Source organism: Streptomyces sp. Tu6071, assembly GCF_000213055.1.
In the GTDB taxonomy this organism is placed as follows: Bacteria; Actinomycetota; Actinomycetes; order Streptomycetales; family Streptomycetaceae; genus Streptomyces; species Streptomyces evansiae.
In genome coordinates this window covers 1-115,343 of sequence record NZ_CM001165.1, presented here as the reverse complement: position 1 = coordinate 115,343, position 115,343 = coordinate 1, and the positions used below count along the sequence as shown (strand labels likewise).

At 73.5% G+C, this 115,343-nt stretch carries 88 protein-coding genes and 2 pseudogenes (1 of these 90 running past the window's edge); 48 read left to right on the top strand and 42 right to left on the bottom strand.

The window, feature by feature from the left end:
• Positions 1 to 447: the 3' portion of a type 1 glutamine amidotransferase domain-containing protein gene (locus tag STTU_RS00445; protein WP_007818686.1), read on the top strand. Its footprint begins 249 nt before the window's first position; only the last 447 of its 696 coding nucleotides appear in the window; its start codon lies off the left edge, out of view; the stop codon is at positions 445 to 447.
• Between the two features lie 449 nt (positions 448 to 896).
• Positions 897 to 1,844, top strand: a complete 948-nt coding sequence (locus STTU_RS00440) for a D-alanyl-D-alanine carboxypeptidase family protein (RefSeq protein ID WP_007818683.1) — start codon at positions 897 to 899, stop codon at positions 1,842 to 1,844.
• A gap of 148 nt (positions 1,845 to 1,992) precedes the next feature.
• Here STTU_RS00440 and STTU_RS00435 read toward each other — a convergent pair whose 3' ends face one another.
• On the bottom strand, positions 1,993 to 2,841 hold the full coding sequence (locus tag STTU_RS00435) for a helix-turn-helix transcriptional regulator (RefSeq protein WP_007818681.1): 849 nt from the start codon (positions 2,839 to 2,841) through the stop codon (positions 1,993 to 1,995).
• Positions 2,842 to 2,926: 85 nt separating this feature from the next.
• Here STTU_RS00435 and STTU_RS00430 point away from each other — a divergent pair, with 85 nt between their 5' ends.
• Both STTU_RS00430 and STTU_RS00425 read left to right on the top strand, forming a co-directional pair.
• Positions 2,927 to 3,709 carry an SDR family NAD(P)-dependent oxidoreductase gene (locus STTU_RS00430; RefSeq protein WP_043253632.1) on the top strand — a complete coding sequence of 261 codons (783 nt, stop codon included), beginning with the start codon at positions 2,927 to 2,929 and terminating at the stop codon, positions 3,707 to 3,709.
• Positions 3,710 to 4,309: 600 nt separating this feature from the next.
• Positions 4,310 to 4,993, top strand: a complete 684-nt coding sequence (locus tag STTU_RS00425) for a glycoside hydrolase family 75 protein (protein ID WP_007818678.1) — start codon at positions 4,310 to 4,312, stop codon at positions 4,991 to 4,993.
• A gap of 28 nt (positions 4,994 to 5,021) precedes the next feature.
• Here STTU_RS00425 and dhaM read toward each other — a convergent pair whose 3' ends face one another.
• The 3 genes from dhaM to dhaK form a co-directional block, all read right to left on the bottom strand.
• A complete protein-coding gene (gene dhaM / locus STTU_RS00420) occupies positions 5,022 to 5,435 on the bottom strand; it encodes a dihydroxyacetone kinase phosphoryl donor subunit DhaM (protein WP_043253630.1) in 414 nt (137 codons plus the stop codon).
• Positions 5,432 to 6,097, bottom strand: coding sequence for a dihydroxyacetone kinase subunit DhaL (dhaL, locus tag STTU_RS00415; RefSeq protein WP_007818676.1), 666 nt, complete (start codon positions 6,095 to 6,097; stop codon positions 5,432 to 5,434). Before dhaL ends, dhaM begins: the two co-directional genes overlap by 4 nt.
• A 161-nt stretch (positions 6,098 to 6,258) precedes the next feature.
• Positions 6,259 to 7,251, bottom strand: coding sequence for a dihydroxyacetone kinase subunit DhaK (dhaK, locus tag STTU_RS00410; protein WP_007818675.1), 993 nt, complete (start codon positions 7,249 to 7,251; stop codon positions 6,259 to 6,261).
• Positions 7,252 to 7,857: 606 nt separating this feature from the next.
• Here dhaK and STTU_RS00405 point away from each other — a divergent pair.
• The gene (locus STTU_RS00405) at positions 7,858 to 8,364 is read left to right on the top strand and encodes a SigE family RNA polymerase sigma factor (RefSeq protein ID WP_043253628.1); all 507 of its coding nucleotides are present in this window, start codon (positions 7,858 to 7,860) and stop codon (positions 8,362 to 8,364) included.
• A gap of 16 nt (positions 8,365 to 8,380) precedes the next feature.
• A complete protein-coding gene (locus STTU_RS00400) occupies positions 8,381 to 9,097 on the top strand; it encodes a hypothetical protein (protein ID WP_007818673.1) in 717 nt (238 codons plus the stop codon).
• Between the two features lie 543 nt (positions 9,098 to 9,640).
• Here STTU_RS00400 and STTU_RS00395 read toward each other — a convergent pair.
• The 3 genes from STTU_RS00395 to opcA form a co-directional block, all read right to left on the bottom strand.
• Positions 9,641 to 10,060 (bottom strand): SRPBCC family protein, encoded by a 420-nt coding sequence (locus STTU_RS00395; protein ID WP_043253626.1) that lies wholly within the window; start codon positions 10,058 to 10,060, stop codon positions 9,641 to 9,643.
• Positions 10,061 to 10,111: 51 nt separating this feature from the next.
• Positions 10,112 to 11,122, bottom strand: coding sequence for an aldo/keto reductase (locus STTU_RS00390; RefSeq protein WP_043253624.1), 1,011 nt, complete (start codon positions 11,120 to 11,122; stop codon positions 10,112 to 10,114).
• A gap of 371 nt (positions 11,123 to 11,493) precedes the next feature.
• Positions 11,494 to 12,426 carry a glucose-6-phosphate dehydrogenase assembly protein OpcA gene (opcA, locus tag STTU_RS00385; protein ID WP_007818671.1) on the bottom strand — a complete coding sequence of 311 codons (933 nt, stop codon included), beginning with the start codon at positions 12,424 to 12,426 and terminating at the stop codon, positions 11,494 to 11,496.
• Between the two features lie 233 nt (positions 12,427 to 12,659).
• Between opcA and STTU_RS00380 the strand changes: the two genes are divergently transcribed.
• Complete coding sequence (locus tag STTU_RS00380; protein ID WP_007818670.1) at positions 12,660 to 13,376, top strand: (2Fe-2S)-binding protein; 717 nt, start codon at positions 12,660 to 12,662, stop codon at positions 13,374 to 13,376.
• A 113-nt stretch (positions 13,377 to 13,489) separates the two neighbouring features.
• Here STTU_RS00380 and STTU_RS00375 read toward each other — a convergent pair whose 3' ends face one another.
• The gene (locus STTU_RS00375) at positions 13,490 to 15,214 is read right to left on the bottom strand and encodes an FG-GAP-like repeat-containing protein (protein ID WP_106432189.1); all 1,725 of its coding nucleotides are present in this window, start codon (positions 15,212 to 15,214) and stop codon (positions 13,490 to 13,492) included.
• Between the two features lie 367 nt (positions 15,215 to 15,581).
• Complete coding sequence (locus STTU_RS00370) at positions 15,582 to 16,343, bottom strand: Clp protease N-terminal domain-containing protein (protein WP_007818667.1); 762 nt, start codon at positions 16,341 to 16,343, stop codon at positions 15,582 to 15,584.
• A 213-nt stretch (positions 16,344 to 16,556) separates the two neighbouring features.
• On the opposite strand from STTU_RS00370, the gene STTU_RS00365 reads away from it, so the two are divergent.
• From STTU_RS00365 to STTU_RS00355, 3 genes are all read left to right on the top strand, one after another.
• A complete protein-coding gene (locus STTU_RS00365; RefSeq protein ID WP_007818665.1) occupies positions 16,557 to 19,916 on the top strand; it encodes a GH92 family glycosyl hydrolase in 3,360 nt (1,119 codons plus the stop codon).
• A gap of 339 nt (positions 19,917 to 20,255) precedes the next feature.
• The gene (locus STTU_RS00360) at positions 20,256 to 21,617 is read left to right on the top strand and encodes an NAD(P)/FAD-dependent oxidoreductase (RefSeq protein WP_043253622.1); all 1,362 of its coding nucleotides are present in this window, start codon (positions 20,256 to 20,258) and stop codon (positions 21,615 to 21,617) included.
• Between the two features lie 98 nt (positions 21,618 to 21,715).
• Complete coding sequence (locus tag STTU_RS00355; protein ID WP_007818663.1) at positions 21,716 to 22,297, top strand: 2'-5' RNA ligase family protein; 582 nt, start codon at positions 21,716 to 21,718, stop codon at positions 22,295 to 22,297.
• Positions 22,298 to 22,379: 82 nt separating this feature from the next.
• On the opposite strand, the gene STTU_RS00350 is transcribed toward STTU_RS00355, so the two are convergent.
• Both STTU_RS00350 and STTU_RS00345 read right to left on the bottom strand, forming a co-directional pair.
• The gene (locus STTU_RS00350) at positions 22,380 to 23,000 is read right to left on the bottom strand and encodes an NAD(P)-dependent oxidoreductase (protein WP_007818662.1); all 621 of its coding nucleotides are present in this window, start codon (positions 22,998 to 23,000) and stop codon (positions 22,380 to 22,382) included.
• A gap of 503 nt (positions 23,001 to 23,503) precedes the next feature.
• Positions 23,504 to 24,814, bottom strand: coding sequence for an ROK family protein (locus tag STTU_RS00345; RefSeq protein ID WP_043253620.1), 1,311 nt, complete (start codon positions 24,812 to 24,814; stop codon positions 23,504 to 23,506).
• Positions 24,815 to 24,970: 156 nt separating this feature from the next.
• On the opposite strand from STTU_RS00345, the gene STTU_RS00340 reads away from it, so the two are divergent.
• From STTU_RS00340 to STTU_RS00325, 4 genes are all read left to right on the top strand, one after another.
• On the top strand, positions 24,971 to 26,284 hold the full coding sequence (locus STTU_RS00340) for an ABC transporter substrate-binding protein (protein ID WP_007818660.1): 1,314 nt from the start codon (positions 24,971 to 24,973) through the stop codon (positions 26,282 to 26,284).
• An 11-nt stretch (positions 26,285 to 26,295) separates the two neighbouring features.
• Complete coding sequence (locus STTU_RS00335; protein ID WP_007818659.1) at positions 26,296 to 27,300, top strand: carbohydrate ABC transporter permease; 1,005 nt, start codon at positions 26,296 to 26,298, stop codon at positions 27,298 to 27,300.
• A gap of 88 nt (positions 27,301 to 27,388) precedes the next feature.
• Entirely contained in the window at positions 27,389 to 28,228 is an 840-nt protein-coding gene (locus STTU_RS00330) for a carbohydrate ABC transporter permease (protein ID WP_175417649.1), read from the top strand.
• Positions 28,225 to 29,613, top strand: coding sequence for a GH1 family beta-glucosidase (locus STTU_RS00325; protein ID WP_052862279.1), 1,389 nt, complete (start codon positions 28,225 to 28,227; stop codon positions 29,611 to 29,613). Before STTU_RS00330 ends, STTU_RS00325 begins: the two co-directional genes overlap by 4 nt.
• Positions 29,614 to 29,725: 112 nt before the next feature.
• Here STTU_RS00325 and STTU_RS00320 read toward each other — a convergent pair whose 3' ends face one another.
• The 3 genes from STTU_RS00320 to STTU_RS00310 all read right to left on the bottom strand — a co-directional run bounded on the left by STTU_RS00320 (position 29,726) and on the right by STTU_RS00310 (position 32,512).
• Complete coding sequence (locus STTU_RS00320; protein ID WP_007818654.1) at positions 29,726 to 30,001, bottom strand: hypothetical protein; 276 nt, start codon at positions 29,999 to 30,001, stop codon at positions 29,726 to 29,728.
• A gap of 35 nt (positions 30,002 to 30,036) precedes the next feature.
• On the bottom strand, positions 30,037 to 30,993 hold the full coding sequence (locus tag STTU_RS00315) for a rod shape-determining protein (protein WP_234019104.1): 957 nt from the start codon (positions 30,991 to 30,993) through the stop codon (positions 30,037 to 30,039).
• Between the two features lie 208 nt (positions 30,994 to 31,201).
• The gene (locus tag STTU_RS00310; protein WP_043256928.1) at positions 31,202 to 32,512 is read right to left on the bottom strand and encodes an MFS transporter; all 1,311 of its coding nucleotides are present in this window, start codon (positions 32,510 to 32,512) and stop codon (positions 31,202 to 31,204) included.
• 277 nt (positions 32,513 to 32,789) lie between these two features.
• Between STTU_RS00310 and STTU_RS00305 the strand changes: the two genes are divergently transcribed.
• From STTU_RS00305 to STTU_RS00280, 6 genes are all read left to right on the top strand, one after another.
• Complete coding sequence (locus STTU_RS00305) at positions 32,790 to 33,197, top strand: hypothetical protein (protein ID WP_052862277.1); 408 nt, start codon at positions 32,790 to 32,792, stop codon at positions 33,195 to 33,197.
• A gap of 93 nt (positions 33,198 to 33,290) precedes the next feature.
• Positions 33,291 to 34,148, top strand: coding sequence for an oxygenase MpaB family protein (locus STTU_RS00300; protein WP_007818648.1), 858 nt, complete (start codon positions 33,291 to 33,293; stop codon positions 34,146 to 34,148).
• An 89-nt stretch (positions 34,149 to 34,237) separates the two neighbouring features.
• Positions 34,238 to 35,026 carry an alpha/beta fold hydrolase gene (locus tag STTU_RS00295; protein ID WP_007818645.1) on the top strand — a complete coding sequence of 263 codons (789 nt, stop codon included), beginning with the start codon at positions 34,238 to 34,240 and terminating at the stop codon, positions 35,024 to 35,026.
• A gap of 177 nt (positions 35,027 to 35,203) precedes the next feature.
• Entirely contained in the window at positions 35,204 to 36,139 is a 936-nt protein-coding gene (locus STTU_RS00290; RefSeq protein WP_043256925.1) for a universal stress protein, read from the top strand.
• A 261-nt stretch (positions 36,140 to 36,400) separates the two neighbouring features.
• On the top strand, positions 36,401 to 36,901 hold the full coding sequence (locus tag STTU_RS00285) for a hypothetical protein (protein WP_029396859.1): 501 nt from the start codon (positions 36,401 to 36,403) through the stop codon (positions 36,899 to 36,901).
• A gap of 194 nt (positions 36,902 to 37,095) precedes the next feature.
• The gene (locus tag STTU_RS00280) at positions 37,096 to 39,477 is read left to right on the top strand and encodes a glycosyl hydrolase family 95 catalytic domain-containing protein (RefSeq protein WP_234019103.1); all 2,382 of its coding nucleotides are present in this window, start codon (positions 37,096 to 37,098) and stop codon (positions 39,475 to 39,477) included.
• A 65-nt stretch (positions 39,478 to 39,542) separates the two neighbouring features.
• On the opposite strand, the gene STTU_RS00275 is transcribed toward STTU_RS00280, so the two are convergent.
• Positions 39,543 to 41,540: an N-acetylmuramoyl-L-alanine amidase gene (locus STTU_RS00275; RefSeq protein ID WP_007818641.1), complete on the bottom strand. Its 1,998-nt coding sequence runs from the start codon at positions 41,538 to 41,540 to the stop codon at positions 39,543 to 39,545.
• Positions 41,541 to 41,913: 373 nt separating this feature from the next.
• On the bottom strand, positions 41,914 to 43,047 hold the full coding sequence (locus STTU_RS00270; protein ID WP_009071100.1) for an aminoglycoside phosphotransferase family protein: 1,134 nt from the start codon (positions 43,045 to 43,047) through the stop codon (positions 41,914 to 41,916).
• Between the two features lie 253 nt (positions 43,048 to 43,300).
• On the opposite strand from STTU_RS00270, the gene STTU_RS00265 reads away from it, so the two are divergent.
• Positions 43,301 to 44,803, top strand: coding sequence for a hypothetical protein (locus STTU_RS00265; RefSeq protein WP_007818639.1), 1,503 nt, complete (start codon positions 43,301 to 43,303; stop codon positions 44,801 to 44,803).
• A 78-nt stretch (positions 44,804 to 44,881) separates the two neighbouring features.
• Here the strand turns inward: STTU_RS00265 and STTU_RS00260 are convergent, their stop codons facing one another.
• Positions 44,882 to 46,411: a SpoIIE family protein phosphatase gene (locus STTU_RS00260; protein ID WP_234019102.1), complete on the bottom strand. Its 1,530-nt coding sequence runs from the start codon at positions 46,409 to 46,411 to the stop codon at positions 44,882 to 44,884.
• Between the two features lie 281 nt (positions 46,412 to 46,692).
• Positions 46,693 to 48,240, bottom strand: coding sequence for an ATP-dependent DNA ligase (locus tag STTU_RS00255; protein ID WP_043253616.1), 1,548 nt, complete (start codon positions 48,238 to 48,240; stop codon positions 46,693 to 46,695).
• A 153-nt stretch (positions 48,241 to 48,393) separates the two neighbouring features.
• On the opposite strand from STTU_RS00255, the gene STTU_RS00250 reads away from it, so the two are divergent.
• Entirely contained in the window at positions 48,394 to 49,386 is a 993-nt protein-coding gene (locus tag STTU_RS00250) for an NADP-dependent oxidoreductase (RefSeq protein WP_007818636.1), read from the top strand.
• Positions 49,387 to 49,479: 93 nt separating this feature from the next.
• Here the strand turns inward: STTU_RS00250 and STTU_RS00245 are convergent, their stop codons facing one another.
• From STTU_RS00245 to STTU_RS00225, 5 genes are all read right to left on the bottom strand, one after another.
• Entirely contained in the window at positions 49,480 to 50,307 is an 828-nt protein-coding gene (locus STTU_RS00245) for an aldo/keto reductase (RefSeq protein ID WP_007818634.1), read from the bottom strand.
• Positions 50,308 to 50,381: 74 nt separating this feature from the next.
• Positions 50,382 to 51,608 carry an MFS transporter gene (locus tag STTU_RS00240; protein ID WP_007818630.1) on the bottom strand — a complete coding sequence of 409 codons (1,227 nt, stop codon included), beginning with the start codon at positions 51,606 to 51,608 and terminating at the stop codon, positions 50,382 to 50,384.
• A 296-nt stretch (positions 51,609 to 51,904) separates the two neighbouring features.
• Positions 51,905 to 52,936 carry an ABC transporter ATP-binding protein gene (locus STTU_RS00235; protein ID WP_007818629.1) on the bottom strand — a complete coding sequence of 344 codons (1,032 nt, stop codon included), beginning with the start codon at positions 52,934 to 52,936 and terminating at the stop codon, positions 51,905 to 51,907.
• Positions 52,936 to 55,668 carry an ABC transporter permease gene (locus tag STTU_RS00230; protein WP_158678760.1) on the bottom strand — a complete coding sequence of 911 codons (2,733 nt, stop codon included), beginning with the start codon at positions 55,666 to 55,668 and terminating at the stop codon, positions 52,936 to 52,938. Before STTU_RS00230 ends, STTU_RS00235 begins: the two co-directional genes overlap by 1 nt.
• A gap of 1 nt (position 55,669) precedes the next feature.
• Positions 55,670 to 59,011: an FtsX-like permease family protein gene (locus STTU_RS00225; RefSeq protein ID WP_007818627.1), complete on the bottom strand. Its 3,342-nt coding sequence runs from the start codon at positions 59,009 to 59,011 to the stop codon at positions 55,670 to 55,672.
• Between the two features lie 324 nt (positions 59,012 to 59,335).
• Here STTU_RS00225 and STTU_RS00220 point away from each other — a divergent pair, with 324 nt between their 5' ends.
• Positions 59,336 to 60,061, top strand: a complete 726-nt coding sequence (locus tag STTU_RS00220; protein WP_043253614.1) for an ABC transporter ATP-binding protein — start codon at positions 59,336 to 59,338, stop codon at positions 60,059 to 60,061.
• 94 nt (positions 60,062 to 60,155) lie between these two features.
• On the opposite strand, the gene STTU_RS00215 is transcribed toward STTU_RS00220, so the two are convergent.
• The 3 genes from STTU_RS00215 to STTU_RS00205 form a co-directional block, all read right to left on the bottom strand.
• Entirely contained in the window at positions 60,156 to 62,339 is a 2,184-nt protein-coding gene (locus STTU_RS00215) for a discoidin domain-containing protein (protein ID WP_052862274.1), read from the bottom strand.
• Positions 62,340 to 62,821: 482 nt separating this feature from the next.
• Complete coding sequence (locus STTU_RS00210) at positions 62,822 to 64,567, bottom strand: discoidin domain-containing protein (protein ID WP_043253612.1); 1,746 nt, start codon at positions 64,565 to 64,567, stop codon at positions 62,822 to 62,824.
• A gap of 184 nt (positions 64,568 to 64,751) precedes the next feature.
• Complete coding sequence (locus tag STTU_RS00205; protein ID WP_007818622.1) at positions 64,752 to 65,828, bottom strand: DUF1996 domain-containing protein; 1,077 nt, start codon at positions 65,826 to 65,828, stop codon at positions 64,752 to 64,754.
• A 370-nt stretch (positions 65,829 to 66,198) separates the two neighbouring features.
• On the opposite strand from STTU_RS00205, the gene STTU_RS00200 reads away from it, so the two are divergent.
• Together STTU_RS00200 and katG are read left to right on the top strand one after the other, a co-directional pair.
• Entirely contained in the window at positions 66,199 to 67,257 is a 1,059-nt protein-coding gene (locus tag STTU_RS00200; protein WP_007818621.1) for a LacI family DNA-binding transcriptional regulator, read from the top strand.
• 337 nt (positions 67,258 to 67,594) lie between these two features.
• Positions 67,595 to 69,811 carry a catalase/peroxidase HPI gene (gene katG / locus STTU_RS00195; protein ID WP_043256922.1) on the top strand — a complete coding sequence of 739 codons (2,217 nt, stop codon included), beginning with the start codon at positions 67,595 to 67,597 and terminating at the stop codon, positions 69,809 to 69,811.
• 49 nt (positions 69,812 to 69,860) lie between these two features.
• Here katG and STTU_RS00190 read toward each other — a convergent pair whose 3' ends face one another.
• The gene (locus STTU_RS00190; RefSeq protein ID WP_007818616.1) at positions 69,861 to 70,382 is read right to left on the bottom strand and encodes a DUF4232 domain-containing protein; all 522 of its coding nucleotides are present in this window, start codon (positions 70,380 to 70,382) and stop codon (positions 69,861 to 69,863) included.
• A 108-nt stretch (positions 70,383 to 70,490) separates the two neighbouring features.
• On the opposite strand from STTU_RS00190, the gene STTU_RS00185 reads away from it, so the two are divergent.
• From STTU_RS00185 to STTU_RS00165, 5 genes are all read left to right on the top strand, one after another.
• Complete coding sequence (locus STTU_RS00185; protein ID WP_420713538.1) at positions 70,491 to 70,673, top strand: hypothetical protein; 183 nt, start codon at positions 70,491 to 70,493, stop codon at positions 70,671 to 70,673.
• A gap of 280 nt (positions 70,674 to 70,953) precedes the next feature.
• Complete coding sequence (locus tag STTU_RS00180; protein ID WP_063894590.1) at positions 70,954 to 72,318, top strand: polyprenyl synthetase family protein; 1,365 nt, start codon at positions 70,954 to 70,956, stop codon at positions 72,316 to 72,318.
• Entirely contained in the window at positions 72,315 to 73,799 is a 1,485-nt protein-coding gene (gene crtI, locus STTU_RS00175) for a phytoene desaturase family protein (protein WP_078519070.1), read from the top strand. Before STTU_RS00180 ends, crtI begins: the two co-directional genes overlap by 4 nt.
• Before the next feature lie 28 nt (positions 73,800 to 73,827).
• A complete protein-coding gene (locus tag STTU_RS00170; protein ID WP_007818612.1) occupies positions 73,828 to 74,844 on the top strand; it encodes a phytoene/squalene synthase family protein in 1,017 nt (338 codons plus the stop codon).
• 32 nt (positions 74,845 to 74,876) lie between these two features.
• The gene (locus STTU_RS00165; RefSeq protein ID WP_007818611.1) at positions 74,877 to 75,803 is read left to right on the top strand and encodes a DUF5914 domain-containing protein; all 927 of its coding nucleotides are present in this window, start codon (positions 74,877 to 74,879) and stop codon (positions 75,801 to 75,803) included.
• Positions 75,804 to 75,818: 15 nt separating this feature from the next.
• Here STTU_RS00165 and STTU_RS00160 read toward each other — a convergent pair whose 3' ends face one another.
• Complete coding sequence (locus tag STTU_RS00160) at positions 75,819 to 77,363, bottom strand: NAD(P)/FAD-dependent oxidoreductase (RefSeq protein WP_043253607.1); 1,545 nt, start codon at positions 77,361 to 77,363, stop codon at positions 75,819 to 75,821.
• A 23-nt stretch (positions 77,364 to 77,386) separates the two neighbouring features.
• On the bottom strand, positions 77,387 to 78,568 hold the full coding sequence (locus STTU_RS00155) for a lycopene cyclase family protein (protein ID WP_007818606.1): 1,182 nt from the start codon (positions 78,566 to 78,568) through the stop codon (positions 77,387 to 77,389).
• 247 nt (positions 78,569 to 78,815) lie between these two features.
• On the opposite strand from STTU_RS00155, the gene STTU_RS00150 reads away from it, so the two are divergent.
• Entirely contained in the window at positions 78,816 to 79,646 is an 831-nt protein-coding gene (locus tag STTU_RS00150; protein ID WP_007818601.1) for an alpha/beta fold hydrolase, read from the top strand.
• A gap of 108 nt (positions 79,647 to 79,754) precedes the next feature.
• Here the strand turns inward: STTU_RS00150 and STTU_RS35820 are convergent, their stop codons facing one another.
• On the bottom strand, positions 79,755 to 81,353 hold the full coding sequence (locus tag STTU_RS35820; protein ID WP_007818600.1) for an ArnT family glycosyltransferase: 1,599 nt from the start codon (positions 81,351 to 81,353) through the stop codon (positions 79,755 to 79,757).
• Between the two features lie 295 nt (positions 81,354 to 81,648).
• Between STTU_RS35820 and STTU_RS00140 the strand changes: the two genes are divergently transcribed.
• From STTU_RS00140 to STTU_RS00110, 7 genes are all read left to right on the top strand, one after another.
• Positions 81,649 to 82,071, top strand: coding sequence for a GntR family transcriptional regulator (locus tag STTU_RS00140; protein ID WP_007818599.1), 423 nt, complete (start codon positions 81,649 to 81,651; stop codon positions 82,069 to 82,071).
• Between the two features lie 55 nt (positions 82,072 to 82,126).
• On the top strand, positions 82,127 to 83,065 hold the full coding sequence (locus tag STTU_RS00135; protein WP_007818598.1) for an ATP-binding cassette domain-containing protein: 939 nt from the start codon (positions 82,127 to 82,129) through the stop codon (positions 83,063 to 83,065).
• Positions 83,062 to 84,099, top strand: coding sequence for an ABC transporter permease subunit (locus STTU_RS00130; protein ID WP_043253604.1), 1,038 nt, complete (start codon positions 83,062 to 83,064; stop codon positions 84,097 to 84,099). The genes STTU_RS00135 and STTU_RS00130 overlap by 4 nt, the downstream gene beginning before the upstream one ends.
• Before the next feature lie 19 nt (positions 84,100 to 84,118).
• The gene (locus tag STTU_RS00125) at positions 84,119 to 84,400 is read left to right on the top strand and encodes a DUF3253 domain-containing protein (protein WP_007818596.1); all 282 of its coding nucleotides are present in this window, start codon (positions 84,119 to 84,121) and stop codon (positions 84,398 to 84,400) included.
• A 663-nt stretch (positions 84,401 to 85,063) separates the two neighbouring features.
• Complete coding sequence (locus STTU_RS00120; RefSeq protein WP_007818595.1) at positions 85,064 to 86,293, top strand: cytochrome P450; 1,230 nt, start codon at positions 85,064 to 85,066, stop codon at positions 86,291 to 86,293.
• A gap of 32 nt (positions 86,294 to 86,325) precedes the next feature.
• Positions 86,326 to 86,520, top strand: coding sequence for a ferredoxin (locus STTU_RS00115; RefSeq protein WP_007818593.1), 195 nt, complete (start codon positions 86,326 to 86,328; stop codon positions 86,518 to 86,520).
• Positions 86,517 to 87,725, top strand: a complete 1,209-nt coding sequence (locus STTU_RS00110; protein WP_199784989.1) for an NAD(P)/FAD-dependent oxidoreductase — start codon at positions 86,517 to 86,519, stop codon at positions 87,723 to 87,725. The genes STTU_RS00115 and STTU_RS00110 overlap by 4 nt, the downstream gene beginning before the upstream one ends.
• A gap of 43 nt (positions 87,726 to 87,768) precedes the next feature.
• Here STTU_RS00110 and STTU_RS00105 read toward each other — a convergent pair whose 3' ends face one another.
• Positions 87,769 to 89,133: a cation:proton antiporter gene (locus tag STTU_RS00105; protein ID WP_199784988.1), complete on the bottom strand. Its 1,365-nt coding sequence runs from the start codon at positions 89,131 to 89,133 to the stop codon at positions 87,769 to 87,771.
• A gap of 243 nt (positions 89,134 to 89,376) precedes the next feature.
• Between STTU_RS00105 and STTU_RS00100 the strand changes: the two genes are divergently transcribed.
• From STTU_RS00100 to STTU_RS00090, 3 genes are read left to right on the top strand one after another with little or no spacing between them, the layout of a single operon-like run.
• Positions 89,377 to 89,688, top strand: a complete 312-nt coding sequence (locus STTU_RS00100; protein ID WP_007818590.1) for a hypothetical protein — start codon at positions 89,377 to 89,379, stop codon at positions 89,686 to 89,688.
• 17 nt (positions 89,689 to 89,705) lie between these two features.
• Complete coding sequence (locus STTU_RS00095) at positions 89,706 to 90,893, top strand: cupin domain-containing protein (RefSeq protein ID WP_007818589.1); 1,188 nt, start codon at positions 89,706 to 89,708, stop codon at positions 90,891 to 90,893.
• Positions 90,893 to 91,822: a sucrase ferredoxin gene (locus STTU_RS00090; protein WP_007818588.1), complete on the top strand. Its 930-nt coding sequence runs from the start codon at positions 90,893 to 90,895 to the stop codon at positions 91,820 to 91,822. Before STTU_RS00095 ends, STTU_RS00090 begins: the two co-directional genes overlap by 1 nt.
• Positions 91,823 to 91,981: 159 nt before the next feature.
• Here STTU_RS00090 and STTU_RS00085 read toward each other — a convergent pair whose 3' ends face one another.
• Positions 91,982 to 95,125: a discoidin domain-containing protein gene (locus STTU_RS00085; protein WP_043253602.1), complete on the bottom strand. Its 3,144-nt coding sequence runs from the start codon at positions 95,123 to 95,125 to the stop codon at positions 91,982 to 91,984.
• Between the two features lie 508 nt (positions 95,126 to 95,633).
• Here STTU_RS00085 and STTU_RS00080 point away from each other — a divergent pair.
• Entirely contained in the window at positions 95,634 to 96,584 is a 951-nt protein-coding gene (locus tag STTU_RS00080; RefSeq protein WP_007818586.1) for an SDR family NAD(P)-dependent oxidoreductase, read from the top strand.
• A 17-nt stretch (positions 96,585 to 96,601) separates the two neighbouring features.
• On the opposite strand, the pseudogene STTU_RS35130 reads toward STTU_RS00080, so the two are convergent.
• From STTU_RS35130 to STTU_RS00065, 4 genes and pseudogenes are all read right to left on the bottom strand, one after another.
• Positions 96,602 to 96,763 (bottom strand): annotated as a pseudogene (locus STTU_RS35130) (class I SAM-dependent methyltransferase); the annotation flags it as partial.
• Positions 96,764 to 96,776: 13 nt separating this feature from the next.
• The gene (locus STTU_RS00075; protein ID WP_043253600.1) at positions 96,777 to 98,102 is read right to left on the bottom strand and encodes a M20/M25/M40 family metallo-hydrolase; all 1,326 of its coding nucleotides are present in this window, start codon (positions 98,100 to 98,102) and stop codon (positions 96,777 to 96,779) included.
• Positions 98,099 to 99,490 (bottom strand): cytosine permease, encoded by a 1,392-nt coding sequence (locus STTU_RS00070; RefSeq protein ID WP_007818582.1) that lies wholly within the window; start codon positions 99,488 to 99,490, stop codon positions 98,099 to 98,101. Before STTU_RS00070 ends, STTU_RS00075 begins: the two co-directional genes overlap by 4 nt.
• On the bottom strand, positions 99,490 to 100,443 hold the full coding sequence (locus STTU_RS00065) for a DUF1177 domain-containing protein (protein WP_007818580.1): 954 nt from the start codon (positions 100,441 to 100,443) through the stop codon (positions 99,490 to 99,492). The genes STTU_RS00070 and STTU_RS00065 overlap by 1 nt, the downstream gene beginning before the upstream one ends.
• A gap of 174 nt (positions 100,444 to 100,617) precedes the next feature.
• Here STTU_RS00065 and STTU_RS00060 point away from each other — a divergent pair, with 174 nt between their 5' ends.
• The 4 genes and pseudogenes from STTU_RS00060 to STTU_RS35125 form a co-directional block, all read left to right on the top strand.
• Positions 100,618 to 101,451: an IclR family transcriptional regulator gene (locus STTU_RS00060; protein WP_043253599.1), complete on the top strand. Its 834-nt coding sequence runs from the start codon at positions 100,618 to 100,620 to the stop codon at positions 101,449 to 101,451.
• Between the two features lie 25 nt (positions 101,452 to 101,476).
• Positions 101,477 to 102,205, top strand: coding sequence for a dipeptidase PepE (pepE, locus tag STTU_RS00055; RefSeq protein ID WP_007818578.1), 729 nt, complete (start codon positions 101,477 to 101,479; stop codon positions 102,203 to 102,205).
• Positions 102,206 to 102,304: 99 nt separating this feature from the next.
• The gene (locus STTU_RS00050; RefSeq protein ID WP_007818577.1) at positions 102,305 to 103,192 is read left to right on the top strand and encodes a TIGR03619 family F420-dependent LLM class oxidoreductase; all 888 of its coding nucleotides are present in this window, start codon (positions 102,305 to 102,307) and stop codon (positions 103,190 to 103,192) included.
• A gap of 5 nt (positions 103,193 to 103,197) precedes the next feature.
• A pseudogene (locus STTU_RS35125) lies at positions 103,198 to 103,520 on the top strand (pirin-like C-terminal cupin domain-containing protein); the annotation flags it as partial.
• 81 nt (positions 103,521 to 103,601) lie between these two features.
• On the opposite strand, the gene STTU_RS00040 reads toward STTU_RS35125, so the two are convergent.
• Positions 103,602 to 107,459: a S8 family peptidase gene (locus STTU_RS00040; protein ID WP_007818575.1), complete on the bottom strand. Its 3,858-nt coding sequence runs from the start codon at positions 107,457 to 107,459 to the stop codon at positions 103,602 to 103,604.
• A gap of 498 nt (positions 107,460 to 107,957) precedes the next feature.
• Between STTU_RS00040 and STTU_RS00035 the strand changes: the two genes are divergently transcribed.
• A complete protein-coding gene (locus STTU_RS00035; RefSeq protein WP_043253595.1) occupies positions 107,958 to 109,067 on the top strand; it encodes a serine hydrolase domain-containing protein in 1,110 nt (369 codons plus the stop codon).
• A gap of 777 nt (positions 109,068 to 109,844) precedes the next feature.
• On the opposite strand, the gene STTU_RS00025 is transcribed toward STTU_RS00035, so the two are convergent.
• The 3 genes from STTU_RS00025 to STTU_RS00015 all read right to left on the bottom strand — a co-directional run bounded on the left by STTU_RS00025 (position 109,845) and on the right by STTU_RS00015 (position 111,530).
• The gene (locus STTU_RS00025) at positions 109,845 to 110,702 is read right to left on the bottom strand and encodes an aldo/keto reductase (RefSeq protein ID WP_043253591.1); all 858 of its coding nucleotides are present in this window, start codon (positions 110,700 to 110,702) and stop codon (positions 109,845 to 109,847) included.
• The gene (locus STTU_RS00020) at positions 110,699 to 111,133 is read right to left on the bottom strand and encodes a cupin domain-containing protein (protein ID WP_007818570.1); all 435 of its coding nucleotides are present in this window, start codon (positions 111,131 to 111,133) and stop codon (positions 110,699 to 110,701) included. The genes STTU_RS00025 and STTU_RS00020 overlap by 4 nt, the downstream gene beginning before the upstream one ends.
• Before the next feature lie 76 nt (positions 111,134 to 111,209).
• Positions 111,210 to 111,530 carry a carboxymuconolactone decarboxylase family protein gene (locus STTU_RS00015; protein ID WP_007818568.1) on the bottom strand — a complete coding sequence of 107 codons (321 nt, stop codon included), beginning with the start codon at positions 111,528 to 111,530 and terminating at the stop codon, positions 111,210 to 111,212.
• A gap of 221 nt (positions 111,531 to 111,751) precedes the next feature.
• Here STTU_RS00015 and STTU_RS00010 point away from each other — a divergent pair, with 221 nt between their 5' ends.
• Positions 111,752 to 112,663, top strand: coding sequence for a helix-turn-helix transcriptional regulator (locus STTU_RS00010; RefSeq protein WP_052862271.1), 912 nt, complete (start codon positions 111,752 to 111,754; stop codon positions 112,661 to 112,663).
• Positions 112,664 to 112,803: 140 nt separating this feature from the next.
• Here STTU_RS00010 and STTU_RS34465 read toward each other — a convergent pair whose 3' ends face one another.
• Both STTU_RS34465 and STTU_RS00005 read right to left on the bottom strand, forming a co-directional pair.
• Positions 112,804 to 112,959 carry a hypothetical protein gene (locus STTU_RS34465; RefSeq protein ID WP_158678759.1) on the bottom strand — a complete coding sequence of 52 codons (156 nt, stop codon included), beginning with the start codon at positions 112,957 to 112,959 and terminating at the stop codon, positions 112,804 to 112,806.
• 212 nt (positions 112,960 to 113,171) lie between these two features.
• Positions 113,172 to 114,284, bottom strand: coding sequence for an ABC transporter substrate-binding protein (locus tag STTU_RS00005; RefSeq protein WP_043253589.1), 1,113 nt, complete (start codon positions 114,282 to 114,284; stop codon positions 113,172 to 113,174).
• Between the last annotated feature and the right edge of the window lie 1,059 nt (positions 114,285 to 115,343).

Here is a 115,343-nt window from a genome sequence, read left to right as displayed (position 1 = left end):
ACGCCGCTACTGCGCCCGCGCTCCCTCGCCGACGTCGACCTGGACGCGTACGCCGCCGTCTTCTACCCCGGCGGCCACGGCCCGATGGAGGACCTTTCCCGCGACCCCGACTCGGCGGCCCTGCTCACCCGCGCGCTCGCCTCGGGGCGCCCGCTCGCCCTCGTCTGCCACGGCCCCGCCGCGCTCCTCGCCACGGCGGACGCCGACGGGAAGAGCCCCTTCGCGGGCTACCGCCTCACCGGCTTCACCAACGCCGAGGAGACCCAGTCGGGCTTCGCCTCCCGCGCCCCCTGGCTCCTCCAGGACCGCCTGACCGCGCTCGGCGCCGACGTCCAGGAGGGCGAGCCGTGGGCCCCGAAGACGGTGAGCGACCGCACCCTCCACACCGGCCAGAACCCGGCGTCGGCGGGACCGCTCGCGGAGGTGGTGCTCGGCGCGCTGCGCTGACGCACCGTCGTGGTACGGCCCCGGGAGGAGTCCGCGCCTCGCCGCCTGTGTTCCGTGCCTGTCAGGGGGCCGGGATCCGACACCGTGGTGCGCGAGATCGCCGGGGAGACCGGGTGCACGGCGGTCGTGGAACACCTCCTCGGTGTCGGCCCCCGGTTCGTCCCGGCCGACCGGGGCACGTCGCCCCGCCCCGGTCGGCCGGGACGAACCTGCATTGAGCGGGGCGCGCACGATCCGTACCGCGAAATGATCATCATCCGACCTTGGCGTGTGGGCCCTGTGACGAGATCATGCGGCTCCTTGAGCGGGCGCGTTCCGCGTGATGGCGTGGGTTGTGTGTCCCCGAGGCGTTCTCGGGGGCCTTCCCGGGCGTCGCGGCGGGGGTCACGTCCGCCGGGCCCCGGGCACGTACGGTCCGGCGTCCGCGCCGGTAGGAGGAAAAAGACTTCATGGGTGCACACGCCCGCCCCAACCGCTTTCACCGCACAGGTGTCCGCATCGCCTCGGCCGCGCTCGTGGGGGCCGCGCTGCCGCTCGGCGCCACCGGCCTCGCCCAGGCCGCCACCCCGGACAGCACCCCGCACGCCACGGCCACCGAGACCGGCGAGCAGGCCGCCCCCGCGATCAAGGCCGAACACGCCTTCCTCCTCGACGCGCGCGACGGCAGCCAGGAGCGGGAACTGTGGGCCGGTGCCAAGGCCGACGAGAGCGTGCCGATGGCCAGCACCACCAAGATCATGACGGCGATCGTGGTGCTCAAGCACCCCGAGTGGCTGGACCGGCAGATCACGGTCAAGCAGGAGTACCGGGACTACGTGCAGGAGGTCGGCGCCAGCACGGCGGACCTCCAGACCGGTGACACCCTGACCGCCCGCCAGCTCCTGCACGCCATGCTGATCCCCTCCGGCGCCGACGCCGCCCGCGCCCTGGCCGACACTTTCGGCAACGGGGACACCGAGGAGGCGCGGATCACCGACTTCATCGCGCAGATGAACGCCGAGGCGCAGCAACTCGGCCTCAAGGGAACGCACTTCGACTCCGTCGACGGCATCTCCCAGGGCAACAACCACAGCACGGCGCGCGACCTCGCCAAGCTCGGCCAGCGCGCGATGCTCCAGCCGGTGTTCGCCGAGGTCGTCAAGAACACGCAGTACAAGACCGAGGCACCCGCGGCCAACGGCCACACCCGGTACTACACCTGGAACAACACCAACGAGCTGCTGGGCACCTACGACGGAGCCCTCGGCGTCAAGACCGGCAGCGGCCCGGAGGACGGCTACTGCGTCGTCTTCGCCGCCGAGCGCGACAACCGCACCCTCGTCGGCGTCATCCTGGGCGACGACACGGGCCGCTTCGACGACGCCACGAAGGTGCTCGACTGGGGCTTCGCGCACTGAGCGCACGGAGCGCACTGAGCGCCCGGAGCCACGGAGCCCAAGGAGCGTACGGGTACCGGGCTGAGTGGGAAGAGTGGGCTGAACCCGCGCAGGTCGGCGAGACCGCCGACGCCGCGCGGACCGGGGTCCTCCCGGCGCCCCGGCCGGCTCAGCGGCCCCGGCCCGCCTCCGCCCCCAGCACCCCCAGGAACGCCAGCGCCTCGGCGCTCGGGGACCCCTGCGGCGCGCTGTAGAGCACGAGCCGCTGCCCGCTCTCGTCGAGGCCGAGGACATCGCAGTCGACGGTGACCTCCCCGGCGAGCGGGTGGCGGAACGTCTTGGTGAGCACGTGCGCGGCCCGCACGTCGTGCCGCTCCCAGAGCCGCGCGAAGTCCTGGGAGCCCGCGCGCAGTTCCTCGATCAGCCCCGACACCCCGGGGTCCTTCGGGTGGCGGGCGAGCGCGCCCCGCAGCTCCGTCACGACGTGGTGGCGGAACTCGGCGGCGTCGGAGATCCCGTAGAGCGGCGCCTCCGGCTCTCCCGGCGTGAGGAACGCCCGGCGCGCGAGGTTGCGCTCCGCGGGGTCGAGCGCGCCGAAGTCCTCCATGAGCGCGGCGGCGAGGGCGTTCCACGCGAGAACCTCGAAGGTCGCGGAGATGACGAACCCGGCGGTGTGCGGCAGCCGCTCCAGAAGCGCCAGGATGCTCGGCCGCACCTCGCGCCGGTGCGTCCCCGAGCGGAGCGGCGCGGTCCCGGCGAGGACGTGCAGGTGCGCGGCCTCCTCCTCGGTGAGCCGCAGCGCGCCCGCGATCCCGGCCAGGACCTCGCCCGAGGGGCGGGGCGCGCGACCCTGTTCGAGCCGTACGTAGTACTCCGTGGAGATGTGCGCGAGGACCGCGGCCTCCTCGCGCCGCAGCCCCGGGGTACGGCGGCGCGGCCCGGAGGGGAGACCGACGTCCGAGGGGAGCAGCCGCTCCCGGCGGCTGCGGAGGAAGGCGCCCAGTTCCTGCTTGTCCATACGCCCAGTGTGCGCCGCGCGCGCGGCGGCATCCTGGTACCGCTTGTGCCTGTATCCGGCACGGCGCCGGGCCGACGCTGAGGTCATGACACAGCACACCGCACACACTCCCCTCGGCCTGCTCACCGGCAAGGTCGTGCTCGTCACCGGCGCCAGCCGCGGCATCGGCGCGGCGGCGGCCCGCCTCTTCGCCGCCGAGGGCGCCTCCGTCGTCCTCGCGGCACGCGGCACGAAAGCGCTCGACGCGGTCGTCGAGGAGATCCGCGCCTCCGGCGGCGTCGCGGACGCCGTCCCGCTGGACCTCGCCGATCCCGCGAGCATCCGCGCGGCCGTCGACCGCGTCGCGGACCTCCACGGCCGTCTCGACGGCGCCTTCAACAACGGCGCGGCGGGCCAGCAGCCCGGACCGCTCGACACCACGACGGACGAGGTGATCGAGGAGCAGTTCGCCGTCAACTTCCGCGCGCACTGGACCGCCATGAATGCGGAGGCCGCGCTCATGCGGCGCGGCGGCGGGGGAGCGATCGTCAACACGTCGAGCATCGGCAGCCGCCGCGCCAACCCCGCGCTCCCCGCCTACGGCGCCATGAAGCGCGCCCTCAACAGCATCACCGAGAGCGCCGCCGTCACCTGGGGGCGCGAGGGCATCCGCGTCAACGGCATCACCCCCGGAGGTACGGCGACACAGATGATCGACGAGTGGGAGGCGGCGACTCCCGGGGTCGTCGACAGCATCACCACCTCGGTCCCGCTCGGCCGCATGGGAGAGCCCCGCGAGGTGGCGGAAGCGGCGGCGTGGCTGCTCAGCGACCGGGCGTCGATGGTCACGGGCGCGATCCTGCCGGTGGACGGGGGAGCGGGCGCCTGACGGGCCCGGGGTGGGGGAGGAGGACGGTACGGGGACCGGCACGCGGGCGGGACGGGGACGCGGGCGGTACGGGTTCGGCGGAACGGGGCGCGGCGGGGCGGCCCCGGCCGCGGGTGGCCCGCAGCGGTACCGGTAGCCGGGTGACCTCCCGCGCGTCATGCCCCGCCTCGGCGGGGTGCCAGGGGCAGGAGGTTACCGTCCGCGACGGTTTGTTCATCCGTTCGTGCGTTCGCTGGAGATCGGTTGACGTCCTCGATGTCGTCGTGCCCACGACCGGGGGCCGCCGCCCGCAGGTCGTGCCACGCCCTGCTCACGGTGACCCTCGCCCTCGTCCCCCTCGCCTGCGCGGCCCCGGCACCCCCCGCCCGGCCCCCCACCGCGCCGGTGCCCGCGCCCCCGGCGCCCCTCCCGGCCGCCCCGCACCCCGGCCCGCCCGGCCTCCGCGCGACACCCCCACCGCGCCCCGGGCCGCCCCCGGACGGCCGCCCCACCGTCCACGCCTCGCGCCCCGCGCCCCCGGCTCCGGAGCGCCCGCCCCGGACGTCGCCCCCGCCCCGTACCCCCACCCTCGCCTCGCGCGCGACGCGGCCACCGGCCCGCATGCCCGCGTCCGCCACCGGCACCCCCGCTCCCGCCGGCTCACCGCCCGCGCCCCCGGCGGCCTCGCCGCCCGCCACCCCCCGCCCCCTCGCGATCACGGCCGACGCCCTCCGGTCCCGCGCCGCCCGCTCCTGCCGGCAGGTCTCCACCGGGCTCTTCCGGCGGGACGCGGCGCGGGCACCCGAGGTGCCCCTGTGCGCGGGCGAGGGCGGCACGCTGCACTGGACCGCCGATCTCGACATCGACTGCGACGGACGGCCCGGCCCCGTATGCAACGCCGCCTCGGGCCCGTACTTCCAGGGGACGACCGCGTGGAACGGCTCGGACGGGCGCCCGCTGAGCGCCGACGAGGTCCCGTACGTCGTCGTCCCCGGCCCCTCGGCGCGCTGGCGCCCGGCCGCCTCGGGGGTCACCGGCGGGACGCTCGCCGTGCTCGTGCACGGCGGCCGGGTCCGGTACGCCGTCGTCGGCGACACCGGCCCCACCGACGTCATCGGCGAAGCCTCGTACGCCGCCGCGCTCTCGCTCGGCCTCGGCGGCGCGCCCCAAGCCGCAGGAACGCAGGACGACGTCCTGTACCTGCTCTTCCCCGACACCCGTGTCCACCCGATCGAGGACCCGGCAGCGGCCCGCGCGGCCGGACGGGCCCGCGTCTCCCGCTACCTTCGCGAGACGGCGCCCTGACGCGGCGCGCGGCGGCCCCGCCCAGGCGTCACTGCTTGTGGTAGTCGTACGCCTCGGCCGCCGCCGCCCGTACCCCCTCCAGGTCCGCGCCCGCCGAGGCGGCGACGGCCGCCGCGATCGTGCCCTCGACGAGCGGGGCGTCCACGAGCGCGCTCCGCTCGGGCAGCTCCTCGCCGTCGGCGAGCAATGCCTTCACGGTGAGCACCGCGCTCCCGAGATCGGCGAGGATCGCGACACCCGCCCCCTGGTCCACGGCGTGCGCCGCCCGCACCACGAGGTCCGCGCTCGTCCCGAGGCCGCCGTCCTCCGTACCGCCCGCCGCCTCGATCCTGACGTCCTCGGCAGAGCCCGTGAGCTGCGCGGCGAGCCGCGCCACCGCCTGTGCGACCGTCGCCGAGTGCGAGACCACGACGAGCCCCACACCACCCTGTCCCGTGCTCACGCCCCCGCCCTCCCCGCCGTGTCCGCGAGCGCCCCGAGGAGGAGCGCCGCCGAGGCCGCCCCCGGGTCCTCGTGCCCCTCGCTGCGCTCGCCCAGATAGCTCGCCCGCCCCTTGTGCGCCCGCATCGGCACCGTCGCCGCCGCGCCCTCGCGCGCCGCCTCTGCCGCCGCCTCCCACGAGGTGCTGAGCGCCTCGGCGGCCGGGACGAGCGCGTCGATCATCGTCTTGTCGCCCGGCTTCGCGCCGCCGAGCGCGGAGACCGCGTCGATCCCGGCGCGCAAGGCGGCGGCGAACTCCGTACGATCCGGGTCCGTGCGCTCGCCGAGCGCCTCGCCCAGTGCCTTCCCGGTCCGGCGCAGCAGCGTCCCGTACAGCGGGCCCGAGGCCCCGCCGACCGTGGAGACGAGCCGCCGCCCGGCGAGCGCGAGCACCGCCTGCGGGCTCGCGGGCTCCTCGGCGGCGAGCGACTCGCGCACGGCGGAGAAACCGCGCCGCATGTTGGCGCCGTGGTCGGCGTCGCCGATCGCCGAGTCCAGCGCGGTGAGCCGCTCGGCCTCCTCGTCGATCAGCGCGGCGGCGGCGTCGAGCCACCGCCGGAAGAACGCCGCGTCGAGCGTGCCCGGCCCACCGGTGCCGCCCTTGTCCCTGCCTTCATCGCCCATGTCCGTCCGTCACCCCTTCGTGCCGTGGTGCGCGCCTGTCGTGCCGCGCGGCCGATCGTGCCCCATGCTGCCGCCCGCACATGCTGTACGTGCCGTGCGTTGCTTTGCGTGCCGTGCGTGACTCCGCGTGCCATACGTGGCTGTGCGCGCGTCCGCCCGCCTCAGCGCCCCCAGCGCAGCCCCGCCGTGGCGACCGGCGCGTCCCACAGGCGCAGCATCTCCTCGTCCGCCCGGCACACCGTCACCGAGGCGCCCGCCATGTCGAGGGACGTGACGTAGTTGCCGACGAGGGAGCGCGCCACCGGGACGCCGCGCTCGCCGAGGACGCGGTGCACCTCGGCGGTGAACCCGTACAGCTCCAGGAGCGGGGTGCCGCCCATACCGTTGACGAGGAGCAGCACGGGCCCGTCACCGCCGAGGTCGTCGAGCACAGCGTGCACGGCGTGGTCGGCGATCTCGCCCGAGGTCATCATCGGGCGCCGCTCCCGGCCGGGTTCGCCATGGATGCCGACGCCGAGTTCCAGCTCGCCGGGCGGCAGGTCGAAGGTGGGGCCGCCCTTGGCGGGGGTGCTCACGGCGGAGAGCGCGACGCCGAAGCTGCGCGAGGCGGCGTTGACGCGCGTCGCGAGGTCCGCGATCTCGGCGAGCGGGCGGCGTTCGTCCGCCGCGGCGCCCGCGATCTTCTCGACGAAGAGCGTCGCGCCCGTACCGCGCCGCCCGGCCGTGTACAGGCTGTCGGTGACGGCCACGTCGTCGTCGACGAGGACCTTCGCGATCGCGATGCCCTCCTCCTCGGCGAGTTCCGCCGCCATGTCGAAGTTGAGGACGTCCCCGGTGTAGTTCTTCACGATGAAGAGCACCCCGGCACCGCTGTCCACCGCGGCGGCGGCGCGCACCATCTGATCGGGCACGGGCGAGGTGAAGACCTCGCCGGGGCACGCCGCGTCGAGCATCCCGGGCCCCACGAAACCCGCGTGGAGCGGTTCGTGCCCCGAGCCGCCCCCGGAGACGAGCGCGACCTTCCCGGCGACAGGCGCGTCGCGCCGCACCACGACCCGGTTCTCGATGTCCACGGTCAGTTCGGGATGCGCGGCGGCGAGGCCGCGCAGGGCGTCGGCGACGACGGTCTCCGCGACGTTGATCAGCATCTTCACGGTGCCTCCGTTGGCGTGGGCGTCTCCGTCGCGCGGTGCGGCCCTCCCCGGGCACGAGGACCGGGACGGACGGACAGCGCAGGCACAAGTGTGGGACGCGCGACGCGATCGCGCACCTGTTGCGACGGGATCTCCCGCACCGCCCCCGCTCCGCCCACGACAGCGGCCCCGCTCCGGCCACCGCGTGGGCGTCACGCCGCCCGGCACCGCCCCGGCCGACCGGTCAGGCGCGACGCGCATGAATCGCGGGTCCCCTCCGACCGCACCGAGGCCGGTCCAAGGAATCGTCGCCCTGCGTCCTGTCGGCCCAGGTCAGGCCCTGAGGTCCGACCTCCCGGGCCCCCGCGCATGCGCTCCATGATCCGCCTGGGCGCCGGCAACGCCGGGGGGTCGAACCCGTCGTGGTCGACACCCGTACAGGCGGGGGACTGGACGCGGCAGCGCCCACGTCTTCACCGCCGACCCGGACCGCCAAGCGCGCCGATCGGAAGTGGGCCGGCTGCCGGGGCCGCCGGAGAAATTTCGGGTTCCGTGCAACGCCGCGGCCTTCCGGATCCGTGGAAGGGGTGACCGAAGAGAGACTCGTCGCACAGAGGACGCGTGCCCGTGAAGCCGACTGTTGAACGGGATCAGGAATTCACCGAGTTCGTGCGGGCGCACCGTGCCGGGCTGGTCCGGTTGGCGGTGCTGCTGCTGTCCGGGGATCAGGGGCGGGCCGAGGACGCGGTGCAGACGGCACTGACCCGCCTTTACCTGGCATGGCCGCGTATACGCGGGCGGAATCCCGTTGCGTACGCGCGTCGTTGCGTGGTGAACGCCACGATCGACGACCACCGCATCGTCTTCCGCCGACGTGAGCAGGTCCATGCGCAGGTGCCCGATACAGCCGGGCCGGAACAGCCCTACACCGACTACGCGGACCTGCGGGCCCTGCTGGGTTGCCTTCCGGCGCGGACGCGGGCGGCTGTCGTTCTCCGCTACGTCGAGGGCCTTGACGTAGAAGCCGCTGCTCAGGTCATGGGCTGCAGCAAGGCAACGGTGAGAAGCCAGAGCAGCCGTGGACTGGTGAGGCTCCGCAAAGTACTCCCCCAACCTTCGAACACTTCCCACTGAGCAGAGGAGATCCGAGATGAATGAAGCCCGAACCGACGACCTCGCCAACGCGCTGGCCGCACTGCGCGACAGCGGCGCACACGACCCCGCCGACGCCGCCACGATCGACTCCGACCTGGAACGCGGCCACAAAGCGGCGAGGCTCCGCCGTCGCCGTCGGACCGCTGGTGCCGGCCTGGCGGTCGCGGTCGTCGCCGCCGCCGCGTCGGCGGCGGTGATGACCGGGCCCGGCGAGCGGCACGGCTCCGAGGCGTCACCCCTGACACCGGCGCAGACCAGTCGCTCCGCCCCCTCCGCGACCACCGGCCGGCCGTCGCAGGTTCTTCAACTGGTCGCCTACACCGGATCCCAGCCCACCGGCTTTCGTGTGAGGAGCGTTCCGTCGGGCTGGAGCGTGAGCTGGTCGGACCAGTGCAGCTTCGTCGCCACCCCGCCTGGTGTCTCCCTGCCCCAGAGCAACGAGGAGGTCCACTTCGACCATGCCATCGCCGTCACCCTCGACGGCGGCCCCCCCGCCCGTACGAAGGGGTTCACCAAGGTGACCGTTCAGGGCCGGACGGGATGGCTGGGGCCGACCGCCGACAAAGCCGCCGAACTGCTCCTGTTCCCCGACGGGAAGAGCGGGACCGTCGCGGTGCAGTTCCCCGCCGAGGCCGGCCTGACCCACCAGCAGATGATCAGTTTCGCCCAGGGCGTCACCCCCACTTCCCACAGCTGCCTTTCCTTCGGCTGAGCCCTTGCGGCAGGTGGGGTGGGAGGCCGTGGCCGTAGCCGTGGCCGACCGCCGGCGGTGCTCGACCGGCGCCTCCCTGAGCACGCGTCGCAGGGCGCATTGCCCCCGTCCGTGCCGTCGCGGAGTGACCAAGCGACTGTTTTCGGCGAGCGCGCGGGGCCGACTGTCGTGGGGTGGCGGTCTCCTGCGGGTGTCACTGCCAACTCCGCGTCGGGCCAACTAGTGTCAGTGGGCAGACGACAAGCGCGCACAAGGACCGGTCCCGGGCTTCGGGACCGGTCCTTGTGCGCGCTATGCCGCCTCCCAGCATGTCCCCATCGCATCGCGTCGCGTGCGTCGTTCGGGCCTGGACGTGTCGGCCCGCCGACGCGCCCGATCCGGCGCACGCCACCGCCGCGTCCCGCCCCTCCCCGAACAAGACGGGGCCGCCCCCGGCTCCGACACCCCACGCTCCCGGCAATGCCCGCGAACCCATTCACCGGATGCCGTACCGCCCAGCACCCGGACCACCGGAACGCGGGGCCGGACATCTCGAACACTCGCTCAGGCGGTGAGCGCCGTCTCCAGCGCCGCGAGGCCCTCGCTGTAGATGCCGGTGAAGAGGGCGACCGCCTCCTCCTCGCTCACCCCGTCCGGCGCGAAGCGGCCCGTCCACTCGACCTCGGCGCTGCCGGGAGCGCCGGGCACCTCGTGCACGCGCAGGGTCGAGAGGTAGCCCCGTACCGGGAAGGGCGCTTCGAGGATCGTGTACGTGTAGTGGCGCTCGCGGTCGTTGAAGGCGGTCATGCGCTCGACGATCGTCCCGCCGTCCGCGTTGCGCAGCCGTCGGGCGCGGCCCCCTTCCTGCGGGGTGCTCTCGGGGATGTACGGGAGCCAGTCGGGCAGGTCGTGGAAGCCGCCGACGAGGCGCCAGACGGTGTCGGGGTCCGCAGGGACGAGGCGGCTCACGGAGGTGGAAGCCATGGGAGTGCTCCTGATTCGTGGGGGTGGCGTGTGTGGGGGAGGGGGACGCGTTCAGGCGCTGGGCAGCGGGGCCTCGGGGCTCAGCAACCCGCTCTCGCGCAGCTCCGCCCAGAAGGCGGCGGGCACACGCTCGTCGAGCGCCCCGAGGTCCTCGGCGATGCGCGAGGGACGCGTCGCTCCCGGGATCGCCGCGACCGAGGCGGGGTGGGCCAGCGCGAACTGGAGCGCCGCCGCCTTGACGGAAATGCCGTGCCGCTCGGTCAGCTCGCGGATGCGCCCGACGCGTTCGACGATCTCGCGCGGAGCCTCCTGGTACTCGAAGTGGGCGCCGCCCGCGAGGACACCGGAGCTGTACGGACCGCCGACGACCAGGTCGACACCCTGCTCGGTGGCGGTGGGCAGCACGCGCTGGAGGGCGCGGGCGTGGTCGAGGAGCGTGTAGCGCCCGGCGAGGAGGAAGCCGTCGGGACGCGGCTCGTCCAGGTCCAGGGTCAGCTCGACGGGCTCCACCCGGTTGACGCCGAGCCCCCACGCCTTGATCACGCCCTCCTCGCGCAGCTTCGACAGGACGCGGAAGGCACCCGTGCGGGCGGTCTCGAACTGGGCGAGCCAGCGGTCGCCGTGGAAGTCCTGCGCGATGTCGTGGACCCACACGATGTCGAGCCGGTCGGTGCCGAGCCGCTTGAGGCTGTCCTCGATCGAACGGTACGTGGCGTCCGCCGAGTAGTCGTCGACGATCTTGTTCGGGCGGCCGTGCTCGAAGAGGCCGCCCTTCTCGCCGAGGTCGCGCGCGGCCGGGTCCTCGACCTCGTCGAGGATGACGCGGCCGACCTTCGTCGAGAGCACGTACGAGTCCCTGGGGTGCTCCGCGAGCATCTCGCCGAGCCGGATCTCGGCGAGCCCCGCGCCGTAGAAGGGGGCGCTGTCGTAGTACCGGATGCCCTGGTCCCAGGCGGCCCGCAGAGTGGCGCGGGCCTCCTCCTCGGGGATCGCGCGGAACATGTTGCCGAGCGGGGCCGTCCCGAAACCGAGCCGGCCGGGAAGCAGAGTGCGCAGACGCATGACGCGAGTGCCTTTCCTGTGGGGGTGGCTGTGCTTGACCGGTGCGCGGCGCGGGCGAACGTGCTCCACCGATGCCCTCTACGGGCTTTCGCCGCTTACCTGTGTCGACAATAATTGCACACGCGGGTTAATGCAAAGCGCGGGCTATGTGGCGTGCTTCACGGCGCGGCGCGTGCGGTCCGCCCCCATGCAACGCAGGCAGCCCCCGGCGACGCGCGCAGTCCCCTGTGCTGGGGCGCAGTTTTCCGTGGCGCGTGAAGCCCTTCCCCACGACGCACGAAGGCCCCACGAGGCACGAAGGCCCCACGACGCACAAAGGCCCCGCCCCGGCGTGCTGTGCCGGAACGGGGGCCCGCGCGGGGGCTCGGGGCTCAGGACGTCGCGTCCGCCCCCGCCTCCGCGTGCAGCGCCTCCGCGTACGCCTCGTCCGGGTCGAGCCGCCGCAGCTCCTCCGAGAGCAGTTCGGGCAGCGCGCGCACCTGGAGGGCGAGCGGGCGGGGCGGGCGGCCGGGCAGCGCGAGGCTCGCGAGCGGGCCATCGGGACGCTCCACACTCAGCTCCCCGGCCGCCGTGCCGAGCCGTACGGCCGTGATCACCGGACCACCCGTGACGACCCGCTCGACCTCGACCCCGAGCCGCACCCCCAGCCAGCGCGCGAGAAGCTCCGCGCTCGGGTTGTCCGCCTCGCTCTCCACCCTGGCGGACCGCACCGGCCCCGGCACCTGGTCGAGCGCGGCGGCGAGCGTCGAGCGCCACAGCGTGAGCCGCGTCCACGCGAGGTCCGTGTCGCCGGGCGTGTACGAGCGGCGCAGCCCGGCGAGGAAGGCCACCGGGTTCTCGGACGCGTACGCGTCGGTGATGCGCCGCCGGGCGAGGGCGCCCAGCGGATCGGCCGCCGGGTTCTCCGGGGCGCCGTACGGCCACCAGGCCACGACCGGGACGTCGGGGAGCAGCAGCGGCAGCACCACCGAGTCGGCGTGCTTGCCGACCTCCCCGTACAGCCGCAGCACCACGATCTCGCCCGCGCCCGCGTCGTCCGCGCCCACGCGCACCTCGGCGTCGAGGCGCGCGTATGCGCGGCGGTGCGGGGAGCGGGAGGTGCGGCGGATGACGAGCAGGATGCGCGCGGGGTGCTCGCGCGCGGAGGCGCCCGCGGCGCGCAGCGCGTCGTACGCGTCCTCCTCGTCCGTGACGACGAGCAGGGTCAGCACCCGTCCCACCGTCGGGGTGCCGAGCGCCCGCCGGGCGGACACGAGGGCCTTGTTGATGTCGCTGGCAGTGGTGTCGGTGAGATCGATCCTCATGGTGTGCGCGTTGCTCCGTCCCAAGTCGTACGAGCGCCGTACCGAGTCGTACGGACGCGTCGCGCCGTCCCCACGCGACCTCCGGACGGCCGCCCGCGGCGGCCTCGGACTCCCGGAGCACCGGCCGCGTCCGCTTTCAGCCTACGAGCGCGCCCACCCCCGGCGGCAGCCACCCGGCACTGTGAAACGATCCCGTGCGCGGCGCGCCCCGCGCCGGGAACGGACACCAGCCCATGACGGCCCCCACCCCCGCCGGCCTCCTCGCCCGGCTCGCCCCGCTCGGCCCCTACTTCGCCGTCGCCACCACGCCACCGCCCGACGCGGCCTCCTACCGCCCCCTCACCGCCCTCCCCGGAGCCGCCTTCGACGACTGGACCGCCCGCGTCGGCGCCCGCCTCGGCACGGGCGCGGGGCGCGTCGCGGCCTCGACCGTGCACCTCGGGCACGTCGCCCGGCTGTGGTCCCTCGCCCTCGGCGCCGTGGCGCTCGGCGGCGGCGTCCCCGACCTCGGCCCCGACCGGCTCCGCTTCACCCTCTCGCCCGAGGGCGCGCCGAGCCTGTGGGCGGACGAGCCGACCGCCCGCCCCGCCGACGAGGACCCCGTCCCCGCCCTGCACACCCTCCTCACCGCCCACCTCGCCCCGCTCCACGCCCACCTGCGCACCCGCTACGGCCTCTCCCCGCACACCCTGCGCGGCAACACCGCCTCCGCCCTGACCGGCACGGTCCGCGTCCTCCTCGACCGTGTCCCCGAGGCGCCCCGGAACCCCGGCCCCCTCGCGGCCCGCCTCCTGAGTACCCCGGACCTGGGCGACAACGGCACCTACCTGTACGACCCCGACCTCGGCGTCGCTTACCGCCGCAACAGTTGCTGCCTCTACTACCGCACCCCCCGCGGCACCCTGTGCGGCGACTGCGTCCTCCACGGGGCACGGGGGCGCAGGGGCTGAGCAGTGCACCGGGACGCTGGGGCTGCGGGGGCCCGGCGCCGGTCAGCCCCGGCCCCGCCGCTCCCGCCCTGCGGCGCTTCCCTCGGCGTCGGGAGCGGGAACGGGGCCGGGCCCTACCCGAGGGAGTTGATCCACTGCCAGCCGCCAGCCCCCACGGTCCGCGCCGTGCCGGTGCCCGTCGCCGTGCCGGGGAGGATTTGGAGGTCCTCGACGCCGCCGGAGGCCACCGTGCTCCAGAGGTCGGGGCTCCCGTCGCCCGTCACGTCACCGGGGGAGACCAGGAGACGGCGCGCGGCCGTCGGCAAGGCTTCGCCCGTCAGCTGACGTGGCGTCGGCAGCGGTTCGGCGCCCCGACTCGGGTAGGCCAGCAACCGCCCCGTCGCCCGGTCGCGCGCCTCCACATCGGCCCGCCCGTCCTCGTCCATGTCACCGGGCAGAAGCACGTCGTATCCCGCCCACTCGGGCCCGCCGATCCGCACGGCGGCGCGCGCGGCGAAGGAGGGGTTTCCCGCCTCGGCCGCAGCACCTCGGTGCAACCACAGCCCCGTGCTGCTGCGGGCCAATAGGTCCGGCAGGCCGTCGCCGTCGACGTCGCCGGCCGCGAGTGGCAGCGCGTTCGTCCAGCCGGTGGGCCTGCCTCCCATCGCCAGCCGTTTCCCCAGTTCGCCGGAGCCGGTGTTCGGATAGACCCACAAGGCGTCTCCGACCCGCGCCACGACGTCCTCCCTCCCGTCCCCGGTCCAGTCGCCCCGGTGGCTCACCGCCGCGTCTTGCCAGCCCCCCAGTCCGATGATCCGTGGCGTGCCGACTCGTCCGTCGGCGAGCCCCGGGTAGAGGCGCAGGACTCCGTCGTCCTTGACCGCGAGGAGATCAGGCCGTCCGTCACCGGTGAGGTCCCCGGCCACGCCGGAGGGCGCGCGCGACTCCGCCGCGGCCGCCGCCCGCAGGAGGAGGTGGTCGGAGAGAGGCCCGGCTCCGCCCGTGTCCGGCTGGACGGCGTCCGCGCGCACTGTGCGGAAGTCCCGGGCGCTCAGGAACACGTGGTCGAACTTCTGGCCTCCGGCGGTGGGCTCTCCCGAGCGGCATGTCGTGGCCCCTGCCTCCAGGCAGGCGGCGGTGAAATAGTCGCGGTCGTTCTCGTCCGCCTCCGCGAACGGCCCGGTGCCGGGGGTACCGGCGCGCAGCGGGTCCAGCGCGGCGTACTGAGGCCCGGCGTTGAAGTCGCCGCCCAGAGTCACCGGCAGCCCGGCCGCCCAGGAGTCGATGTGCGCGAGGGCCTGCGCGGAACCGTTGTCGGGGGTGATGTACTGCGCCAGATGCGTCGTGCAGGTCAGTGTCGTACGGCCCTGCACGGGTCCCCGGGCGCAGAGCACTGCGCGCGGCTCCTGTCCCGTGGGCACTGTCAGATTGGCGGAGAAGCGGTCGACGGCGGGGGACTTCACGAAGAGGCCGAGTCCGAAGCCCGTGTCGCCGGACCACTTGGCGCAGCCGGGGGCGTCCAGGGTTTTGGTCCAGACGCCCTGATACCCGGGCAGGGCGTCGCGCAAGGACTCCCACTGCCCGTGGCACAGCTCCTGAAGCATGACCGAGTCCGCGTTCCAGTCCCGTGCCTGCCCGGCGACGATCGCCGTCCACGAGGGGAGATCAAGCTCGCTGCGGCACGCCGCGGAGGCCCCGCACACGTTGTAACTGATGCTGCGCAGGGGTGGCGCGCTGCCGGGCTCCACCGTGTCGGCTGCGGCTACGGTGGCGGACAGTACGTGTGCCGACAGGCACAACAAGAGGGCGGCGGTGACGGCGCCGAGGCGCCGCAATCTTCGTGAGAACGACCAGGACATGAAAACCCCCGGGTAGGCGGATGATCGCATGATCATGCCAGGCGGGAGGCGGTCCGGGCGTCCACTGGGGTATCGATGGTGCACGGCCTCCGCATCGGCCGGCGCGGAGCTGTCGCATGCTCCGTCATGCGTGCCGAACGGTGCTGGGCACTCGTACGAGACGTGCCCGCCTCCGTGCCGCGGGGCGGTACCGCGGCTCCCTTCCCCTGCGCTATCCCGCCCCCGCGGGTACCCGGCAGGGGAAACCCCTCCTCTGGAGCCTTGGCGGGTACGAATCGCCCACTCCGTCCGGAAGTGCGGGCGTGCGGAAGCCGCCCACGCTCTGTCAACCCAGAGTGGCGGGCGGCTTCCTCCTGTGATCCGGACCTCAGCCCCCTTCCTTCTGCCTCGCCTCCTCCACCTGCGCCTGGATGCGCCGCAGATGGCCCGCGAGCAGTTCCGTCGTTCGTTCCTTCTCCACGCCGAGACCCGCGAGGAGGCCGTCGCCGTTCTCGTGCTCCAGGAGGGCGAGGACCAGGTGCTCGGTGCCGATGTAGTTGTGGCCGAGGCGCAGGGCCTCGCGGAAGGTCAGCTCCAGGATCTTCTTCGCCGCCGCGTCGAAGGGGATGAGCGTCGGCAGGTCCTCCTCACCGCGCGGCGGCAGCGCCGCCTCCGCCGCCTCCCGCACCGCCTCGCGCGTCACGCCCTGGTCCGCGAGGACGACGACGCCGAGGCTCTGCGGCTCGTCGAGCAGGCCGAGGAGGAGGTGCGCGGGCGCGATGCGCGTGTGCCCGTGCTCCCGTGCCTGCGTCTGCGAGGCCACCACGACCTTGCGGGCGCGCGGCGTGTAACGGCTGAAGCCCTGCTCGGGATCGAGAGCCGCGACCTCGCCGGAGTCCTTGGGTACGAAGCGCTTCTGCGCCGCCTGCCGCGTCACGCCCATCGAGGTGCCGATATCGGTCCAGGAGGCGCCCGAACGGCGTGCCTGGTCGACGAAATGGCCGATCAGGTGGTCCGCGACCTCCCCGAGGTGCTCCGCGGCGAGCACCGCGTCCGTGAGCTGGTCCAGGGGTCCGATGTGGACCCGTTTGATGGCGTCGATCAGATCATCGAGCCGTACTGCGCGATGTGCCGGTGTCTGCTCCGTCATGCAGGCAACCTTAGGTTGACGCTCGAAGAAGTGTCAACCCATGGTTGCGTCGGGCCTCGACCGCGTCCGGCGGGGCCCGGTCCTGACGCCCGTTCAGGATGATCTTGTCGCTCCCCCCTTGACGTCCCTTCAGCCTCGGGAGGAGCATCGCTCGCGCCTGACAACGTTGTCCGGCTCGATCCGGGCGCACCCGAGGAGAGGAACGTCAGAAGAGTGACGCACCGCAGAAGTCCCGCCCGCACCACGGCCGGTGGCCTCCTGGCCCTCACCGCGGCGACCGCCCTCGGGCTCACCGCGCTCGCCCCGGCCGCCACCGCCGCCACGCCCCAGGCCGCGAAGACCGCCCACACCGCCCTGGTCCGGAACCCGGCCGACTACGTCGACCCCCTCATCGGCTCCTCCAACGCGGGCAACACCTACCCCGGAGCGGTCCGCCCCTTCGGCATGCTCGCGTTCAGCCCCCAGACCACCCGCGGCAACCAGGTCTCCAACCCGGCCCCGGGCGGCTACCAGTACGACGCCACCTCGATCCGCGGCTTCAGCCTCACCCACCTCAACGGCGTGGGCTGTTCCGGCGCGAACGGCGACGTGCCCCTCATGCCCTACCCCGGCGAGGTCACCACCTCGCCCACCGCCGACACGAACGACTCCGTCTACGCCTCCGCCTTCTCGCACGACGACGAGAAGGCGAGCGCGGGCCGCTACGAGGTCAAGCTCGCCAACGGCGCCTCCGCCGCCCTCACCGCGACGGAGCGCACCGGCTCGGGCCGCTTCGGCTTCCCCGCCGACAAGGCCGCGAGCTTCCTCGTCCGCGGCTCCAACGCGGAGTCCGGCAGCGCCGACGCGCGCGTCCACATCGACGCCGCGAAGAAGACCGTCACCGGTTCCATCGACGCCGGCAACTTCTGCGGCCCGCAGAGCGCCAACAACCGCAAGGCGCTCTACACGCTGCACTACACGATCCACTTCGACACCCCCTTCGCGAAGACCGGCACCTGGCAGGACAAGACCCTGCGCCCGGACACCACCGACGCGAGCGGCGGCACCGGCTACAGCTCCAGCGGCAACCCCGTCGCCGGCAAGGGCTCCGGCGCCTACGTCACCTTCCCGAAGGGCACCACCGAGGTCGGCGCGAAGGTCGCGATCTCGTACGTGAGCGACGCGGGCGCCGAGGCCAACCTCCGCGCCGAGAACCCGTCCCGCAAGAGCTTCGAGTCGGTCGCCCGCGACGCGGGCCGGGCCTGGGACAAGGCGCTCGGCGCGATCCAGGTCGGTGGCGGCACGAACGCCCGGTACCGTACCTTCTACACGGCGCTCTACCACTCGATGCTGGAGCCGACCCTCACGAGCGACACCGACGGCCGCTACACGGGCGCCGACGACAAGACGCACCGCCTCTCGCACGGCCAGAAGGCCCAGTACGGCACCTTCTCCGGCTGGGACCAGTACCGGGCGCAGGTGCAGCTCATGTCGCTCCTGAACCCGAAGGCCGGCAGCGACTACGCCCAGTCCCTCTACCAGTACGCCTCCCAGCGGGGCGGCGAGTGGGACCGCTGGCTCCTCCAGCAGGGCAAGACCAGCGTCATGTCGGGTGACCCCGCCGCTCCGGCGCTCGCGGGCATCCACGCCTTCGGCGGCACCGACTTCGACGTCAAGGGCGCGCTCAAGTCCCTCGTCCGGGCCGCGACCGTACCGACCGCCAACGACTCCGACAGCTCCGGCTGCAACGTCGAGTGCGTCGGCCAGCGCCCCGGGCTCGACCAGTACCTCAAGCTCGGCTACGTGCCCGCCGACGACTGCCACTGCTGGGGCGGCGCCGCCGAGACCCTGGAGGACACGGCCGCCGACTACGGCCTCTCCGAACTCGCCCGCGCCACGGGGGACCGCGGGAACCAGAAGAAGTTCCTCGACCGCTCGGGCAACTGGACCAACGTCTTCGACCCGGCCGCGACCCCCGAGGGCGGCTACATCCGCAACCGCAACGCGGACGGCACCTGGGCGGGCGTCTTCACGCCCGGCACGGGCAACGGCTTCGTCGAGGGCACCAGCGCCCGCTACACCTGGATGGTCTACTCCGACGTCGCCCGCCTCGCCCGCGCCATGGGCGGCAACGACAAGGCGACCGCCCGGCTCGACGCCTTCTTCCGCGACAAGGACGGGAAGTTCGACTTCTCCGCCAAGGACGCGACCCGCTACGACCCCACCAACGAACCCGACATCAACACCCCGTACCTCTACAACTACCTGGGCGCCCCCACCAAGACCCAGGAGACCGTCCGCGCCGAGATCGACCAGCTCTGGACCGACACCCCCGGCGGCATCCCCGGCAACGACGACGCGGGCACCATGTCCTCCTGGTACGTGTTCTCCGCCCTCGGCATGTACCCGCAGAACCCCAGCCGCGCCGACCTCGTCCTGACCGCGCCGCTCTTCCCCCGCGCCGTCGTCCGCACCGGCCACGGCAAGCGCATCACGGTCAACGCCCCGGCGGCCGACGACAGCCACACGTACATCCACGGCCTGCGCGTCAACGGCAGGACCAGCACGAAGACCTGGGTCCCCGACACCCTCGTCAAGCACGGCGGCACGCTCGACTACACGCTCGCCACGCACCCCGACGCCACGTGGGGCACGGCAGCCTCGGACGCCCCGCCGTCCTTCCCCGGCGGCGGTGACACGTACTTCACGAGCACGAGCCCGAGCGCCCTCAAGGTCTCGCCCGGCGGCGACGCCGCCCGTACGGACCTCACCGTGCGCACCCTCCAGGACCGCGCCGAGACGGTGACCTGGAAGGCCGACGCGCCCGGGGGACTCACCGTCACCCCCGCGTCCGGCACCCTCGCCGTCCCCTCCGGCGGCACCGCGAGCAGCGCGCTCTCGGTCGCCGCGACCGAGGGCGCGAAGGAGGGCTTCCGCACGATCCCGGTGACTCTGCGCACCGCCTCCGGCAAGGAACTGCCCGGAGCGAAGCTCACCGTCACGGTCGCCGCGAAGGACAGCGTCCTGTGGAACCTCAACAACGACGGCGTCTCCGAGGACGACGCCAAGCCCGGCGCGAACTTCGACGGCGAGGGCTGGAGCTACTCCGCCACCGCCCTCGCCGGGGGCGGCGCCGCCCCCGGCAAGACCGTCACCTCGGGCGACTTCACCTTCACGCTGCCCGGGACCGGCGCGGGTGAGCCCGACAACATCGAGGTCGCCGGCGGCGGCCAGACCCTCACCGTCCCCGCGAAGGACGGCGCCACCCGGCTGAGCCTGCTGGGCAGCGCCGCCGAGGGCGACACGCACGGCACCATGACCCTCACCTACACCGACGGCACGACGCAGCAGGCCGACCTCGGCCTCTCCGACTGGACCCTCGGCGGCGGCGGGGACAAGCCCTCCTTCGGCAACACCGTCGCGGTCACCTCCGCCTACCGCGACACCCTCGGCGGCGGCAAGGACCCCGTCAACGCCTACCTCTTCGCCACCGCCCCCGTGACCCTCGCGAGCGGCAAGACCCTCGCGAGCGTCACCCTCCCGAAGACCAGCGAAGGGGGCATCCTGCACGTCTTCGCCGCCACGACCGGCTGACCGGCCGGCCCGCACGGCGACACGGGCACGCGCGCACCCGCGCGCCACGCCGAGGACGGCCCCGTATCCCCCCGGATACGGGGCCGCCCCGCGTCCGCCCTCCCGCCGCCCCGCCTCCGCCGTCCCGCCGCCCCGTATCTGCCGCCCCGCGTCCGTCGCCCCGCCCCTCGCGCCCGGGACGCCCCCTTCCGCCCCGTTCGACAAGCGCGCCCCAGTCCCTTCGGCAAAGATGGTCCGTGACACACGCCGCTGAGCGGGCAGGCGAGCGGAAGCCGTCCGGGACCGGAGACGCACGCACCGGCCCGGAGACCGCACAGACCCCTGAGAAGGGACGCAATCGTGGCACGACCCAGGATTCTCGTAGTGGGCGCCGGTTTCGCCGGGGTGGGGTGCGTCCGCAGGCTCGAACGCCGCATCCCACCGGGCCGGGCGGAGATCACTCTCGTCGCGCCGTTCTCGTACCAGCTCTACCTGCCGCTGCTCCCGCAGGTCGCCTCCGGCGTCCTCACCCCGCAGTCCGTCGCCGTCTCGCTGCGCCGCAGCCAGAAGCACCGCACCCGCATCCTGCCCGGCGGCGCGATCGGCGTGGACCCGGAGAAGAAGATCTGCATCGTCCAGAAGGTCACCGGGGAGATCGTCGACGAGCCGTACGACATCCTCGTCCTCACCCCCGGCAGCATCACCCGCACCTTCGACATCCCCGGGCTCACCGAGAACGCGCGCGGCATGAAGACGCTCGCCGAGGCCGCCTACGTCCGCGACCACGTCATCGCGCAGCTCGACCTCGCCGACGCGAGCGAGGACGAGGAGGAACGCGCCTCGCGCCTGCAGTTCGTCGTCGTCGGCGGCGGCTACGCGGGCACCGAGACCGCCGCGTGCCTCCAGCGCCTCACCACGAGCGCGGTCAAGCGCTATCCGCGCCTCGATCCCTCGCTCATCAAGTGGCACCTCATCGACATCGCGCCGAAGCTCATGCCCGAGCTGGGCGACGAGCTGGGCAAGGCCGCGCTCGACGTCCTCACCCAGCGCGGCATCGAGGTGTCGCTCGGCGTCTCCATCGCCGAGGCGGGCCCCGAGAAGGTCACCTTCACGGACGGCCGCACCCTGCCCTGCCGCACCCTCATCTGGACCGCGGGCGTCGCGGCCAGCCCGCTCATGGCGACGCTGGAGCGCGAGACGGTACGGGGCAGGCTCGCCGTCACCCCCGAGTTGACGGTCCCCGGGCTCGACGGCGTCTTCGCGCTCGGCGACGCCGCCGCCGTCCCCGACCTCACCAAGGGCGAGGGCGCCATCTGCCCGCCCACCGCGCAGCACGCCATGCGCCAGGGCCGCATCGCCGCCGACAACGTCCTCGCCACGATCCTCCACCAGCCCCTGCACCCGTACGTCCACAAGGACCTCGGCCTCGTCGTCGACCTCGGCGGCCACGACGCGGTCTCCCGCCCGCTCGGCATCAACCTCAGCGGTGTCCCCGCGCAGGCCGTCGCCCGCGGCTACCACTGGTCCGCGCTGCGCACGGGCGTCGCGAAGACCCGCGTCCTCACCAACTGGATGCTCAACGCGCTCGCGGGCGACGACTTCGTCCGCACCGGCTTCCAGGACCAGAAGGCAGGCACGCTCAAGGAGTTCGAGCACACGGACGTCTACCTCACCCCGGACCAGATCCGCGAACACACGGCGCCGCTCCACGCCGTGCACTGAGGACCCCGGGCGCCCCCGCGCCCGAGCGGGGACAACGGCGGTACGGGCACGGGGGCCGCCCCGCGCCCGTACCGCCCTCTCGTGGGACGATGCCCCCCGTGCCCGCGACACCCTCCACCGCCGAGCCCGCCCCCGCCGACTGGGGCGACCGTGTGGGCGACACCTCGCTCAGCATCCGCGTCCCGGCGGCCGACGCGCTCGTCACGACCGGCTTCCCGGCCCACGTCAGCGTCCTGCACCCCTTCGTGCCGCGCGCCTCGCTCGGCCCGGCCTCCCGCGCGGCGCTCGCCGCCCTCGTCGCCGCGCACCCGCCCTTCACCCTGCGCTTCACGCGCTTCGGGCACTTCCCCGGCGTCCTGCACCTCGCCCCCGAGCCGCACCCGGTCCTGCACGAGCTGTCCGCCGCCCTGCGCCGGGCCTGGCCCGGAGCGCTCCCGTACCGGGGCCTGTTCGGCCCCGAGGGGCTCCCGCCCCACCTCACCCTCGCCACGCACGCCGCGCCCGGCACCGACCGCGCGGTCTACGGGCCGCTGGAGGAGCGGTACGGGTCGGCGCTCCCGCTGCACGCCGAGGTGACCCGGCTCAGCCTCACCGTGTACACGCCGGAGGGGACGTGGCGGGAGGAGAGCGCCCTGTCCCTCGGGGGCGAGCGGGCCGGGGGCGAGCGGGGCGCGGGCTGATCCGGGGGAGGGGCCGCGCGGGTCCGTCGGCGGGTCGGGGGCGGAGCGGGTCAGGGGCAGAGCGGGTCAGGGGCAGACCGGTTCAGGGGTAGAGGTCGCGCCGGTACGTCGCCGGGTCGTCCAGCGCGTCGAGCAGGACGTGCGCGAGGTCCGCGTACGTCGTGCGCGGCGCACGCGCGTGGTGCGGCGTGAAGGGCGCCCTGCGGTGCCCGTGCGCGGGGCCCTCCACGAGGATGACCGGGCGCACGATCGTCCAGTCCAGGCCGCTCGCCGCGATGATCGCGTCCTGCTCCTCGCGCTGCCGGATCACGGGGCGGGCCGTCGCCCGGTACAGCGCCGAGACGGTGCGGTTGAGCGGCCCCGCCGTGTGCGGGCCGTACGCCGCCTCCGAGAGCACCAGGAGCCTGGGCACCCGCGCCCGGCGCATCGCGTCCACGATGGTGCGCGTGCCGCGCGAGTACAGCGGCACGTTGCGCCGCCCGCCGCGCAGCGCGTAGGCGATGACGGCGGCATCGGCCCCCGCCAGCGCCTCGCCCACCTTGCCCTCCTCGAAGGGCTCGCCGCGGACGATCCGCGCGGCAGGAGCCCCGGCGAGCCGTTCCGGGTCGCGCACGACGGCCGCGCATTCGTGCCCGGCGCGCGCGGCGGCGTGCAGGAAGGCGCGACCGGCGCGGCCGGAGGCACCGAAGACCGTGATCCGCATGAGGGCACCGGGCCTTTCCGAACGGGGGAGGGACAGGGAACAGTCCGAACGTGGCGCGCGCGGGCCCCGGGCGCAAGTCACGTGACCCGTCCGCACCGCCCGGCTCCGGGTTCACCTCGCGAGCCCCCGGGAGCCGGCGGCGCTCGACGGACCCGACCACCCTGCATCCCGCCCCCGCGGATTCGCCGCCCCGGGACGGGACTCACCCGCTCCGCACACCCGAATGGGGTCACATACGCGGACATGTGCGCCCGAAGGCGTGACGGCGGGGGAGCGGGTGGGGCCCCCGGCCCGCGAGCGACGGCCTCGCACACGACCGGGGACGCGGCGGGCGGCCTCGCCGGGAATCCGTGCCGCCCGTCGGGGGCCGGAAGTGTACGGCTCACGCCCCGAAGCGGCGGAGCGTGAGCCGGTGACGGAGCCGGTGACGGAGCCGGTGACGGAGCCGGTGACGCCGCGGGGCCGCGTCCCGGAGCGACGGAAGGACTCCGTACGGACGCCGCCTAGTTGCCGCCCAGGACGTGCGCCGCCCGCCGCTCGGTCCCCGCCTCGACGACGTCCTCCTCCCGCAACGGGGCCTCCCTGCGCCCTCCGTTGGCGAAGAAGTCGGCCAGCACGAGCGTCGCCGCGCCGACCGTCACCGCGTCCGCGCCGAGCAGCCCGAGGCCGATCGAGACCTTCCCCGCCGGACGCCGCAACGCGAAGCTGTCGGCGTGGCGGCGTACCGACTGGAGGATGTGCGGGCCGAGTTGCAGCCCCGCCCAGCCGCCGATCAGGACCTGCTCGGGGCTGAAGAGGTTGATGAGGTCGGAGAGCCCCGCGCCGAGGTACTCGGCGGTCTCCTCCAGGACCGCGACGGCCACCGGATCGGCCCCGCCCCCGCCCGTGGGGTCCGCCGCCGCGAGCAGCGCCGTGACCCCCTCCTCCTCGCCGGCCCCCTCGGGCAGTCTGCCGCCCACCTCGCGCCAGCGCTCCAGGAGCGCCTCGGCCCCCGCGTACGCCTCCAGGCAGCCCCGCGCCCCGCAACGGCAGCGCCTGCCGCGGACGTTCACGGTCAGGTGTCCCCACTCGCTCGGGCTGCCGTGCATGCCGCCCTGGATCGCGCCCCGGGTCACTATGCACGCGCCGACACCCGAGCCGAAGAGCACGATGACGACATCCTCGCTGCCCCGCCCGCCGCCGAACCACAACTCGGCCTGCCCCAGCGCCTTCGCGCCGTTGTTGACGAAGAGACCCACCTCGGCGGGGAGACCGGTCGCGGTGCGCAGCAGCGTCTCCAGCGGGACCGCGTCCCAGCCGATCGTCTGCCCGTACACGAGCGCGCCCTCGCCGTCGGGGCGCTCCACGATCCCCGGCACGCCGACGCCCACACCGAGCAGCCGGTCCGCGGGGACCCCCGCCTCCGCGAGCACCGCCGTGATCCCCTCGGCGACGGCCCGCACGATGAGGTCCACGTCGTAGCCGACCCCCGTCAGGCTCGTCTCCGTACGGGAGAGTTCGGACATCGCCAGGTCGAACAGCTCGGTGCGCACCTTCGTCTCACCGATGTCGACCCCGACGAGGTACCCGGCGCCGGGCGCGACGCGCAGCAGCGTACGCGGCCTGCCGCCGTCCGACTCGACGACGCCCGCCTCCTCCAGGAGCCCGTCCGCCGTCAGCTCCGTGACGACGTTGCTGATGGAACCCGAACTCAAGCCGGTGGCGGGGAGCAGTGCCTGACGGCTCATCGGGCCGTCGAAATACAACCGTTGCAAAACAGCTGCGCGGTTGCCTCTTCGCAGGTCACGCACGGTTCGTCTGTGCCGTTGCACCATCTTGCCCCTTCCCGGACCGCAACATACCCCCGCCGGAGCCCTTGACGCGACCTTCTCTCAGGTTTTAACTCACGTCCTAAATTAAGTCGTGAGGCCGTTCAGGGACTGAACGCCTTCACTCCTCCTTGGCCACCCCCCGGAAAGGGGCATACCGACATGCGCAGACTGCGAGCCGCTGCCGCTGCCAGTCTCGTCACGACCCTCGCGCTCACCGCCACCGCCTGCGGCGGCGGGAGCGACAGCGGCGGGAGTGACAACTCCTCGCCCAAGACCCTCACGTACTGGGCCTCCAACCAGGGGGCGAGCGTGGCGGTGGACAAGAAGGTCCTGACGAAGGAACTCGCCAAGTTCACGAAGCAGACCGGTGTCAAGGTCAAGCTGGAGGTCATTCCCTGGTCCGACCTCCTCAACCGCATCCTCACCGCCACCACTTCGGGCGAGGGCCCCGACGTCCTCAACATAGGCAACACCTGGTCGGCCTCGCTCCAGGCCACCGGTGCCCTCATGGACTGGGACGACGCGGCGTACAAGGCGATCGGCGGGCGTGACCGCTTCGTCGACTCGGCCGTGGGCTCCACGGGTGCCGAGGGCAAGGACCCGGCCGCCGTGCCGCTGTACTCGCTGTCGTACGCGCTCTACTACAACAAGAAGCTCTTCGCCGACGCCGGTATCCAGAAGCCCCCGGCCACGTGGGACGAGTTCGTCGCCGACGGCAAGAAGCTCACCAAGGGCGACACCTGGGGCACGGCGCTGGAGGGCAGCAACCTCTCCAACAACATCCACCAGGCGTTCGTCCTCGGCAAGCAGCACGGCGCGGACTTCTTCGACGCCGAGGGCAAGCCCACCTTCACCTCCGACGGCGCGGTCGCCGCCGTCAAGCAGTACGTGGACTGGATGGGCAAGGACAAGATCATCGCCCCCGGCAACGCCGAGTACAACCAGAACCAGAGCCTCAACGACTTCGCCAACGGCAAGGTCGGCATGGTCCTGTGGCAGGCGGCCGACAGCACCTTCCAGGCGCACGGCATGAAGGCCGACGACTACGGCGTCGCGCCCGTCCCGGTCCAGTCCGGCACCCCGGGCTCCGGCAAGCAGACCAACTCCATGGTCGCCGGTATCAACATGGCCGTCTTCAAGAACACGAAGAACAAGGACGGCGCCCTCAAGTTCGTCAAGTTCATGACGAGCAAGGAGGAGTCGACCTTCCTCAACAAGACCTGGGGCTCCGTCCCGCCCGTCAAGGACGCGCAGGAGGACCCGGCGTTCAACCAGGGCGGCGCGGGCGCCATCAAGGACACCCTGCTCAAGAGCGCCACCGCGCTCCCGCAGGTGCCCAACGAGGCCCAGTTCGAGACGGCGGTCGGTACCGCCATCAAGGACCTGTGGGCCGACGCGGCGGGCAAGAAGGAGATCACGACCGCCGCAGTGAAGGCCGCCCTGACCAAGGCCGAGCAGCAGATGCCGAAGTGAGCAACTGAACCATGACCGACACCCTGCCTGAAGCGCAGGCGACGCCGGGCCCCGTCGCGGGGCCCGGCCCGGTCGGGAAGAAGAAGCGGCGCAAGCCGATCCTTCCCGACCGCGTCCGCCGCCTGGGACTGCCCTACCTGCTGCTCCTGCCCGCCCTGCTCTTCGAGCTCCTGATCCACATGATCCCGATGGTTGTCGGGATCTTCATGGCCTTCAAGGAACTCACCCAGTTCTACATCCGCAACTGGGGCCAGGCCCCGTGGGCCGGCCTCGACAACTTCAAACTGGCCGTCGACTTCGACAAGCCGGTCGGCGAGGCCCTGCTCCACTCCTTCTGGGTCACCTGCGCCTTCTGCGTCCTCGCCGTCGCCTTCTGCTGGCTGATCGGCGTCGCCGCCGCGATCTTCCTCCAGGACAACTTCAAGGGCCGCGGCTTCCTGCGGGCGCTCTTCCTGACCCCGTACGCGCTGCCCATCTACGCCGCCGTCATCACCTGGAACTTCATGCTCCAGCACGACAACGGCATGGTGAACCACGTCCTGCACGACCAGCTCCACCTCACCGACGAGCGCTCCTTCTGGCTCATCGGCAACAACAGCTTCATCTCCCTGGTCGTCGTGGCGGTCTGGAAGACCTGGCCCTTCGCCTTCCTCATCGTCATGGCCGCGCTCCAGAACATCCCCAAGGACCTCTACGAGGCCGCGGCCCTCGACGGCGCCGGCACCTGGCAGCAGATCCGCAAGATCACCCTGCCCTCGCTGCGCCCCGTCAACCAGGTCCTCGTCCTCGTGCTGTTCCTGTGGACGTTCAACGACTTCAACACGCCGTACCTCCTCTTCGGGGACTCGGCACCGAAGAACGCCGACCTCATCTCCATCCACATCTACCAGTCCTCCTTCGTGACCTGGAACTTCGGCACCGGCTCGGCCATGTCCGTGCTGCTGCTCCTGTTCCTGCTCGTGGTCACGGGGCTGTACCTGATCTTCACGTCGAGGAAGAAGGGCTCCGATGTCTAGCGCCGCACCCGTCGCCAAGACCGACGGCCCTCCCGGCGGGACCCCCGCGGCCAAGAGCCCGCAGGTGCTCCACACCGGGCGCTCCCCGATGGCGCCGCCGCGCTCCTTCCAGGCCATCCGCGTCGTCTTCCTGACGATCCTGACGGTCTTCGTCGCGCTGCCGATCTTCGTCATGATCACCAGCTCGCTGAAGCCCCTCAAGGACGTCACCGGGCAGTTCCGCTGGATACCGAGCGGTCTCACGATCCGGCCGTACATCGACATCTGGAAGACGGTGCCGCTCGCGCACTACTTCAGCAACTCGCTCATCGTGGCCGGGTCCGCCACGATCTGCTCGGTGATCATCGCGATCTTCGCCGCCTACGCGGTCAGCCGCTACAACTTCCGCGGCAAGCGCGTCTTCACCGTCTCGGTGCTCTCCACCCAGATGTTCCCCGGCATCCTCTTCCTGCTGCCGCTGTTCATCCTCTTCGTCAACGTCGGCAACGCCACCGGCATCCCGCTCTTCGGCTCGCGACTCGGCCTGATCATCACGTATCTGACCTTCTCGCTGCCCTTCGCGATCTGGATGCTCATCGGCTACTTCGACTCGGTGCCCAAGGAACTCGACGAGGCCGCCATGGTCGACGGCTGCGGCCCGCTCGGCGCGCTCTTCCGCGTCGTCGTGCCCGCCGCGATCCCCGGCATCGTCGCCGTCGCCGTGTACGCCTTCATGACGGCCTGGGGCGAAGTCCTCTTCGCCTCCGTGCTCACCAACGACGAGACCCGCACCCTCGCCATCGGCCTCCAGAACTACTCGACGCTCAACGACGTCTACTGGAACCAGGTCATGGCCGCGTCCCTCGTCGTCAGCGTGCCCGTCGTCGCCGGCTTCCTGCTGCTCCAGAAGTACCTGGTCACCGGACTCACCGCGGGAGCCGTCAAATGACCCGCGACGAAAGGACCCCCGTGGCCGAAGGACTCGACTACGCCGCACTCCCCGAGGGCTTCACCTGGGGCGTGGCCACCGCCGCGTACCAGGTGGAGGGCGCCGTCGCCGAGGACGGCCGGGCCCCCTCGATCTGGGACACCTTCTCGCACACCCCCGGCAAGGTCGCGGGCGGCGACACCGGCGACGTGGCCTGCGACCACTACCACCGCTGGCGCGAGGACATCGGGCTCGTCAAGGAACTGAACGCGGGCGCCTACCGCTTCTCCGTCGCCTGGCCCCGCGTCGTTCCCGGCGGCGACGGACCCGTCAACGCCAAGGGCCTCGACTTCTACGACAAGCTCGTCGACGGCCTCCTCGCCGAGGGCATCGAACCCTTCGTCACCCTCTACCACTGGGACCTCCCGCAGGCCCTCCAGGACCGGGGCGGCTGGCCCAACCGCGAGACCGCCGAGCACTTCGCCCGCTACGCCGAGGTCGTCGCCGACCGCCTCGGCGACCGCGTCAAGCGCTGGGCCACCCTCAACGAGCCGCTCTGCTCCGCCTGGATCGGGCACCTCGAAGGGACCATGGCCCCCGGGTTCACCGACATCGAGGCCGCCGTCCGCACCTCGTACCACCTCCTGCTCGGCCACGGCCTCGCCACCCAGGCGGTCCGCGCCGCCGCGCCGGACGCCGAGGTCGGCATCGTCTTCAACCTCAACCCCGTCGACCCCGCCACCGGCTCCGAGGGCGACGCCGCCGCGGCCCGTCGCATGGACGGCCACACCAACCGCTGGTGGCTCGACCCCGTGCACGGCCGCGGCTTCCCCGAGGACATGGTCGACGTCTACGGCGTCACCCTGCCCGAGCAGCCCGGCGACCTCGACACCATCGCCCAGCCGCTGGACTGGCTGGGCCTCAACTACTACTTCCCGTCCGTGGTCACCGACGACCCCGGCGGCCCCCAGCCCTACGCCCGCGCCGTGCGCCGCCTGCACGTCCCGCGCACCGGCATGGACTGGGAGATCGACGCGAACGGCATCGAACGCATGCTGCTCCGGCTCACCGAGGAGTACGGGGCGCGGAAGATCTACGTCACCGAGAACGGCTCGGCCTGGCCCGACGTCGTCGGCTCCGACGGCTCCGTCGACGACCCCGAGCGCATCCGCTACCTGGAGGACCACCTCGCCGCCTGCGCCCGCGCCGCCCGCAAGGGCGCCCCGCTCGCCGGCTACTTCGCCTGGTCCCTCATGGACAACTTCGAGTGGGCCTACGGCTACGACAAGCGCTTCGGCCTCGTCCACGTCGACTACAAGACGCAAGGACGCACCGTGAAGTCCTCCGGACGCCGCTACGCCGAACTCGTGGCGGGCCACCGCGCCCGCTCCCGGCACGCCGCCTGACCCACCCGCACCACCCGCACGCGACGCCGCCGCACCCGAGCAAGGGTGCGGCGGCGTCCCGCGTCCGCGCTGCTCCCGTACGGCCCGTACCCGTCGAGCGCGCCCCGCCCGCTCAGTGCGGCGGGTACTGGTCCCGGTAGTACGGCTCCGGCGGATACGCGTCACTGCCCGAGGCCGACCACGCCGCCGAATCCCGCGCCCGCTCCACCGCGAGCGCCAGCCGCCGCCTGCTGCGCGCGAGCACCAGGCCGAGCACGAGCCCCGCGAAACCGCCCACGAGCAGGATGTTCCCCACCACGGGCAGATCCACCCACGCGAACCGCCACGTCACCGCGTACCGCAGCACCGCCCCCACGATCATCAGCGCCAGTCCCGCCGCAGCCGTCATACGCCCTCACCTCTCCGCTCCATCGGCCCCCCCGCTCACGCGAGTTCGAGCACCGGCCCCTCGGCGGCGAGCAGCCACGCCCCCTCCACCGCCGTGTCCGCGCCCGACTCCACGAGGTGCACCGGCATCGACAGCTCCTGCCGCAGATGCGCGTCGAGGCCGTACAGCCGCGCCCCGCCGCCGTGCAGCAGCACGCCCCGCTCGAAGACGTCGTCCACCAGCTCGGGCGGCGAGGCGTCGAGCACCGCCGTGACGAGCCGCGCCACGTCCTCGTACACCGGGCGCAGCACCGCGCGGATCTCCGCCACCGTCAGCTCCCCCACGCGCGGCAGCCCCTCGTCCCTGTCCTGCCCCCGCACCGGCAGCCGCGCCCCCGTCTCCAGCGCCGCGGCGAGCTTCGCCTCCTCGGCGACCTGCGCCCCGATCGTGAGCGCGTGCTCCTCGCGCGCGTGCCGCATCAGCCACGTGTCCACGCTGCCCGCGCCCCGCTTGACCGACCGCGTCACGAGCGCCGTGCCGAGCGCGATCATCGACGCCGACGTGCGGTGCTCCCCGATGTCCACGAGCAGCGCGCCCGCCGGGCTCCCGCTCACCCCGGCGCCCACCGCCGCCGCGACCGAGTGCGGCACCGAACGCACCTGGTTGATGCCCGCGTCCTTGCACACCTGCCGCAGCACGTGCCGCTCCAGGGACGTCGCGTGGTCCGGTACGCACACCACCGCCTGCGCCCCGCGCAGCCGCCGCGACTTCCCCGAGGCCGCCCGCAGCGCCGAGCCGAGCAGCCGCGCGGCGAGCGGCAGGTCCGCCACCGCGCCCGCCGCGACGGGGCGCACGAGCCGCAGGCGCGGCGGCAGCCGCCCCGCCATCGCGAGCGCCTCATCGCCCCAGGCCCGCAGCGAGCCCTCCTCGTCGACGATCGCGACGTGCGGAGCCGACCACGCCTGCCGCTGGTCGCGCAGCCGAAGCCGCGCACTGCCCAGGTCGATCGCCACCTGCCTGCTCCGCGTACCCATGGTGCCCACTCCCGTTTCCGCGCCGGAGAACGCCCGCGTAGCCGCGCCGGGCCCTCGCTGCGACGCTCGCGCGCCCTCCGGCCCCCGGCAAGTCCGCGGACGCCGATCGGGTCGGCACGGGACAGGGCCGGTACGGGAGGGGCGTCAGCGGGTACGCGCGCGAGGCGGAGGGGCAGCCGCCCCCCGCTCAGCGCTCCAGCGGACGGTGCGCCGTCTCCGGAAGCCGCAGGTACACCGCCGAGGAGACCAGGCACAGCACCGCGACGTACCAGGGGAAGAGCCCGGCCCGGCCCCACTCCTTGAAGAGCGTCCCGACGTACGGGGCCGTGCCGCCGAAGAGCGCCACCGTCAGCGAGTACGGGAAGCCGATCCCCGCCGCCCGCACCCGCGCGGGGAACACCTCCGCGTTCACCGCTGCCGAGATCGACGTGAACCCGGTCAGGAGCACCATCCCCGCGCAGCTCACGAGCAGCAACGAGACGAAGGAGCCGGTGAGCAGCCGCAGCAGCGGCACGCACAGGAGCGCGAAGCCGAGCCCGAAGAAGAGCAGGAGAGGACGCCGCCCGAAGCGGTCCGAGAGCAGCCCGGCGAGCGGCTGGAGCACCGCGAAGAACGCGAGCGCGAGCGTCGAGGCGAGCAGCGCGTCGCCCTTCGCGACGTCCGCGTTCAGCTCCGCGTACGTCGGCAGGTACGACGTCCACGTGTAGTACGCGAGCGTGCCGCCCGCCGTGATCCCGCCGATCAGGAGCGAGGCGCGCGGGTGGCGCCGCAGGGCCTCGAAGAGCGGCGGGCGCTCGGCCGTGCGCGCCGCGTCCCGCGTCTCCTCGGCGCCCCGCCTGATCCAGAACCCGGCCAGGCTCAGCACGGCGCCGAGCACGAACGGCAGCCGCCACCCCCAGGACTCCATCCGCCCGTCGCTCAGTACGCGCACGAGCAGCGCCGCGACCCCCGAGGCGATGAGCTGGCCGATCGTCGTCGACACGTACTGGAAACTGGAGAAGAGCCCGCGCCTGCCCGGCCCGGCCGACTCCACGAGGAACGTCGTCGAGGCGGCGAACTCCCCGCCCACCGAAAGTCCTTGCAGCAGCCGTGCGAGCACCAGCACGACCGGGCCGAGCAGCCCGGCCGCCGCGTACGTCGGGGTCAGCGCCACGAGCAGACTGGACCCGCCCATGAGCAGGATCGTCACCGTCAGCGCGGCCCGCCGCCCCCGCCGGTCGGCGACCGCGCCCATGAGCAGCCCGCCCACGGGGCGCATGAAGAACCCGACGGCGAACACCGCGAAGGTCGAGAGCAGCGGGACGAGCGAGTTGTCCGCGCCCTTGGGGAAGACCTGGTCGGCGAGGTACGTGGCGAGGAAGGTGTACGCGTACCAGTCGTACCACTCGACGGCGTTGCCGACGGAGGCCGCCGCGAGCTGGCGCACCGGGCGGCGGGCGGGGGAGCGGGGTGCGGGGGAGCCGGGGGCGGCGGTGGAGTCGGGGGACGTGTGTGTCATGGACACGACCCTTTCCCGGGCGGTGGCCCGCCACACCTCACGCCGCGCCATGGCCCACCCGCGCCGCGCACCGGACCCACCGCGCCGCGCACCGGCCCACCCACGCCCCGCACCGCGCCCCGGCCCACCCCGGTGCGCCGCGTTCCGCCCCACCGCGCCGTACCCCCGAAGCCGTACCCGCGTTTGCCCGCGCCCTACGCGGCAACCCGCCCCTCGAACGCACGCACGCACGCACCCACCCCGGACCGGGGCCGGGGCCGCCCGAGAGGAGACCGCCATGGCACAGGCGTCCGCCGCGCCCCGCACACCGTCCGCGCCCGAGGACCCCTGGGACCGCGACCGCCTCGTGCGCTACCTGGAGGACCGCTTCGCCTGCGCCGCCTCCTGCCGCAGTGCGGCGACGCTCACCGCCCGCCACTGCGGCACCCCCGCCGCCGAACCCGCGGTGCTGCGCGCCCTGCGCTGCGTCGAGGTCTGCGACAGCACCGCGAGGCTCCTCGGCGCCGAACCCCTCCTGGACCCCGAGGACGACGAACTCCGCTTCCGCCTCGACTGGTGCCGCACGACGTGCCTCGACTGCGCGGCCCACTGCGCGCGCCTGCCGGGCGCCGAGGACGCCGTCGCCGCCTGCCGCGCCTGCGCCGCCTCCTGCACCCGCTTCCTCGCCACCCTCGCGGCCAGCTGAAACCACTCCCGGCCAGGTACCCCCACCGGCCCGGACCCGCCCCTTCGGGAGACAATCACCGCAGGCACGCACCACTCTCCCGGAGGTCCCGCCGTGGCCGAGCAGCCGTCCCGCCCCGACCCCGGCCTCTACGGGCCCGGCACCGTCACGTGGCAGCTCCACGCCGACCCCGCCATGTGGATCGCGGGCGTACGCGCGCTGTGGCTCCAGGCCCTTCACCCGCGCACCCTGCGCGGCGTCATGGCGAACTCCGATTTCCGCCAGGACGCCTGGGGCCGCCTGATCCGCACCGCCCGCTACGTCGCCGCCACCACGTACGCCGACACCCCCACCGCCGAACGCGCCGCGGCCCGCGTACGCGGCATCCACCGGCGGCTCGGCGCCGCCGACCCCGCGACCGGCGAACGCTACGGCGTCGACGAACCCGGACTCCTGCTCTGGGTGCACTGCGCCGAGGTCTCCTCCTACCTGCACACCCTGCGCCGCTCCGGCTTCCCCCTCGACGACACCGCCGCCGACCGCTACGTCGCCGAACAACGCACCGGCGCCCGCCTCGTCGGCCTCGACCCGGCCCAGGTCCCCGCCACCGTCGGCGAACTCGACAGCTACTTCCGCAGCGTGAAGGACGAACTCGCCGTGGGCGCCGACGCCCGCGTCGTCGACGACTTCCTGCGCCGCCCGCCCGTCCCCTTGGCGCTCCTGCCCGCTCGCGCGCTGCTCTGGCGCCGCGTCTCCGCCCTCGCCTACGGCTCCCTGCCGCCTTGGGCCCACCGGCTCTACGGGCGCGAGGCCCCGCCGCCCGCCGTCGTCACCCGCCGCCTGCGCTCCACCGCCCGCCTGCTGCGCGCGGTCCCCGGCGAACTGCGCTGGCAGATGCCCCCGAAATACATCCACGGTGCCGTCACCCGCCTCGGCCCCCAGGCCCGACCCGGCCGCCGCATCCCCGCCTGAGCCCCGCGCGGTCCGCAGCGCGCCCGTACCGCACTCCGCTCCCCGCGAAACCCGGCCCGCCCCGCGGCCTCGTCGGGCAAGGTGCCCCCATGGACCCGCGCCCCCGCCCCCTGCCCGCGCTCCGCACCGTCCGCGCGAACGGCGTCACCCTCGCCTACCGCGAGACCGGTCCCGCCACCGCGCCCCCGCTCCTCCTGCTGCCCGCGCGCGGCGAGTCCTCCGCCGACTGGGCACCCGTCATGGGGCCGCTGGCCGCGCACCGGCGCGTCCTCGCGCTCGACCCGCGCGGGCACGGCGCGAGCGAGTACCCCGGCACGTACTCCTTCCCGCTCCTGCGCGACGACGTACGCGCCTTCCTCGCCGCCCTCGCGCTCCCGCGCGTCGACCTCGTCGCGCACTCGCTGGGCGGCATCATCGCCTGCCTCCTCGCCCAGGAGCACCCCGGACTGATCCGCCGCCTCGTCCTGGAGGACGTCCCGGCGCCCCTGCCCCTCGCCACACCCCGGCCCGTCCCTGAACGGCCCACCGGACCGCTCGGCCTCGACTGGCGGATGGTCCTCGCCACCGAGCACCCCCGCAACCACCCCGACCCCGCCTGGTGGGAGCGCATGGAGCGCGCGGACGTCCCCGCCCTCGTCCTCGCGGGCGGCCCCACGAGCGTCGTCGACCAGTCCACCGTCAGCGCGCTCGCCGAACGCCTGCCGCGCGCCCGTCTCGTCACGGTCCCCGCCGGGCACCACATCCACGCCGAGGACCCCGATGCCTTCCTCGCCCACGTCCTGCCGTTCCTCACGGCGGACGCGCCGGGGGACGGCCCGGCGAACGCACCCGCGCACGAACCGGCCGGCGAAGCGGCGGACGAAGCCGGGAGCAACTGACCCAGGCATATGCCGAGCCCACCCGTGTGCCGCGCGGATGCGGGGGCAGAAGCGCTGGCGGATGATGCCAGCGGTGGGGTCTTTCGGCCCTGGCACATCCCGCTCCACCGGGGAAGGCTGGAGCTGTAGGGGCTCAAGAGGCGCCGGGTGAAGCGGGGCGCCGGGAACGAGGACATCATGAGTGAGCTGCCGGTGGTAGCGGCCGTGGACGGCTCGGAGGACAGCCTCCGTGCCCTGGACTGGGCGATCGAGGCGGCCCGGCTCCGCGAGAGCGTGCTGCGGATCGTGCACGTGCGCCAGTACGCGGCCTGGACGCAGCCCGAGGTGCTCGCCGCCGGGCCCGAGCAGGTCGGCGACCCGGTGCTCGACCGGCTGCGCACGGACCTGGAGGGGCGCGGCGGGAAGCTGCCGGTCCTGGAGTTCGTCACGGTCGAGGGCGCGCCCGACGCGGTCCTGCCCGAGATGGGTGGCGACGCGCAGCTCCTCGTCCTCGGCTCGCGCGGTCGCGGCGGCTTCGCCAGTCTCCTGCTCGGCTCCAACGGGATGGCCGCCGCGCGCGACGCCTCCTGCCCGGTCGTCGTCGTGCCGCGCCCGGGGCGCGCCGTGCCCGAGGACGTGACGACCGAGGTGCCGGACGGACCGCGCGTCGTGGTGGGCCTGCCCGTCGACCTCAAGGACGACTCGACGCTCGCCTTCGCCTTCACCGAGGCCGAACGGCGCGGCGCCGCGGTCCACATCGTCGTCGCCTACCCCTGGCCCACACTCGCCTGGACCGCCGTGGGCGACTACACGCCCACCGTCGAGGACCAGGAGGCCGCCGAGGCGGAGTGCCTCACCCTCGCCAAGGACCACCTCGACCCGCACCGCGCCGCCCACCCCGGCGTCGAGGCGCTCGTCTCCGTCGCGGCGGGCGACGCCGCCGGGCACCTCGTCGCCGCGTCGAACGGCGCGGAACTCGTCGTCGTGGGCCGCCACCGCAGGCGTCTCCTCCAGCCCGCCCGCATCCTCGGCTCCGTCACCCAGGCCGTCCTCCTCCACGCCGCGGCACCCGTCGCCGTCGTCCCGCTCACCGCCCAGGACGAGGCGGAGAGCGAAGCGGACGCGGCGGCCTGAGTCGCGGCCCGGGGGAGGGGGAACGGGTCCAGCGGTACGGGGCCCGTCCGGCCCGACGCGGTACGGGGACGGGGCGACCGGGAGACACCGGCCGCCCCGTCCCCGTACCGCTTTCGCCCCACCCCGCGCCCCCCTTGGGCCACCCCGCGCGGCCCCCGTCCCACCACCCCTTTTCCGCCACCCCCGCACCCCCTCTCCGAGGGCCCCGGTCACGCAGGGGTGCCCGCTCGTGACCGGAGCGGGACACGTACCATGGGCCGCATGTCGTTCCTCCGCCGCCGTACCCCCGCCACGCCCGCGGGCCCCGACTTCGACGTCCTGGCCATGGACCCGGGGGACTGGCCCGGGAACCTCGTCGCGGGGCTGCTGCCCGCCCAGGACGGCAGCTGTCAGGGAGTCTTCCTCCAGTACGACCTGTTCGGCGGCCGTGGACCCGCCATGATCATCGGCAACCTCCCGGCCGGCTCGCCCGCCCGCGAACTCGCCGACAAACAGGTCCCCTTCGAGGTCGCGCAGCTCCTCCTGGCGCTGGAGAACGACGAGGACGTCGAGGTCGTCGACGTCGAGGACATGCCGGTCATGCAGGGCGACAACCTCCTCATCGTGCGCCGCCTCAAGCTCTCCGAGGGCCGCATCTCGTGCGTGCAGTTCGACCGCAGCGACAACGTGCTGGTCACCATCGCCGCCTGGGACCGCCCCATCACGGACGACCTCTACGCGCTCCTCAAGCCCCTGCCCGCCGCGATGTTCCAGCAGGGCTGACCGAGCCCGCGCACCCCTCCCCGCCCGCTCGGCACCTCACCCGGACGGCCCCTCTCCCGCTGTCCGGAATGCGCTGCCCACAGGCCGGAGCGCCCCCCTCCTCTTGCGGACCTTCTGTCACGCGCGGACGGGGGTTCCGTGTGGTTTGTCATCGCTCTTGTCGAACACAGGGGCCACGTCTAGCGTCCCGAGGCATGTCGCATGGCCCCACACGAAGAACGACAGTGAAGACCGTCCTCGGCGTCGCGGGCGCCCTCGCCGCGGGGGCCAGCCCCCTCGCCACCGGCTCCGCGCACGCCGCCCCCACCACCCCCACGACAGGGACCGGCGCCCGCGCCGCCGACCCCGACCGCCCCGTCCTGCGCTACGGCGCGCCCGCCACCGACTGGGAGACCGAGTCCCTCCCCGTCGGCAACGGCGCCCTCGGCGCGAGCGTCTTCGGCACCCTGCCCACCGAACACATCCAGTTCGCCGAGAAGACCCTGTGGACCGGCGGCCCCGGCACCTCCGGCTACCGCTACGGCAACTGGGAGAACCCCCGCCCCGACGCCCTCGCCTCCGTCCGCGCCGACATCGAGGCCCGCACCAAGATCACCCCCGAGGACGCCGCCGCACGCCTCGGCCAGCCCCGCATCGGCTACGGCGGCCACCAGACCTTCGGCGACCTCCTCATCGACGTCGACGGCGCCCCCGGCTCCGCCGACGGCTACACCCGCACCCTCGACCTCGCCCAGGCCCTCGCCACCGTCAGCTACCCCCACGACGGCACCACCTTCCGCCGCACCGTCTTCGCCTCTTGTCCCGACAAGGTCCTCGTCGGGCACTTCACCGCCGACCGGGGCGGCAGCGTCGGCCTGAACCTCCGTTACACCTCACCGCGCCAGGACTTCACCGCCACCACCGACGGCGACCGCCTCACCGTCCGCGGCGCCCTCCAGGACAACGGAATGCGCTTCGAGGCGCAGATCCGGCTTCTGAGCGAGGGCGGCAGCGTCACCGCGAACGGCGACCGCCTCACCGTCAGCGGCGCCGACAGCGCCTGGTTCGTCCTCTCCGCCGGCACCGACTACGCCGACACCTACCCCGACTACCGGGGCGCCGACCCCCACGACCGCGTCACCACCGCCGTCGACCAGGCCGCCGCCCGCCCCTACCGCGAACTCCTCGACCGCCACACGAGCGACCACGCCGCGCTCTTCTCCCGCGTCGTCCTCGACCTCGGCCAGGGCTCCGCGCCCGACCGGACCACGGACGCCCTCCTCAAGGCGTACACCGGCGGGAACAGCGCCGACGACCGCGCCCTCGAAGCGCTCTTCTTCCAGTACGGCCGCTACCTCCTCATCGCCTCCTCGCGCGCCGGCTCCCTCCCCGCCAACCTCCAGGGCGCCTGGAACAACAGCACCGCCCCGCCCTGGTCGGCCGACTACCACGTCAACATCAACCTCCAGATGAACTACTGGCCCGCCGAGGCCACCAACCTCGCCGAGACCACCGCCCCCTACGACCGCTTCGTCGAAGCCCTGCGCGCCCCGGGCCGCACCACGGCGCGCTCCATGTTCGACGCGCGCGGCTGGGTCGTCCACGACGAGACAACCCCCTTCGGCTTCACCGGAGTCCACGACTGGCCGACGAGCTTCTGGTTCCCCGAGGCCGCCGCCTGGCTCACCTCGCAGCTCTACGAGCACTACCGCTTCGACGGCTCCACCGACTACCTCCGCGCCACCGCCTACCCGGCCATGAAGGAAGCCGCCGAGTTCTGGATCGACGTCCTGCGCACCGACCCGCGCGACAACACCCTTGTCGTGACGCCGAGTTTCTCGCCCGAGCACGGCGACTTCACGGCGGGCGCCGCGATGAGCCAGCAGATCGTCCGCGAACTCTTCCTCAACACCCTCGAAGCCGCGCAGACCCTCGGCGACGACCCCGCTTTCCGCACCACCCTGAAGGAGACCCTCGACCGCATCGACCCCGGGCTGCGCATCGGCTCCTGGGGACAGCTCATGGAGTGGAAGACCGACCTCGACGGCCGCACCGACGACCACCGCCACGTCTCCCACCTCTACGCTCTCCACCCCGGCCGCCAGATCGAGCCCGGCAGCGACTTCGCCGAGGCCGCCAAGGTCTCCCTGACCGCGCGCGGCGACGGCGGCACCGGCTGGTCCAAGGCATGGAAGATCAACTTCTGGGCGCGGCTGCGCGACGGCGACCACGCCCACACGATGCTCGCCGAACAGCTCAAGGGCTCCACGCTCGCCAACCTCTGGGACACCCACCCGCCGTTCCAGATCGACGGCAACTTCGGCGCCACGAGCGGCATCACCGAGATGCTCCTCCAGAGCCAGCACGACGTCATCGAGGTCCTGCCCGCCCTCCCCGCCGCCTGGAGCAGCGGCACGGTGCGCGGACTGCGCGCCCGGGGCGGCGCGACCCTGGAGTTCAGCTGGGAGAACGGCAGGGCGACCCGCATCGCCCTCACCGCCTCGCGCACCCGCGAACTCACCGTCCGCAACGCCCTCGTCCCCGGCGGCACCACCACCTTCAAGGCCGTCGCGGGGGAGACCTACACCTGGGAGTGACCCCCCACGGGCACGCGAACGGGGCCGGTCCCCGCGAAGGGACCGGCCCCGCTCACCCGAGGACCTCAGCGCACCCGCGACACCGTCACGTCATCGGCGTTCACGTACGCCACCCGGTGCCCGAACTGGATCTCGTAGTACTCGTTCGCGCCGCGCACCACCTTGTGGTCCGTCGTGTCGAACGTCGGCGAGTAGAAGTACTCGCCGTGCACCTTCCCCCCGGCCACGTACCGCTGCCCCGCGAGGAGCTTGTACGAGAACGGGGACAGCGCCTGCGGCGTGATGTTCGCCGGATAGGCCGAAGCCTCCGGGTAGGCGCGCCCGTACACCGGCACGTCGGCGCGGCCCTTCTTCGGCGTCACCACGAGCCCCTGCGAGGGCAGCGCGACCGGCTTGAGCAGCGAGTTCCTGAGCCAGCCCTTCTGGCCGTTGTACCAGAGCGCGACCCAGGAGCCGCGCCGCTCGGCGACGACGTACTGCTGGCCGCTCGACACGCGCGCGCCGACGTCGTTGACCCCGGTCGTGGTGTCCTCGCCCTTCGGGTACAGGCCGATGTCCTTCACGAGCGGCGCGTCCTCCGACGGCGACTGCCGCAGCCACAGCTCGCTCGACCCGTGGCTCGGGCACGCCGCCGCCGGGTCGTCCGCCGAACAACCCGTGTACGCGGGCTTGTTGGCCTCGTACCTCGGCGCGATCGTCACGACGTCCGACCACGGCAGCGCCGTGGCGCGCACCGGCTTGCCGAGCAGCGCGAAGTAGTGCGACCAGTCCCAGTACGGGCCCGGGTCGGTGTGCATCGCGGGAATGCCCGACGTCGTCGTCGCGGGCACGTTGTCGTGGCCGAGGATGTGCTGCCGGTCGAGCGGGATGTCGTACTTCTTCGCGAGGTACTTCACGAGCCGCGCCGACGAGCGGTACATCGACTCCGAGAACCAGGCGTCCGGAGCGGTGAGGAAGCCCTCGTGCTCGATGCCGATCGACTTCGCGTTCACGTACCAGTTGCCCGCGTGCCAGCCCACGTCCTTCGTCGGGAAGTGCTGCGCGATGAGCCCGTCCGTGGAGCGGATCGTGTAGTGCCACGCCAGGTACGTGGGGTCCTGGACGAGGTCGAGCGTCTTGTCCCAGGTCTCCTCGGTGTCGTGGATGACGATCGAGTCGACGGACTGGTCGTTCGGCCGGTCGGCGAGGTCGTGGTTGCCGTAGTCGCCGTCCCCGTACTCCTCGTACGGCGCGGGCACCCACTCGCAGGCCACCGTCGGCGGGCACTCCGTCCGCCCCGCGTTCGTCTTGCTCAGGCCCATGGCCCGGAGCTGCTTCGGCTGCGCCTTCGCCCGCGCGTCCGCGCGGAGCGCGACCGACTGCCCCGCGTCCGTCGTGCGCCGCTGCCCGTCGCGGATCACCGCGAAGACGTCCTCGGCGTACGAGGCGGCACCCGCGCTGTCCTCGGCGCCCGAGAACGCCGCGACCGCGCCGAACCAGTCGGCCGGGTCCTGGCTCGGCGGCCGGCCCTGCGCGCGCTGCGCCGCCGCGAGGAGCGCCGCGCCGCCCGCGACGTTCGCCGCCGCGTCACCGCGCAGCCTGTCCGCGGAGATGCCGGTGAGGGACGCCGCCCTCGGCAGCGTCTCCAGGCGCGCGGGGAGCGTGCCCGTGCTCGACTTCGTACGGTGCGCGGTCAGGCCGAGGGGGCGGCTCGTGTCGCCGCGCGGGTCCTCGGCGCCCTCGCCGTGCGGGTGCGTCACGACCCCGGAGAGCGCGGTCCGCGCGTCCGTCAGGTGCATCGGCCCGTAGCCGCCGCTGACGCTCGGCGCGCCCCCGTGCTCGTCCCACCGCGACTGGAGGTAGGAGACGCCGAGAAGGATCTCGCTCGGGACGTGGTACGTCGCCGCGGCGGAGGCGAAGGCGTCCTGGAGCCGTCCGGTGTCCCGGCCGGAGGGGGCCTGCGCGGCGGGGGTCCGCGCGGCCTCGGCGGGCGTCGCGGCGAGGAGCGGCAGGAGCAGGGCGGTCGAGGCGAAAGCGACCGCCGCCGTCCGGCGTCTGGATCGGACGGGGGAAGTTCCTCGCAAAGCAGCCTCCTGGGGGGAGTGGACGCGCTGGAGTCTCGTGACCGGACGTGCCAGTGGTACCCGCTCCCCGACGATCCGTCAATCATGCTCCGGGCAAGGAAATCCCCATGTCAGGCCCCGGTTGCGGCACCACCACAGGAGTGGACCATTGGAGGGCGCGAGGCCGTCCGGTCCGCTGCCAGCGGTGACACACCGCTGTCTTCCGACCAGCCCCCGGCAGTACGTCCCAGGGGGCACGGTCGCGGCCGGGTAATTCCACCCCTTCGGTCGTGGACGGCGAGGAAACGTTTCGCCGACCGCGTCGTGCGTTCCGCCGATCCCCGGGGCCCGCGGCCGGACCGTGCCGCGGGCCACCCGTGCCGGGCGGGGCCGTTCAGCGGGTACCGACCGCCGCGCGCACCGCCCGCCGCGCCGTGGCGCAGTCGTCGTGGAGCCGGCGCAGCAGCAGCCGCTGCTCCTCGCCGGAGGCCGGGACCCCGGGAGCGGTGACCGGGGCGGCCTCGTGCATCGTGCGCTGCACCGCGCTCTCGTACGTGCGGATCTCCCGCGTCAGCACGAGCATCAGGTTCACCAGGAAGGCGTCCCGCGCCGCCGGGCCCGCCGCCTGCGCGAGCTGGGCGATCTGCCGCCGCACCTCGGGCGCGTCCCCGATCACCGACCACAGCGTCGCCAGGTCGTACCCCGGCAGGTACCAGCCCGCGCGGTCCCAGTCGAGCAGTACCGGTCCCGCGGGCGAGAGGAGCACGTTCGACAGGAGCGCGTCCCCGTGGTTGAACTGCCACATCCCGCCCCTGCCCGCCCCGCCCGCGACCCCGTGCAACAGCTTCTGGAGGTCGTCGAGGTCGCGGTCCGTCAGCATCCCCAGCTCGTGGAAGCGGGCGAGGCGCGTCCCGTAGTCCAGGGGGGTGTCGAACGTCCCGGAAGCGGGACGCCAGGAGTTGACCCGCGTGAACGCCGCGAGCGCGGCCCGCAGATCCGCGCGCGCCGGAGCGTGCGCCGGGTGGCGCTGCAGCGCGGCCGGGCGCCCCGGCATCCGCTCCACGACCAGGACCCCCTGGTCCGGGTCGGCCGCCACCAGACGCGGCACCCGCACCGGCGGGCGCTGCCGGACGAAGGAGCGGTACGCGGCTATCTCCTGCCGGATACGGCCCGACCAGACCGGCGAACGGTCCAGTAAACACTTCGCGACCACGGTCGCCCGCCCCGTCGTGCCCGCGAGGAGCACCGAGTGCCCGTTGCGGCGCAGCAGTTGGACCGGGTGGAAGTCGGGGCAGATGCGGTGCACCGCGGCGACCGCGGCACGCAACTGCGCGCCCTGCGGCCCCGACAGGTCGAGCCGGCCGCTCAGCCGCTGCGGGCCCGGCGACCCCTGCATCCGCCGGGTACGGGGCTGAGCGGCACCGAACGGCACGGCAGCCGCCCGTGCCGGATCGAGGAAAGGAGCACCGGGCTGGCGCGCACGGGGCGTACGGGGTGGCGCGGAGAGGGGGGACTGTGCGGTGTACATGGGGCGGGCGTATCCCTTCCTGGGCCCGCGAGCCCTTCATGGGCCCGCGCATCGGACGCGCCCGCCCGGCCCGGTGACCCGCGACACCCTGGGGAGTGCCGACAGGGCGCCGAGCCGGGTTGGCGCGCTTCCTACCCGACACCCGGCCCGCCGTGGCAGACCATCTGGCGCACCCTGGCGAACCCTGGCGAATACTCGCTCCGCACGTGACCGGCCGTTAGTGTCAAATCAGCCGAGAACCTGGGGGCTTGACGTGAGCGGACAACCCAACACCCGCCTTGGCGACCTGTTCGGCATGACCGGCTGGTCCAAGGGCGAACTCGCGCGACTGGTGAACCGGCGGGCGGCGGCCATGGGCCACCCCCAGCTGGCCACCGACACCTCGCGCGTACGGCGCTGGATCGACGTGGGCGAGATCCCTCGCGACCCCGTGCCCCGGGTGATGGCCGCCCTGTTCACCGAGCGTCTCGGCCGTGTCGTGACCATCGAGGATCTCGGCCTGGTCAGGCGCGGGCGCGCGGGGAGCGCGCACACCGCAGGGAGCGTCGACAACCCCGACGGTGTGCCGTGGGCGCCCGAGAAGACGGCCGCGTTCCTCACCGAATTCACGGGAATGGACCTCATGCTCAACCGACGCGGCTTGGTGGGCGCGGGTGCCGCGCTCGCCGCGGGCTCCGCCCTCAGCACCGCCATGCACGACTGGCTGCACACCGACCCCGTCCTCGCGGCCGACCGGCCGCGCGAGGGCGACCCCCTCCACGCCGAACCGGCCGGCTGGGACCGCTACGAAGCGGCTCCCGTCGGCTCCCAGGAGATCGACGAACTGGAGAACTCCGTCGAGGTCTTCCGCGCCTGGGACGCGTCGCGCGGCGGCGGCCTCCAGCGCAAGGCCGTCGTCGGCCAGCTCAACGAGGTGGGCGGCATGCTCGCCTACCACCACCCCGCCCACCTCCAGCGCAGGCTGTGGGGCGTCGCCGCCAACCTCGCGGTCCTCGCCGGGTGGATGTCCCACGACGTCGGCCTCGAACCCACCGCGCAGAAGTACTTCCTCATCGCCGCGCACGCGGCCCGCGAGGGCGGCGACCGGCCCCGCGCGAGCGAGGCGCTCTCCCGCGCCGCCCGCCAGAAGATCCACCTCGGCGACCCCGGCGAGGCACTCGACCTCATGAAGCTCGCCGGTTCGGGCGCGGGCGAGGGCACCCTGCCCCGTACCCGCGCGATGTTCCGCACCATCGAGGCATGGGCGCACGCCTCGATGGGCCACGGTCAGGCGATGCGCCGCACGCTCGGCGAGGCGGAGGAACTCTTCGTCTCCGACAAGGGCGTCGGGGAGCACCTGAGCTGGATGCAGATGTTCGACGAGGCCGACCTCTACGGGATGCAGGCCCTCGCCTACCGCACCCTCGCCGAGCACGACCCCAGCGCGGCCCCCGTGGCCCAGGCCCACGCCAAACGCGCCCTCGCCCTGCGCAACGCCGAACGCCAGCGCTCGCAGATCTTCGACCACCTCTCGATGGCCTCGGCCTGCTTCCTCGGCAACGATCCCGAACAGGCCGACGTCTACGCCCGCCTGGCGCTCCAGGCGATCGGCGAGACGTCCTCGCTGCGGACGTGGGACCGGCTGCGCCAGATGTACCGGCTCACCGGGCAGTACGCGGGCCACGCCCAGATCGACGTCCTGCGCGGCGACATCGAGCGCGTCATGCCGAAGGCGCCGGGGAGGAACCGTGGCACGGGACGCGTCGCGGGAGCCTGAACCCGGCACACCGCCGGGCTCCCGCGAGAGACCGTCACGTCCCCGGGCGAGGGGGCCGCACTCCCGGCCCACGGCGCGTCACTCCCGTACGAGAGCGATCAGCAGACAGTCCTCACCCCCGGGCGCACCCTCGCCCGTGCCGGTGCGCAGCGCTTCGCCGATGACCCGCGCGGCGTCCCGCGCCCCGGTCACCCCGGCGAGCCGCGGAGCGAGCGCGAGCAGGGCGCCGTCCCCGTCCCGCGCCGAGCCGGGCGGGGGAGCGGCGGGTACGGGACCACCGCTGCGCAGAACGAGCAGGTCGCCCGGCGCGAGCACGGCGTGGTGCTCGGCGTGCCCGATGTCCCGCGGCGCGCCGAGGAGATGGCCCGCGGGCCGCTCCAGGGACCGGCCGGTCCCCGCGCGGAAGAGCAACGGCGCCGCGTGCCCCGCCTGCGCCCACACCATTCCCCGGGCATCGGGCCGGACGCGGCAGCACAGCGCGGACGCGAGGGGGGTACGGGGCGCGCCCGCGCCCACGACCTGCCCGAGCACGTCGAGCAGCGCACCGGGGCCCGCGCCGGTCAGCGCGATGCCGCGCAGCGCGCCGAGCAGCGTCGCCGTGCCCGTCGTCCTGGCGAGACCGTGCCCGGCCACCTCACCGGCGGCCAGCAGGGTCGAGCCGTCCGGGAGTTCGGCCGCCTCGTACCAGTGACCACTGCTCGCGGCGGGCGGACCGCCCGGCCGGAGCACGGTCAGGTCCAGCGCCGGCCTCCGCGCCGTGTCGTCGTTCCGTGACCGGGGCTCGGGAGTCCGTGCCGGGGGCGCCGGGGTCTGGGGAGGCGGCGGGGTGCGTCGGCGCGAGCGGCGTGCCTTCGGCGGGGCGGGGCTCCGTCCCGCCGGGCGGGACGCGTCGTCCGCGGTGGCGGGGGCCGGGTGCGCGCTTCCGGAGGGGAACCGCACCGGGCCCTGCCACGGCGGCAGCACGCTGTCCCGCAGGGCCACGGCGACCCGGTACTCCTCGCGTGCCGCGGGCGGGGCGGCCGGCGCGGCGCGGCGCCCGGTTCCCGGTGCCGTCTCGCGCACGACGAGCCAGAGGGAGGCCGTGCAGCCCTCCGCGTCGAGCACCGGTTCGCCCAGCAGGCGCACCGTGCGCTCGCTGCCGTCCGCGCGCAGCAGCCGCAGGGTCCCGTCGAGCTTCCTCCCGTCCACGAGACAGCCGGTCATGAGCGTGGTCAGCGCGGCGCGGTCCTCGGGGTGGACGTACGAGGGCAGTTCGTCGAGCCCCGGTGCGGGGAGGGCGGGATCGCGGCCGAGGATCGCCGCGAACTCGGCCGAGCAGCGGGCGCCGTCCGTGAGCAGGTCCCACTCGGCGCTGCCGACGTGCGGCGGCAGCGCGCCGGAGGAGCGCCGCTCACGCAATGCCCCGAGCAAGGAGTCGAGTTCGCCCCGGTCCATCCCGGAACGCGGCTCCGCGCCGGGGCGGGGGGCCGTCGCCGTGCGCGGAGCGGTGCCGGAACCAGGGTCCGTGACGGGCCGCCGGGGCCTCAGCACGGAAGGCGCGCCGCCCGCGGCGCGGCCGTCCTGCCACAGCTGTGGCGCGGGACGGTCCGTGGAGGCGGGCGGGGGCATGGCGGCTCCGATACGGCGTACACACGGGCCGACGGCGCCGACCCCGCGGACTGGACGGACGAGCACGCCTTCCGGGGCCCGGAGGCGCCTCGCGCGACCGGCCGCCGGAGCGGCGACGTGAAGACTGTGACACAGCCTCGTCCGCCGCGTAAGCCGTTTGGCAACACCCGCGCCGATGGTGCCCTCGGCATATGCCACCGTCTCCGCGCGGGCTCCCGCCCACCCGCGATCTCGTCCAGGCCCCCTCCCTCCGAGCCCCGGCGCCACGCTGCCCCACCCGACTACGCCGCCCCGGCCCCCGCCTCCCGCACCGCTTCCACCGTGTCCGCCTCCTCCGGCGTCTTGTCGGGCCGGTACCGCACCACGCGCGCGAACCGGAGCGTCAGCCCCGCCGGGTACCGCGAGGACCGCTGCACCCCGTCGAAGGCGACCTCCACGACGAGTCCGGGCCGCACGCGTACCGTGCGACCGTCGTCCGACACCGCCAACTCCAGCAGTCTCTCCGTCTGTTCGGCGAGCATCGCGTCGGTCAGGCCCTTGAACGTCTTGCCGAGCATGACCAGTTCGCCCTCGGCTCCCCGCGCCCCCAGGTGCAGGTTCGACAGCTTCCCCGTGCGCCGCCCGTGCCCCCACTCCGCCGCGAGCACCACGAGGTCGAGCGTGTGCACGGGCTTGACCTTCCGCCACGCCGCCCCGCGCCGCCCCGCGCTGTACGGCGAGCCCAGATCCTTGACGACGACCCCCTCGTGCCCGCGCCCCAGCGTCTCGGCGAGAAACGCCTCGGCACCGGCGAGCGCGTCGGCCCCCGCCCCGGACTCCTCGGCGACGTACCGCCGTACCCGGTTCTCCTCCGCGACGAGCCCCGCGAGTTCGCGGTGCCGCCGTGCGAACGGCGCGTCCAGCAGCTCGCGTTCGTCGACGAGCAGCACGTCGAAGAAGACCGGCACGAGCGGCACGAGCGCCCGCGCCTTCGCGACATCGGTGCGCGAGCCGGTCCGCCCCGCGATCTCCTGGAAGCTCCGGGGCCGCCCCGCCCCGTCGTACGCGATGACCTCACCGTCGAGGACGCACCGCGAGACCGGCAGGGCCAGCGCCACCTCGACGACCTCGGGCAGCCGCTCCGTGATGTCCTCCAGCGTCCGCGTCCACACCGAGACCCGCTCCCCGTCCCGGTGCACCTGCACCCTGATCCCGTCGAGCTTCTCCTCCACCGCGCACGACCCCAGCGCCGTGAGCGCCTCGGCGACCGAGGCCGCGGTGCCCGCCAGCATGGGCCGCACCGGGCGCCCCACTGTCAGCCGGAATTCGCCGAGCGCCGCGCGCCCCCCGGCGAGCAGCGCCCGCGCCACCGGTACGAGCGCCCCGCGCAGCATCACGGCCCGCCGCACCTCCTCCGCGGGCACCCCGGAGGCCGCCGCGAGCCCCTCGGCCGCCATCGCGTCGAGCGCGCCCTGCCGCACCTCCCCGGTGAGCAGCCCGACGAGGAAACGCTGCTCCGCCTCGGTCGCCGCGCCGAGCAGCGCCGCCGCCCGCCGCTTCCGCTCCGCCTGCGCCCCCTTGCCCGCGACGGCCGCGAGCCCGTCGAGCGCGGCGTCCACGTCGTGCAGGCTCAGCGAGGGGGCGGAGGCGGGCGCGGGCGCCTCGCGCAGCGTGCTCCAGCCGACGCCGATCCGTCCCTGGGGCACGCGCCCCGAGAGGTAGGCGATGGCGAGCGGCGCGTCCTCGGGCCCGGCGGCCAGGAAGAGTTCCGCGAGCAGTTCCGTCTTGCGCGAACGGGACCGCGTCGCGGCCACGGCGCCCGACACGTCAACGAGCGTCACCAGGAGCATCACCCCATCGTGCCCCGCCCGCGCCCGAGGCGCACGAGGGTGTTGCATGGACGCGGGAGGATCACCGCCCGCGTACCCTCGCACGCGCCGCGCAGCCGCACTCCGGCCGCCACCGCACCGGACCCACGACAGCCCCGGAAGGAACACCGCCCCATGACGGACAGCACCCCCAAGGACCGCCCCGACCGCACGATGCGCGCCCTCGTCCAGACCGGCTTCGGCGGCCCCGAGGTCCTGCGCCTGGACCGCGTGCCGCGCCCGTCGCCCGTGCCCACCGAGATCCTCGTGCGCGTGCGGGCCGCCGGGGTGAACCCGGTGGACTGGAAGACCCGCGAGGGCCTGGGCGCCGCCGCGAGCCTCGCGAGTCCGCCGCTCGTGCCCGGCTGGGACATCGCGGGCACGGTCGAGGAGGTCGGCACGGGGGTGACGCTGTACAAGCCGGGCGACGCGGTCCTCGGGATGCCGTGGTTCCCGCGCACCGGCGGCGCCTGCGCCGAGTACGTCACGGCACCGGCGCGTCAGTTCGCGCCGATCCCGAAGGGCCTCGACTTCGACGAGGCCGCCGCGCTGCCGCTCGCCTCGCTCACGGCCTGGCAGGCGCTCGTCGACACCGCGCGGCTGCGTCGGGGCGAGCGGGTCCTCGTGCACGCGGCGTCGGGCGGCGTGGGCCACCTGGCGGTCCAGCTCGCGCACCACATCGGCGCGCACGTCATCGCGACGGCGAGTGCCTCGCGCCACGCGTGGCTGCGCACGCTCGGCGCGGACGAGGTCGTGGACTACCGCAACGAGCGCTTCGAGGAGCACGTCTCGGGCGTCGACACTGTCCTGGACCTCGTGGGCGCGAAGGACGACACGAGCGCGCGCTCCCTCGCCGTGCTGCGGCCCGGCGGCCTGCTCATCACGGTGCCGTCGAGCGGCGTGGGGGACATCGAGGAGCGTGCGACGGCGGCCGGGGTGCGGTTCACGGGCATCCTCGTGGAGCCGGACGGGGCGGCACTGCGCCGGATCACGGCGCTCGTCGAGGAGGGCGCGCTGCGACCGCACGTCGACGCGGTGCACCCGCTGGAGAAGGCGGCGGAGGCGTACGCCCGCGGCGAGCAGGGCGGGGTGCGCGGCAAACAGGTCCTGCGGATCAGCGAGAACTGACCCGTACGGGGGAGAGCCGTGCGGCGGCCCCCGCATACGGCGAGGGGCCGTGCGCAGCACCGCGCACGGCCCCTCGCCCGCTCCGCCGGGACGTCAGTTCAGCTCGTTCGGGTGCGGGCCCGTCCGCAGTCCGCGGTCGAGCGCGTCGACGGCGGCCATGTCCTCGTCGCTCAGCGTGAAGCCGAAGACGTCGAGGTTCTCCCGGATGCGGGCGGGGGTCACCGACTTGGGGATGACGATGTTCCCGCTCTGGAGGTGCCAGCGCAGCACGATCTGCGCGGGGCTGCGGTCGTGCCGCTCCGCGAGCGTGGTCAGGGCGTCCTCCTTCAGCAGCGCGCCCTGCGCGAGCGGGCTCCACGCCTCGGTCGCGATGCCCAGCGCGGCGTGCGTGGCGCGCAGTTCGCGCTGCTGGAGCCCCGGGTGCAGCTCGACCTGGTTGAGGACGGGGACGACGCCGGTCTCGGCGACGAGCCGCTCCAGGTGCGCGGGCTGGAAGTTGGACACGCCGATCGCGCGGGTGCGCCCGTCGGCGAGGAGCTTCTCCAGGGCGCGGTAGCTGTCGATGTACCGGTCGCGGGCGGGCGTCGGCCAGTGGATGAGGTACAGGTCGGTGTACTCCAGGCCGAGCTTGTCGAGCGAGGCGTCGAAGGCGCGCAGCGTCGCGTCGTAGCCCTGGTCGTCGTTCCACAGCTTCGTGGTGACGAACAGTTCCTCGCGCGGGACGCCGGAGGAGGCGAGCGCGCGCCCGACGCCGCGCTCGTTCCCGTAGACGGCGGCCGTGTCGACGGACCGGTAACCGGCCTCCAGGGCGCTCGCGACGGCGGCGGTCGTCTCGTCGTCGGGGACCTGGAAGACCCCGAAGCCGAGCTGGGGCACGACGACCCCGTTGTTGAGGGTGACGGTGGGGGAGAAGGTGCTCATGGTGGTGCTTTCTGTCGTGTACGGGACCGGGGCGACGCGCTGTCAGGGGCGTCCGCCCCGGCTGGGGAAGGGGGTCAGAGCGCGGTGTGCGCGGCGGGCGTCCGCTCCGTACCGGCGACCGGCCGGGCCGTCGGCGCGCCCGCGTCGCCGGGTGCGCGCCGCCCGCGGTCGAGCCCGGCGGAGACGAGGGCGAGGATCAGCGCCGAGAAGGCGAGCGCGGCGCCCACCCAGTTGGGCGAGGTGTAGCCGAAGCCCGCGTCGATGACGAGGCCGCCGAGCCAGGCTGCGAGGGCGTTGCCCAGGTTGAAGGCGCCGATGTTGACGGCGGAGGCGAGCGTGGGCGCGCCGGACGCCTGGTCGAGCACCCGCTTCTGGAGCGGCGGGACGGTCGCGAATCCGAGCGCGCCGATGAAGAAGAGGGTGACCGCCGCGCCCGGCTCGGAGTGGGCCGTGACGGTGAAGAGGGCGAGCACGACGGTGAGCGCGCCGAGCACCGTGAAGAGCATCGGCATGAGCCTGCGGTCCGCGTACCTGCCGCCCACGAGATTGCCCGCGACCATGCCCGCGCCGAAGACGACGAGGAGCCAGGTGACGGAGGAGTCGGCGAATCCGGCGACCTCGGTGAGCATCGGGGCGATGTAGGTGACGGCGGCGAAGACCCCGCCGAAGCCGAGCACGGTCATCGCCATCGCGAGGACGACCTGCACGTTGCGCAGCGCCGCCAGCTCGTGGCGCAGGCGGACGCCCTCGGGGCGCGGGAGTTCGGGGACGAGCTTGAGGATGCCGAGCATCCCGACGACGCCGAGCGCGGCGACGATCAGGAAGGTGACGCGCCAGCCCGCTGCCTGCCCGACGTACGTGCCGAGCGGTACGCCGACGACGTTGGCGACGGTGAGCCCGGTGAACATGAGCGCGATGGCTCCGGCCCGCTTCGCCGGCGGGACGAGACCGGCGGCGACGACCGAGCCGATGCCGAAGAAGGCGCCGTGCGCGAAGGAGGCGACGACGCGCCCGGCGAGCATCACGCCGAAGACCGGTGCCACGGCGGAGATCACGTTGCCGACGATGAACAGGCCCATGAGCAGCATGAGCATCCGCTTGCGCGGCACCTTGGTGCCGAGCAGCGTCATGATCGGGGCGCCGATCATGACGCCGAGTGCGTAGCCCGTCACCAGGAGCCCTGCGGTCGGCACGGAGACCCCGAAGCCGTCGGCGACCTCGGGCAGGAGCCCCATGATCACGAATTCGGTCGTGCCGATGCCGAAGGCCCCGATGGCGAGGGCCAGGAGCGCCAGAGGCATGAGGAAAGAACCCTTCAAGAGCTGGATATCTGCGAGCCACGGATGTGTGCGGTAGCCGCTTACATGCACAGACAATACTTGCGTGCGCGCTATAAAAGCAAGCGCGGGCAAGTGGAGGACCCAGGCGCACGGCGCGGGGCGGCTCAGCACGAAGCCCAGGGGCGATGAAGAGACGGGACCGGGGGAGGGCCCTTGGTCTTCGCGGCCAGGGACGGTAACTCGTGGTCCGCACGACAGAGGGGCGGGACCCGGGGAAAACCCCTGGTCCCGCCCCTCGCGCGGCCGTTCCCGCCCGCTCAGCCCTCTTGGCCGTCCTCGCCCCGAGGGGTCTGCCCGCCCTCGCGGTTCTCCCCGCGCCGGTCCGGCCGCACCCGGATGTGGTCGGGCTCCAGCTCCAGCATCGCCCGGTCCCGCAGCCCCAGCGCCGAGGTGTAGTCGGGCGGCAGTTGGAGCCGCCCCGCCCGGTCGAGCGTCACGTACTCGTGCGCCGACACCGACTCCTGGCCGTCCGCGCCGATCTCCGTGTGCCGCAGCACCTCCGTGGACGTCCGCCCGTCGCGGATCGCGACCGTGCGATTCACCTCGTTCGCGACCTCCGCGTCGTGCGTGACGATCATGACCGTCATGCCCAGCTCCTCGTTCGCCCGCCGGAAGGCCGCGAAGACCTGCGCGCCCGTCGCCGAGTCCAGCTCGCCCGTCGGCTCGTCCGCGAGGAGCAGCGACGGCTCGTTCGCCAGCGCCACCGCGATCGCCACCCGCTGCTGCTGCCCCCCGGACAACTGCCCCGGCAGCCGGTCGGCGCAGTCGCCCGCCTCCAGCATCCGCAGCAACTCCTCCGCGCGCCGTTCCCGCTTCCCGCGCGTCGCCGCCCCCCGGCCGCCCCCGCGCAACTGCATCGGGAGCGCCACGTTCTGCGCCGCCGTGAGGAACGGCAGCAGGTTCCGCGCCGTCTGCTGCCACACGAAGCCCACCACCTCGCGCCGGTACCGCAGCCGGTCCTTGCGACCCATCTGGAGCAGCGGGAAACCCCCCACCGTCGCCGAGCCCGCCGTCGGCCGGTCCAGGCCCGCGAGGATGTTCATGAGAGTCGACTTCCCGCTCCCCGAAGCGCCCACGAGCGCCATCAACTCGCCCTCGTACACCAGGAGATCAAGGCCCTGGAGGGCCTGCACCTCGACCCCGTCGGCGCTGAAGACCCGCACCAGGCGGTCACAGGCCACGAGCGCGTCGTGCCCGTAGGCGCGCGTGTCGCGCCGCTCCGCGGCCCGCCGCTCCAGCTCGCTCAGACTCGGGACCGCACCGGCCCCGGCCCCGGTGGGCTCGCCCATCATGCGTCTCCTGCCCTGAGTTCCGTGATCATCTTCGTACGCCGCAGCCACCACGCCTGGCCCAGCGAGACCAGCGCCGCGAGGACCGCGATCCCGGCCGCCGGCAGCAACAGCACTTCCGCACCGGAGTGCAGGGAGGCCGTCACCCCCTCCGGGCCCCGCCCGTCGGTACTCGCGAACGCGAGCCGCTCCAGGTCGAGCACCGGAGCGAGCAACCTGATGGCCCCCCAGCCGACCAGCGCCCCGCCCCCCGCGGCGAGCACCGTCTGCGGCAAGGCGTCGAGCAGCGTCAGCGTCCGCGTCCCGCGCCGCGACAGCCCCAGCACCCGCAACCGCACGAGCAACGCGGTCCGCTCCGCCGCCCCGGCCTGCGCGTGCAGCAACAGCGCGAGCAACGCGTACCCGGCGGCGGCGCCCACCGCCGCGGCGAACAACCGCGTGACGCCCGCCTGCAACGGCGAGTCCGCGTACGCGGCCCGCGCGTCCGCGCGCAATCGCAGGGCGGGCCGCGGCTCGGCCCCGTCCACGAGCTTCCGCAGCGCCTTCGCGTCCGGCTCGCCCGCGACCAGGAGGTCCGTCGTGGGCCGCCGGTCCAGCGCCGCCCGGTCCATGAGGAGGAAGTCGGCGCCGCCGAGCGCGGGCGGCGCCTCGGCCACCCGCGTCACCCGCACCCGCACCCGGCCCGCGAGCGAGGACACCTCGCGCGGCCCCGACCCGAAGACCTTCGCGACCCGCGCCGAGGCGACCACGTCCACGACACCGCCCCGCTCCGCACGCGGCGGCACCGGCGCGGAACCCAGCCCCTGCTCCCGCAGGAAACTCCCGTACGAGGACGGATCGACGGCCATCAGCGCGAGGGGTCGCGTACTCGCCGCCCCCGACTCCACGGGCAGCGCCACCGTCTGGTCGATCAGTACGGGCGCCACGTCCCGCACCCCCGCGACCTTTCGCACCCCCCGCTCGACGTCACGTGGCAACGCGGCGAGCGCCCCCGTCGCCGAGACCCGCGCGTCGGCCCCCGCCGTCACGAGCGCGGCACGGTCCCGCGCCCCCGCGACATCCGTGAGCACCGCCCCGCCGACCCCCGCCGTCGTCACCGCGATCAGCAGCACGAACAGCGGCAGCGTCCCGCTCGGCGCCGCCCGCCCCGCCCGCGCGAAGAACAGGAAACCCGTCAGCCCGCGCGAACGCCCCGCGCCCCGCGCCGCCCACCGCAACGGCAGCGGATAGCACCGCACCAGCACGAGCGCGGCGACCAGCGCGAGCAGCACGGGCACCGCCCCCGCCCCGCCATTGCCGCGCCGCGACGCGAACAGCACGAGCAGCGCCACCGCGAGCACCGTCAGCTCCGCGACCGTACGCCCCCGGCCCGGCCGCGCCGCGACAAGATCCTCGCGCTCCTGATGCACGCCCGCCGCACGGTGCGAGGCCAGCGCCCGCAACGGCAGCGCGAGACACCCCAGCAGCGCGACCGCCCCGGCGGCCAGTGCCGAGGAGCCGAGCGGTCCCGCAGGCTCCAGCGCCCACGCGCCGAGCAGCCCGAGCCCCGCCGCCGGCACGGCGAGCGCCGCCGACTCCGCGAGCAGCCGCCCGCCGAGCCCGGTGAGCGAAGCCCCCCGCGCCCGCAGCAGCGCGAACTCCTCGCGCCGCCGCCCCGCCGACAGACCCGCCGCCATCGCCACCGTCACCGCGGCGACCGCACCCGCCCCGACCGCCGCCACCTTCACCACGGGCGACAGCGCCCGCGACAGCCCCCGATGCGCCTCGATCACCTGGTCCAGATCCGTCGAGACGACCGCGTGGGCCTCCACGGCCTTCTTCACCCGCAGCAGATCGGGGCCGCCCTTCAGCGAACCGAGCGCCGCCGTGTAACGCGGCAGCACCCCCGCCGTCAGCCCCTCGGAACGCGGCGCGAGCCGCCAGTACGCCTCCGGCTGCCCCAACGTGTCCAGCAGCGCGGCCCCCGCACCGGGCGGCAGCAGCAGCCCCGCGCGCCAGAACTTCTGCGGCGGCCGCCCCGACGTCGCCGACATCGTCGGCGTCCGCAACTGGGGCTCCGCCGACCACCACGCGCCCCGGGGATCGCGCGGTTCCACGATCCCCACCACCACGAAGGCCGTATCGCCGCCCTCGACGTGCACCGACCGCCCCACCGTGAGCCCCAGCGCCTGCGCCGTCGCCCCGGTCACCGCGACCTCTACCCGGCCCGCCTCCGCGGGCGCCCCGGCCTTCGTCCGGGGCCACCGCCCCGACGCCAGCCGTGCGTGCTCCTCCAGACCCGCCTGGGCCGCGGCGGTGAACCGCGGCAGCACCGCGTCGGGACTCGGCAGGTCCTTGTCCGTCGCCTGGAGGTCCTTGCTCGTCCTTACCCCGTACGAGGACTGCCCCGTGTCCACCCGCACCGGCTCGGGCACCGTCTTCAGCAACGCCCGGTAGCCCGCCGTGACCCGCCCCGCGTCGAAGGTCTTCGCCCGCTCGTCCGGCGCCAGGTCCGGCCGGATCAGCCCGACGTCCACGACCGCGCGCGCCGGCGACGTCTCCGCCACCGCGCGGCGCACCGCCCGGTCCTCGTTCGCCCGCACCGCGCGCGGGAAGTACGCCGCGAGGAACGCCGTCAACAGCACGAGCGCCGCGAAGGCCAGCGAGGCCCCCCGCGCCGTACGCAACCGGGTACGCGTCCACGGCGCGGGCACCCCCGCGGCCCGCCGGGCACGCTCAACAGCGGATGTCACGTCAGTCCTCCAGCCGGCGGAGCGCATCCGCGATCCGGGTACGGCGCGTCGACAACAGCGCGACCGCGAGCAGGGGCAGCGCCGCGACCCCCACGAGCAGGAGCAGCGCCCGCCCCCACGGCATCTCCACGAGCACCCCCGGCACAGGCCGCGCCGCGCGCGCCGTCAGCACCGTCAACGGCACCAGCCACCGGCTCAGCACGACCCCGAGCGCGAGACCCGCACCCAGCCCGACCGCCACGAGCAGCACCTGCTCCCAGAAGGTCTGCCGGGCCAGCTTCCGCCCCGAGATCCCGAGCGCGCGCAGCACCGCGTGCTCCGAGCGCCGCTCCCGCAGCGAGCCCATCGCCCCCGCCGTGAACCCCACGGCCGCGATCGCCGCGGCCGCGAGCGCGGCGGCGAGCAGCGCCGTACGCGGCGCCGCCCCCAAGGGGTCACCGATCAGCGTCCGCCGCACCTCGTCCCGTACGAGCACATCCGCCGGGTCGCTGTCGGGGCGCTCCCGCAACCGCGCGGCCACCGCGCCGGAACGCCCCTCGGCCGTGCTCAGCCACCACTCGGTCGGGGCGAGCGGTGTCGCGCCCGCCCCCGCGAGCACCGCGTTCAGCGTCGGCAGATCCACGAGCAGGGCGACGTCCGCGTCGTCGCCGTCCGCGCCGCCCTCCTCCGTCGCCTCCTCGCCCGAGGGGGAGCCGGAGTCCTGGCCGGACGCGTCCGTCGCCGTCGCGGCCTCCTCGCCCGTCGTCGGCACGTGCGCGACCGTGTCCACGACCTCGACGCGCACCTCCGTGCCCTCCACGGGCACCGTCAGCGTCTGCCCGCGCTTCGCGTGCGCCGCTGTCAGGAAGGCGTCCGAGGCGAGCGCGGGCACCGTCGCGGGCACCTCGGCGGCGCCCGCCCACACGTCCAGATTCACGCCCGTGCCCGACGACGCCCACGACGCGCGCGGCGCGCTGAGGTGCGTCGTCACGGACAGCGGCCTGCCGGCCGCCGCCTCGGGGCGCAACGGCACCGCACGCCCCGGCGTCAGCTCCACCACCGGCGTACTCGTCCCCTGCCATCGCAGGCCCTCGGGCACCGCCACCGCGCGCCCGGCCCCGCCGCCCGTACCCGTCAGCGCGCCGACCCGCTCGACACCCAGCCGGACGCGCGCGTCGAGACCCGGCGGCAGCTCCCCGGACACCCGCAGCCCGCTCAGCCACAACCGGCCGCGCGGCACGTCCCGGCCCTCGGGCACCAGATCCACGGTCTGCGTACGCACCGCGCCGGCGCCGGCGAGCCGCCCCGCCGACAGCACATAGGGCTGCCCCTGCGCGTCCCTGACCGTCACCGTGAGCGCCGGGGCGAACTCCTCCGGCGCCTTGCCGGTACGGGAATCCTCCCACCGCACCCGCAGCGCGAGCTTCCGCGTCCCCGCCGGCAGCGCGAGCCCCGCCCGTGCCCCGTCCCCGGCCGCGCGCAGCGCCCGCAGCTCGCCCTCGCCGGGCGCGATGTCGGAACGGAACAGGAGGTCGTCGGGCGCGTGCGCCGTGTCCAGCGCGAGTACCGTCGCCCCGCCGCCCTGCGGCAGGTCCACGGACGCCCGGTGCCCCGGCGCCACCGCCCGCACACCCGGCACCGCCCCGTACGTACCGGCATCACCCGCGAGCCCCGACGTCGGGTCGAGCACCCGCACCCCGGCCCCCGAGCGGAAGTCCGCCTGATCGTCCTGCGCCCTGCTCCACGAAGCGCTCTGCGCGACCGTCAGGAGCGTCATCGCGACCGCAAGGACCAGGAGCAGTACGGGACCGGCACCCCGCTGCGGACGACGGCTGAACTGCCAGGCCACGAGCGCCCCCGGCAGGCCCCTGCCCCGGGCCGCGAGCCGTTCCGCGAGCCGCGCGGCGAGCGGCACCAACCGCAGCACGAGCACCGTCCCGGCGAGCAGCGCGAGCGCCGGGGCCACCACGAGCAGCCAGTCGGGCCCCGCCCCGCCGCTCTCGCGCGGCCCCTGCCCGGCGAGCTGCCAGAACGCGAGCCCCGCCGCCACGAGCAGACCCAGATCCGCGCCCGCCCGCAAGAACCCCGGCAAGGCCCCGACCCGGCCCCGCCCGGCCCCGCTCCCGGCGGCGAGCGCCCCCGTCAGGACCAGCCCGCACACCACCGCGAAACCCACCGACACCAGCCACACGAGCGGCGTCGCCCCGTACGCGAGCCGCAGCCCGCCGTCCGCGAGCGAGGACCGCGCGACGAGCAACCGCGCCAGAGGCCCCGCGAGCAACGGCGCCACCACGAGCGCGGGCACCGCGACCGCCAGCGCCTCCGCACCGGCGAGCCCCGCCACCCGCGCCCGCGAAGCCCCCCGGTGCCGCAACAACTCCGTGTGCCCCGCCCGCTCAGCGGACAGCAACTGCGCCACCAGGACCAGCGCGCACCACGCGAGCAGCACCAGCTGGACCGCGACGATCAGCAGCGTCGAGCGGTAGACACCCAGCGTCGTCGCGAAACGGTCGAGCAGCGCCGGTACGCCGTCGCGCACCTGCGCGTTCCCGCCGAGTGCCGCCTCGGTCCGCAGCCGCTCGGCGCCCGCGACCGAGGCCCGCCGCAAGGCCCCGGTGTCCCCGGTCCGCACGCCCCGCGTGTCCGCGACCGCGACCCACGACGACGTCCCCGCGGCGAGCCGCCCCGACGCCGCCGCCTCGGCACTCACCGCGAGCGGCCCGTACGTCGTGAACGAGACCGTGCGCGCCCCGCGCCCGCGCAGCGGATCGGCCTGCCAGTACGGGTCCGTGGTGTCCGCCGGGCGGTACACCCCGGTCACCCGCACCGCGAGCCTCTTCCCGCCCGCCCGGTCCGTCACCTCGAACTCGGCTCCCGGCCCGAGGTCCCACTGCCGCGCGACCCGCTGCGGCAGCGCCACGGGGAGCGGCCCCGACGGCGCGGCACCGTGCGGCAGCGACCCCGCCACCACCCGCACCCGCGAGGCGTCGAGCGCCGCGAACTGCGTCAGGTCCGGCTTGCCGCCCGGCGCCACGCGCCCGCCGAGTCCGGCGGGCAGCGCGTACGTACCGGACTGCGTGAAGGCACGCACGGTCACCGGGAGCCCGTCGAAAGCCGCCGCCGCGTCCCGCCGCACCGCGCGATCCGCGGCCTTCTCCTGTCCGGCGGGGACCTCCGCGCTCACCACGAGCGTCGCCCCCGCGCCCCCCTGGTCACCGAGCGCGTGGCGCAAGGCCGCGTCACCGACCGACTGGGCGAAGAGCGCGAGCGTCGCGAGCAGCGTCGTCGCGAGCAGCACCACGACGAGCGAGGCACCCATGAGAACCCGGTGCGCGCGCAGGCGCAGCAGAACGAAGAGCGTCAACCTTTTTCCCGCCCCCGGGGTGCAAAGAGAAAAATGGCCACCGAACGGGGACCGCGACCCGCAAACTATCCGGTCCCCTCGCCCGCGTTGAAGAGCCTCAGGGCAAAGCTTCACGCGATTGTGACCGCCGTGGCCTTCCTCCCCGCCCCCACCGTCCGTACCGGCCCACCTCCGAGAACCCCGCTGCTACCATCGCCCCGCCCGGCGTCCGCGACACCACCGCCGCCCGCGCGGACCACACGCCCGCGCACACCACCCGCCCGCGCACGCCGCGAGCACCCGCACACCACCACCACTCGCGCACCACCGCCGCAGGGGGACACCATGCCGGAGAACGACACCACCACCCCCACCACCCCGATGGTCCGCGTCGAGGACCTCCACCGCTCCTACGGCAGCGGCGAGAACGCGGTCCACGCCCTGCGCGGCGTGAGCTTCGACCTTCCGCGCGGCGAACTCATCGCTCTGCGAGGCCGCTCGGGCTCCGGCAAGACGACCCTCCTCAACCTCGTCGGCGGACTCGACACCCCCGGCTCGGGCCGCGTCCTCGTCGACGACACCGACCTCTCCGCCCTCGACGAGAACGGCCTGCTCGCCTTGCGCCGCGAACGCGTCGGCTTCGTCTTCCAGACCTTCGGCCTCGTCCCGATCCTCTCCGCCGCCGAGAACATCGAGGTCCCGCTGCGCCTGCGCAAGGTGTCCCGCGCCGAGCGCGAGGAACGCGTCTCGATGCTCCTGTCCCTCGTCGGCCTCGGCGACCACGCCAACCAGCGCCCCGGCGAACTCTCCGGCGGTCAGCGCCAGCGCGTCTCCATAGCCCGCGCCCTCGCCAACCGCCCCTCCCTCCTCATCGCCGACGAACCCACCGGACAGCTCGACGCCGATACCGGGCTCGCTGTCATGGAACTCCTGCGCGCCGTCGTCCGCAGCGAACACGTCACCGCCCTCGTCGCCACCCACGACACCCAGCTCCTCGCCCTCGCCGACCGCGTCCTCCACCTCGCCGACGGCGTCACCGGCTGGCAGGACGACACCGTCCCCGCAGCCTGACCCCCGGCACACGACGAAACGGCCGGCCCCCGAAGGGACCGGCCGCCTCACTCGCTCTCACTCACCGCGCCCCCGACAGCGGGGCGCGGGCCCGCTACGGGAACGACGTGACCGTCGAGGGAACCGTGGAGGTCCCGCTCGTCGCGCCGCCCGTGTTGTTGATGACGTGGTTGTACTGACCCATCCCGCCGAGCGAGACCACCAGCAGGTCGTGGAACTTCACGCCCGGCTTCACCGGGGCCTGGAAGCCGTGGTCCTGCTTGATGCCCGGGTCGGCGGTGTAGTTGCAGTAGCTGCCGAGCCCCCAGCCCTCGTGCGTCGTCACCGAGTCGGCGACCTTGTACGCCGCGTACCCCTGGATCGAACCGTTCTGGATCGCCGCCTGGTTCGGGGCGTCGTACGCCTTCTCGTTCTGGAAGAAGATCGTGCGCCCGCGCTCACCGTTCCACTGCACGTCGTACTTGTTGAAGTGCTCGACGAACAGACCCGTCGCGAGCACGTCGTTGCCGTTGACGGTCAGCCCGTAGTCGGCGCGGTTGGTCTCCCAGCCCACGCCGGCCCCGTGGTCGGCCCGCCAGATCCACGTGTGGTCGATGATCGTGTCGTCACTGTTGACCACGAACGCGGTCGTGACCTTGCCGGGCCCCGCGCCGCCGACCCGCGCGAAGACGTCCTGCACCGAGGTCGGGTTGGCCGCGTGGTCCACGTGCGAGCCCGCCGTGCCGACCTCCAGGAGCGAGGGCGAGTTGACCGCGCCCGCGTCGAGGAGGAAACCGGCGAGCTTCACGCCGTCCACGTCGGCGACCTTCATCGCCGTGACGCCGTTGTCCGGGATCAGCGTCGCGTACCCGAGACCGAGCACCACGGTGTTCGCCCGGTTGACGTTCACCGTCTTGTTCAGGTGGTAGATGCCCGGTGTGAACAGCAGGTTGAGGCCCTGGTCGAGCGCCTGGTTCAGGGTGTCGGCAGAGACACCAGGCTTCGCCACGTAGAACTGGTTCAGCGGCACCGACTGCCCCTGCGGCGTACCCGCCCAGGAGACCCCGCGCGCGTTCTCCCGCTTCGCGGGGACGAACACCTTGTAGTCGTTCCCGTCGAGGTAGAGGAACGGCTTCTCGCGCGAGACCGGGGTGTTGTTCAGCGTCGTGTACGGCGGGTTCGGGAAGGACTGCGCGGGCGCGCCCTCCACCCCGGAGAACACCATGTTCCACACGGCGTTGGTCCAGCCGCCGACGGAGCTGTCCCGCGTGTACCACTGCTGCTGCGAGTACGGGCCGACCGTCCCGTCGATCTTGCTGTCCGCGATGTACCCGCCGCTCGCCCAGCCGTAGCCGGCCGGCGCCAGGTTCAGCCCGCCCTTGATGTGCATCCGCCGGAACGGAGCGGCCTGCGCGACGGCCCAGCGGTCGTCCCCGCTCACCGGCTTGATCGCCAGGTTCTCCGCCGAACGCCAGAAGTTCTGCGTCGCGTTGCCGTTGAACCAGCCCGCGTCGACCGTCACGTCACCGTTGAAGTTCGTGTCGTCCGGCTTGAGGCCGAGACCCGAGATCGACGTGTAGAACCCGAGCTGCACGTTCAGGTTGTTGTACGTGCCCGGCTTGAACAGGAGCTGGTAGCGCCCGTTGCCGAACTGCGCCGACTCCTGCTGCTGGAAGATCGAGTCGACCTGGCCCTGGATGTTCGGGGTCGAGGGGTCGAAGACCTTCACGTTGGGGCCGAGGTCCCCGCCGCCGGTGATCGGGCCGCCCGGGTTCGAGCCGCCGTCCTCGCCGAAGACCTGGAACTCCCACAGCGAGTAGCCCCACTGGGTGGCCCGCTGCGTGCCGTAGACCCGCACGTAGCGCGCGTTGCCGCTGACGTTCAGCGTCTCGTTGCCGCCGTTGCTCGTCGTCGTGGAGTACTTCGACGTCCAGTTCTGGTTGTCGGTGGAGAACTCGACGCGGTACGCCTTCGCGTACGCCGTCTCCCAGCGCAGCACGACCTGGCTCACCGCGCGGGTCGCCCCGAGGTCCACGGTGATCCACTGCGGATCGGAGGCCGCGCTCGACCAGCGCGTCCCGTTGTCACCGTCCACGGCGTTGGAAGCCGGGGTCCCGACGTTCTCCACGCTGGAGGAGGTGACGTTCTTGTTCTGCGAGAGGAGCACGGGTGCCGCGTGCGCCGCCGTCTGCACGAAGGCCAGCAGCGTGGCGGCGAGGGCCAGTACGACGACCCCCACAAGGGTTCTTCGAAGTGGTCGGGTGCCGCGAACGGCTCCCGGACTCAGGGACACAGCCATGTCGGTCTCCTGGGCATGAGTCACCGCGGGCACACGGGTGCCGACGCGGTGGTGCACAACAGTGCGGGTGGGAAGAGAACGCGAAGTTCTGCGCTCTTCGGAGATCGTTCTCCCCCCTCCTGGATAGCGTCAAGAGTTGTGCACAAGGTCCCTTCACTTGGGCGTTACAGCCCCTGCACCGACCGGCGGAAAAACCCTGGATAACACTTTCTGCGCGCCGACTTGGGGAAAAATTCCAGCCAGACGCACCTTCAGGAGGTGGCGAAAACCGATCGGCCGCAGGCCGGTTGTGGCCAAGAAATGAAGGGACGCGCACACGCGCAAGGCGGGCACGACAGACCATCACCCGGTCCGTCGCACCCGCCCACGCACCGGACGGCAGCGGGGAGACCCGCCCGGTGCCGCGCCACCGCCTCAGCGGCGCGCCTCACTCACTCGCCGGTACGGGACCGCGCGGCCCCGTACCTCCCGCGGACGCCCCCTCAGCCCCCGTACACCCCGAACTCGTGCAGCGAGTAGCCGTATCCCGTCCCGCGCTGCGTCCCGTTCACCCGCACGTAGCGGGCTGTCGCGCTCACGTCGAAGTCGTCGATCCCGCCGTTGCCGGCCGTCTCCTCGTGCACGGTCCGCCAGTCGCTCCCGTTGTCCGAGACCTGGATCGTGTACGCCTTCGCGTACGCCGACTCCCAGTCGAGCTGCACGTGCCGGATCGCCTTCGCCGCGCCCAGGTCGACCTGGAGCCACTGCGGATCGCTCCAGTCGCTCGCCCAGCGGCTGGACGCGTCACCGTCGACCGCCTTCTCCGGCCCGCACGGGCAGCCGCCCGTCGGGTCCGACTGGAACGAGGACGCCGTCGCCGTCCTGCCGCGCGCGAGGTTCGTCCCCGTCACCGGCGGCGCCACGACCTTGAGCGACGTCGTGCCGACGCCCACGTTGCCCTTGCCGTCCTTGACCTTCACGTACAGCTTCCACACGCCGGTCCGGTCCGGAGCGGTCACCCTGAGCTTTCCGCCGCCGAGGTTCTCGGCGTTGACCGTGGTGAGCGCGGAGCCGTTGTCGATGTACTTCGACCCCACCTGCACCTCGTAGCTCAGCGCGTCACCGTCCGGGTCGCTCGCCGGTACCGACACGGTCAGCGGCTTGCCCGCCGCCACCGCCGAGGTCCCGCCCTCGACCTGGAGCGCGTCCACCTTCGGCGGCTTGTTGTCGTTCGCCGTCGACTTCCCGTACGCCTCCTTCACCGCGTAGTACGAGGGCCGCTTCTCCCCGGCGGGCAGCAGGTTGAACCAGATCCCGCCGAAGTCGTACTCCGTCCCGTAGTGGAACATCGTCGACCCGAGCGCGACCCCCTTGTGGTCCGTGATGCACTGCCACGCGCGCGTGTATCCCGCGGCCTTCGCCGCGTCGTCCGGTTCCTTGGGAACCCCGTTCGCGTCGTCCGGCACCTCCCACTCACCAGCCGGGCCCGTCTCGGTGATGATGTACGGCTTGTTGTAACCGCCTTGCTCCCAGGCGCTCTTGACCCCGCAGACGTCCTGGTAGGAGTTGACCGCGTACAGGTCCAGTGCCGGGGTGTTCTTCTTGAAGTACGGCCAGGCGCCCGTCCACGCGTCCGTCGAGGTGACCGGGTGGTTCGGGTCGACGGCCTTGATCTTCACGGCCAGCTCGTTGACGAACGACGTGTACGCGTCCCGCTGCCGCTCCAGCTCGTCGCCGCCGTAGCAGTTCTGCAGCCCGAGCACCGACTCGTTGCCGACGTCCCACATGAGCACGCCGGGGTTGTTCTTGTAGGTGTCCACCCACTTCGGGAACTCGGCGAGCATGTTGTTCTTGTACGTGGTGTCGGTCAGGTAGTTGACGCAACCGCCGGAGCCGGGGCCGCCGCCCGGCTGGAGCCAGAAGCCGGCCACGACCCGGATGCCGTTCGCCGCCGCCGCGTCGAAGAGCGGCTTGCTGCTGGCGTCCGTGCCCCAGGTCCTGATCGTGTTGACGCCCATCGAGGCCACGTCGGGCAGGTAGCGGGGTGCGTCGGTGGGTGAGGGGCCCCACGTGAGGCCCTTGACGGTGTACGGCTGCCCGTTGACGGTGAGCTGCCAGTTCCCCTGGGAACCGGTGACCTTCACGACGTCACCGGCCGCGTGCGCGGCGGGGGCCGGCAGGGCGAAGGCCGCGCCGGCGAGGGCGGCGGCCACCGCGAGCGGGGCACGGGTGCGGGTGATTCTGCGCATGGGAGAGCAGGCTCCTTCCGGAGTCCGTGGGTGGGGGAGGGGGAGTGGGGGGGGGGAGGAGGGAAGGGGGGCCGGGTGCTGCTGCCGGTGGTGCGTACGGGCCGGGACGGCGAGGACGCCCGGTGCGGTGCGACGGCGCCGGGGCGGCCCCCCGTATGTGCGCCACCCCGGCACCGCGCCCGGATCAGCTCGGCAACTCGTAGTTCTCGTCGAGTGCCGCGCCCGCCTCAGGGTGCGTCTGGTCGTAGCCCCTGGGGTCGCACTGGAGGCCGCCGACGATGCAGTGGTCGACCATCGCCTTGAGCGTCGCGTTGTCCCACGCGTTGAAGAAGTCGTAGTGGAACGTGTGCGCCGCGCCGCTGGCGAGCCGCAGATCGGACGTGTCACCGTTGACCGGCCACGCCATCTTGAACTCGATCATCGGCAGCGCCACCGGGTGGTCCGCCGGGCACACGTTGTCGTTCGTGCCCGCCTTGACCACCGGATAGGCCATGTGGCTCGTGTGATTGGGGGTGTCCAGGTACTTCCCGTCCCAGCAACTGGGCGCCTGGAAGCGGATGTTGAGCTGGACGTCCTGACCGGTCGGGCACGAGGCGGGGAACTCGGTGTTGAAGTAGCTCTCCCCGCACTCCCAGCCCTCGACGAAGCCCTTGTGGTTGCGGAATTCCTGCGCGGTCTGCATCGGGCTGCCGACCAGGAAGCGCAGCCCCTTCGGGAAGGGCCGCACGCTCGTGTAGTCGGTGACTCCCGCCTTGTAGTAGATGGTCTGGACGTCCACCGGCAGGATCTTCTTGTCGCCCTTGTAGAGCGAGGGCATCCAGTACCCGGACTTGTCGCCCGGCGCCACGCACGTGGTGCCGTTCGCCGCGTCCATCGACGCGCTCGTGGAGTTGCCGTTCGTGGAGACGTTCCCCATGAACGTGTGGTCGTGCGAGGCGCCCGGCTGGCCGGGGAAGACGATCGGGTCGTCCGGCGCGGTGTGGGTCACCGAGCAGTGCGCCTGGAACTCGTGGAAGTAGCGGTGCGGGGGGTTGGCCTGCGAGGGCTCGGCACTGACCGGGGGGTTGGCCGGGATGTAGCCGTCTCCGTCGGGGTCGTCACCGAAGGCCCGGGGAGCGGCCTGCGCGTGATTCATCCCGGCGTGCGACGAGGTGGAGGCGGCGGCCTTCGAGGCGGGGGCCGAAGCGGAGGACTGGTCGCCGGCGTACGCCTGCGGAAGCACCAGCCCCACCGTCGCGGCGAGCAGGCCCGCCGTGACCATCAGTCCCGACCCGTAGGCCGATCTGCGGAAACGCGATCTCCTCGACATGCGGAGACCTCCTGTTGTCCGTGGGGGTGTGGAGGACGAGCGCGCTCCCGCCCGTCCCTGTCCCGCCCCGTCGTCAGGGGCCGGGCGGAACAGGGCGACGGGAGTGAGAGAGCGCTCTCCCAACGGGAGTGTTCCGCTGCCGTCGAAGACATGTCAAGAGAAGGTGAACACCATGTTTCCGTGATGTCGCCACCCCTGCGTCCGTCCCTGCAAAGGAAGTTGGCCGTTCGGCCGGGCCCCGCCACCCCGCCCGGACAGGGTTTTGGTGCCGGTTGCGACGAGGCGGGAAGAGAGCGCTCTCCCAGGGGTTACGCTGCTTCCCATGAGCAGAGAGCCGCAGACCCGCGGCCGGGCCGCGACCCTGGAGGACGTCGCCCGCGTCGCCGGGGTGTCCCGGGCCACCGTCTCGCGCGTCGTCAACGGCGTGCGCAATGTCGACCCCGGCATCCAGAGCGCGGTCCGCGAGGCGATCACCGCCACCGGCTACACCCCGAACCGTGCCGCTCGTTCCCTCGTCACGCGCAAGGCCGGAACGGTCGCCCTCGTCGTCTCCGGCGCGGGCGACGAGGGCGAGGACACGGACCCGGGATTCGCCGCCCGCGTGTTCGCCGACCCCTTCTTCGGCCGCGCGGTGAGCGGCATCATCGGCTATCTGCGGCCCCACTCGCTCCACCCCGTCCTCCTCTTCGCGGAGACCGAGGCGGCCCGCGCCGAGGCGATCGCCTACCTGCGCCAGGGCAGCGCGGACGGCGCCCTCGTCGTCACCACCCACCCCGCCGACCCGCTCCCCGCCCGCATCGCCGACACGGGCGTCCCGGCCGTCCTCTTCGCCCGCCCCGCGCTGCCGGTCCCGCTCAGCTACGTCGACCTGGCCCATCGCGACGGCGCGGCGCTCGCCGCCGCCCACCTCCTCGCGCGCGGTCGCCGCACCATCGCGACCATCACCGGGCCCCTCGACGTCCTCGCGGGGCAGGAGCGCTTCACCGGCTTCCGCGAGGCGATGGCCCGCCACGGCCACGCCTGGGTCCCGTTCGCCGAGGGCGGCTTCACCCTCGCCAGCGGCGAGACGGCGATGCGCCGCCTCCTCGACGAGCACCCCGGCCTCGACGGCGTCTTCGCCGCCAACGACCTCATGGCCCAGGGCGCCTGCCAGGTCCTGCGCGAACGCGGCAGACGCGTCCCCGCCGACGTCTCCGTCGTCGGCTTCGACGACAGCACCGCCGCCGTCACCGCCAACCCGCCCCTCACGACGATCCGCCAGCCCGTCGAGGAGATGGCCGCCGAGATGGCACGCCTCCTGCACACCCACATCGAGAGCGGCGCCGCGGAACCCGTCGCGGTGGTCTTCGACCCGGAACTCGTGATCCGCGCCTCGTCCTGATCCGCGCCTCGTCCTGATCCGCGCCTCGTCCTGATCCGGGACCTCGCCCTGGTCCCGGACCTCGTCCTGGCCCCGCGCTTCCCGCCTGCGCGCTTCGCCCGGGTCCCGTGCTTCCGCCCGATCCCGCGCCTCGTCCCCACCCGTACACGTGCCCGTCCTGTCATGCACCGGGTAGGTTTTTTCTTGACTTGGACAAAGTCCATCGTAGGATCGGTTCCGGTACGAGTCGGGACGCGGCGCTGAAGCCGTCCGGGCGGGCCCGCCACAGCCCTGCCCGCGCAGCCCCCACGCCCTCCGGCACGTGCTCAAGGAACCGCACAGGTCCGGAAGGATGTCCATGACCGAGAACCACGACGCCATCGTCACCGACCCGAAGACCGAGGAGTCCGGCGGCTGCCCGGTCGTGCACACCGCCCGCGCACCCCATCCGACCCAGGGCGGCGGCAACCGGCAGTGGTGGCCGGAACGGCTCAACCTCAAGATCCTGGCGAAGAACCCCCCGGTGGCGAACCCGCTCGGCGGGGACTTCGACTACGCCGCGGCGTTCCAGTCCCTCGACCTCCCCGCCGTCAAGCGCGACATCGAAGAGGTCCTCACCACCTCGCAGGACTGGTGGCCGGCCGACTTCGGCCACTACGGTCCCCTCATCATCCGCATGGCCTGGCACAGCGCCGGTACGTACCGGATCAGTGACGGCCGCGGCGGCGCCGGAGCGGGCCAGCAGCGCTTCGCCCCGCTCAACAGCTGGCCGGACAACGTCAACCTCGACAAGGCCCGCCGCCTGCTGTGGCCCGTGAAGAAGAAGTACGGGCAGAACCTCTCCTGGGCCGACCTCCTCGTCCTCGCCGGGAACGTCGCCCTGGAGTCCATGGGCTTCGAGACCTTCGGCTTCGCGGGTGGGCGCGCGGACGTCTGGGAGCCCGAGGACGACGTCTACTGGGGCCCGGAGACGACGTGGCTCGGCGACGAGCGCTACACGGGCGACCGGCAGCTCGAAGAGCCCCTCGGAGCCGTCCAGATGGGCCTCATCTACGTCAACCCCGAGGGCCCCAACGGCAACCCGGACCCGCTCGCCGCGGCCCGCGACATCCGCGAGACCTTCCGCCGCATGGCGATGAACGACGAGGAGACGGTCGCGCTCATCGCGGGCGGCCACACGTTCGGCAAGACCCACGGCGCCGGCCCCTCCGAGAGCGTGGGCGACGACCCGGAGGCCGCCGGGCTGGAGGAGCAGGGCCTCGGCTGGCGCAACACCTTCCGCAGCGGCAAGGGCGCCGACGCCATCACCTCGGGTCTCGAAGTCACCTGGACCACCACCCCCACGCAGTGGGGCAACGGCTTCTTCGACAACCTCTTCGGCTACGAGTGGGAGCTGACGAAGAGCCCCGCCGGCGCCCACCAGTGGAAGCCGAAGGACGGCGCGGGCGAGGGCACCGTGCCGGACGCCCACGACCCGGCGAAGAAGATCGCGCCGAACATGCTCACCACCGACCTGGCCCTGCGCTTCGACCCGGTCTACGAGCCGATCGCCCGCCGCTTCCACGAGGACCCGGCCGCGTTCGCCGACGCCTTCGCCCGCGCCTGGTACAAGCTCACCCACCGCGACATGGGCCCCAAGTCCCTCTACCTCGGCCCCGAGGTGCCCGCCGAGACGCTCCTGTGGCAGGACCCGCTGCCCGCCGCCGAGGGCGCCCCGCTCGCCGCCGCCGACATCGCGACGCTCAAGGAGAAGGTCCTCGCCTCCGGGCTCTCCGTCTCCGACCTCGTCTTCACCGCCTGGGCCTCCGCCTCGACGTTCCGCGGCAGCGACAAGCGCGGCGGTGCCAACGGCGCCCGTATCCGCCTCACCCCGCAGCGCGCGTGGGAGGCCAACGACCCCGAGCGCCTCGCGACCGTCCTGACGGGCCTGGAGGCGGTCCAGCGCGACTTCGCCGCGACCGGCGGCCACGTCTCGCTCGCCGACCTCATCGTCCTGGCTGGTACGGCGGCCGTGGAGAAGGCCGCGGCCGACGGCGGCCACGCCGTCGACGTCGCCTTCACCCCGGGCCGGGTCGACGCGACCGACGAGCACACCGACGCCGAGTCGTTCGCCGCGCTGGAGCCGGTCGCGGACGGCTTCCGCAACTACACGGGCAAGGCCGCGCGGCTCCCCGCGGAGTACCTCCTCGTGGACCGCGCCAACCTCCTCGGGCTCTCCGCCCCCGAGATGACGGTCCTCGTCGGCGGCCTGCGCGTCCTGGGCGCGAACACGGGCGGCTCGGCGGCGGGCGTCCTCACGGACCGCCCCGGAGTCCTGACGAACGACTTCTTCGTCAACCTCCTGGACGCCTCCTGGCGCCCCGCCGCCGACGGCAGCGGCACCTACCAGGCCACCGGCACCGACGACGAGGTCGTCTGGACCGGCACCCGCGCGGACCTCGTCTTCGGCTCGAACTCGGAGCTGCGCGCCCTCGCAGAGGTCTACGCGAGTGACGACGCGGCTGCCAAGTTCACCGCGGACTTCGCGGCGGCCTGGTCGAAGGTCATGGACCTCGACCGCTTCGACGTCGCCTGATCCCACCGCGCGCGAGAGGCCCCCGGGGTGTTTCCCGGGGGCCTCCGCCTCATCCCGCCCGGACCGGCCCGACGAGCGTGCCGCGCGCCACCCTCAGCTTCCCGTCCGCGAACGACGTCCCCGGGATCTCCCCGCCCGGCGCGCGCAGCGTGAACCCGACCTCGTCGGCGCGGACCTGACGGGCGTCGGTCGGCACCTGGATGTCGAAGTGCACCGGGTGCCCGTACTTCAGCACCACCTTGTGCCCCTGCTTGCCGTACCGCCCGGCACGGAGCCCGCTGTCCTTCCCGTCGCGCGAGAAGCGCACGTCGACCGGCGAACCGGCCAGGGTGCAGGAGGCGTACCCGCGCGGCGCGGTGAGCGTCACCCGGTAGTGGTGGTGCCCGGCACTGTGCGGCGCCTCGGTGATCTTCGCCAGGTGGTTGGCGGGCCGGCAGGCGGACGGCCGCGGCCCTCCGTGGTGGCCCCCCGTACCCGGAGCGGCCGACGCGGGCACCGCCGCGGCGAGCCCGGAGGCGACCACCCCGACGGCCAGAGCGACGGCGGTCCTGCGGAGACGCATGAGTCCCATGAGTGTTCTCGGTTCAGTAGAGCGTGTAAGAACACCCCGATGCCTGCCCCCTCCCGCCGGACCGCATGTCCCCACCGCGCCACACGTCCGGTGGAACCGGACGGACCGGTGTTGACCGGCGACGAGCACGGCCCCGTTCTCGTCGCCGACGCGGTCGTGCGCCTCGGCTTCTCCGGCAGGCCAGCCCGCGCCGCGCGCTTCGCCGTCCCCGGCGTGACCGACCTGATCGCCCGTCGGCAGTTCCCGCACCCGTACAGGGTTGTGCGGCTCAACGACGGACCGCTGCAGTAGCCGCCGACGGGCACACCACGTACGCCGTCGTGGAAGACCCGCACGAAACCGGACGGCCGCTCTCGCCCCGTCACCCTCCCGAACGGGCGCCCCCGCCGAAGTCGTGCGCCACGCCGTCGACGCGTGCGCGGAGACGGGTGGAAATCCGGGTACCGCCATCCGGGTGGTGGCGGGGGAGAGGGGAGACAGGGCGGGAAGGGGTGGGGGACAGGGCCTGTGCCCCGCCCCCGTCCCACGTGAGGTGCGGCACGGCGACGGGCGGGAACGGAGGAGCGCGCGGGTGGTGCGAGCACAGGAGCAGCCGCCGGACTGGCGGGTCGTGGACGCGCGGCCGTCCGCCGCCGTCGCCGAGGTCCTGGAGCGGCTGCTGGCTCCCCGGGTGGCGGAGGCCGCCCGCCTCGACGCCTCCTTCGGCCGCCAGGTCGCGCAGTGGCTCGCGGCCACCACGCGCGGCGGCGGGCGGCGGCTGCGCTCGGCGTTCGTGTGGTGGGGGCTCCGCGTGGCCTGCCCCGCCCCGCCGCCCGGGACCGTCGCCGCCGCGCTCACCGTGGGCGCGGCCGTCGAACTCCTCCAGTCCTGCGCGCTCGTGCAGGACGACGTCATGGACAACTCGCCCGTCCGGCGCGGGCAGCCCGCCCTGCACGTCCTCCTCGGCTCCACGCGCGCGGCCGCGGCCGGGCCCGGAGCGCTCGGCTTCGGCCAGTCGGCGGCCGTCCTCGCGGGAGACCTCGCCATGGTGTGGGCCGAGGACACGTTCGCCGACGCCCACCCGCCGCCTGAGGTGGCCGCGCCGGTGCGCCGCCTGTGGAGCGTGCTGCGCACCGAGATGATCGCCGGTCAGTACCTCGACCTCGCGGGCCAGGCCGACGCCTCCCACTCCGCGACCCACGCCCTGCGCACCGCCGTCCTCAAGAGCGGGCGCTACTCGGTCGCGCGCCCCCTCGAACTGGGCGCCCTCCTGGCCGCCGCCCCGCCCGAGGTGTGCCGCGTGCTGCGCGCCGCGGGCGGCGCGGCCGGGCTCGCCTTCCAGCTCCGCGACGACCTCCTCGCCGTCTGGGGCGACCCGGCCCGTACCGGCAAGCCCACCGGCGAGGACATCCGGGAGGGCAAGCCCACCCTTCTCGCCGCGCTCGGCTTCTCGCGTGCCGCCGCCCGCCCCCGGGGGGCCGCGCTCGCCGTCCTGCGGCGCTGCTACGGCAACCCGGCGGCAGGTCCCGCCGAACTCGCCGCCGTACGCGAAGTCCTGGAGGAGACCGGCGCCCGCCGCGACGTCGAGGCGCACATCGCCCGCCTCGTGGGCCGGGCGAGCGCGCACGTGGAGGCGCTGCCCGAGGCCCCCGAGGCGCGCGCCCGGCTGCTCGCCCTCGTCCGGCTCGCGGCGGGCACGGTCGCTCCCGCCGACGCGCCGCTCGCACCGGCCCCGGCCCACCCGCGCCCGGCCCGGGGCGGGAGCGGTCCCGGCCACGCGGCCCCCCAGACACCGGGGCCCGTCCGTCCGGCGGGCCCGCAGCGGCCCGACCCCGAGGATCGGACCCGCCCGCACGCCCGCGCGGCGGCCCCACACGGGCGCCGCCCCCTCCGGCCCGCCGCCCCCACGCCCCCCGGCACGCATCCGAACCCCTCCCCAGCCGAGGAGCCGTCCTGAAGACCGTCGCAGGCCCCACCTCCCACGTCGTCGTCGTCGGCGCCGGACTCGCCGGGCTCTCCGCCGCCCTCCACCTGCTCGGTGCCGGTCGCCGCGTCACCGTGCTCGAACGCGACCCGCTGCCCGGCGGACGCGCGGGCCTGCTCCGCCACGGCGACTACCACCACGACACCGGGCCCACCGTGCTCACCATGCCCGAGCTGCTGGAGGAGGGCTTCGCGGCGGTCGGCCAACGCCTCTCCGACCACCTCGACCTCGTCCCGCTCCACCCCGCCTACCACGCCCGGTTCGCCGACGGCAGCACCCTGCCCGTGCACACCGACGCGACGGCGATGGAGGAAGCGGTCCGCGACTTCGCCGGTCCCGACGACGCACTCGGCTACCGCCGCCTGCGCATCTGGCTCACCCGCCTGTACCGCGCCCAGATGCGCCGCTTCATCGACAGCAACTTCGACTCGCCGCTCGGCCTGCTCACCCCCGACCTCGCCCGGCTCGCCGCGCTCGGCGGCTTCGGGCGCCTCGACACCCGGATCGGCCACTTCCTGCGCGACGAGCGCCTGCGCCGCGTCTTCACCTTCCAGTCCCTGTACGCGGGGGTCGCGCCCGCCCGCGCCCTCGCCGCCTACGCCGTGATCGCCTACATGGACACCGTCGCCGGGGTGTACTTCCCGCGCGGCGGCATGCACGCCGTGCCCCGCGCGATGGCGGCGGCGGCCACCGCCGCCGGGGCCGAACTGCGCTTCTCCACACCGGTGCTGAGCCTGGAGCGCGGCGCGGGCCGCGTCACCGCCGTCCACGTGCCGGACGAGCGCATCGCGTGCGACGCCGTCGTCCTCACCCCCGACCTGCCGGTCACCTACGACCTGCTCGGCGCTCGCCCGCGCAGGGCCGTCCCGCTCCGCTTCGCCCCGTCCGCCGTCGTCCTCCACGCCGGGACCGACCGCACCTGGGACCACCTCGGCCACCACACCCTCGACTTCGGGCACTCCTGGGCCGCCACCTTCGACGAACTCACCCGGCACGGTCGCCTCATGAGCGATCCCTCGCTGCTCATCACGCGGCCCACCGCGACCGACCCCGCCCTCGCACCCCCGGGCAAACACCTCCACTACATCCTCGCGCCCTGCCCCAACACCGCCCTCGGCCCCGGCCCCGCCGCGTGGCACGACCTCGCCCCCCGCTACCGCGACAGCCTCCTCGCCGTCCTGGAGCAGCGCGGGATGACCGGCATCGCGGACTCGATCGAACACGAGACCCTCGTCACCCCCGCCACCTGGCACACCCGCGGACACGCAGCCGGCACCCCCTTCTCCGCCGCCCACACCTTCGCCCAGACCGGCCCCTTCCGCCCCCGCAACCTCGTCCGCGGCACCACCAACGCGGTCCTCGCCGGCTGCGGCACCACCCCCGGCGTCGGCGTCCCCACCGTCCTGCTCTCCGGCAAACTCGCCGCCGCCCGCATCACCGGAGGCCACCGATGACCGCACCCGCACCCGCCGGAGGCCACCGATGACCGCGCGCGAACTCGACGCCGCCCGCATCACCGACCCCGCTCTGCGCACGGCCTACACGACCTGCCGCACCCTCAACGCGACCCACGGCCGCACCTACTTCCTCGCCACCCGCCTCCTGCCCCCCGACCGCCGCCCCGCCGTCCACGCCCTCTACGGCTTCGCCCGCTGGGCCGACGACATCGTCGACGACCTCGGCGAGGACACACCGCCCGCCGCCCGCGCCGCGGCCCTCGACCGCTGGCGCGCCCAGCTCCTCGCCGGACTCCGCGACCGCACCGCGACCGAACCCGTCGTCCGCGCCCTCGCCGACACCGCCGAGCGCTACGCGATCGACCACCAGCACTTCGCCGACTTCATGACCGCGATGCGCGCCGACCTCGCCGTCACCGACTACGCCACCTACGAGGACCTGTGCGGCTACATGCACGGCTCCGCCGCCGTCATCGGCCTCCAGATGCTCCCCGTCCTCGGCACCGTAGTCCCCCGCGCCGAGGCGGCCCCCCACGCCGCCGCCCTCGGCCGCGCCTTCCAGCTCACCAACTTCCTCCGCGACGTCGGCGAGGACCTCGACCGGGGCCGCGTCTACCTGCCCGCCGACCTCCTCGCCGCCCACGGCGTGGACCGCCCGCTCCTCGAATGGAGCCGCGCGAGCGGCACCCGCGACGCCCGCATCACCGCCGCCCTGCGCGCCGCAGCCGCACTGACCCGCGGCGTCTACCGCGAGGCCGCCCCCGGCCTCGCGATGCTCGACCCCGTCGCCCGCCCCTGCATCCGCACCGCCTTCGTCCTCTACGGCGGCATCCTCGACGCCGTCGCCGCCGACGGCTACGCGGCCGTCCACCGCCGCGCCGCCGTCCCCCCGCTCCGTCGCGCCCTCGTCGCCGCCGACGGCCTCGCCCGCCTCGCCGCCGCCCGCCGCCGCGCCCGCGCCGCCACGCGACGCCCCGACGCCCGCCCCGCGGCCCCCGAAAGGAGCACCCCGTGCCGGGAAACCGCCCCCGCGTCCCGCTGAGGCTGCGCAAGCACCCCGTCCCCTGGGACCGCATGCGCCCCACCTGGCGCGACGCCAGACCCGCCCTCATCCGCGACGCTCTCGACCGCGCCCAGCACCGCCCCTCCGGCAACTGGTACGTCCTCGGCCCCTCCACCGCCGTCCGCCCCGGCGCGCCCCGCCCCCTCGCCGCCACCGTCGCCGGCACCGAGGTCGTCGCCTGGCGCACCCCCGGCGGAGACCTGGCGGCAGGCTCCGGGAGCTGCCCCCACCTCGGCGCCCCCCTGTGCGACAGCCCCCTGCGCGCGGGCACCCTCGTCTGCCGCTGGCACGGCCTCGCCCTCGACGGCACCCCCACCGCCGGCTGGCAGACCTACCCCGCCCACGACGACGGCGTCCTCACCTGGGTACGCCTCGACACCGCAGGCGGCGAGGAACCCCTCCCCGCGCCCGTCCTGCCCGCACGTCCCGAGCCCACCGGAGCACTCGCCGCCGTCTACCGCACGGAGGGCACCTGCGAGCCCGAGGACGTCGTCGCCAACCGCCTCGACCCCTGGCACGGGGCCTGGTTCCACCCCTACTCCTTCGTGGACCTCCGCGTCACCGGCACCGACGACGACGCCCTCACCGTCAGCGTCTCCTTCAAGCTCGCCGGACGCGCCGTCATCCCCGTCACCGCCGTCTTCACCGCACCCGAACCCCGCACCGTCGTCATGCACATCACCGAGGGCGAAGGCACCGGCTCCGTCGTCGAGACCCACGCCACGCCCCTCGCCCCCGACTCCGAGGGCCGCCCCCGCACCGCCGTCACCGAAGCCGTCATCGCCACCTCGCCGCGCCCCGGCTTCGCCCTCGCCCGCCGCTCCGCGCCCGCACTGCGCCCCCTCGTGCGCGCCGCCGCCGCCCGCCTGTGGCGCGACGACCTCGCCTACGCCGAACGCCGCTGGCTCCTGCGCTCCACCGGCCGCTTCCCCGGCTGACCGGCAGCGCGCCGCTCAGCGCCCCGCCGCCCGCACCAGCGCCCGCAGCACCGCCGACCGCCCCCGCACCGGCACCGTCCACAAGGTCTGCCCCCGCAGCCCCCACCCGGAGAGCAAGGCGTTCGAGGCGAGGAACCCCGAGGTCGCCGCCCGCTCCATGAGCGCCACCGGCAGCCCCGTACGCACCAGGTCACCCGCGACCATCACGGCCGGGTCCGGGGTGCGCACCGCCGGCCGGTCCGCGTACGAACCGACGGGGAAGTGCGGGCAGTCCGCCCGCCATTCGTGCCGCTCGTCGACACTCGCCACCCCCGCCGTCTCCGGGTACACCCGCGCCAACTGCTCCCGCAGCCGGGCCGCGACGGCCGTCCGGTCGGCGGCCGGGTCCACCGCGTACGCGTGCAGTTCGACCACCGAACCGCCCGTGCGCGCCGCCCAGCGCGCCGCCTCCCCCTCCCACCGCTCCAGAACGCTCACGTTGTCCAGCCCACCGAAACCGCTCGTCCCGAGGAAACCGGGCCGCTCCGCTCCCACCGGCTCCCGCAACCACAGCCGGCTCACGAGGAAGGGCGGCGCCGTCCGCAGACGGCCGATGCCCTCCCGCCACCGCGCGTCCCCGAGACCCGGCGAGGCCGCCACGAGCCGCCGCAGCCCGCCCGCGTCCAGCGCGAGGACCACGGCGTCCGCCTCGATGGCGCCGTCACCGGTCAGTACCCGCTTGCGGCCCTCCGGCGCCGGCTCCACCACCTCGGCACCCGTCCCCGTACACACCCGCGCGCCCAGCTTCTCCAGGTAACCGGCGAGCGGTTCCCACAGCGCCCGCGGATACGGCTCGGTCGGCACGTCGAAGAGCAGCCCCTCGGAGGAGCCCAGGAAGTAGATGTGGAACATCAGCACCAGCTCGGCCGCCGACAGCTCCGCCGGATCGGCGAAGAAGCTCCGCGAGAACACCTCGAACGCCAAGTGCCGCGCGTCCTCGGGGAAACGCACCCGGGCGAGGAAGTCCGCCGCGCTGACCCCGTCCAGCCGCTCGTACACCTCCGGCACCCGCACGTCCAGCAGCGGCAGCGCCTCGCGCGGCGCCATCCCGAGGAGATCGCGCGCCCCGAACGACGGGCTCAGCGCCACGAACCCGAGCGCGCTCCACGGCGGCGTGCGCGGCACCCGGCGGAAACTGTCCGTCAGCCCCCGCGCGTGCGCGAGCGGGTAGTCCGGCAAGCCCCGCAGGCCCCGCAACCCGGGATCGGTCCGCCGCAACAGCCCCCGCAGGTTGTAGTACTGCCGGAAGAACGCATGGAACCCCCGGCTCATCGTCGCCTCGGAGCCGTCCGCGAGCCGTGTCGACCACCCCGCGAGCCGCCCCCCGAGCACCGGCTCCCGCTCCAGGACCGTCACCCGTACACCGCGCTCGACGAGCCCCGTCGCCGCCGCGAGCCCCGCGATCCCGCCGCCCACCACGACCACCGAGGGCCGCCGCGCGCCCGCCCGCGCCCGTCCCTGCGGCCCCGGCAGCACCACGGCCCGCCGGTCGCGCCCGCGCCGTACCCCTGAAACCGTCATGCCCACGCTCCCTGTCCGTACCGTCAACCACCGGGGCGCCGCCGGACGAACGGCAGCTCCAGCGCCGTCGCCGTCATCGCGCCGACCGGCACCCGCAGCCCGATTCCCAGATCCTCCGCCCACGTCGTGCGCCCGTCGAGGAAGCGCAGCACCCGTTCCACCGGAACCCCGCCGAACAGCCCCGTGAAGAACTCCGGCCCCCGCACCCGGTCCCGGTCCAGCGCCCGCAGCAGCACGGCGTCCATCGCCCGCGCCCGCCGCCCGTACGACGGCGGCGGCACCGGCTCGGCCCCGCGCGCCAGCCGCTCGGCCACCGCCCGCGCCTGCCGCTGCACCGCCGCGAAGGTGTACCCGGTCGCCGGGCGCGTCGCCCCGCCCGCCGTCCCGATCCGGAACACCCCCGGACCCGCCCGCCGCCCGAACACCCCGTCCGTCATCGGGATCGCGCCCTGCTCACTGCCCGTCACCTCGTACGCGTCCACGCCGAGCACCTCGCGCACGTACCGGCGCAGTTCCCGCTCGTAGGCGGCGCGCGTGAGCCGCTGCCGCGAGAACTCGGTGTACTCGACGAGCGCCTCGCACGGGCCGAGCGGCAGCACGTAGCAGAAGGAGAGCCCCCGGGCGGGCTGCGGAGTGCGGAAGTCCATCAGATCGACCGCGTCCGGGGTGAAGACCGGCGCGGCGGTCCGCAGGAACCATCCGCGGAAGTGCTGCCACAGCAGGGTGCGCGCCGGGGGCAGCGGCGAGACGGGCCGCGAGTCGAAGACCCACCGCGCGCGGACGGTGAACTCGCGGTCCCGCGCGTCCCGCGCCCGGACGAGTGAGCCGTCCGGGCGCGGGACGATCCCGACCACGGTGCCCGGGACGAGGCGCGTCCCCGCCGCATGGGCCAGCCGCTCCCGCGCACCCGCCTCGAACACCGGCGAGCGCAGCATCTTGTACCGCGACTCCGGGAGCCGGAGCGGGACGACCTCGCCGTCCGCCCCCACGAGCCGCAACCGGTCCCAGGAGGCGGCGAGCATGTCGTCGTACGGGCCGTGCGCGGCTTCCCACCAGCACCACGTCCGGTCGACAGTCCGCAGCCCCGCGTCCGCCGCGTCGAGCACCACCACCGGGGCGGCACCGGGGGCGTGCTCCGCCAGGGCGAGGGCGAGACTGAGCCCCGAGGCCCCGGCCCCCACGATCACCACCTCGGCCCGCTCCATCGCACCTCCGCCAGGACGCCGTGCGCCCAGCATCACGCACGGGCGCCCGCGGGGGGCCGGGGCTCGCCGACGCCGGTGCTTCCCGCGCCCCGCCGGGCCGCCCAAGCGAGGCGCGGCGCCGGAACGGCCGCACCGGTTCGGAGGCGACGAGGAGATCCCGCCATGACGCCCGCTCCCGACTCGCACGCGACGGCCGTGCCGGGATAATGAATCTTTGGCGAAACCGCCGCAGACGGAGGGATTTTCCATGAGCGAGATCACCACCACGGACGGCACGCACATCTACTACAAGGACTGGGGTCCCCGCGACGCCCAGCCGATCGTCTTCCACCACGGCTGGCCCCTGAGCGCGGACGACTGGGACGCCCAGATGCTGTTCTTCCTCGCTCAGGGCTACCGCGTCATCGCCCACGACCGCCGCGGCCACGGGCGCTCCAGCCAGAGCGCGGGCGGCCACGAGATGGACACCTACGCCGCCGACGTCGCGGCCCTCACCGACGCGCTCGACCTGCGCGACGCCGTCCACATCGGCCACTCCACGGGCGGCGGCGAGGTGGCCCGCTACGTGGCGCGGGCGAAGCCCGGCCGGGTCGCCAAGGCCGTGCTGGTCTCGTCGGTGCCGCCGCTCATGCTGCGGACGGAAGCCAACCCCGGCGGCCTGCCGCTGGAGGTCTTCGACGGCTTCCGCGCCGCCCTCGCCGCGAACCGCGCGCAGTTCTACGTCGACGTCCCCTCCGGGCCGTTCTACAACTTCGACCAGCCCGGCGTGGAGAAGTCGCAGGCCGTGATCGACAACTGGTGGCGGCAGGGGATGATGGGCGCCGCGAACGCCCACTACGAGTGCATCAAGGCGTTCTCCGAGACGGACTTCACCGAGGACCTCAAGCGGATCGAGGTGCCCGTCCTGGTCGCGCACGGCACGGGCGATCAGGTCGTCCCCTACGACGACGCGGCGCCGCTCTCCGCCAAGCTCCTGAAGAACAGCCGGCTGAAGACCTACGAGGGCTACCCCCACGGCATGCTGACCACCCACGCCGACGTCCTCAACCCCGACCTCCTGGCCTTCGTCAAGGAGTGAGCGAGCCCCGGGGGCGGGACGCGGCGCGCCGACCGGCGTCCGCGCCACGGAGCCGTGTCCCGCGCGGGGGGACCGGTGCTGCGCCGGCCCCCCGCCCCCGGTCCGTGCTCAACACGTGTCCCGCTGGTAGAGACGCGCCCCGTCCACCGTGGCCACCCGCCGGTAGTCGCGCGCGAGCAGATTCCGCAGCTCCGGGTAGTCCGCCAGGCGGTACGGGGTCCCGGCGGAGTCGTCGACGACGAGGCAGGGCGGGGAGGCGGCCAGCTCGCGGCGGAAGCGGTCCCAGGCGCCGGGCACGGCGTACCGCCGCCCCACGCGGGCGGGGTCGCCGCCGCCGCTGAAGTTCGTCAGGAGCCCCGCCGTCAGGTACCTGCTCGCCGGTTTTCTCCCCGAGAGCCAGTAGATCTCCGGGTGCATCCCCCACTGGAACACCCGCTGCCCGGGTGCCGTGCGCTCCTCGACGGCCGTGGCCACGTGCAGGACCTTGGTCATACCGGGCGGGGCGCTCCGCACAGCGGCGGCCGTCCACGCCCCGGCGGCGACGAGGGCCCCCGCCACCAGCACCGACGCCGTTCTCGCCGGCCCGCCGCCCCAGGTGCTCCGCCGTCCGCCGGTGCCGGAGCGCCGCGTGATGTCCACCAGCCACAGGGAGCCCAGCGCCAGCGGGGGAGTGAGCTGGAGGAAGTAGTGGCCGTAGAAGTGCCAGCCGACGGCCACCGCCGCCATCGAGGCGGGCAGCCATCCCGCGAGCGCCCGCGAGGCGTCCCGCCGGGCCGCGTCCCGGGGCGGCGGGGGAGCGGTGGCCCGCGTGCGGTCGGCTGGGCGGCGGAGCGCGTTCCGCCACGGCAGCCGTGGCACGAGCAGCAGGGTCAGGGCGAAGGCCGTGAGCAGGCACAGCAGCGCGTTTCCGGCACGTCCGGCCGCCTCCGCCGGTCCCGGGGGTGAGGAGGCGTAGGAGCCGGAGGAGAAGAAGACCCAGAACGTGAAGGGCCGCACGCCCAGGACCAGGGCGCACAGCGCCAGCGGTGCGACGGTCCCCGCCACGAGGGCCGCCGCCTCGCGCGTCCGGCGGCGCCCGGCGAGGATCTGCACGGCCAGCGGCAGCAGCGGCGCGAGACCGACCTGCTTGGTCAGCGTGGCGACGGCCACCGCCAGCCCGGCCAGCAGGTAGCGCCGTCGGGCCCCGAAGTGCATCGCGGCGACGGTGGCGGGCAGCAGGAACACCTCGAAGGTCGCCGCCATCGCGTCCGGCGCGGGAAGCGCGGCCGTGGCCGCCACCGTCAGGACCCCCGCGGGGAGTCCCGCCCAGTGCCCCCACCACCGTGTCGCCAGCCGCGCGACCAGTATCCCGGTGAGCGCGAGCGCCCCCACGGCGAGGACGCGCACCAGCCAGAGCCCGTGCGGCCCCGCGAGGGCGAAGCACGCCTCGTAGAGCCAGGGGACCAGCGGGGGTTTGCGGTCCACGACGTCCCCGTACATCGTGCCGCCCGCGCGCAGGAGGACCGCCTCCGTGCCGAGATAGCCCTCGTCCGGGCTCCAGAACGGGCGGCCGAAGGACGGCGCCCGGACCAGGAGTGCCAGGAGCGACAGCAGGACCATCTGCCGTACGAGGACGGCGCGACCGCCGCCCGCCGCCGGGGCCGCGCGCGGTGGCGCCGTCCCCGCGGGCTTCGGGCGGTGTCCGGTCTCGACCGCGACGTGCGCCACGCTCTCGCTCCTCTCCTGCGCGACCAGCGGGGACCGGCGCTCCGCGGGCTCCGGCCCGAAACAGGGGCAACGGGCGGAGCGATCGTCCGCGACACCGGGGTGCGCGACGGCTTCTCATCTGGTTCACTAGTTATGTAGTGAAGTGAGTATGGGGAGGTGCGCCGAGTATTGTCAACGAACGATCCGAGGCCCCGGCGACGGCCGCGGTGCCCGGCGGCCCCCGTCCGGCACCGCGGGGAGCGGAACGGCCCCGGCACCGGCAGACGGCCGGCTTCTTCATGGAATGTGGGGAATCATGGAGTTCCGCATCGAGCGGCACAGCGGCGTCGCCGCCTACCAGCAGATCGCGCAACAGGTCAGGCAGGCCCTGAGACTGGGACACCTGGCCCCCGGCGACAAACTGCCCACGGCGGCCCAGGTGGTGGCCACCACGGCCATCAACCCCAACACCGTGTTCAAGGCGTACCGCGAGCTGGAGCGCGAAGGGCTCGTCGACTCCCGGCAGGGCGTCGGGACCTTCGTACGCCGCTCGCTCGCCCAGCCCGGCGCCGCGGGCGGCTCACCGCTGCGCGAAGGACTGCGGACATGGATGACCGAAGCGCGCGAGGCCGGACTCGACCGCGAGGACGTCGCCGCACTGGTCGCCGCGGAACTGGACGCGTGCTACCCCCGCGAGGCCGCGCGGCCCGCGCACAGCCGAGCGAGGACCGATGAGTGACCGCACCCCCGCCCCCGCCCCGCAGGGGGACATACCACCACCGGCCCTGAAAGCGGTGGACCTCGGACTGCGCGCGCACGACGGCTGGACCCTGCGCCGCTGCGACTTCGAGGTCCCGCGCGGCCGGATCGCCGGACTCGTCGGCCCCAACGGCGACGGGAAGACCTCTTTGCTCGCCCTCGCCGCCGGCCTGTCCGACCCCGCCGAGGGCACCCTCCGCGTACTGGGCCACCGGCCCGGCTCGCGCGAGGTCCTGCCCCGCGTCGGCGTCCTGCTCCAGGACCGGCCCCTGCACGGCTCCTTCACCGTCGCCGAGACCCTCCGGCTGGGCCGCGAGCTGAACCCCGGCTGGGACGAGGCCGAAGCCTCCGCCCTCGTCCGCGAGTCGGACATCCCCCCGCGCGAACGCGTCAGCAGGCTCTCCGGCGGCCAGCGCACCTGCCTCGCCCTCGCCCTGGCCCTCGGCAAGCGGCCCGACCTGCTCCTCCTCGACGAGCCGATGGCCGACCTCGACCCCCTGCGGCGCCACACCATGATGGCCGCCCTGATGAGAACCGCCGCCGAACACGGCACCACCGTCGTGATGTCCTCGCACATCCTCGCCGAACTGCACCTGGTCTGCGACTACGTGCTGCTGATGGCCCGCGGGCGCATGCTGATCGCCGACGACACCGACTTCGTCCAGGCGGCGCACACCCTCGTCACGTACACACGGGACGCACGGGACGCGGAACCGCCGCGGCCCTTCGGCCCGGACGGCGCCACCGTGGTCGAGACCCGCCTCTCCGGCCGCTCGGCAGCCGCGCTCCTCCGGCTGCCGACCTCCCTGCCCGCCGCCGTACGCACCACCCCGCCCGCACTCGACGAGATCCTCCTCGCCTACCTCCGCAGCCCCGACGCCACCCCCCTGCTCGCCCCGGCCGGACCCCCCGCCGCCACGGCTCAGCGACAGTCCGGCCGCTCCCGCAGCACCGCCGACGGGAGCGGCGCATGAGCACGGCGGGCCGCTTCCTCACGTGGACCTCCCCCCGGCACGTCCCCCTCCCGCTCCCGCGCCCCGCGGGCGCCCTGTGGCTCGTCTGGCGCCAGCACCGGGTCTTCTACCTCGCGACCCTGGCCCTCGCAGCCCTCGCCGGGGCCTGGGCCGCCTGGCAGCACCACCTCCTCGTGACCGGCGTCGCGTCCTACGCGGGGCACTGCGGCCCTGACCCTTTCTGCGGGCGACCCGTGCCGGACGCCGTGCGCACCGTCCTCCACCGCGCCCCGGCCGTACTGAACAGCCTCCCCCTGGTGGTCGCCGCCCTGCTCGGAGCACCCCTGTTCGCCCAGGACATCGAGCGCGGCACCCACCGTCTCGCCTGGACGCAGTCCATCGGCCGGGCCGAGTGGGTCGTCGCCAAGCTCCTCGTCGCCTCCGCCGTCACCGCGGTCGCCGCGCTCCTGATCACCGCCCCCGTCAGCTGGTGGTGGTCCACCGTGTGGCACGGACGGGCCACGACCGGCTCCCAGGAAGTCGCCTGGCGCCAGCTCGCCGCCGGAAACGACTGGCCGTTCTTCGAGTACACGGGCACGGTCGGGATCGCCCACCTCCTGCTCGCCCTGCTGACCGGCGCCACCGCGGGCCTGCTCCTGCGCCGCGTCGTCCCGGCCGTCGCCGTCGGCGCCGCCGCGGCCTGGGCGCTGCGCACCGCCCTGCGGTGGCTGCGCCCCCGCTTGCTCCCGGCGGGGGTCCGCCCGGCCCCGACCGTGGACTACCCCCCGCTGCCCCCGAACACGTGGCACCTCGGCGGCGGTTATCTGCGCACCGACGGCACCCTGACACCCCACGCGCCCTGCCCCTCGCCCTACCCCGGCAACCCGCAGTCGGCCTGCCTGCACGCCCACGGCATCCGCGGCCCGTACACCCGCGACCTCCGCCCCGCCCAGTTCCTCCCCCTCCACCTCGCCGAAACCGCCCTGTGCCTCGTCCTCGCCCTCGTCCTCGCCTTCGTCTGCGTGCTCTGCGTACGACGCGTCGCCGCCCGCTGAGCGGTGCCAGACTGAAGGCATGACCAAGACCGGACGGCAGACGGACCGGAAACTGGAACGGACCATCCTCGCGTTGCTGGACCGCCGCGCCCCCGGCGCGACCATCTGCCCCTCCGACGCCGCGCGCGCCGTCCACGACGGAGACGACGACGGGTGGCGCGCCCTCATGGAGCCGGCCCGCCGGGCGGCGCGGCGCCTGGTGGCCGCGGGCGAGGTGGAGATCACTCAGGGAGGCCGCCCCGTCGACGCGGCCGAGGCACGTGGCCCCGTCCGCATCCGCCGCGTCCACCGGGAGGGCTGAGCCGCGCGGTCCCTCGCACCCGCCGAGACGCACAGCGGCGCGTGCGTGCCGTCACCTCCGTTCGGGACGGGCAGCCGATCGCTGATGCGCTCCGGCAGAGCGAGTGAGCCCCCCCGCGAGGGGGCACCGTTGAGGCCGCCGGATTCCCCCTCCCGCCGCCGGGGCCTGGGCTGATTCGGGGGATGGCGCTTTCTTGGCCCTTACAACCGGTTTTGGTGCCCTCGCACTCGGTAACGGCGTTGAGGATTGCTCGCTTCCGGTCAATGTGGCGGTATCCGCTCCGGGGATCGGCGGGCAGGTCCGGTGGTGGCTCCGAGGGGCCCCTTGTCGACGCGCGGGGCCCCTTCCTGCCGGTCGCCGAGCGGCGCCGGCGGCCCCACGCCCGGCCGGCGCGCGACGCGAACGAGTTCAAGGCCCGGACGGGCCGCGCGCCACCGTCCCCTGCTCCCCCCCCCGCCAACGCCCGCTGCGACCGGCGGTCTCCGTGCCGCGGGGGCCGAGACGCCGCGAGAATGCGGGGGCTGACTCGATCACGCTCCTGCGGAAGGGCTCCTTCCGGCCAACTGGTTGCCCCAGGCATCTATTGTTGTGAGGATTCGGGACACGGGACCCCCACCACGGCATCCCGCCCACGGCACCACCCCTCACTTCGCGGAGGCAGGTATGACCGAGACCGTGTCGCACGCACCGGATGATCTCACCGAGTTCCCCATGCCCCGGGCCGCCCGGTGTCCCTTCGACCCGCCCGAGGCCCTGCGGGCCAGGCAGACGGAGGCCACCTTGTCCCGGGTGCGCATCTGGGACGGCAGCACCCCCTGGCTCGTCACCCGGCACGACCAGGTGCGCGCCCTCCTCGCGGACCCGCGCGTCAGCTCCGACGTCACGCGCTCCGGCTTCCCCCACATCAGCCCCGGCTCCAAGGCGGGCAGCGAGGTCCGGCGTTCGTTCATCAACATGGACGACCCGGAGCACTCCCGCATGCGCCGGATGGTCACCGCCCCGTTCGCCATCCGCAAGATGCAGGCGCTGCGGCCCGAAGTGCAGCGGATCGCGGACGACCTGATCGACGACCTGCTCGCGGGGCCGAAGCCGGTCGACCTGGTGCAGGCGTTCGCACTGCCCGTGCCGAGCCTGGTCATCTGCGCCCTGCTCGGCGTCCCCTACGCGGACCACGGCCTCTTCCAGCGCCACACCAAGGTGCTCGTCCGCCGTTCCTCCGCGCCGGAGGACGTATCCGCCGCCTCCGCCGCCCTCACGGACTACCTCGACGCTTTGCTCGCCGAGAAGCAGGCGCACCCGGAGGAGGACCTGCTGTCCGACATCGCCACGCGGCAGGTGGCCACGGGACAGCTCACCCGGCAGCAAGCGGCCCGGATGGGCGTGCTGCTGCTCGCCGCCGGCCACGAGACCACCGCGAACATGATCGCTCTGGGCACCCTCGCGCTCCTGCGGAACCCGGACCAGCTCGACGTGCTCCGCGCGGCCGACGACCCCAAGACGGTCGCCGCCGCCGTCGAGGAACTCCTGCGCTACCTGAGCATCGTGCACAGCGGGCGCCGCCGCGTCGCGCTGGAGGACATCACGTACGCGGGCGTGACGATCAAGGCGGGCGACGGCATCGTCCTGGCCGGTGAGACCGCCAACCGCGACCCGGAGGTCTTCCCCGACCCGGACCGGCTCGACCTCGGCCGCGACGCCCGACGCCACGTCGCCTTCGGCTTCGGCGTCCACCAGTGCCTCGGCCAGCCGCTCGCCCGGATGGAACTCCAGGTCGTCTACAGCACGCTGTACCGCCGCGTGCCCACCCTCGCCCTAGCCACGGACATCGAGCGGCTGGAGTTCAAGCACGACGGCGCCATCTTCGGCGTCTACGAACTGCCCGTCACCTGGTGAACCCCTCCCGCGCCCACGAAAGCGAGTCCGCCATGCACGTGGAAGTCGATCAGCCCAAGTGCGTCGCGTCCGGGCAGTGCGTCCTGCTGGCACCCGACGTCTTCGACCAGGACGACGACGGCATCGTCGAACTGCTCGACGCCGATCCGTCCCCCGAGCACCACGACGACGTACGCGAGTCGGCCGCCGTCTGTCCCGCCGCCGCCATCCGCCTGGCGCCGAGGTGACCGCAACCCGTGCGCCGCGCCGCATCGTCGTGGTCGGCGCCTCGGCGGCGGGCCTCACCGCCGCCGAGACCCTGCGCCGGGAGGGATACGACGGCGCCCTCACCCTGCTCGGCAAGGAACCGCACCTTCCCTACGACCGCCCGCCGCTCTCCAAGCAGGTCCTCGCGGGGGAGTGGACGGCCGCGCGCACGCGGCTGCGGCATCCCGAGGAAGTGGCCGCCCTCGGCCTGGACCTGCGCCTCGGCACCGCCGCGACCGCCCTGTCACCGGCCTCCCGCACCGTGACCCTCATGGACGGCGAGGACATCGGCTGGGACGCCGTCCTGATCGCGACGGGCGTACGGCCCCGGCGCCTGCCCTGGTGCGGGCTGCCCGGCACGCACGTGCTGCGCCACCTGGAGGACGCCCTCGCCCTGCGGGAACGGCTCGCCGCCGACAGTCGGCTCGTCATCGTCGGTGCGGGATTCCTCGGCTCGGAGGTCGCCTCCTCGGCGCGCGCCCTCGGCGCCCGCGTCACCCTCGTGGAACCGGCCCCGGTCCCGCTCGCCCGCGTCGTCGGCCACCAGGTCGGCGCCCACATCGCGCGGCTGCACCGCGGGCACGGCGTGGACCTGCGCACGGGCACGGCGGTGACCGGGGTCGAGACCGCGGCCGGACGTCTCACCGGGGTCCGGCTCTCGGACGCGACGACCGTGCCCGCCGACGACGTCCTCGTGGCCATCGGCTCCGAGCCCGCCACCGACTGGCTCACCGGCAGCGGACTGCGCCTCGACGACGGCGTCGTGTGCGACGCGTACAACTCCGCCGCCCCGGGCGTCTACGCGGCCGGGGACGTGGCACGCTGGCACAACCCGCTGTTCGGGACGTCGATGCGCCTCGAACACCGCACCAACGCCGCCGAGCAGGCCATGGCCGCCGCCCGCCACCTGCTCCACCCCGAGCCCGCCCGCCCGTTCGCCCCCGTCCCCTACTTCTGGACGGACCAGTACGGAATCCGGGTCCAGGCATACGGGCACCTCCGCGACCACGAGGAGGCCCGGGTGGTCGCGGGGGACCCGGCCGACGGGCGCTTCCTCGTCGCCTACCGCAAGGGGCGGACGCTCGTCGGCGCGTTGTCCTTCGGCCTTCCGCCGAAAACCCTGCGCCCATGGCGGACGGCCGTCGCGGCGCGTGCGGACTGGACGGCCTCGACCCAGCCACCGTGAGCACCCGCCGCCCCCTCGCGCGACCGGCTGAGCCGACCGGCCCTCAGCGCCCGGCGGAACGCGACTCCTTCTCCGGTGCGGACGCCCCGGCCTCCGCGGCATCCGCCCCGGCCTCCGACGCCTCCGCCCCGGCCTCCGACGCCTCCGCCGCGGCACGCGCCTCGCGCCGATCGAGGTAGCGCACGACCGGCGTCGCGAGGATGCCGTGGAGCAGCACCGACACCACCACCGTGAAGGTCACGGTGGCCCACAACTCGGCCGCCGGGGCGGCCACATGGCCGTGACCGAGGGCGTAGGAGAGATAGAAGAACGAACCGATGCCGCGAATCCCGAAGAACGCGGTGACGGCCCGTTCGCGCGGGGCGGCCGGAGCGGAGCGCAGCGAGAGGTATCCGGTGACGGGACGGATCACGAGCACCAGGAGCAGGCCGAAGACCGCCCCCCGCCAGGTGAGGGCGGCGAAACCGCCCTGGGCGAGGAACCCGCCGACGAGGAAGAGGACGGCGGCGGTCAGCAGTCGCTCGATCTGGTCCATGAACGAGTGCATCACCCGGTGGTAGCCGTGCGCGCGCTCCGCCGACCGCAGGCTCACAGCGGTCGCGAAGACCGCGAGGAAGCCGTAGCCGTGCAGCACTTCGGTCAGGCCGTAGGCACCGAACGCCACGGCGAGCGCGACGAAGCCCTCGCTGCGCTCCGAGACGCGCAACGCGGTGGGGCGGGCCCGGAAGACGACCCTGCCGAGCAGGGCGCCCATCCCCGTTCCGGCGAGTACGCCGACCACGATCCGCAGCAGCACGTCGTAGCCGAGCCAGTGCCCCACCCAGGCCCCGGACCAGCCGGTCGCCGAGGCGGCGGACAGGGCCAGGGCGGCCATGACGAAGGGAAAGGCCAGCCCGTCGTTGAGCCCGGCCTCGCTGGTGAGCGCGAAGCGCGTCTCGTCCTCGTCGAACTCGGCGTCGGTCGGCTCCCCCACCCGCACCTCCCCGGCGAGCACCGGATCGGTGGGGGCGAGAATCCCCGCCAGCAGGAGCGCCACGGCGGGGGCCCAGCCCAGCAAGCCCCACCCGGCCGCGGCGGCGGCCAGGACGGTCACCGGCATGGCCACGCCCAGCAGCCGCCAGGTACTGGCCCACGTGCGCCTGCCGAACGGCCTGTTGATGGCCAGTCCCGCGCCCATGAGGGCCACGAGCACGCACACCTCCGTGAAGTGCTCGACCACGGGGGCCGAGCCGACGGGGTCCAGCGAGGGCAAAGGATCGAGCGGCAACAGGAACACGACGAAGCCCAGGCCGAGGAAGACCATGGGCACCGAGACGGCCCACCGTCTCAGCAGCGTCGGCAGCGTCGCCGCCCCGAGCGCCCCGAGACCGAGCAGCCCGTACGTCAGGTCCGTGCCCGACAGATCCATGTACGTACCCACCTGATTCCGGCCGAGAAGCGACGGCGGAGCCGCTCCGCCGTTCCGGCGCACACGTGCCCGGCCGGGACGACCACCACCCAGGCACCCCCCGTACCCCTGGAGGCGCCGCGCACGCCCCCGGGCCTCCGGTTGCCGGTCGGCGGCCCGTGGGCGAGGTTGGGAGCCGGGAGGGATTCACCTGACCGGAGAACGTCCGCGTCCGCGCGGTCCGCGCGACTTCCAGGAGGCAGCATGAGCAAGCCCGAGGACCAGCAGGAAGGCCCGGCCGACGGCGGCGCGGCGGGCACGCCCGGTGTACACGACGGCGGCGCGGACGGTGCGGCGGAGGGCCCCGCGGACGGTGGCGCGGCCGGTACCCCCGGTGTGCACGACGGCGGCGCCGACGGCGCGGCCGAAGGTCCGGCCGACGGTGGCGCCGCCGGTAAGCCCGGCGTCCACGACGGCGGTGCGGACGGCGGGGCCGAAGGTCCCGCTGACGGTGGCGCGGCGGGTAAGCCCGGCGTCCACGACGGCGGCGCCGACGGCGCGGCCGAGGGCTCTTGAGCCCTGAGGGGAACGGTGTGGTCCGGGACGCCGGTGTCCGTGCGGACGCCGGCGTCCTGGAGTCGTGTCTGACCGGCCTCGGCCGTGAGGAGTTCGCGCGCGAGGTGTGGGGACGGCTGCCCTCGCTCACCCGCGGGGCCGGCGACTTCTCGGACATCTTCTCGTCCGCCGCCGTGGACGAGCTGGTCTCCCAGCGCGGGCTGCGCACCCCGTTCCTGCGTGTCGCCAAGGACGGGGCCACGCTCCCCGAGCCGTCCTTCACCGCCCCGGGCGGCGTCGGCGCCACCATCGCCGACCAGCTCGACGACACCGCGCTGTGGCGCGCCTTCGCGGACGGCGCCACGCTCGTGCTCCAAGCGCTGCACCGCACCTGGGAGCCGGTCGGCACCTTCACCTCGCGGCTCGCCACGGAGCTGGGCCACCCGGTGCAGGCCAACGCGTACGTCACCCCGCCCCAGAACCAGGGCTTCGACGCCCACTACGACGTGCACGACGTCTTCGTCCTCCAGATCACCGGCACCAAGCGCTGGCTCATCCACGAACCCGTCGTCACCGCGCCCACCCGCGAGCAGCCGTGGACCGGGCACCGGGCCGCCGTCGCCGAGGCCGCCTCCGGGGCGCCCGTCCTGGACACCGTCCTGGAACCGGGCGACGTGCTCTACCTGCCGCGCGGCTGGCTGCACTCCGCCGTGGCCCAGGGCGCCGTCTCCGTGCACCTGACGCTCGGCGTCCACCCCTGGACACGGCACGCCCTGGCCGTCCAGCTCGCCGAGACCGCCCTCGCCGCGCTGCGCGAGGACCCCGCCATGCGCACGTCCCTCCCGCTCGGCGTGGACGGACCCGAAGGGGAACTGGACGAGGTCCGCGCGCGCCTCGTCACCGCACTCACCACGGCCGACCCGGCCCCGCTGTTCGCGCGCACCCGCCGCGGCCAGGGCCGCCCCGCCCCGCTCGGGCCGCTCGCCCAGCTCGCGGCACTCGACGCGCTCACCGACGACACCCACGTCCGGCTGCGCGAGGCGCTGGAGCCGCGCCTGAGCGGCGAACGGCTGTGGACCCGCGCCGGCTGGCTCGACCTCACGCCCCCAGACCTGCCGGCCGTTCACCGGCTGCTCGACGGGGAGGCGCACGCCACGCGGGACCTCGGACCGGCTCTCGTACGCCGTCTGCTGCGCGCGGGCGTCCTCGTCCCCGCCGCCCCCTGATGGCGGGGGACCCGGCGCGGTTCTTCTGCGCCGAGGCCGCGCGGGAGCGAGGCGACGGGCTCGCGGGAACAGCCCCGCACGGGCGCGTATGGGTGCTGATCGAGCACCCGGGAGGCTGGCCGCCGAACGGCTTCGAGGGCCTCGGCCTCGAACCCGCCCTTGCCGCACGGGTGTTCGCGGCGGCACAAACGCGCCGGGCCCGCATCCTGCTCGTGCGACGCCCCGGCCGCCGCCGCGCCACGGAGCCGCGCCGCTGGGCGGTGCTCCACCACGACGACCGAGGAGCCCACCGCCAGACCTGGGGCACGTGGGAGGCGGACGCGGACCTCGACGGCGTCGTGAACGCCCTGCACAGCCCGGGAACGACAGGGCACCCACCCGTCGTGCTCGTCTGCGCGCACGGGCTGCACGACGTGTGCTGCGCAGTGCGGGGGCGCCCCGTGGCCGCCGCCCTCGCCGCGCGCCACCCGCGGCTCGTGTGGGAGTGCACCCACGTGGGCGGGGACCGCTTCGCCGCCAACGTCGCCGTCCTCCCCGACGGCGTGTACTACGGGAACCTCGACGCGGCTTCGGCCGGGACGACGCTCGCGGAACACCTCGCGGACCGCGTGGCCGCCACCCACCTGCGCGGCTACACGGACCTGCCCCCTCCCGCCCAGGTCGCCGTCGCCGCCCTCCTCGCCCGCCACGGCCCCGCGGCCCGGCACGCGTACGAGGTCGTCGGGACGGAACGCGCGGACGACGGCTGGCGCGTACGCGTGGCGGGCACACCGCCGCACCCGGCGCTCAGCGAGGTCGAGGTACGCGCGCACCGCACCGCCCCACACCGCCTGACCTGCCGGGGAGCGGCGCCGAGCACGTATCTCGCGCACGAGGCCGTCGCGGTGCGCACCCTGCGTGGACCGGAAACCACGCTCCCACCGCGGTAGAAGTACCGGCTTTTATCCAAACCCCCTGGCCGCGCTCGGGGATCGCGCACCGAGGCCGAGCGAGCCGCCCCCCGGGGCCCGTGCGGAGAGGCCGAGCACCTCCCCACGAGCCCCGGGTACCGCGCGCCCGTCCGGAGTGGGACGCGCGCGGTCGGCCCGTCAGCGCACCGAGAGCCGTACCAGCCGCGCCGCCCGGCGCCCGTCGCCGCCGTCCACCCGGACCGCGACGTACCGGGCGGTCTCGCGGACGCGCAGGGCACGGGTGCGGCCGTGCCCGGAGGCGCGCCCCCAGTCCCGGTAGGCGATGCCATCGGTACTGCCCTCGACACGCAGGCCGGGGACGTCGCCGCCGGTCCACTCCGCCTCGATTTCCCGCACCGGGAGCGCCGCGCCGAGGTCCACGACGAGCCGCCCGTCCTTCCCCGGCCGCCACGAGCTGCCCGGGTCCCCGTCGACCGCCGCGGACGGCGCCGACATGCCCGCGGGCAACGGGCTCGTGGGGAAGACCGTACGGCCCAGCGCCAGATCGTCCACCGGGTACGCCGTCGCTCCGTGCAGCCTGACCACGACCGGCCTGCTGCCGGAGCGCACCGACACCACCGCGGTCCGGCCCTGCGCACGCACCCGCACCCGGCAGGAGGCCCCCGAGAGCCGCAGGGTGGCCCCGTCCTCCACGCTCACCCGCAGTCCGGCGGGCAGTGCGCGGCCCGAGACCGGCGCGAGCGTGAACCGCGGCGCCAGCAGCAGCGCCTTCGCCGCGGGCAGCTCGCTCTCGTGGACGATCCCGTCCCGCGTCACGGTCTGCGTCCCCGCGAAGACGTACCGCTCGGCACCGTCCTGAGGCACCGACACCCGGGTGCGAACCTCCTCGGCGGAGAGGTTGAACAGACTCAGGTGCTCCTCCACGTACGCCGCCCGCACCTGCGCGTGCTCGGCCGAGGGAGCCTTCCGCGCCGCCAGCGCCCGCAACCGGGCCGGCGAGGCGCCGGGATACCCCTCGATCACGACCGGAGCGGCGGGACCGTCACTCAGGACGACCGCGTCGTCGTAGACGGACACGGGGTGCTCCCGGTCCGCCCCACGCACCACGAGACCGGCGCGGCCGTCCACGTCGAGCCAGCCGCCGTGGCTGCTCGCCCGCGCCACCGGGTAGACGGCGAGATCCTCCCACCGCTCCCCGTCCGCCGAGCCCTGGACGCGGTAACCGCGCCCGGCCGCGGCCTCCCAGCGCAGCGTCACCTCCGCGACCTCCCGCGCGGCCCCCAGGTCGACCGCGAGCCAGCTGTCGGCACGCTTGCGGTCCCCGGTGGCCACCGCCCAGCGCGTCGCCCCGTCACCGTCGACCGCCAGCGGCGCCCCCATGCCCGACGCCGCCGAGGAAGCCGTCGCCGTGCCGCCGCGCGCGAGGTCCTCGCCACCGGCCTCCGCGCGCGCCTCGAAGGCGAACAGCGAGTAGCCGTACGTCGGATCGGGCCGCACACCCTGCATGCGCAGGTGCCGCACGGTGGTACGCGGCACGTCGAGCGTGTCGACGCGCCCGCCGGCCGCCGGGGCGCTCGCCCCGTCCCGCGCCGCCACCTTCACCGAGCCCTCCGCGAAGCGGAAGGTGCGGGCCCCGCCGAGGCCGGGCATCCCCGGCATCGTCAGGTTGTACACCTCCAAGTGCCCCTCGGCCGCCGCAGTCCCACTGCTCGCGTACACGACGGCGCCGGAACCCAGCGTCGTGAACCCCGCCCAGCCGGAGTCGAGACGGAGCAGCGTCGCGCTGCCGTCGAAGCCGTCGCGCACCTTGGTCCAGGTCTCCACCGCGCGGCCCGAGACCTTGCCCGCCGTCGAGGGCAGGAACATCGGTGTGCCGCCGCTGAGCTTGAACAGCCAGTCGTCGTGCGCCGGCTGCCAGGCGAACTTCACGAAGCCCGGCTTGCTGACCGCCGCCGCCCACGCCGCGGGGGACTGGTGCGAGACGAGCCCGGGACCGGTGCCGAAGTCCGTCACCCCGGCCGCCCGCGCGAAGAACTCCTCCCGGGAGAGGGGCTTCACCGGGGTGTGCACCGTCCACACGTGCAGCAGGTAGCTCAGGGCGATCTCGGCGCGCGCCTCGGGCTCGTACTTCGGCTCGCCCGAGAACTTCGCGAGCCGGTAGCGCGGCGCGTACTCCTGGTACGCCTCCAGGCGGGCGGCCAGTTCGGCCTCGGCGCGGGCCGCGGCCCGGTCACCCCGCACCCGCGCGAGGAAGGCGAGCGGTATGACATCGCGCCCGTAGAGGTGCTCGCGGTCGTTGACCATCGGCATCAACGGCTCGCCCGCGTCGCTCATCACGCCGAGCAGGGTCTGCCACAGCGGGTCGGCGTTGGGCTGCTTCGTCAGCACCTCCGGCAGCGGAGTGCCCGCGGCGAGGAAGTGCGAGGAGTTGCGGCCCGAAGTGCGCCACAACTCCTCCTGGTAGTGCGGGCCGAAGGAGCCGTGGTTCTCGACGATGAACGTGTCGTAGAGGTTCCGCGCGGTGTTGCGGGAGACCGGCACCCCGTCCACCAGGGCCGGGTTGGCGAGGTCGGCGGGCGGCAGTCCGGCCTCGTTGCGCGACCAGGTGCCGAAACGGTCGCTCCACGCGCCGTGCCGGGCGTCGTCATCGGCCCACGCCAGCGCGGGCGCGAGCGACTGCGTGTAGACGCCCATCTCCTCCAGCTTGGTGTCGCCCTCGAAGCCACCGGTGAGACCGTGCGGGGTCCAGGAGCCCGAGGCCGGGTCGTCCCCGGTGCCGAGACCGTCCGTGTACGCCGCCTGGCCGCGCAGGAGCGCGTCGACGTGGCCTCGGGTCGTCCCGTCCAGCTCGGACCACAGGAGCTTCGCGGCCATGACGAAGTACGACTGGAAAGTGGTGTCGAAGAAGAGTGTGCGGCCCCACTGGTCGCCGCCGGTGAGGCGGTTGGAAGCGGCGAAGTGGCGGATGGTGGCCAGAGTGCGCGTCCGCAGCGTGTCACGGTCGATGCCGGTCAGTTCGCTGTCGTAACGGCCGTGAGTGAGCAGTACGGCGTTGCCGAGGACGACGGCGAAGCCGAAGTCCTTGTCCGTGTAGTAGCCGCGGGCCGCGTCCCACTGGGTCTCCGACCAGCGGGTGTGCTGGGCGAGGACACGCAGGTAGGTGGCGGCGATGTCGTCGGGGGCCGTCGCGGTCCCGGCGAGGGGCCCGGCGGCTGCCGCCTGCGCCGCTCCGGCGCCGAGGGGCAGGGCGGTCAGCGCGCCGCCGGCGGCGAGGAGTTGGAGGAATCGGCGGCGGCCGACCTGGGCGGGGTGGTGCGACACGGCGGGGGCCTTCCGTTCGGACAACGTTGTCAAGGCGCATTCTTGACAGCCCTCCGGCCGGGAGTCAACGGGTGCGACGCAGTACGTGGTCAGGGCTTTCCCGGAACGAGGGAGCCCGGGGGAGTCCCTGCTCCAGCGCCTTCCCATGGACCAGCCGTCCGCGACGACGAGCGCCAGGAGGCCGCCCGCCGCTCGCGCCGGACACACGCGTACGGGACGTGTCGCGGGACCTGTGACACGCCTTGACCTGCGGAAGGACCGCGGAACACCTCGCCGTCTCCGGCACCCGTGGTGTCCGTCCGGGGCCGGGAAAGCGGGCGTGCCGTCGCGCGCCGGACCCGGACCCGAGGGGCGGTGCGCCGATGCGCCGCGCTGATCCGGACAGGTGTCGGCGATCTGCTGCTGGTGAGCGTGATCTGTCGGCGGTATGTCGGTGAAGGCTGGGACCTTGTGAGGACCGGCGAGTTCCCCATGAGCACGCCGCCCCAGAGCACAAGGAGCCCGCACCGTGTCTTCCGCATCCCAGAGCCGACCGTGGGACGTCCACCGGCTGCCGCCCGCCGAGGACAGGACCGTCCTCATCACCGGAGGCAACGCCGGGATCGGCTACTTCGCCGCCGAGCAGCTCGCCACCACCGGCGCCCTCGTCGTACTCGGCAGCCGGGACCGGGCGAAGGCCGGGGCCGCCATGACCTCGATCCGCTCACGCGTACCCGGCGCGCGGGTACGCCATCTGGAACTAAACCTCGCCGACCTGTCGTCCCTGAAGACCTCCGTTGACGGACTCGACCTCGATCGTCTCGACGCGGTGGTCTACAACGCCGGGGTGGCGCTCGACGACCCTCCGCGCCGGAAAACCAAGGACGGCCACGAGCTGATGCTCGGCACCAACCACCTCGGCCACTTCGCGCTGACCCAGTGGCTGGCTCCCCTGCTGTCCGCGGCACCGGCGGCCCGCATCGTCACGGTGGGAAGCTTCGCGGCACGCTCCGAACGACTGGACCTCGACGACCTGCAGTCGACCCGGGACTACCGGCCCAAGCGCACCTACGGCCGGTCGAAGCTGGCCCAGATGTCCTTCGGCTTCGCACTCGACCGCCGCCTGCGTGCCGTCAACAGCACGGTACTCAGCGTGGTGGCCCACCCCGGCGGCGCCCTGGACTCCCTCACCCCGTCCCGCCCCCCGATCAACGTGACAACCCCGGGCAAGCGCCTGCGCGCCCTGCCCTCCGCGCTCCTGGTACAGGGCAAGGACGCCGGAGCATGGCCCGTCGTCCGCGCCGTACTCGACCCGGAAGTACGAGGAGGACAACTGTGGGGACCGAGGATCTTCGGCCTGCGCGGCACCCCACGGCGTGAGCCCGTCCCCGCACACATGGCAGACCAGGCGGTCGCCGCCCGCCTGTGGACCGCCAGCGCCGAACTCGCCGACACCGACCCACACCTCGGCCTCGGATAACCACGCCGGGAACACCCACCCGGCCCCTGCCGCCGTCTTCGGTCCCGGTGGTGGCCCCCGCCGAGCGCGGTCACCCCGGCGGCCCGCGCCGCGTCGGCGATCAGGAGCGTGGAGCGCCCGCGCCAGGTGCCGACTTCCAGCAAAGGCGGGCCGAGCGGGGCGCTCCCCGTCGCGGCGTCGAGCGCGTGCCGGTCAGCAGCTCTGCCAGAGGCGGGTCATGACGCGGACGCCGAAGCGCAGGCCCTCCAGCGGCACGCGCTCGTCCACGCCGTGGAAGAGACGGCCGTAGTCCAGGTCGTGCGGGAGCTTCAGGCCCTTGAAGCCGAAGCAGCGAATGCCCAGGTGCGTGAAGGCTTTGGCGTCCGTGCCGCCGGGGTTGCAGTACGGCACCGGGTGGCCGTCCGGGTCCTCGGCGCGGACCGCCGCGCACATGGCATCGACGAGCGGGCCGTCGAACGTGGTCTCCATCGCGATGTCGTGGTTGACCCATTCCCGGCTGACCGAGGGCAGCAGCAGCCGGTCGACGGTGTCGATCAGCTCCTGCTCGTGGCCGGGCAGGAAGCGCCCGTCCACGCGCGCCGTGGCCTTCCCGGGGATCACGTTGGTCTGGTACCCGGCGGCGAACATCGTCGGGTTCGCCGAGTTGCGCAGGACCACCTGCATGAAGTCCGCGACCGGGCCCAGCCGGGCGAGGCTGCCCTCGATGTCGTCCTCGTCGAACGCGACGCCGTACAGTCGTGCGGCCTCTTCGAGCAGCGCGCGGACCGGCTCGATCAGCCGGATCGGGAAGGTCTCGCGACCGATCCGCGTCAGCGACTCCGCCAGGTCGGTGACCGCGTTCTCGTCGTTGGGGGAGGAGCCGTGGCCGGCCCGGCCCGTGGCGGTCAGCTCCATCCAGGCCATGCCGCGCTGGGCGTTCTCGATCGGGTACAGCCGACGGGTGTCGTCGATCGCGAAGGAGAACCCGCCGCCCTCACCGATCGCCTCGGTGACCCCGGCGAACAGTTCCGGTCGGTGCTCGACGAGCCAGTGGGCGCCGAACTTGCCGCCCGCCTCCTCGTCCGCGAGGAAGGCGAGGACGAGGTCGCGCGAGGGCTTCGTACCGGTGCGGGCGAAGTGCCGGGCCGTGGCCAGCATCACCGCCACTGTGTCCTTCATGTCGATCGCGCCCCGGCCCCAGAGGTAGCCGTCGCGGATCTCGCCGGAGAAGGGCGGCACCTGCCACTCGGAGGCGTCCGCCGGGACCACGTCCAGGTGGCCGTGGACCAGCAGGGCGCCGCGTTCCGGGTCGCGGCCGGCGATCCGGGCGATGACGCTGGCCCGTCCCGGCGCCGACTCGATCAGCTCGGAGTCGATGCCCGCCTCCGCGAGGCGCGCCACGACCCACTCGGCGCTCGCGCGTTCGTCGCTCGTCGGGTTGGACGTGTCGAACCTGATCAGCTCGGCGCAGAGGGCGATCACCTCGTCCTGGGCCTCCTCGGAGGCCGGGACCGGTGCGGTTTCGGGTGCGGTGCTCATGCTGCTCCCACAGGGGTGGTGGTGCGGGCGGCCGGGGCTGCGGAGTCCTGCTCGTCGGCGAGGACGGAGGTGCCGTAGGGCTTGATCCAGCCCAGCAGCCCCAGGGCGCTGTACAGGACGAAGGCGGTGCCCAGCGAGTTCAGGGCCGGTATGCCGCCGTCGTAGAACTTGCCGACGCAGAACGCGGCGATCCAGATGGCGATCGACATCGGCACCCAGGTCGGGGAGTGCGCCGGCAGGGTCTCGGACTTCCGGGTCTCGTCCAGCGGCTTGCGCATCCGCTTGACGACCCAGTACTCGGCAACGATGATCCCGCCGATCGGCGGGATGGCGACGCCGAGGATCGTGAGGAACTCGGTGAAGTGGCCCATGATCCCGACGGCCGACAGAACGGTGCCCGCGATGCCGAGGACGATGGTGACCGCGCCCCGGTGCACCCGCTTGTTGAAGACGACCTGGAAGAAGTTGACGACGCCGAGCGAGGAGCCGTACAGGTTCCAGTCGTTGATCTTCGCCGTGGACATCAGGACGACGAGCACCCCGAAGGCCCCGGAGGTGGAGAGCACGATGTGCGAGACCTCGTTGCTCTTGACCAGGTGGCCCAGGAGCACACCGGTCAGGCCGACGATGTACTCGGAGAGGATCATCGACGAGGCGCTCTGCAGGAAGACGTGCGAGCCCCTGCGGTTGTACCGGGTCATCTCCGGGGAGACGATCGCGCCCGTCATGTAGCCGCCCGCGATGGCGGTGGCGGCGACGGCCAGCGGGATGGTGTCGCTCGGCGGCGGCGAGTGGACCAGGTCGCTCAGCGAGTGGTCGTTCAGGGTCCGGATCACGGAGAAGGCGACCATGGCGAAGAACAGCGGGGTGACGACCTTCGCGAAGTTCGCCATGTACTTGAACCCGAAGATCACCAGGGCCGTGATGGCGATGCCCGCGAGCACGCACCACATCCAGGACGGGCCGCCGACCAGCGCCGAGACGCTGTCACCGAAGATCTTGTTCTGGACGCCGAACCAGCCGACCAGACTGACCGCGATCACGAAACTGACCAGCGCCGAGCCGTTGCGGCCGAAGCCCACCCAGCGGGTGAGCATCGGGGTGGCCAGACCCTCGCGCATCCCGGCCAGGCCGATCGCGAAGATCACCACCTCCAGGATCACCGCGCCCAGCGTGAACGCCAGGAACGCGTCACCGAAGGTCATCCCGACGCCGATGGTGGCGCCGAGCGTGAACTGCGAGATCGAACCGGACTGGGCCAGCCACTGCAGGAGCATCGACCAGAAACCGAACCGCTTGTCGCGCGGGACGCGCGAGAGCGAGTAGTCGTCGCTGCCGATGCTCTTGGGCGCGGGCGCCACGGCACCGGACTGCGGGGCGGCTGCCATCAGGACTCCTGGGGTGTACGGCCGAAGGTCTGCAGGTGGGCCAGCGAGCCGTAGCGGCTGACGAGGTTGTCGAACTCCATCGCGTCGTGGAAGTCCAGCCGGCCGTCGCCGTACGCCTTGGCGACCTCGACGGCGTAGCGGGCGGCGGACGCGATGTCGCTCTCGTGACTCGCCCCGGTTCCGCAGCCGGGCACCACCGCGGCCGAGGTGATGGCCAGGCCGATCACGGGAGCTGCCGTCGCGGTGGAGGGCTGGAGGATCGAATTGATGTGGTGTGCACCATTACCGTAGGGGGTGATGTCCTGGGTGGTCACCGGGTACGTGACCAACGGCTCACCGGTCACCACGGCCAGCAGCTCCCCCAGCTGCTCGCTCACGCGGAGCACCCAGCCCTGCTTGACGGTGGGCGACAGGGCGAGGCCCTTGTGGTTGATGATGCGGTTGCCCTTGGTGGTGTCGATGGAGAGCACAGCCTCCATCTCGTCGCTCACCTCGTGCCGGTTCATCGTGGCGATGTCCACCGGCGAGCCCATGAACGGCACCGGGTCGTGCGGCTCGGTCGGGGCGTCCGGGCAGATGTGGGTGGCGATGATCACGTCACCGGGCAGTACGTCGCCCCGGCGGCGCATGTCGAGCAGCTTGGCCGCTGCGGCGAGCGCCGAGACGGCCCCGTCCGCGTCCGAGACCAGCCCGGTCACCTCGGGGCGGGCGCCGATGCCGCCGAGCCGGCCGACAATGCCCAGGGTACGGGCCTCGCCCCCGGCCGCGCGGCCCCGCGAGCCGGGGATGCGGACCGACACGAAGTCCGTCGAGCCCCGCTCACCGGCGACCGTGGTGACCTGGGCGGACGGGCCCTCGGCCCCCGCCGCGGCGTCCAGGTACTCGGCGACCGTCTTGCCATTGGCCTGGGGGTCGTCGAGCAGCTCGACGAGGTCCAGTACGTACTTCAACATGGGGGCCTTTCTCACGCATCCGTCACACCCTCCGGAAGAGGCCGGGGAACCGGGGTCCCGGGCGGGGTGCTGAGAGCAGATTCGGGATCGGATAGCGTTGAGCGCAATGGTTTCCCGTTATCTGCAACTCGGGCCGCGCTCGCGCGAGGACGACCCGAAGGTCTGAATGGTGAGATGGTCATGGCGGAATTCGAGACGGACCGGCGGACACCCGCCGGGGCCCTGCAGACCGTGGACCGGGCACTGCTCGTGCTGCTCGCGTTCGAGCGGACCCGGCCCGACTGGGGGGTGACCGAGGTGGCCGCCGAGTTCGGCTGGGACACCTCCGTGGCCCAACGGCTGCTCGCCACCCTCGCCGGGCGCGGCTTCCTGGTCTCCGACCCCGCCACCCGCCGCTACCGGATCGGCCCCGCCGTACTGCGCCTGGGCCGCCTCTGGGAGCGCTCGGGCTCACTGGAACTGCTGGCCGGACCCGTCCTGGAGGAACTGCGCCGGGTCACCGGCGACACCGTGCTGTTCTGCCTGCCCGACAGCTTCCACATGCGGTGCGTGGCCGCCGAGGAGGGCGAGGCAGGACCGCTGCGCTACTACCCCCTCGTAGGCGAGCTCTATCCCGCGCACGCCGGGGCCACCTCCAAGTCCTTCTACGCCTACCTGCCGGACGAGCAGCGCCACCGGCTCTTCCGGGGCCGCCCGATGGCCCGGTTCACCGACCGGACCGTCACCGACCCGGACGCGCTGGAGCAGGAACTCCTGAAGGTCCGCGCCCAGGGGTACGCCTGGACGGTCGGGGAGTACGACACCGGCATCGCGACCGTCGCCGTACCCGTCTTCCTGGGCCGCGAACCGTACGGAAGCCTCAGCCTCGGCGGCGCCGTGGAGCGGTTCGACGGAGCCCCCGAGAACCGCCTCGAACCCCTGCGGCTCGCCGCCGCACGCCTGGAGAAACGCCTCACCCAGCCGCCGCAGCGCCCGAAACCCAAACCCCGCCGCACCCCCACGGCCTGACCGAACAACCCTGAGGAAGAACCCCGTGAATCTGCTCCTGCTCTCCAACTCCACCCAGCACGGCCGCGGTTACCTGGAACACGCCCTCGACACCGTCACCGCGTTCCTGCCCACCGGAGCCCGGCTCGCCTTCGTCCCGTACGCGCTCGCCGACCACGACACGTACACCGCACGCGTCCGCGAGGCCCTGGAGCCCGCCGGGATCGCCGTGCACGGCGTCCACGAGCACACCGACCCGGTCGCCGCGCTGGAGGCCGCCGACGCCGTGTTCATCGGCGGCGGCAACTCCTTCCGCCTGCTCGGCGCCCTGTACCGGACCGGGCTGCGCGAGGCCGTGGCGGGCGCCGTCGGCGCCGGGCTGCCGTACATGGGCGCCAGCGCCGGGACCAACATGGCGGCGCCCACCCTGCGGACCACCAACGACATGCCCATCGTGCAGCCGCCCTCCTTCGAGACGCTGGGCCTCGTGCCGTTCCAGATCAACCCCCACTACCTGGACCCGGACCCCACCAGCACCCACAAGGGCGAGACCCGCGAGGAACGCCTCACCGAGTTCCTGGAGGAGAACGACGTCCCGGTCCTCGGCCTGCGCGAGGGCTCCTGGCTGCGCGTCGAGGACGAGACGGCCCGCGTCGAAGGCGCCCGCCCCGCCCGGTTGTTCACGCGGGACGCCGCGCCCCGGGAACTGGCGCCGGGGTCGGACGTGTCCCACCTGCTCACGACGCAACCGCGCTTCGACGCTCCGACCCGCTGACTCATCACCAGGTCGCTGACGGCGGGGGCGTCTTGGTACGGCTGACTAGGACGGGACGCCCCCTGGCGCACCGCACCCCTTCCGTGCACACACTGGGCCATGGACATGGGTATCGCACTACCTCAGTACGGCACACACGCGCGGCCCGAGGCGATCAGCGCGTTCGCGCGCGACGCCGAGGACGCCGGATTCGACTCCCTGTGGGTCGGCGACCGCTCCCTGGCCCCCGTCTCACCCAGCGACCTCTACCCGGGCCACACTCCTGACGTCCCCTACCCGCCGCAGTACAAGACCTTCCTCGACCCTCTCGTCGTGCTGACGCTCGCCGCGGCGAGTACACACAGGGCGCGCCTGGGCACCAGCACACTCAACGCGCCCTGGTATCCGGCGCTGCTGCTCGCCAGGTCCCTCACCTCGCTCGACCTCGCGAGCGGCGGGCGCCTGGACCCGGGGCTCGGTATCGGGTGGCTGCGCGACGAATACACCGCCGTCAACGCCGACTTCGACAAGCGCGGCGCGCTGCTCGAGGAAATCCTCGACGTGCTCGACGCGTACTGGACGCAGGAGGAGTTCGCGCACGAGGGCACGCACTGGACGATCCCGCGCTCCTACGTGGGCCTTCGCCCGGCGGCACCGGGCGGCCCGCCGGTGTACCTGGGCGGCTTCTCACCGGCCGCGATGCGCCGGATCGGGCGCCGGGCGGCCGGCTGGGTCGGCACGGTCCTCCCCGAACCCGCGTACACCGCCTTGTGGGACACCGCGCGCCGTGCGGCCGACGAAGCGGGCCGCGACCCCGACGCGCTGCGGCGGCTGATCCGGTACAACCCGGCGCCGGGTGTCGGCGTGCCGGAGATCGCCGACACCCTGCTGGGGATGCGCGAACTGGGCGCCGAGGGCTGTTTCGTCGACCTGCAGCAATCGACGCGCGAGCCGAAGGAAGCGCTGGACCTCGGCATCCAGGTACTGGAGCGGGTCCAGGCCCGATGAATGAGGCGGTGCTCGCGATGTCACGCGAGCGGTCCGCCGACGTAGTCCCTGTCATGCCCGGGACGTTGCTCTACCTCGGCCGCGGCCGTAGGGGCCTCCCGCTGCGGGCGGTCTCCGACGCCAGGGCGATGCACCTGGGCGGTGAGCCCATCGAGGAGAAGCTCCTGATGCGGTGGAACGTGGGCCGCGCGCAGGAGGAGATCGGCGGTTTTGTGAGGGCTGGATGACGAGCGACCCCTTCGGCGAGGTCCACGGGTGGGGCGGCGCGCGGCTGGCCGCGCCCGCTGTCCGGCGGGTGCCGCTGAAGCCGCGGGGGCGCGAGCCCTGAAGGCGGGGTGGGCCGCGCCGAAGGGCCGGGCGCCCCCTGGGGACGCCCGGCCCGGTGCTCAGCGGTGGGCCGCTTGGTGCGTCACTTGAGGGTGTACGCGCGCAGTACGGTCTCCTCCGTCCTGTTGCCCTGCCCGTCCCACAGCGTGGCGCGCAGGGCCACGGTGCCGGAGCTCGCGGAGCGGCGCGGCTGCGGGTAGGAGACGCGGAAGCTGGTGCCCGTGGTGCGGGCGGTCTTCGCGTGCTGCCAGGTCTTGCCGTTGTCGAAGCTGACGTCCACGGTCGCGCCCTTGAGCCGGGTGCTGCCCTTGAATCCGGTGACGCGGTGCCCGCTCAGGGTGAACGAGTAGGGCCTGCCCGCGGTGACCTTGTTGTGCAGGTCGGTGGCGAGAGAGTAGTGCGTCGTGATGAGCGGCAGCGGCTCGCACTTCGTGACCGCCTCGGCGAGGGAACCGGTGCAGGCGTCCTTGTCGAAGCGCGTCGGGGGGCCCGCGACGAAGTCGTACGCGGCGGTCGCGCGCGCTCCTTCGAGGGCGCCGTCGTCGGGCCCGTAGCTCATGTCGCTCTCGATGCGGTAGGTGTCGCGCTCGGGCAGCCGCCAGTCGGCGGGAGGGAGCTCGGTGCCGCCCCGGAGAAGGGCGAGCCGGTTCAGTGTGCCGCCGTAGTCCGAGCCGTGGTGGGCCTCGGAGTCCCCGACCAGGGCGGGCCAGGGCACCACGCCCTGGTCGGTGTTGCAGAAGTTGCAGCCCAGGCCGCTGCCGTACGGCGCGAAGTGCGGGACGGGGCCGAACCAGTCCTCGGTGCTCCGGTAGCCCGCGCGGGCGGGTGCGGAGGCGCCGAGCATCTGCGTGGCCGTGAAGCGGGTCGGGGAGACGTCCTGCTGGTAGGTGAGTCCGGGAGCCGCGTAGAGGTACTCGGCCCGTTCGGTGCCGAGGAGCAGTTCCTCGGGAACGGAGACCTCCAGCGGGTCCTTCGTGCCCTTCGCGACGTGCTGCTGGTACTCCCCGATCTGTCCGTCCGCACTCGCGTGGAAGCGGTTGTCGACGCGGGCGAAGTCCGCGCGGCGCAGGCGCGAGGAGAGGTCGGCGGGGATGCCCTTGGTGTGGTCCCAGCGGCCGGAGTAGGCGCGGGGTGATTCCTTGGTGCCGGTCAGGCGGACCGTCGCGCCGTTCTTCGTGGCGGCACGGGCGGCGAGAGCGGTGCCGTCCTTGTGCGAGACCACGAGGACCGGCGCGAGCAGGCCACCGTAGGGCTGCGCGAAGGTGCTGCGGTCGTGTACGGGGGTGACGAGGACGGCGGCGGCTCCGGCCTCCTGCGCCTCGGCGAGCGCGTCGATCGCGTCGTCGGGCAGGTCGGCGTGGATGAGCACGGCGCGGCCCGTGAGGGGCTTGCCCTCGCGCTCCTCGGGAGTGCCCGTGCCGATGTCGGTGACGCGGGCGGTGCGCGCCCCCTCGAAGCGGAACGAGCCGCCGCCGACACGCACGGAGAGCGGGAAGCCCTTGCGGCCGGTGACCTCAGCCGCTACGAGCGGCACGCGTTCACGTTGGTAGAAGGAGGCGGTGAGGCCGCTCTGCTTGCCCCCGACGGGTATCGCGCCGTGGTGCGCGTCGCTGATCGTCGCGTCCCCGCTGAGTGTGACCTGGGCCGCGCCCTGCGCACCGGCGCGCGTGATCCCGTACGCGAACGTCGAGTTCTCCAGCGCGCGCTCGCCCTTGACGTCGAAACGGACGTCCTGCGCGGTGCGGGCGTCCACGGTCAGTTCCTTCGCCTCGTCGCCGACTTCGACGTCGGGGAGGCTGAAGACGTCGTCGGCGTCACCGTATCCGCCCCGGAGCCCGAGGTCGCCCGTGGTGAGGCCGCCGAAGAAGGCGTAGCGGCCCTGCGGCATCCGCAGGGTGACCTTCGCGTCCTTGGCGAAGGGGACTGTCTGGTAGTAGGTGGAGCCCTCGTCGAGTCCGAGGGCGACGAGGATGCCGTTGGCCGGGGCGTCGCCGTTGCGGTCCTTGAGGTTCACCGTCACGCCGTACTGCTCCGCCTCCTTGGTGAAGCCGAGCGCGGCGCGGGCGGTGGCGCCGCCCGCCGTGGTCGCGGTGACCTCGCCCGAGTAGGTGGCGGCGGGCAGCGACCGCGGGTCGAGGGTCGCGGTGACCTCGGTGGTGCCGTCGGCCGGGACGGTGACCTCGTCGTGGTCGAAGGTGAGCGCGCCGGCGGGGAGCGGCTCCGTCGTGGAGCGGGCGGCGAGGCGGACGGTCGTGGGCTTGTCGCCCGCGTTGCGCACCGTCAGGGTGCGGGTGGGTTTCTCGTACGGGACGCCGCGGCCCGGGTACCAGATCATCCCGAAGTCGGCCTTGCCCGAGAGCCCCACCGGGGCGTCGAGCGAGGCGGCCACGTCGATGCGGCCGGTGCCCTGGGCGTAGACCGTGGCGCCGGGGGACGGCATGCTGTGCGAGACGAGGGCCTCCTTGAGCCGCTTGCCGTCCCAGTCCGGGTGCCGTTGGGCGAGGAGCGCGGCGGCGCCCGCGACGTGCGGAGTCGCCATCGAGGTGCCGCTCGCTGCGGTGTAGTACGCGTCGACCGGCTGGCCCATCGAGGTCCCCGCCGCGCGGGCCGCGACGATGTCCACGCCCGGGGCGGTCACGTCGGGTTTGATGCCGTGGTCCTCGTCGGCGCGCGGGCCCCGGCTGGAGAAGGGGGCCAGGGAATCGTCGCGGTCCACGGCGCCGACCGTGAGCGCCGATTCGGCGACCCCCGGGCTGCCGAGTGTGGAAGCCCCGGGGCCGCTGTTGCCCGCCGCGACGACGAAGAGGGTGTCGCTCCCGGCGCTGAGCCGTTCGAGGGCGACGCTCGACGGGTCGCTCTCGCGGCCGTTGTCCGAGCCGAGGCTCATGCTGACGACGTCGGCGCCCTGCTCGACGGCCCACTCCATCCCGGCGATGACGTTCGAGTCGTCGCCCGAGCCGCTGTCGCCGAGCACCTTGCCGATGAGGAGGCTCGCGCCGGGCGCGACGCCCTTGTACTCGCCGCCGGAGTCCGCGCCAGAACCCGCGATCGTCGAGGCGACATGCGTGCCGTGGCCGTGGCCGTCCTGGACGGTCGCGGTCCCGGCGAAGCTCTTCGTGGCGAGGACACGATCCTTGACGTCCGCGTGCTGGAGGTCGATGCCGGTGTCGAGCACGGCGACCTTGGTGCCGGTGCCGTCGTAGCCCTGCTTCCACACCTCGGGGGCGTGTATCTGCGGGACGCTGCGATCGAGGGCGGTCTTGACCGGCGCGTCGTACCACAGATGGGCGACGCGGCCCCCCGTCTTCGCCGCTTTTCCCCTCGCGGGCGGGAGCGCGGACTTCCAGAACGAGCCGGCGTTCTTCTTGTCGACGGTGAGGGCGGCCATCCCGAGCCGGTCCATCACCCGCCTTCGCGTGGAGCCCGGGAGGTCCTCGGCGCGGGCGTCGAGCGTGCGGCCGGAGGGCCGGTCGGCGTAGGAGACGATGACGGGCAGCGTCTTCTTCTTCGCGTCGGCGTACCCGTCGCGGATGAGACGGCTGACGTTGAAGACCGCGCTGTCGAGGGTGTGGGCGGCGAGCGGTGCGAGGGCATCGGAAGGGTAGACGTAGAGATCGCCGTCCGGCCCCGTGAGAGTCCGAAAGGTACGCGAACTGTCGCGCGCGGGCGCGATGGTGGCGCGCTCGCGTCCCCTGGCGTCCTTGGTCACGGTCACGGTGTCGCCTGTGACGAGGGTGACGGTGGTGCCCGCGGTCTTCCCGGGGGACGGCGGGCTGATCCTGCCCGAGCCGGTCACGGGGCTCGCGGTCGCGCCGGCGGTGACGGCGCTCGCGGCCCCGGCGGACGCGGTGGTGAACACGGGGCCGAGCGCGGTGGTGGCGAGAACGGTGGTGGCGGCGAGCAGCCGTCTCCATCGCGTGGTGGACGAAAGGAACGACACGAGTCCTCCTGTGGCTGGAGCACACCGGGAAAGGCCCCACCGTGCACGGGGCGGGAGTGGTGCCCCGAGCCTGGTGGGACATGGTTCTGAGCGGAGGTTAGGGCGCCGTGAGAGGTACGCGCGGGACTCAAGGAAAAGCTCTGGCCGGAAGTCTCCGTATGGAACGGAGACCTCCGCCGGAGCGCCCCTCCTCAGTCTCGGCACAGGTCGTCCACTGCTCGTCCCCCACCGCGTCGCTGCGATGGACGGTGTTTTGGCGAGAAGCCGTCTCTTCGGCTTGGAGGAACTGTCAGGGAGGGCGCGGCACGCGTACGGCGCATCAGCTCGGGAGCGAGAGCCAGGCCCCGTCCGGTGGATCACGGGGGGAGACTCACGGCCGGGCCGTGGGGGTGTCCCCCGTGCCCGCACGGGGGCCGGCCGGGGGCGCGGACGGAGGACAGCCGTGTGGGCGTGGGCACGAGGCGTTGGTGAGATGGGAGGAACGGAAAGAGGAACTCCATGCGCATACCCGTGTCACGTCGGGCCGTCCTGACCGTCGGCATGGCCTCAGCCCTGGGGGGCTTGGCCGGCAGACCGGCGGCGGCGTCCGCCTCCGGGGGCGGGGGCCCCTCCGCGCCGGCCTCCGCCTCGCCGGACCGCGATCTCCAGCGACAGGTCGACGCGATCCTGGCCACAGGCGTTGCCGGGGTGGGCGCGGAGGTGGTGTCGCCGCACGGCCGACGCCACGCGGCCGCCGGTACACCGCGCGACGGCCGGTTCCGGATCGGGAGCCTCACCAAGACGTTCACGGCGGTAGTCGCACTCCAACTCCCCGGCCTGAGCCTGGACACCCTCGTACACCACTGGTTGCCGGAAGTGACCCGGGACATCACCCTGCGCGACCTGCTGCGCCACACCAGCCGCCTGCTCGACCCCTCGATCCCGGCGCTGACGAGCGCGGAGGGCTACCGGGCGGAGCGGATGCGGAGTTACACGCCGAAAGAGCTGGCAGGGGCGGCGCTGCGGCTCGGAACGGCGCCCGAGGGATGGTCGTACGCGAACACCAACTTCCTGCTCACCGCGATGATCATCGAGCGGATCACCGGCCGGAGCTGGGCCGAGGAGATCACCGACCGCATCATCCGCCCTCTGCGCCTCGACGCCACCAGCGCTCCCGGTGAGTCACCGTTCATCCCCGGCCCGCACGCGCGGGGCTGGGCCTCGTTCGGCACAGGGACGCAGCTCGACGTCACGCTCCTCAACCCCAGCATGGCGATTGGCTCCGGAGCCCTCGTCAGCAGCGTTCGCGACCTCGGCCTCTTCTACGCCGCGTTGCTCGGCGACGAACTGCTGCCCCCGGCACGGCTCGCCGAGATGACCACCACCATCCCGGCCCCCGGCCTCGGCATCGACGGCGCACGGTACGGCCTCGGCCTCGCTGAACTGCCACTCCCCGACGGCCGCAGGTTCTACTCCCACTTCGGCGAACTGCTCGGCTACCACGCCTGGGCCGGCGTCACGGCGGACGGCTCGCGAACGGCTGTCGTATACGTCACCGGCGATGGCACCGAGGCGACCATGGACGCGATGTCCGCGCTGATCGAGGACGGCGTCGGCGGCACGAGCTGACACTGCTACGAGCGGCCCCTGCGCCCCCCGTAGCGACGCGGCTCTGCCACGGCGTCTCGTCCTGGTGTTCTGTCGCCGCGCCCTCTTCGAGACCGGGGGCGATCCGGGCCGTGCGTCGGCACCGGGGGCGTGGTTGTGGGTTCGGTGGTGCCTGGCCGGTACGTTAAGTTGCCGTGACCGCCTCGCTGAGCGGCGAGGTGTGCGGCGGCTGGCCGAACGAAGACAACGGCCCGGTCCTCCCGGACGGCGAAGGCCATACGGTCGAGCACGAGTGTGAGGAGCCCACCGGGTGACTCACGGCCGTCGCTCGTCCGGGAAGTCGTCGCGCCGCAGCCGCTGCCGAGCGGCGACTGCGTTGCACGCCATCACGAACGCCAGCACGAACTGCCACGCGATGCGGGCCATGGGAGCATCCGAGATCACGCCCCCGACACCCCATACCAGCAGGCCCACAGCCAGCACAGGCGCCGACCACACCAGTATCCGATCCGTGGACCGCATCACGCCCCTGGCAGCCGGGTCCACAGGTTTTCTCTCAGTCATGTCGACCAACTACCCCGAAGGGAACCGCCGATGACCGATGACTTCCGCGAGCGCGTCGCCCAGGCCGCGCGCACCGGGCCGCCGAGGCAGAGGAGCAGCGCGAGCTGAGTACCGCGCGCGGCCCGGTCCGGCGGTCGACCGTCCCCGTCAGTGTGTCGTGGACTACCGCACCCTCAACGTCCGCAACTGGGAGCGGATCGTCAGCGCGTGGGAGGCCGGCGCTCGCGTCCGCTGTCACTTGCCGCTGTAGACGGGGAAGGCGCTGTGTTCGCCGTAGTCCACGTCGCGCAGGTCTCGAAGGACGTCCATGTCGGCGCCGGAGATCTCGAAGGCGACCTCGGCGTTGGAGCGCATGTGCTCGAGGTTGGCCGTCTTGGGCAGTGACACTGTGCCCAGTTGCAGGGTGTAGCGGATGCACAGCTGGGGGACGGATACGCCGTACTTGTGTGCCATGGCCTGGACATCGGTGTTCTCGAGGATCGCGCCGTGGGCGATGGGGGAGTACGCCTCGACGAGGATCTGCTTGCTCTCGCAGTAGGCCAGCAGGCCGGAGGGGGTATTGCCGGCGTGCACGAGGAGCTGGTTCACGTGCGGGACCACGCGCGCGCCCTCAAGAATGTTCTCCAGATCGTGCTGCTGGAAGTTTGAGACGCCGACGGCGCGGATCTTCCCGGCCTGGTGGGCGTCCTCCAGGGCACGCCATGCCTCACGGTTGCCCTGGGCGTAGTCGCCGCCGCGGAAGTCGTCCCAGGGCTGCGGGCTGTGGATCAGCATGAGGTCGACGTGGTCCAGGCCCAGCGCGGTCAGAGAGCCGTCGATCGCGGCGATCGCCCGGTCGTAGTCCTTGATCTCGGCGGCGAGCTTGGTCGAGACGAACAGCTCCTCACGGGGCACCCCGCAGCTGCGTACGCCGTCGCCGACGCCGTGCTCGTTGCCGTATGCCTGGGCGGTGTCGATGTTGCGGTAGCCGATCCCGACGGCCGCGCGCACCGCGTCGGCCGCCTTGTCGTCGTCGATGAACCAGGTGCCGAGCCCCAGCTTGGGGATCTCAACCCCGTTCGACAGCGTGTAGGTCTCGTTCAGGATGGTCATGCGTTCGCTCCGTTCTTCGGCAGCTGTCCGTACGCCTCGTCGTCGACGGGCTCCAGCCATTCGTTGCGGACGTTCTCACCCGGGGTGATGAAGGCGAGGTGGGAGAACCACGAGTCGGCCTTCGCCCCGTGCCAGTGCTTCGTGCCCGCCGGGACGCGGATCACGGTGCCCGGCTCCATGCTGACAGCCTCCTCGCCCTCGGCCTGGTACCAGCCGTTGCCGGCCGTGCACAGCAGGATCTGGTCGCCGCCCCCGCTCGTGCCGCGGTGGATGTGCCAGTTATTGCGGCAGCCCGGCTCGAAGGAAACGTTGCTGACGGGAACGCTCCCCGAGGCGAGCGGGGCCAGGTAGCTCTGGCCGGTGAAGTACTGCGCGAAGGCGTCGTTCTTCTCCCCGAGGGGGAAGATCTGGTCGAATCCGCTTGCGGTCATGGTGGTCTCTCCTCGTCGGTTTCGCACGGGTCGCCGGCCGTACGGGGTGCGGCCCGCGGCGCTCGCCCCCCGGGGGTCAGGCGGAACGCTCGTCGGCGATCTTCTTCAGCCGCGTGATCGCGGTCATCGCATTGGGCCAGCCCGCGTAGAACGCCAGATGCGTGATCGCCTCCGACAGCTCTTCCACACCGAGCCCGTTGTCCAGGGCGACGCCAAGGTGATAGCCGAGCTGCTCGCTGCGGTAGAGCGCCGCCAGGACGCTCACAGTCACCAGGCTCCGGTCGCGCGGCGACAGCCCGGGGCGCTCCCAGATGTCACCGAAGAGGACCTCATCGGTGACCTCCACCAGCTTCGGAGCAATGGCGGCAAGGTCTTGGGGGGCGGACTGCTTCGGCATACGGAAGGTCTCCTTGAGTGAACGGGGGCCGGGCTGCTCCCACGGTGTATCGGACCGGGCACCACGGCAGCCGCGAGCAGCTGACTCCCCGGCGGCTCCCGACAGCGCCGACGGCCTGCGACTTCGAGGAAACACCAGGTCAAGAAGGGGAAGAAGGGCTTGCTGTTACAGGTACTGACAGGCCCCCCCACGTCTGCGCCGTCCGGCTTAGCGTGGAAGGCATGAGTACCGCGAGCGACATCCGCGAATTCCTTGGCTCCCGCCGCGCCAGGATCACCCCGCAGCAGGCCGGGCTGCCCGCCTACGGCGGCAACCGGCGCGTGCCCGGCCTGCGCCGCGAGGAAGTCGCCCTGCTCGCCGGCGTCAGCATCGACTACTACGTCCGCCTGGAGCGCGGCCACCTCGCCGGAGCCTCCGAAGAAGTCCTTGACGCGCTCGCGAACGCTCTCCAGCTCGACGACGCCGAACGCGCTCACCTGTACGACCTGGCCCGCGCCGCCGCCCACCGGCCCGCCCGTCGCACCAAGCGCGCCCGCGGCCCCCTGCCCGACAGCGTGCTGCGCGTCCTGCGCTCCATGGGCGAATGCCCGGCCTTCATCCGAAACGGCCGCCTTGACGTCCTGGCCACCAACCCCCTGGGCCGCGCCCTGTACAGCCCGCTCTACGCCACCGGCGCACGCGAACCGGTCAACATCGCGCGCTTCCAGTTCCTCGACCCCACAGGCCGCGAATTCTTCCCCCACTGGGAGGAAGCCGTGAACACCACCGTCTCCCTCCTGCGTACCGAAGCCGGACGAGCCCCGCATGACACCGGGCTGACCGGACTGATCGGGGAGCTCGTCACCCGCAGCGATGAGTTCCGCACCGCTTGGGCCAGGCACAACGTGCGCCTGCATCACACGGGCCGCAAAGCGTTCCACCACCCCGCTGTCGGCGTCCTCGCCCTCGACTTCGACGCCATGGAACTACCGGCTCAGCCGGGACTGACCCTGACCGCCTACAGCGCCGCCCCCGGCACCCCCGACCACGACACCCTGCGGCTTCTCGCCACCTGGGCCGCCACCGAGCACGCTACGGGCGCAGACGGGCTCCCTGGCAAGCCGTCCACCGACACCACATCGGGCAGCCACTAAAAACGCCGATGGCCGCCGCCAAGCATCCGCGCGCACTCGGGAAGCTGAGCGACCTCCACGTGCGACCGCCCGGGTCAGGCGCCTGCCGCCTGGCGAGGACCACGATGCGGGCGCTCTGGTCGAGGTGCCGCCCATGCGGATCACGGTGCCACGGCGCGCGCGCCGGTCTTCGCCTCCTCGGCCTCCAGCGCCTGATGCTCGGCTCCGAGGTTCTCGAAGACGGCGATCAACCCGGTCACCGCTTCCCGCACGCGGTCCTCGTCCTCGACGGCGTTCTCCTGGGAGGGGGTGGTCATCAGCGTCATCCTTCGTCGGCGCGGCGGGATGACGGCAGACCGTACTACCGCGCGCGGTGATGCGCCGGACGGCCGCGTCACCGCGTACAACGGGATGGAGGGCCGGCCGGGATACGGTCGACCCCGGTCCGCGTGGGAAGCCCGGCCCCTCGCAGGTCCCTGCCGGGACCGCCCCGGAGGGCCAGACGAGCTCACCGAGCCCCCGCGCCCTCTCAGCCGGCGCGCAGGACCCGAAAGCGATGGGGCTCCGCGGGGTCCCGGTCAACGACTTGGATCGGTGTCCAAGCCCATTGCCAAACGCTGATGTCCGTGGTGCGGGAGAACCGGATCGGCCCGCGGGTGCCATCGACCACCACGCGCGGCCATGACTCGGCGATTGCTGCCCGGTCCGTGCCGTGGGAACGCAACACCTCGGCAAGGACAGTGACGGTGTCCCAGCCCTCGAAGGCGACGAAGGAAGGCGCTTCGCCCAGATGCTCGCGCAGTTCCTTCTCGACGCGTGCGCCGAGCGGGCCGAGGACCTCAGGCAGGTAACGCAGAAACGGGATCCCGGCGCCATCCTCGCCCAGAAGCGCGGACCAGTCAGCAAACTCCGGTTGTCCGGCCGGAGCGCCGATCAGGATCTCCGCAAGCCGCACATCATCCCGTACGGCCCTGACGATCGGCACCGCCGGCTCCGGGTGGCCGACCAGCAGGAGCAGCGCCGTCGCGCCGTGGTCCACGAGCGCATCGCACAGGGCCTCGGGGGCGAGAGCGCTCGCGTCGAGTTCGACGACAGTGCCACCACGTGGAGCGAGGTGCTCCCGCAGGACGCGAGCCCCGGACGCCCAGTAGACGCTCGGCTGACTCGCCACGGCGATCCGGCGTCGTCCCTCACCGAGGAGGAAATCCGCGTAGATCCGCCAGCCACGAGACTGCGCCGGGGCAAGGCGCGCGACCCAATTCGTCGGCTCCTCGGTGAGCTCGTCAAGCACTGCGGACGAGCAGAGGAACGGCACGCCCAGGGCGTCGGCCCGGCCGGCGACGGCGCGGGCGACGACGCTGTGATACTCGCCCGCCACAACAGCCACGCCCAAGGCGGCCAGTTCGTCCACGGCCGCCAAGGCCCGCTCCGGATCGGCCGCGGTGTCCCTGACCACCAGCTCCAGTGGTCTGCCGTCAATCCCGCCTGTGCCGTTGACCTTGTCAACGGCCAACTCGAACCCTGCGAGCAAGTGTCGCCCCGCCTCGGCCCAGCCTGGCCGTGTCAAAGGGGCGAGTACGCCCACACGGACAGACGACGCCTCTGCGTACTCCGCTCCGGACGGCGATGGTGATGTGGTCATCGGTTAACGTCTCCCTCGGGGCTACGCGGTCACGGTCTGTCCGAAACGCACCTGGTCAGGGCTGCCGGTCCATATCCATCACGTCTCGCCGCAGCAGGAGTGGCCGGGTGATCATGCTGGTCATTGGACCGCCACCAGAGCGAATGGTCAACCGACTACCCGCTCGCCGAGCTGCCGAGCCCAGCAAACATCAGCACCATCGACAGAGCGGCGCAAGAAGGTGCCGCTCCAATCGCCTCGTACAAACCGAGTTCGTGAATCCAGCCCCTGTACTCGTTCTCGTGGTCCTTCGCCACCATCACGAAGGCCGACGCTTCCCCGCCCCTCCTCCTCACCCTTGGCGCGGCAGACGGGAGCGAGGACGGACGGGTCACAGGTCGTCGTGAATCGCCGGCCGTCCGGTGTGTCCCCTCGTCCGCGAGCGCGAAGCGTTCCTCCGCTGCCCGCACAGCCAGCCCCGGAGAGCGGCCTCCGGAGCCCGCCCCTCCTCACCCACGAGCGAGGAAATACTTGCTCTTAGCGCGAGCAGGATTTGGTGCGTCGTCGTCCGTACACGCAGCTCCTTAAAAGAGCGCCCCCCGGCCGTCGGTGCCGGGTGCCCGACCGCCGGCCACGGCCTGAGCCGTCTGCACAAGCAGATCGAGCGGCGGCACCATCACGAGAATGCGTCCCGAAGGGAACAACTCCAAGGTGTCGCAACTGCGCTGATGGCCTTTCCCGTACCCATAGCGACTATCGTGGCCCGTGTTCCCGGCAGGCGTTTCCCGGGCAGCTAACCGGACCCACTTCCGGAGGTCCGGCATGGTCTCTACCTAATTTTTCCGCAGAGAAATTCGGGAATAGACGAGTCGAATCCCAATTCGAAATTAGCATTAAATAAATGGCATTGGGGGCAAATTAGGTAAAAGGAAACACCCTGGAAATGTTTACCTAAATATCCCTAACGTCATGTGATGCTACATCACATGATGCACAATTCGGTAAAACCCGCGTAGCCACGCTCGACGCGGGGAGCGCCGCTCCAGGCGGTAGCACGAGCCATCCCAACTCTGCGCGCAG

Bases quoted from the DNA above. Each gene is read 5' to 3' on its own strand.
- STTU_RS00440 (WP_007818683.1), top strand. From the start codon at position 897: ATGGGTGCACACGCCCGCCCCAACCGCTTTCACCGCACAGGTGTCCGC.
- STTU_RS00435 (WP_007818681.1), bottom strand. From the start codon at position 2,841: ATGGACAAGCAGGAACTGGGCGCCTTCCTCCGCAGCCGCCGGGAGCGG.
- STTU_RS00430 (WP_043253632.1), top strand. From the start codon at position 2,927: ATGACACAGCACACCGCACACACTCCCCTCGGCCTGCTCACCGGCAAG.
- STTU_RS00425 (WP_007818678.1), top strand. From the start codon at position 4,310: ATGCCCGCGTCCGCCACCGGCACCCCCGCTCCCGCCGGCTCACCGCCC.
- dhaL (WP_007818676.1), bottom strand. From the start codon at position 6,097: ATGGGCGATGAAGGCAGGGACAAGGGCGGCACCGGTGGGCCGGGCACG.
- STTU_RS00400 (WP_007818673.1), top strand. From the start codon at position 8,381: ATGAATGAAGCCCGAACCGACGACCTCGCCAACGCGCTGGCCGCACTG.
- STTU_RS00395 (WP_043253626.1), bottom strand. From the start codon at position 10,060: ATGGCTTCCACCTCCGTGAGCCGCCTCGTCCCTGCGGACCCCGACACC.
- STTU_RS00390 (WP_043253624.1), bottom strand. From the start codon at position 11,122: ATGCGTCTGCGCACTCTGCTTCCCGGCCGGCTCGGTTTCGGGACGGCC.
- opcA (WP_007818671.1), bottom strand. From the start codon at position 12,426: ATGAGGATCGATCTCACCGACACCACTGCCAGCGACATCAACAAGGCC.
- STTU_RS00380 (WP_007818670.1), top strand. From the start codon at position 12,660: ATGACGGCCCCCACCCCCGCCGGCCTCCTCGCCCGGCTCGCCCCGCTC.
- STTU_RS00375 (WP_106432189.1), bottom strand. From the start codon at position 15,214: ATGTCCTGGTCGTTCTCACGAAGATTGCGGCGCCTCGGCGCCGTCACC.
- STTU_RS00370 (WP_007818667.1), bottom strand. From the start codon at position 16,343: ATGACGGAGCAGACACCGGCACATCGCGCAGTACGGCTCGATGATCTG.
- STTU_RS00350 (WP_007818662.1), bottom strand. From the start codon at position 23,000: ATGCGGATCACGGTCTTCGGTGCCTCCGGCCGCGCCGGTCGCGCCTTC.
- STTU_RS00345 (WP_043253620.1), bottom strand. From the start codon at position 24,814: ATGGTGCAACGGCACAGACGAACCGTGCGTGACCTGCGAAGAGGCAAC.
- STTU_RS00340 (WP_007818660.1), top strand. From the start codon at position 24,971: ATGCGCAGACTGCGAGCCGCTGCCGCTGCCAGTCTCGTCACGACCCTC.
- STTU_RS00335 (WP_007818659.1), top strand. From the start codon at position 26,296: ATGACCGACACCCTGCCTGAAGCGCAGGCGACGCCGGGCCCCGTCGCG.
- STTU_RS00330 (WP_175417649.1), top strand. From the start codon at position 27,389: ATGGCGCCGCCGCGCTCCTTCCAGGCCATCCGCGTCGTCTTCCTGACG.
- STTU_RS00325 (WP_052862279.1), top strand. From the start codon at position 28,225: ATGACCCGCGACGAAAGGACCCCCGTGGCCGAAGGACTCGACTACGCC.
- STTU_RS00320 (WP_007818654.1), bottom strand. From the start codon at position 30,001: ATGACGGCTGCGGCGGGACTGGCGCTGATGATCGTGGGGGCGGTGCTG.
- STTU_RS00310 (WP_043256928.1), bottom strand. From the start codon at position 32,512: ATGACACACACGTCCCCCGACTCCACCGCCGCCCCCGGCTCCCCCGCA.
- STTU_RS00305 (WP_052862277.1), top strand. From the start codon at position 32,790: ATGGCACAGGCGTCCGCCGCGCCCCGCACACCGTCCGCGCCCGAGGAC.
- STTU_RS00295 (WP_007818645.1), top strand. From the start codon at position 34,238: ATGGACCCGCGCCCCCGCCCCCTGCCCGCGCTCCGCACCGTCCGCGCG.
- STTU_RS00290 (WP_043256925.1), top strand. From the start codon at position 35,204: ATGAGTGAGCTGCCGGTGGTAGCGGCCGTGGACGGCTCGGAGGACAGC.
- STTU_RS00285 (WP_029396859.1), top strand. From the start codon at position 36,401: ATGTCGTTCCTCCGCCGCCGTACCCCCGCCACGCCCGCGGGCCCCGAC.
- STTU_RS00280 (WP_234019103.1), top strand. From the start codon at position 37,096: ATGTCGCATGGCCCCACACGAAGAACGACAGTGAAGACCGTCCTCGGC.
- STTU_RS00270 (WP_009071100.1), bottom strand. From the start codon at position 43,047: ATGTACACCGCACAGTCCCCCCTCTCCGCGCCACCCCGTACGCCCCGT.
- STTU_RS00260 (WP_234019102.1), bottom strand. From the start codon at position 46,411: ATGCCCCCGCCCGCCTCCACGGACCGTCCCGCGCCACAGCTGTGGCAG.
- STTU_RS00255 (WP_043253616.1), bottom strand. From the start codon at position 48,240: ATGCTCCTGGTGACGCTCGTTGACGTGTCGGGCGCCGTGGCCGCGACG.
- STTU_RS00250 (WP_007818636.1), top strand. From the start codon at position 48,394: ATGACGGACAGCACCCCCAAGGACCGCCCCGACCGCACGATGCGCGCC.
- STTU_RS00245 (WP_007818634.1), bottom strand. From the start codon at position 50,307: ATGAGCACCTTCTCCCCCACCGTCACCCTCAACAACGGGGTCGTCGTG.
- STTU_RS00240 (WP_007818630.1), bottom strand. From the start codon at position 51,608: ATGCCTCTGGCGCTCCTGGCCCTCGCCATCGGGGCCTTCGGCATCGGC.
- STTU_RS00235 (WP_007818629.1), bottom strand. From the start codon at position 52,936: ATGGGCGAGCCCACCGGGGCCGGGGCCGGTGCGGTCCCGAGTCTGAGC.
- STTU_RS00220 (WP_043253614.1), top strand. From the start codon at position 59,336: ATGCCGGAGAACGACACCACCACCCCCACCACCCCGATGGTCCGCGTC.
- STTU_RS00215 (WP_052862274.1), bottom strand. From the start codon at position 62,339: ATGGCTGTGTCCCTGAGTCCGGGAGCCGTTCGCGGCACCCGACCACTT.
- STTU_RS00210 (WP_043253612.1), bottom strand. From the start codon at position 64,567: ATGCGCAGAATCACCCGCACCCGTGCCCCGCTCGCGGTGGCCGCCGCC.
- STTU_RS00205 (WP_007818622.1), bottom strand. From the start codon at position 65,828: ATGGTCACGGCGGGCCTGCTCGCCGCGACGGTGGGGCTGGTGCTTCCG.
- STTU_RS00200 (WP_007818621.1), top strand. From the start codon at position 66,199: ATGAGCAGAGAGCCGCAGACCCGCGGCCGGGCCGCGACCCTGGAGGAC.
- katG (WP_043256922.1), top strand. From the start codon at position 67,595: ATGACCGAGAACCACGACGCCATCGTCACCGACCCGAAGACCGAGGAG.
- STTU_RS00190 (WP_007818616.1), bottom strand. From the start codon at position 70,382: ATGGGACTCATGCGTCTCCGCAGGACCGCCGTCGCTCTGGCCGTCGGG.
- STTU_RS00170 (WP_007818612.1), top strand. From the start codon at position 73,828: ATGACCGCGCGCGAACTCGACGCCGCCCGCATCACCGACCCCGCTCTG.
- STTU_RS00165 (WP_007818611.1), top strand. From the start codon at position 74,877: ATGCGCCCCACCTGGCGCGACGCCAGACCCGCCCTCATCCGCGACGCT.
- STTU_RS00160 (WP_043253607.1), bottom strand. From the start codon at position 77,363: ATGACGGTTTCAGGGGTACGGCGCGGGCGCGACCGGCGGGCCGTGGTG.
- STTU_RS00155 (WP_007818606.1), bottom strand. From the start codon at position 78,568: ATGGAGCGGGCCGAGGTGGTGATCGTGGGGGCCGGGGCCTCGGGGCTC.
- STTU_RS00150 (WP_007818601.1), top strand. From the start codon at position 78,816: ATGAGCGAGATCACCACCACGGACGGCACGCACATCTACTACAAGGAC.
- STTU_RS00140 (WP_007818599.1), top strand. From the start codon at position 81,649: ATGGAGTTCCGCATCGAGCGGCACAGCGGCGTCGCCGCCTACCAGCAG.
- STTU_RS00130 (WP_043253604.1), top strand. From the start codon at position 83,062: ATGAGCACGGCGGGCCGCTTCCTCACGTGGACCTCCCCCCGGCACGTC.
- STTU_RS00125 (WP_007818596.1), top strand. From the start codon at position 84,119: ATGACCAAGACCGGACGGCAGACGGACCGGAAACTGGAACGGACCATC.
- STTU_RS00120 (WP_007818595.1), top strand. From the start codon at position 85,064: ATGACCGAGACCGTGTCGCACGCACCGGATGATCTCACCGAGTTCCCC.
- STTU_RS00115 (WP_007818593.1), top strand. From the start codon at position 86,326: ATGCACGTGGAAGTCGATCAGCCCAAGTGCGTCGCGTCCGGGCAGTGC.
- STTU_RS00105 (WP_199784988.1), bottom strand. From the start codon at position 89,133: ATGGATCTGTCGGGCACGGACCTGACGTACGGGCTGCTCGGTCTCGGG.
- STTU_RS00100 (WP_007818590.1), top strand. From the start codon at position 89,377: ATGAGCAAGCCCGAGGACCAGCAGGAAGGCCCGGCCGACGGCGGCGCG.
- STTU_RS00090 (WP_007818588.1), top strand. From the start codon at position 90,893: ATGGCGGGGGACCCGGCGCGGTTCTTCTGCGCCGAGGCCGCGCGGGAG.
- STTU_RS00075 (WP_043253600.1), bottom strand. From the start codon at position 98,102: ATGAGCACCGCACCCGAAACCGCACCGGTCCCGGCCTCCGAGGAGGCC.
- STTU_RS00070 (WP_007818582.1), bottom strand. From the start codon at position 99,490: ATGGCAGCCGCCCCGCAGTCCGGTGCCGTGGCGCCCGCGCCCAAGAGC.
- STTU_RS00065 (WP_007818580.1), bottom strand. From the start codon at position 100,443: ATGTTGAAGTACGTACTGGACCTCGTCGAGCTGCTCGACGACCCCCAG.
- STTU_RS00060 (WP_043253599.1), top strand. From the start codon at position 100,618: ATGGTCATGGCGGAATTCGAGACGGACCGGCGGACACCCGCCGGGGCC.
- STTU_RS00050 (WP_007818577.1), top strand. From the start codon at position 102,305: ATGGACATGGGTATCGCACTACCTCAGTACGGCACACACGCGCGGCCC.
- STTU_RS00035 (WP_043253595.1), top strand. From the start codon at position 107,958: ATGCGCATACCCGTGTCACGTCGGGCCGTCCTGACCGTCGGCATGGCC.
- STTU_RS00025 (WP_043253591.1), bottom strand. From the start codon at position 110,702: ATGACCATCCTGAACGAGACCTACACGCTGTCGAACGGGGTTGAGATC.
- STTU_RS00020 (WP_007818570.1), bottom strand. From the start codon at position 111,133: ATGACCGCAAGCGGATTCGACCAGATCTTCCCCCTCGGGGAGAAGAAC.
- STTU_RS00015 (WP_007818568.1), bottom strand. From the start codon at position 111,530: ATGCCGAAGCAGTCCGCCCCCCAAGACCTTGCCGCCATTGCTCCGAAG.
- STTU_RS00010 (WP_052862271.1), top strand. From the start codon at position 111,752: ATGAGTACCGCGAGCGACATCCGCGAATTCCTTGGCTCCCGCCGCGCC.
- STTU_RS34465 (WP_158678759.1), bottom strand. From the start codon at position 112,959: ATGACCACCCCCTCCCAGGAGAACGCCGTCGAGGACGAGGACCGCGTG.
- STTU_RS00005 (WP_043253589.1), bottom strand. From the start codon at position 114,284: ATGACCACATCACCATCGCCGTCCGGAGCGGAGTACGCAGAGGCGTCG.